The sequence below is a fragment of the Sporosarcina sp. FA15 genome, assembly GCF_051550195.1.
GTDB lineage: Bacteria > Bacillota > Bacilli > Bacillales_A > Planococcaceae > Sporosarcina > Sporosarcina psychrophila.
In genome coordinates, this window is sequence record NZ_CP188818.1 from 3,450,001 (window position 1) to 3,540,000 (window position 90,000).

Sequence of the window (90,000 nt, forward strand, 5' to 3'; positions counted from 1 at the left end):
ACTAACCGCCACTTGTTCGCGTTCCATCATTACATCGGCAAAGCCGTTCATTAGGTTAATTAAGTCAGCAGCTGTTTCCATTGTATTAATCATTCAATTCGCATCTTGAGGTGTTTCTACATTGCCGTTCCCGATTATAGGAATCGACACCGCTTCTTTCATTTGACGGATGATATCCCTGTTTGCTTTAGCATTTTCATTCGCCCTCTTGCAATAAATTATTGACCCCATTAACCTTCCTCCAAAGTATGACACCCGTGTCTACCATTGGATTGCCCATTAAAGGAGCAATTTCAAGAAGTGGAATAAGAACGAAGGCCCGCTCATGCATTCTTGGGTGCGGTACAACCAAGCTCTCTGTTTCAATACTGTCGTTATTATACAGCAAAATATCAAGGTCTGCAGTCCGCGGACCCCATCTTATATCACGAATCCGACCAAGCCCGTGTTCAATTTTTTGACAAACGCCCAGAAGTTCCTGCGCCGCCAAGTCCGTTTCCGCGCATACCACCATATTGAGAAAATCCGCTTGATCTGTAAAGCCGACGGGCGCTGTTTCGTAAATCGACGATACTGAAGTAACTGTTAGACCTTCGTGTGAATGAAGTGCCCGCACCGCCTCTGTCAGATGAAGTAACCTATCACCGATGTTCGAACCAATCGAGAGGTAAGCTACGTTCACTGGAAGTGCCCCCTTGTGATATCAACGGACACCGATGCATAATGACCTGGAATCGGCGGATCTGGTTTCACAAGCACGACACGAACACCAGTCACTTTATCCACAAATTCGGCTAATACAGCAGTTGCAATTTTTTCAGCAACCGTTTCAATCAATTTTACGGGTTCGCCTTCAACAATCGATTGACACATACTGTATACTTCCGCATAATTCACTGTTTTATCCAGATTATCCGTTTTTCCAGCCTCAGAAAGATTCGTAGCAAGAGAGACCGTCACACGGAAACGTTGGCCAAGCTTCGTTTCTTCAGGCAACGCCCCATGATAACCATAAAACTCTAATTCATTTAAATGAATATAATCCATAGCGCACCCTCCTATTGTTCAAAATCTGTTTTCCCCGTCAGTACATCCATCATTTTCGCCATTCGCGCGATTTCCTTCACGTCATGAACCCGCATAATATGGCAGCCGTGTTCGATTCCATAACATACCGTTGCGCCTGTACCTTCCAATCGTTCCTCGACCGGCAATCCAAGTACGTTGCCGATTAGCGACTTCCGCGAAGTTCCAAGAAGAACCGGGTAGCCCATTTCAGAAATTCGATCTAGTCCTTGCATCGTCCATATGTTTTGAATTGCATTTCGCGCGAAGCCGATGCCCGGATCGAGCCAGATATTATCGTGTGCTACACCAGCCGCAATCGCAATACCGACACTTTCTTCCAAGTCAGCGATAACTTCATCCATAAAGTTGCCCTCGTACTCTGCCTGCTCACGATTATGCATCAATATAATCGGCACACCGTGTTTTGCTGCAACGTCCGCGATGTAAGGTTCACGCTTCGCTCCCCATATATCATTTATTATCTGCGCTCCCGCAAGAATCGCTTCTTCCGCGACACCCGCCTTATATGTATCAATCGACACCGTACATCCAAGCTCTCTTGTCAAAGCCTTGATAACTGGAACCGTTCGTTCTAGCTCTTCTTCCAATGAAATCGGGATATGCCCAGGGCGCGTTGATTCCCCACCCACATCGATAATTTTTGCCCCGTCGCGAAGCATCTCTTCCGCGCGCTTAAGCGCCGCATCGATACGACCGTATTTTCCACCATCTGAAAACGAATCCGGTGTCACATTCAAAATACCCATAATTACCGTTTCTTTTTTGAAATCCATTTCCGTCTTACCAAACCGATATTTATCACGTGCACGAGCCAATTCCATCAACAGCAACCTTCTTCCATATCATCTATTGCCTGCATATAAAATGCATGTAGTTTTTTATAATAAATGCCCGTCGCCCCCGGTAGTGAGATTTCCTCAATCATAGATAGCGGCACAATTTCCTGCACGGCATTCGTGACGAATAACTCGTCCGCGTCCTCTACATGTTCCTTACCATAAAATCCTTCATTCACAGGAATCCCCTCAACTTTAGCGCATTTAATAATAAACGCACGTGTCGTCCCCGGCAGAATCCCTGTTTCGATAGCTGGAGTAAATAACGCACCGTCCTTCACCCAAAAAACATTTGACGTAATACCCTCCGCTACAAAACCTTCCTCTGTTACGAAAAGGCCTTCCAACTCTTTCAATGAAGGAAGCTCTAGCCGCCCCCGTACGTTATTAAGAAAGTTATGCGATTTGTGGCGCACAGTGCTCTCCGGTTTATCACGCAGAGTATCTAGCCAGACCGCCTTCTTTTCCGTACCACGAACAGTCGGAGCCAATTCTTTTCTGAATAAGATTACGTTCGGTGATGCGTATGAAGAGGGTGCAAGACCGATATCATGGACACCCGCAGAGACGTTCAACCGAAAATAGCCATCCTGTCCGCCATTTAACTGATCTAATTTACGCACAGCCGCAAGAATTTCGGTTTCATCATAAGGCATCGTAATGCGGTACTCTGTAAGTGCCATATGCAACCTATCCATATGTTCATCATACAAGAGCACATTGCCGCCGTATGTCCTGAAGGTTTCAAAAAATCCAGCACCATATAGAAATCCATGATCGAACGGGGAGATTTTTAACTCCTCCGCACGCAGGAATTCACCATTCATCCAACACCACATACCGAATCCCCCAATCTCACTTTTCCGCCATCGCCTTTGCTTGCCAAAGCGCTTTTGCCTTATTCAACGATTCTATATACTCCGCTTCTGGTACTGAATCAGCGACAAGACCTGCGCCAGCCTGAATATGCGCAATACCATCCTTGATATATGCCGTTCGGATAACGATATTCAGTTCGAAATCACCGTTAAAGCCGAACCAACCAATAGATCCTGTATATAGCCCTCTGCGCGTCGGCTCAAGTTCTTCAATGATTTCCATCGTCCGGAGTTTTGGTGAGCCGGTAATTGACCCCCCCGGGAACACGCCTTTAACGATTTCTGCATTCGAAATACCTTCTGCCGCAGTTCCACGAACGTTCGATACAAGGTGCATAACGTGAGAATATTTCTCCACAACCATGAATTCATCCGTTTCCACCGTTTCCGGTGCACAAACCCGCTCAAAGTCTTCCCGTTCCAGATCTACGAGCATAATATGTTCGCCAGTCTCTTTTTCATTCGACAATAATTCCGCTTGAAGCGCAGCATCTTCGTTTTCATCTTTCCCTCTCGGCCGTGTTCCACCGATTGGTCGTGTACTTATTTCATCCCCACGCTTTTTCAATAACAGTTCCGGTGAACCAGATACGACAGCAAATTCCGGCGAACCCATTGAGGCCATATAAGGTGACGGATTGAATGAACGAAGTGCTTCATACATATCTAGCGGATGTGCTGACAACGGTTTTGATTGTCTCACTGAAAGATTAACTTGAGTAACATCTCCACTAGCAATATAAGTCTGCACGTCTCGGACCATTTGTTCAAACTGCGCTCCAGTTACAGATACAGCAAGATCATCTTCACCTAATACTACTTCCGCCGCTTTACTCGGCGTGAAGACTTGCTTGCTTAGTCCTTCCGAAACCGCAGTCATCCATTCAGCTTCCAACTCTGCTGGTTCCAATCCACAATTCGGAAGTGTCATGAAATAAGCCATTTCAGTCTTAACGTCAAGCACTACCCAGCGGTCAAATATATAAAAGAACAAATCAGGTGTAACGAGATCATCTATCGTATCGACTGGGATGTTTTCATAAGTACGGACATAATCGTAACTGATGAATCCTGCCGCACCACCTTGGAAGTCTGGCAGTTCAGGAATAGACTCCATTTCATAGGATTGAACAAAATCATTTAGCAACTCAAGCGGATTTCCTTCTCTTACTTCCTCCGTACCATCACGCCAGATAAGTTGTAATTTGTTGCCATCCAACGTCCGTAACGTAACGAGCGGGTTAATTCCGGCCATGCATAACGCACCGCCGCGTCCACTTTCAAGAAGGATATGACTTTCATGCTCGTGTGCCAACTCTTTATAAGCATAGAAGAGCTGTTCTTTCGTGATTGCTGATGTCGTATAAACGATCTTTTGTTTGTTCATCCCAGTTTCCTCCCGATAACAATTAGTATCTTCATCTTACCGCGTGAAAGTCGTTTTACGCTATAAAAAGAAAAGCAGATGATATCTTTTCATTTGAGGGGCGACCATATCCCACCACATACCGATCATAACAAACAAATTTAAACAACAAAAAAGAAAGAGCATCTCAGCCCTTCCCCCTCCCACACTATTACTCTTCGTCAAATTGATATAGCGGAGTACTCAAATAGCGCTCACCGTTGGACGGAAGAATCGCAACGACTTTCTTCCCTTTACCAAGCTTCTTCGAGACTTGTAGAGCTGCAAAGATTGCCGCTCCGGATGAAACACCACCAAGAATACCTTCTTCGCGTGCTGCACGTCTTGCTGTGTCATACGCTTCGTCGTTCGTTACTTGGACGATTTCATCATAGATATCAGTATCGAGCACTTTTGGAATGAATCCAGCACCGATTCCTTGAATTTTATGTGGACCCGGCTTTCCACCTGATAGTACAGGCGAGTCCGTCGGTTCAACAGCAATGATACTTACTTCAGGAAAACGTTCTTTTAAGACGCTACCCACACCCGTAATCGTGCCACCCGTTCCAATTCCAGAAACGAACGCATCTACACGGTCTAGTGCATCTGCGATTTCAGGGCCTGTCGTTAAACGGTGAATTTCGGGATTTGCTTCATTGTTGAACTGTTGCGGCATGAACCAACCATTTTCCTTTGAAAGTTCTTCCGCTTTTCCGATAGCGCCTTTCATTCCTTCAGCACCCGGCGTTAACACAAGATCCGCGCCATAAGCACGAAGTAGATTGCGCCGCTCTGTACTCATCGTATCCGGCATAACCAAAACAGACTTATACCCTTTTGCCGCAGCAATCATCGCAAGGCCTATTCCCGTGTTACCACTTGTTGGTTCAATAATTGTACTGCCCTCTTTTAAATCTCCGGACTTTTCAGCCGCTTCGATCATCGCAAGCGCAATACGATCTTTTACACTAGATCCCGGATTCATATATTCTAGTTTCAAATAAACATCCGCATCATCTGCGCCTGTCATTCTGTTCATTTTAACAAGGGGTGTTTTCCCAACAAGATCCGCAATAGAGTTTCCAACTAGCGTCATTTATACCCTCTCCAATTCCTACTATTTTGATATGTCTTATAATATTAATATTACTACCATTATGTGAACATTGTCAACAATTGAATGCCCACTATATGTATTCTTTGCCCAATGCTTTCAGACTGAATCTAAAGAAGGCAGCCCGGAGTCTAGACACTGATTTATGTAGAAAAAATTACACTTTCTTCCCTTTTAAGAAAAGCTGTCCGGAAATACCAATTTATATCGGTTTCCAAACAGCTTTCTATTATTTACCGTAAAACCATTTTGCGTCGAATTCTTTCCAAAACGCTTCCGGACTAACAGTTTGCGGAAGTTGCTCAAGTGCAATTTCACGCTTGATATGATCTTTTACTTCTTTAAATTTAAACGACTGCCCTTTCACCACTTCACTTACATGAGTAACCGCATATGTACCATCACTCAAAGCAATAACTCCACTCGTCATTCCTTCATTCGCATCGGCTACAGTCTCTACGATTGCCTTGTCTATTGAATCTGTCGAATCGTTGATATAGCCTATATCTCCACCCAGACTAGCCGAAGCCAAATCCGTCGATCGCTCTTTTGCGAGAACGTCAAAGCTTGAACCTTTTGAAAGCTCTTCAATTGTCTGCTCTGCATCAGCTTTCGTTGGAACAACAATAATAGCGGTTCTGTAAGCAGTTAAAATATTGTAAAGTGCAGTATTTTCATCATACTGTTTCTTTACCGCATTATCTTTAACAACGATATCTTTCGTTAATACCTTTTCAAGGATGAGGTTAGAACGGATTTTCTTCCGCATTCCTTCCTCATCTTGACCAGAATGAGAGCGACCGTCCACGGAACGAATAAGCGCAATTTCAAGATCAACTTCCTTTTCCGATACATCAATCCCGTATTGTTCTGCAGCTACCGCCATCACTTTTTCATTCACAAGGTCAAGAAGAGTTTCACGTCCAACTTCCTTTTCCATTGCCGACATCCATTGTTCTCTCGTAATAGGCTTACCAGCTACCGAAGCAACTTCTTCATCTGTCTGCTTAGGTTTGTCCGGTATAAGCCACCCAACAAGCCAGAAGATATTGAAGGCTAAAAGGATTCCAATTAACAGAATGAGCGGTTTCGTCTTCAGTTTTCGTTTCTGTAAACTTGTTGTCCCTTCAGGCTTCCGATTGTATTTCATCGATAAAACCTTCCAAAACTTCTTTCGGATACACGTATGTTTCCATACAGAAGTGACAATGTGCTTCCGCTTGTCCGTCCTCTTCAATCATGTCTCGAATTTCGCGCTCCCCAAGACCGATGATCGCATTTCCAAAACGTTCCCTCGAGCAATTACATGCGAATGAAACATCCATCCGGTCAAGAATTTCCACGTTCGCCGCACCCAGAACTTCACCAAGAATCTCCTCAGGAGTGAGGCCGCGGGCAATCAACGTTGAAATTGGTTCAACGTTGGCAATACGCTCTTCCAATGCCACAATTGTTTCTTCCGTTGCGCCAGGCATAACTTGGACAATGAAGCCACCGGCAGCTTTCACTGTATTGTCCGGGTTAACCAGCACACCAAGACCCACTGCTGAAGGTACCTGCTCCGAAACGACAAAGTACTCCGTAAAATCTTCAGCGATCTCACCCGATACAATCGGAACTTGCCCCGTAAAGAAATCACGAAGCCCTAGATCTTTGACGACCGATAGCATACCGTCCGTTCCAACTGCACGCCTTACGTCAAGTTTACCCTGTTCATTTAAATCAAAATGCGTTTGCGGATTAGATGCATAACCCCGAACCTCGCCATGCGCGTTTGCATCAATGACCATCGAACCAATTGGTCCATTGCCATCAACCTTTATTGTCAGTTTATCATCACCCTTTGACATCGCACCCATCATGACTGCCGCTGTCATTGAACGTCCTAATGCTGCCGTTGCAGTTGGCCACATCAAATGACGACGTTGCACTTCTGATACTGTTTCGGTCGAGCGAGCTGCGTATGCCCGGATTGTCCCGTCGAACGCAAGCGCTCTTACTAAATAATCATTCATTTCTTATCTGCTCCTTTTACATGTTTCGTTCATAAATTAGATGAAGCCCTTTTAGCGTCAAGAAGTTGTCAACGACATCAATCACAGTCGTTTCACTTGCGATCAAACCAGCAAGCCCTCCCGTAGCGATGACGGTCGGTTCTTCCTTACTTTGTGCTTTCATGCGGGCAACAATACCATCAACTTGCCCAACATAACCGTAAACAATCCCAGCCTGCATAGCAGCCACCGTACTTTTCCCTACAACTTGATCCGGTTTTGCCAGTTCGATTCTTGGCAATTTAGATGCCCTGTCGAACAAAGCCTCCATGGAAATCCCGATACCTGGTGCAATTGCTCCACCCATGTATTCGCCTTTTTCATTCACATAACAATAGGTTGTTGCTGTTCCAAAATCAACGATGATCAGCGGACTTCCATATTCATGAACAGCCGCAACGGCATTGACAATCCGATCTGCACCAACTTCGCGTGGGTTTTCATACTTGATATTCAATCCAGTTTTGAGACCAGGGCCAACAATAAGCGGTTTTTGGTTGAAATACTTCCTGCACATCTGCTCCAGAGGAAACATGACTGGCGGGACTACTGATGAAATGATAATGCCGGTTACATCGTCAAAAGAGAGTCCAACGTGTAAAAATAAAGATTTCACTTGCATCGCATATTCATCTTCTGTCTTATGTCTATAAGTTTCCATGCGCCAATGATGTTTAAGCTGTCCTTGTTCATAGACACCAAGGACAATATTCGTATTTCCTGTATCTAGCACTAATAGCATAATGGTTTCCTCGCTAACTTCGTCATTTTCCAACACATCATACCACATATCCGGGTATAGAAAAAAGCTGACTGCTTCAAAAGAAACAGTCAGCTCTTATTAGGTGTTCAGTCTTTGCGTTCTTCGTTAATTGATTTAAGAGCTTCGTCCACTTTATACTCTTTCGGTAAATCACCGATAGCTGGGTCCGTAGGCGCTCCAGTTGCATCAGAAATGACTGTGTCATCTCCTTCTTTCGAAATATCCACACTCTTTACTGCTTCATCTTTATTGTCCAAGCCATAACGACCATATGGACGATCCGGCAATGTGCCGTGATCTTTCAGATGATTAATTTGCTCTGCATCGAGTGTTTCCACTTCAAGAAGTGTCGTTGCAATCAGATCAAGCAACTCGCGTTTACTCGAAAGAATTTCTTTCGTACGCGCATATTGTTCTTTAATGATACGTTGCATTTCTTGGTCGATTTCATACGCAATCGCTTCAGAATAGTTCTGTTCAGAGTTGAAGTCGCGTCCAAGGAATACTTGCCCTTGAGCCTGACCGAACTGCATTGGTCCAAGTTTATCACTCATTCCGTATTCAGTTACCATCGAACGAGCGAGACCAGTTGCACGCTGGAAGTCATTGTGAGCTCCAGTTGAAACTTCGCCAAGAACGATTTCCTCTGCAACACGACCACCAAGAAGTCCTGCGATTTTATCGAGAAGTTCAGGTTTCGTCATGAAGTAACGATCCTCTTTCGGAAGCATGACGGCATAACCGCCCGCCTGTCCGCGAGGGACGATTGTTACTTTATGAACGATTTCAGCGTCATCGAGCATTAGCCCTACAACTACGTGACCCGCTTCATGGAACGCTACAATATCGCGTTCTTTTTTCGAAATGACGCGACTCGTCTTCGCAGGTCCCGCAATAACACGGTCCGTTGCTTCGTCGATGTCTGACATATCGATTTTCGTTTTATCGCGTCTTGCAGCAACAAGTGCTGCCTCGTTCAATAAGTTTTCAAGATCTGCACCCGAGAATCCAGGTGTACGTTGTGCAAGTGCCTTCAAGTTGACAGTGTCGTCAAGCGGCTTGTTGCGCGCATGAACTTGAAGAACTGCTTCTCTTCCTTTTACATCCGGACGACCAACTGTAATCTGACGGTCAAAACGTCCTGGGCGCAGAAGTGCAGGGTCAAGAATATCAGGGCGGTTTGTTGCCGCAACAATGATAACCCCTTCGTTCTCACCGAAACCATCCATTTCAACAAGGAGTTGGTTCAATGTTTGTTCGCGTTCATCGTGTCCACCGCCGAGGCCTGCGCCACGTTGACGACCGACCGCATCGATTTCATCGATGAAAATAATACATGGTGCGTTCTTTTTAGCGTTTTCGAAAAGGTCACGTACACGTGATGCTCCAACTCCAACGAACATTTCAACGAAATCAGAACCTGAGATTGAGAAGAACGGTACACCCGCTTCACCAGCAACCGCACGCGCTAACAATGTTTTACCCGTACCAGGAGGTCCAACTAACAAGATCCCTCTCGGAATACGCGCGCCAACTTCAACGAATTTACGTGAATCTTTCAGGAAGTCAACAACTTCCACAAGTTCAGCTTTTTCTTCGTCAGCACCAGCAACATCCGTGAAACGAACTTTTTTACGGTCATCCGTATGAAGCTTCGCCTTACTCTTACCGAAGTTCATAACACGGCCACCGCCGCCTCCTCCGCCTTGCGCCTGATTTAACAGGAAGAAGAACAAGATGAAGATGATGATGAACGGTAGAAGACCCGTGAAGAAGGATACCCACGCGCTTGCAACAGGAGTCGGCAAGATGTCGATTTCCGTTTGAGTTTGCGTAGCAAGTGCACGGATATCTTCCTGCGTCTTGGTATCGTTCATAATATTCGTGACGAACTCTTCGCCTTCTTTATAGCCTTTCATTGTGCCCTTCACATTAAGGACAAGTTGAACTGGCTGTAAACTTACTGTTGTTACTTTTCCATCTTCCAACGCAGTAATAAATTCGTCATACCGAATCTCTTTCTGTTTCGGGTTTGTATTGTTTAGTGAACTAAATATCCCCATGATTGCAAGAAATATCAGTCCGTATAATAGAAAGTATCGAAGTATTCGATTCATCCCAAGCCTCCTCATTTCATTAGACAGAAAACTAGTGTAAATCTTATCACAGGTCTGATTCATCCTACAAAGGAAATGCCTTGACGGAAAAGCGCAAGCGCCTCTTATCATCAAAGTAGAATTTCGCGACCCTTAAAAGATTTTCCTGCAATTGTTTAGAAAGAATAGATTTCCTTTTTCAGAACACCAATATAAGGTAAGTTTCTGTATTTCTCCATATAATCAAGGCCGTAGCCTACAACAAACGCATCCGGTACGTCGAAACCAACGTAATCTGCTTTTAAGTCTACTTTTCGGCCAGTTGGCTTATCAAGGAGAGTAACAATTTTAATAGAATTCGCTTTTCGGTATTTCATCAGTTCGACAAGGTAACTTAATGTTTTCCCGCTATCGATAATATCTTCAATAATGAGTACATCGCGTCCTTCAACACTTGTGTTCAAGTCTTTGACGATTTTAACTTCCCCTGATGACACTGTTGCATTTCCGTAACTTGAAACATCCATGAAATCGAGTTCGATATAAGCATCGATACGCTTAATGAGGTCACTCATGAAAGGTAATCCACCTTTGAGCACACCAATCGCTAGTACATACTTGTCTTGGTATTCTTCTGTCAATACCGCACCAAGTTCACGGATTTTCTCTTGAATCTGTTCTTCTGTAATTAGTACCTCTTCGATATCTTTCCCCAACATCGAAATTCCTCCTCTTTCATACAGATCATTATAACTTTCTTGTACTAACTATGTACTTACTTTGATCTGTCTTGTGTCGTGAAAATATCACTCCGTACCGCACTCCTGGAACTGCACAAATTTCACCTTGCGCTGTAATGATTACCGGCAATCGGTCGCGTTCTGTCATGCCAACCTTTTCGTCGATAAACAACCTGGATAAACGTTTCGGGTGTGTCATCCCCGACAACAAGATTCGATCCCCATCCTCTCTTCTCCTGATAGACAAGGGAAGTGCAGAGTGAGGCAAGTCAAAATACATGATGTCATCAGTATCCATGAATAACTCCGTATCGAGATTACTCACTTCATTCCAATAAAGCTGAAAATCATTTCCCCAACGGGTCCAAACGCCTTTCGGCAACACTTTTTGCAACTCCACTTCTTCAATTGATGTATCACGAACGAACGTCAGCACGCCGTATTCCCGAATGAATCGGTAACCGCGTGGAAGGTGAATGGATACATTCCCGTCTTGCGAAGATAGATGGTGTAACAGTTGACTTATAAGCGCGGAATTATATTTTACGGGCATAATTTCCCCATTGTAAAGATACCTCAATAGTAGTGTAATTATCCGCCTTTGTAAAGTTTGGTGCATGCGGGAAAAAGCATTTCCGTCGACGACAGGCAGGCCCGCTTCTGTGAACTTAGTAATTTCATCAAAACGTTCCTGCGCCAGCATTTCAAGCAATTCTTCATCTTCCTGTAGATAACCAGACATTCTCACTGCATTTTCAGCAGCTCCCGGGTTTTCATCCAGAATAAACGGAACGATTTTGTGACGGTAACGATTACGCAGATAGGCATCACTTTCATTACTTGGATCTTCTCGAAAATGTAATTCATGCTCTCCAACATATGAATAGAGGTTCGCTTTCATAGCCGGAAGGAAAGGTCGAATAAGAATTCCACCTTCAACTTCACGCTTCACCGACATCCCCAATGGCTGACTGCCTTTCGTTACTTGCATCAAGACCGTTTCCAACTGATCTTCTGCGTGATGTGCCGTTGCTAAAACATCATAACCGTGCTTTGTCATGATCTCCTCGAAAAATGCATACCGTCCATTTCGGCAGACAGCTTGCACATTGCCACCGTCTTTCTCGATAATAGCCGGAACCGGGACACTTCCGCCAAAAAAAGGAATCCCATACACTTCACACAGCCTTGCCACAAATGTGCCGTCTGCCGCGGACTCTTCTCCGCGCAAATTATGATCGACGTGAATTGCGGCAACTTCAATCTCCATGCTTTCTTGATTTGAAGCCATGAAATGTAAAAGCGCTACCGAATCTACTCCACCCGAACAGGCGATTAAAATACGGTCCCCCGGAGCGATGAGTGACCATTCCTTGATAAAACGGAATATCGTCTGTTTAAATTTATCCATTGCTCCGCTCCCTCCTCTTTTCTAATTTATTCTTACTCGAATTTTACCATAGAATATCTAAAGGAGGGGACTCACTTACTTACATATTCATCCGATGACCCTTTCCCGGGAAATAGTTTGTGAATAGGGTGTGAAACTTGACCACTTCGGCAGAACATGATCGATTTTCATAACTAACACAGTACGATCGTCTCCAATCACACCAAACTTCCGCTCCATTTCATGCATAATACGGTCTGCAATTTTGTCACATTCGAATCCTCCATATTTTTCAAGCGTACTGTACAACGACCTCTCTTGCTTCTCAAGCGGGATATCCCCATTAAAAATCCCGTCCGTTAACATAAGTATAATGTCTCCTGACTTCAACTCTTCTTTTTTTGCCTCCACAGAAAAGGATGGAAGAAAACCGACAGGGACCGATTTGCTATCCAGTCTTAAAAAGTCGTCACCGCGTTTAATATATGTGCTCATCGATCCTGCCTTCCAAGACCAAATGCGACCATCTTGCAAATCTACGAGGGCCAGATCAAGCGTGGCGTACATATCATCAAGCCCATTCAAAGACATCATATAATGCAACGTATGCATGGCTGTTTCAGGATCCATTTTCCGGTCCAAACATTCTCGCATTAAACGAATTACCTTTCGACTCTCACGATATGCATTTAAATCCTGGCCCATTCCATCTGACAACAAAACCGCCGTCAACCCTTCATGAATTGGGAACACTTCATATGCATCACCGGCGTGAAATGTTTCGCCGCCTGCTGTTGCCGCGATACCATAATCAAGGGTAAAACGAACTGCCGAACCAAACGTTAGTTGTATATGTGGAAAAGGGTCCTGTAAAACGGCAGACTTGGCGACCCGGAATGGCTCATCGTACATTTCTTCAAGAATTGGCAGTATAAACCTTTCCGCAACTGTCGTATCCGTTTCAAAATCAGATCTTTTCTCAGGAATACAGCAGATGATGCGACGCGCACCCCTCTCTCCTGGTAAAACATCAATCTGGAAGTACTCAATACCTTTCTCTTGGAGCCGTTTTGCCAAATCTTCCTCGGCAGGCTTATAAACAGTCAAATCTTCTTTTACTTCATTCATGATTTTGTCCAGATGGGTGCTCATATCACGCAACTGGAGGGCAAGCATTTTTCGTCCATGCTGAAGTTGTCCCGTCAATAAACGACTGGCAGCTTGTTCCTCAAGTTCCGTAACTAATCCATTGAATCGGACGCACTTATATTTAATCTTTTCCTCAACACGATGACGCTTAGCTTTTTTCGTCATAGAATAGGTCATTTCCCACTCACTAAGAAGCCCGCCCATATCATTATCTGCACCTTCCCAGCACTTGGCATAACGGAAACAAGACTGGCAAGTTTTTGGAATAACCTGCTGAGGTAATACATCTGCATTATCGTGGGGGGAAGATCGGTCGCCAACAAGCGTCGACATAAATTCAGAGAACTTTTTGAAATCAGCTAGTTGATCATCGAGCCGCTCTGCTAACCATTTTTGTTGTTTGTCAGTAGTCTCTGTATTCTCCGGATAAAAAATGCGTTTAATCGACTCTAGTTTTTTCGAAGGGATCAGTAAAAAAATAATCGTCGCGGTTGCGAGTGTTATAAAGTGTGAAGTATCAAGAGGCAAGGTCAGATCATACATAAGGAAAAATCCCGATACAGAGGCCCCTCCTAACACGATGCCAATTTTCCCGAAACGGCGGAGTGTGCCTGCAAAAAATCCGGTCATACCATACACCGCCATCATTCCAGTGAAGGACAATTCTGCTACCCCCACAATAGCAGCGATGATCATTGCGATTGTTGTTGAAAATGGAAGCCCTCCCACTAGCGCCGCAAGCAAAATTGTCAGATGAATGAGTGTACCTGAAACCGAAACAGGACCTAGCATAAGTCCACTCATTCCAGTTGTAGCCAGCGCACCGACAAGGCAAGCCGCTCCAAGTCGTTCAGGTGTCCATTTACCAAAGAAGATTCGATCTGCGGCAGGAAAAGCAACAAAGAGGAAAAAAGTCATGAACAAAGCAAGAACTGCTTCAAAGCCAATATATAATTGAACATTTACTGGTGGTTGCCCGATATGCATAATGAACTGCCACAACACTTGAACAATGATAATACATCCTGCTACTGTTAGCGGTACTGATTTTCGCATGATCGGATATTTAATAACCGCATTAAATAACGCGAGCATCAATAGATGGATAACAGCCTGTCCAAGACCAAGGAATGCACTTCCAAACATCCCACCAATGAACACCCATATGAGATGCTTTCTGAAGCGAGCCCGTGCAAGTGCCCACACTGGCAAGAAAAAAGGAACCGCTGCATCGAACAATACGGCTTGCGACAAGAAAAAAGATCCAAACAAGAATAGAGTCGCAACTAAAATGTGCATTTTTCGTTTTCCAATCATCTCGACATACATACCAATTGGATGGCCCACTGGACGTGCTAAATGATCAATTAGTTTCATTCCTCATTCCCCCTATGTCTGCTATGCCTTGAGTATACATAGGCAGATGGAAAGAAATTGTCTGTTCATGACAACAAGAAAACAAAATGTTTCGACTCATTCCGAACTGTTTTTTCTTTTTTCCTAAGACGGGTTGACACTGCATTGATTCACTTGTATTATAAGTATTGTTGTTCTGATCAAGCGGAAACAAGTGCTAACTAGAATATACGAAGGCGGCGTAGCTCAGCTGGCTAGAGCGTACGGTTCATACCCGTGAGGTCGGGGGTTCGATCCCCTCTGCCGCCATTTATGAAATGCAGATACAACCGTCCAGGAGTTGGACAATAAATCACTAAAAAAGCAGTTCCTACATCGTGAATTCACGATGTAGGAACTGCCTTTTTTTGCAATGAAAAAATGCGCGATTGTTTGGGGAGCTGTGACGGTTTATGTGATTTCCCGTGATAGTTTCGTCATTTACCATGACAGTTCAGACGATTGCCGTCACAGTTTCACCATTTACCATGACAATTCGCGATTGCCATCACAATTTCGCCATTTGCCATGACAATTCAGACAAATGCCGTTACAGTTTCACCGTTTGCCATGACAATTCGCGATTGCCATCACAGTTTCGCCATTTGACATGACAGTTCAGACGAATGCCATTACAGTTTCGTCATTTGCCATGACAGTTCACGATTTCCGTTACAGTTTCACCATTTAACATTACAATTCTCCGCACAAAAAAGCAGCGAACAAGGGTCATTCCCTTTGTTCACTACTTTTCTTCATACTATTCGTACACTTTTTCATGAATTGAAACAGCTAGCAAGTTACCCTCTGCTTGCGCCACGGCCACCGCGTTTCGATTCTGTCGCTCTTTTCAAAGTAGAGAGACGCTCTTCGCTATCTTTCATGAACTTTGCCATTTTTTGTTCAAAGTTCTCTGGGCGATCCATAGCAGGACGGCCACCACCTTGACGCGGACGTTGCGGGCGCTGAGGACGTTCTGGACGCTGTTCAGATTCAGGTTTCGCTTTTCTAATCGACAACCCAATTTTACCATCTGCACCGACGTTCATCACTTTCACTTCAACCATGTCACCGACTTTAAAATGATCGTTGATGTCCTTGACATAATTGTCCGCCACTTCACTGATATGGACCAGGCCTGTTGAGCCATTCGGTAGCTCAACAAACGCCCCGAAGTTTGTGATTCCTGTTACTTTACCCTCTAGCTTGCTGCCTACTTCAATTGACATAAAAAAAATGCTCCTCCTTAAAATTTAAGCGGGCCCCGCGCTGGGAGCCTTGCAACCGTATTAATGAGCCCTGCAAATTGCAGGATCCTTACTTCCATTATAGCCAATAAAAAAAGAGTGTCAATAAGACTACTCTTTTCCTTTGTCTTGTTCATCTGTTTTTCTATTGTTTTCGGGTATTGAAAAAATGATTTCGCTCTTTTCAGACAAGAAATATTCCTTGCGTGCAAGTTTTGCGATATAGTCATCATCATTCAATTTCACAAGTTGTCTTTTTAGCATTTCTTGTTCTTCCTGTACCCCTTCAAGCTGGGCCAGCACCTCGACTTTTTGCAACTCTTTCGCTGCCAACGTCTGTTTCTGGTTGATGAACATATTCGTCAGACCACCTAGAATAACGGCTGCCACAATAGCAAACACAGCCAGTCTACGGTATAAACGGACTTTCCGCGCATTCTTCCTAGTCTCTTTCTTTTGAAGTGAGCGGACATATTCAGTTTGAATCGATGCGACCCTTTCGGACGATTTCCTCTGCTGTTTCTGTTCCACGTCCTGCACTTCCCCTCTTCACACACTACAATTTGTTAGTCCATAAATTATATATCATTTCACCCTTCTTTTAAAGAGTTTTCCGGAAATGATACGGAATATTTTAACAAATGGTGTAAAGAGGACTGCAAAGACTTTCACTATAAAACGAATGACTAGACTGATAATAGATACAATCAGACGCACGAGGAACAAGAGCGGCCTTATTAACAACACCAACAAGATCCTCCCGAAAAATCGGAACGGCTTATAAAAAATAGTTACGTATAGCAACATTCCACTAATCTGTGCAACTGGATCATATATCCGCCACGCCCCATCCCTGACGAGATAAAGGATGTAAAACGTCCAACATCCGACGAGTACCCATCCAATGACTTCGAGCCAAACCGCACGCTTTCGAATAATCGATTTCTTCCCGACGTGCGCGGTACTTGTTCCAATCATGTCCATGAATGCCCCAGCAACAATGCCCGTCCCAATCATAGCAAGCAGGCTAAGAAATTGAACGGATAGACTCATCCAAACAATTTATGGAGGAAACCTTTTGAACCTGATTCTTCTTCATCGTATTGAATAGTGCCGACCGTTCCTTCTAGCGTTAGAAGCCCTTTATCGACATCGAGATGAACAATGCGCAGTTCCTCTCCCCGGATTTGCAATAATCCTTGCGATGTTCGAACGAGAAATTCTTCCTGATCGAAGCGGTCGATTGATTTTACAGACGTGAGATCCATCCGTTTTCTGTTGCGCATAGTGACGACATGGTCTCCTGATGGAATTGCGTACGTAGGACTATCAGTTTGAAATTGCATTATATGCTTCCCCCTTTGCTTGTACGTTCACAGCTATCTTATGCTAGGACATAAAAAAACATGACAGGAAAATTCCCTGTCATGTTGTTCAGTCTTCATCATCCATGAATTCCGGTTCCACTTTTTCAAGCTTCTCTTCCTTCAAAATCGTGTACATTGAGGCTGCATCGTCTTTTTTCGTCGTCTCTTTCAGCATGTTGATTTTTACCGTTACAATCTTCTGACCGAAACGGATCGCCAATTCATCGCTTTCTTTTACAACCGATGACGCTTTTGCCACTTTTTCATTTATTGTTATACGCCCTTGATCAGCTACTTGTTTTGCGAGTGTCCGTCTTTTAATTAGTCGAGATACTTTCAAAAATTTATCGAGTCTCATCATTATCTTCCCCTTTTTTTGCTAGTTTCCAAAACTCTTCAAGTTCATCAAGTGTATAGTCAGTAAACTTGCCTTGTCCATCTTTCACACTCTTTTCGACAAATGAAAACCGTCTGTTGAACTTTTGATTTGCATGGACCATTGCTTCTTCTGGAGATAACTTGAGGAAGCGTGAAATGTTAACGATTGTGAACAGAACGTCACCTAGCTCGTCCATTTGACTGTATTTCGTACCACTCTCTAGTTCTTTACGGAACTCCAACCATTCTTCATCAAATTTTTCTAAAGCACCGTCAATCGTTGGCCAATCAAACCCAACCTTTGCCGCCTCTTTTTGATAATTAAGTGACGTTAAAAGTGATGAAGAAGGACGTTCTTGACCTTCCAAGAGTGAGTCGGCTTGCGGTTTTTCCTGTTGCTTGATTTCTTGCCAATTTTGCAGAACTTCTTCTGAATTTACCACGCTTTTATCTCCAAAAACATGCGGGTGGCGGCGAATCATTTTCGATCCTACCGATTGAAGCACGTCTTCCATGGCAAAATAACCGTCGTCTTCGCCAATTTGAGCATGAAGGAATACTTGTAACAGTACATCACCAAGCTCTTCAATCACTGCGTCGTCATCTTCACTATCAATCGCCTCAAGCAGTTCGTGTGTTTCTTCAAGCAAATACCGCTTCAACGATGCATGCGTCTGTTCACGATCCCATGGGCACCCGTCCGGAGCGCGCAGTGCAGCGATGATTTCCCTGAACGTCGACCAATCTTTCAATCGCGCTTCTCTTTCAACTACAGGCGGTACATAAACGGTAGTCAAATTATTAATTTCAGTGACACGGTCCAGTTCAAATAGCGGAACTGTAATCAATTGCTCGCCCGTAGAACCTGCCGCCGTTACAACCGTCACTGGATGGTCGTAGGCGTACTTCTCCATTAATGACAGTTTCACTTCGGATGCCACGAACGCATCGTACACTTGTCCAATTAGAATATGTTGCTTCATCTGGACATCATCGCGTTTCATATCCGTACCATCGAGTAGCTGAAACCCTTCAATCGGATCGATGCGCAACGCTGCAAAAATCGGGTCAAGAAAACTATTCCCCCCCGCAATTTCCATTTGGATTAAACCTTCGCGTTCTTTCTCGACTAATAATTGGACTGTCCGTTCCGCAACAAGCGGATGTCCTGGTACTACATAGGTCACTGGTTGTTGTACGCACATAATGAGCAGCTGTTCTACAATTTCATCATATACATGCTCGAACGAGTCGTGTTTTTCATAAATTTCATCGAAGCTCATGAGAACAATGCCCTCCGCTCTTAATTCAGCGACAGCAGGGTGCTGATCCGTACGCGCGACAATATATTTCGCTTCTTTCAACTTTCGATATGTCCCTAGCGCCAATTGGTCAAGGTCACCCGCGCCGAGACCAATAATTGTTAACTGATGCATACTATTCACCTTTTCTTTTAATAAGTCGTAATTGCAATGTAGCTAAACGTTTGCCGAATGGCAGAAGAAACCATTCCTTCTCTGCCATTATACGTGATTTCATAATGACGAAAAGGAAAACAACCGCTCCCACCAAAACAGATGTTAATGCGATAAGTGTCGCCTCAATCCGACCCGGTAACTGGTCAAATAAAAACCCGTCTGCAATGAGCATCCACGGTAAAACAACCGCAATCATGAGAGTAGTTGCCACTATCACCCATCCGTAAAAACGTGTTGGTGCAAGGCGAATTGGCCATACTGTTTTAAAGTAAAGCAGCAACCCAAATGCAATTACCGCGAAACCGATATTGCCGGCAATCGCCGCTCCCGTGACATTCCATAAAGGAACCAGAAGTTGATTCGCGAAGATTTTTATAACCAACCCACCGATAAGCAGGAGCGTTGGCACTTTAACTTTCCCCGCACCTTGAAGCATCGCTGTTAACGGTAAAATAAGCGATAACCAGAGAATTTGTAATGAGAAAATAATGAGGGCTACAGAACCATCACGTGTTTCAAACAGCATTTCATTCACATAAGGCAAAACAAGTGCAAGCCCTGCCGCTGCAGCCCAACCGAATAGGAAAGCAGTTCGGAACGTTAGCTGGATAAACGGTAATGCCCCTCGTCCCGCTTTTTTTGCCGAATGATGAGCGATAAGTGGAACAATCGCGAGCGCTAATGTCGAAGCAATCAGAATCCCCATTTGTACAAGCGGTTGCCCACGATCGTAGACACCTTTCATCACCATGGCTGCATCCGCCGCAAAACCATTAGATAGCAGGATATTATAGATTGTAAATGAATCGGCCAATTGAAACAGCAGGAGAATAAGTGAACTTGCGCTGATCCCCAAACTGACAATCGTCAATTCTTTCACCACTCGCCACGTGTCCACTTTTTCTAATGGTCCTTTGAACGTATTCCGAAAATAGAGTGCAAGTATAATAACGCCAGCACCTTCCCCGACAACTGCCCCCCACATCGCTACCTCACCTGCCACGTAGAGAGAAGCACCTGATCGCACCGCAATCCATGTGCCTATGAGAATGACCGTTACACGGAAAGCCTGCTCACCAACGCCTGAAACCGCAACAGGTACCATTCGACCTTCCGATTGAAATGAACCCTTCAAAACTGCTAACGCCGGCATCAGTAAAACAATATACGCGCCAGCACGCAGGAGAGGTACGAGCTCAACATCGCCCATGGAGCGCGCGAAAAATGGCGCGAAAATAGTTAATAGAGCAAAAAAGGCCACTGATAATAAAAGTAGATAGATAAATGCCACACGCATCATCGCCTTTGCTTCACCGCGACTCGTACTTCCCGCAAGCAGTTTCGATACCGCCACTGCAAAACCGTACGACGTCCAGACAATAAAAATGCCAATGAACGGATACACTTGCTGATAAATATAAAACCCTTTGTCACCGACAAGGTTTTGGAACGGAACCCGATAGACTGCCCCAAGTAATTTCACAATGATTGCAGAGATGGTCAGAATCGACGCACCTTTCATAAACGTTTTCATGTCCCATTGTTGCGCCATAATCGTGCCTCTTTCTTTCGTACATAGTACACCCATTATATCATGAACGAATAATGACGATATTCAGGATAACATCGAATATTCTAATTTAAATTAATTAGAGGTTTAATTGTACAACGTTATGGGAAAGACATAGGTATAAGTTTTGTAAACATTTAACTGTTAAATTATATCAAAAAATAAAACTGATAAAAAAGGTAAAATAGGAGGGGACCAAGGATGGTAAAAACAATTCCTAAAAAGCGAGTTCTATCCGTATTAATAAAATTAAAAAGAAATGATATGTACGCGACGGCAAAGCATTTTGGTTTGAGTCATCCGGTTGTCGTTGCACGTAGTCAAGAGCTGGACACCTTATTGAATCGATATCAGGGGATCCGGGCTATACAGTGATCCGACAATATGTCGTTTTCTAAATACAAATAATCAACTATATAGGTCGAATACAAAATCCCATTGAATTCGCTACGGCGCTCGGGGATGCCTCTCACCCTAAGCCAAGCAGTTTTACTGCCAGTCTTAAGGCTTCGGCTACCCCTTGTAAGGCGCCTTCGCTTAATTTATATAGGTATTCATTTGTTCAGTATATATAGATAGAGTTAGTTACTGTTGATGATCCTTACTGAATCGCAAGGACTTCCGATTTTCACCTAAACCGCCCTGTTAACTTAAGAAAAGATCTTTTATGGATTTTAAGATGAAATCTTGAACTAACAAAAATAGCAACCAGCCACTCACTCCTAGGCCAATGGAGATAAATAGATGAACGGAATTTTGTAAGGCTACATAAACGACCACTAACAAAAATGCGGTTGCAGGAAATCCCCAAAGTACCCCTAACGCAAACTTACTTAACGTTGCGGCTTGTTCTCCCTGGACATACAGCCATACAATACTGAGTAAGCTGACTAAAGGAAGAGCAGCTATTATCCCCCCATACGAAGGAAATCTTCTTGAAACCTCCGTCACAATCCCAATAACGATTGCCGAAGCAATAATTTTCATTATCACATACATTGTTTTGCTCGCTCACTTAAGATTCTTAGGGCCTGCTCTATCAAATTCTTTTCATCATCATCCAGTTGGTTCAAAACTTGTTCTAATTTGTCTTCATCGAGACTCGTATTTCTATGTAAAACTTCTTTACCTAAATCCGTTATACAAAGAATCACTTTTCTTTCATCAAGAGGATCTCTCCCCTTTACTAAATACCCCTTTTCAATGATTCTTTTAGCATGTTCCGAAGCTGTATTATGAGAAACTCCTATGTGTGAAGAAATTTCATTGATTCCCGTCCCTTCCTGTTTATCTACAAGTTGGAGAATACGGACCATTTGATGAGAGATTTTTTCTTTATGGGGATAATGTAAATGAAAATAAGTATCCGTCCAATATTGATTTAATAGCCTAACTTTACTGTTCACAAATACCACTCCTTTTATATCTCGCAATACGATTATATCGCATTATAAGATATAAAAGGAGAGTTAATGCACTATAGGTGAAAAAGAGGATAAAACCAAAAGTAAACCACCCCTGGGCCTACGCAGCAAGGGTGGTTTACTTTTTCGTGCTGATTATCTTTCAAATGGGAAATTGGATTCCTCTATAATAAAATGACGATGACGAGTCACGGCATATATTGCTGCTATTCCTAACAATATTGCTGAAATTATAAAAGTAATTCGCACATCCCATATTTCGGCAAGTGCGCCAAACAGTAAAGAGGAAACTGCAAATAATAACGACACCAGCGAACTCTCTACAGCATAAATTTTTGGGAGTTCTTCAGGACTGGCTGACTTTTGAAGAAATGTGTTCGCAGCAATTGCTTTTAGTTGTTGAAAAATCCCAACGAGTCCCATAAGGACAAGAGACAGCCAAGCAATTGTCGTTAAACCGAAAAGAAGTGTCAGGATACTGATTCCAAAGGAAAAAGTAATCAAAACATACTTTAAGTTTTTCTCAAATACCGTGGTAAAACGTGAGCATATGATCCCACCGACAACCATTCCCAAAAAGAACGATGTATTAATATATCCCCACCAAGACTCATTCTCACCAAGAATTTCAGCCACGAAGACGTAGAGTATAGAAGCAATCCATACAACATTTGCGACTGCTTCAAATGCGATGATCACATAAAGACTCTTATACAACGGGTTTCTCCAAACGATTTGCCAACCTTCTTTTAGCTCACCGCTTTGACGACCTTCGGAAAATTTCCTGTAAAACTCGGTTGGATCAACAATTTTAGTCATCAGTAAAGTAGCAACCAGATACAATGCCAACGTGATTAAAATGACATCTTGACCGCTGAAAATTGCAACAAGCAGACCGCCAAGTGCCCAGCCCCCTAAATTTACTGTTTCGTAAATGATGGAGAAGAAGCTATTGGCTTTCACAAGTTCATTTTTGGGAACCAAGCGTGGTAACATTGCTTGGCTTGCTGGTGCTGCCCAACCGTCTAAGAATGCAATCGTAAATACGAAACTTACTATAACGAGTATGCTCGACGTTATGTGAAATACTAAGATAAGCGCTAGCAAACACAATAATAATGTCTTACTTACTTGCGAATGAACAAGCAGGGTCTTTAATGGATATCGATTTAACAGTAGCGGGGAAATCATCCCGCTAATAAAACGACCAAACATACTAAGAAATGGTACCAATGCCAATATAAAAGGTGACTCTGTCGAAGCATATAAAATTGAAATAAGCCCCACAATATAAAAAATATCACCTAAATTGGCCATTGATTGGCCAATCCAAAGAAAACGGAAAGATGCACTCTTCATTCTTACTACCCCTTTATAATCAAAATTTAATTCTGATTAGTACAGGGTAGTTTTACACTCGACAAATACCTCCTAAAATCTATTGTTTTACAACACAAAATACAAAATGCAAAAAAATCACAAAATGCTACAATATAATAATGTTTATAGAGGTAGTAAGAATGAGTTATATAACTCTATTATACGTCAATTTGATATGTTTGAATACAAATTTTCAGAATACTATTCACAAAATCCATAAAGCTAATGTACCCACAAAGATTAACTTTCACAGTAGTCAAAGAAAAATGCTATAAATACTTTTTTAGGACTTGCTCTAGTGTAAGTATTGTCACAAATTCACCATGTAGTGTCGCTAGGCGATATAGTATGTACAGTTTCTGCATCATAATAGGTATCATTTTGATCCATCTTTCCAAAGGCGGCTGTTGCATCTGAGGTATTGTTATTACTTTCACCAATGGGCATAAGTTTAATCTCCCACGTATGGAAGCATTCATTCAGATAAAATGCACCTCGTTCTATATCCTTGGACACGCTGCTACACTGTTGCGGCTCAATAAGGTCATGACCCTCTGCATCATAGTTCCAGTCCCGTGATATCTCAACCCAACTTTGTCCAGCTTCCAAGTCTTTACGAGCTTTTAACGTATAAACTGCTGTGGGATCAGCGCTTTCGTTTTCAAAAACTACATAGCGAACTTCTCTTTCCATTTCATTCTATGAATCCTCTACAAATTGATTCATAGCTTCCAAGTTCTCTACATCACTTCCTACTTGAATAATGTCAGTTTCATGTGGTGTAAAAATCTCTCCGCTTTTATGTCCCACTTGTACGCTGTTTCCACACGCTACAAGCCACATGCAGATTACAATTATAAATCCAGCCTTTATAATTGGTTTCAATAAAATCATTCTCCTTTTCGCATAGTTAGATTCTGCTTGTTTAGCTTACTTTTAAGTTGAACAGGCACTATTAATATTTATGTCCCACGGCTCCCCGCCGAATATACAAAAAAATAACTCAAACTCCAAAAGATCGTTATACAGAAAATTGCTAGAAAGATACACAATATAGATTATAGTATTGAAGCCTTTAAAGGAGTCGCCGAAGCGGATTTAAAAAGGGAATATTTATTACAAAAAATATAGTATATATGTTGAACTAATGATTCTATATAATCTCTAGCGAAGGCGCCTCATAGGGGTAGCCGAAGCAATAAGACTGACAGCGGTTTTCTGTCTGGCTTATTGCGGGAGGCATCCCCTAGCGCCGAGCGTTGTTGAGTGGATTTTTTATGTCAACATATTTAGACGTTCAATTTGTTCCAATGTTTCAAATTCCCTTTATATAATCCAAGTGAAATCCATTAACTATTAAATCCTTCTTCAATTATCTACTTCCTACATAGGTATGTATCTCCCTAATCACCGCCCTAAATTTACTTATAGTGGGTAAAATTCATGTTTAAAGTATTAATAATGGGTCCCGTCTTGTACACTAAGAGATAAAGACGTTAATCGGAAGGGGAGATATGATTGGAGAAAACTGTGAAAAGTGAGTTGTTTTCTTGGATACAATCACTATTATTTGCATCTGCAATTGTTTTTATCTGTTACCAGTTTTTATTTGTACCAACGAAGGTGCAAGGAGAATCCATGTTGCCGACCTTCGAAGATAATAACCGTGTTATTGTGAGTAAAGTGAGCATGATTGACAGATTCGATTTGATTGTTTTTCATGCCCCTAATGCAACAGATAAATACATTAAAAGGGTCATCGGAGTACCCGGAGATCGTATTGAGATGATTGATGACATATTGTACGTTAATGGAAGTGTATATGATGAGCCCTATGCTAAGCGTATTGATGGAGATCCAATCACGGATCGGATAACTGGAGATTTCACGTTAGCGGAAATTACAGGGCAAGAGGAAGTACCTGAAGGCGCTTTTTTTGTACTTGGCGATCATCGCTTAAAGAGTAATGACAGTCGATATTTCGGATTCATTTCTGAGGATGCTGTCATTGGTGAAGTGAAGCTGCGGATTTACCCATTCACGGAAATCAGTATACCGAAATAAGTATATACTTGAAGGACTCCTTTTTTGGAGAATGATTAATTTTAATTGGTTTTATATATATCAAAATGAAAAGCGAGTCGCCAGTGGCGACTCGCTTTTCATTTCATTTTCCGAAGAAGGTAAAGCAAATACGGCGTGCCAATCAGCGCTACAATCAGACCACTCGGAATATCTTTCGGAGCAATAAGAATCCTTCCGACAAAATCTGCTGTGACAAGAAGCAGTCCGCCTAATAATCCAGATACGGCAAGCAAAGGCAGGTGACGGAAACCGACCAATCTACGTGCAATATGAGGTGCTACGAGCCCGACAAAGCCAATCGTCCCTACAATTGAAACGGCTGCCGTACTTATCGCGACACCAACGATCAATGCCCAAACACGGGTCGACTTTACTGAAAGTCCAAGACCCGCCGCCACATCATCACCGAACGTCAACGTATCCAAACTGCGTGTCAAGAAAATGGCCGGACCGATGAACAACGCAAATAGCAACAAGGCTAGCTGTACATCGTCCCATCCTTTTGCGTACGTACTTCCCGACAACCAGACGAGCGCAGCCGCTACGGCGAGTTTCGCTTTCACGACAAACACTTGTGTGGCGGCCGAGCCGAATGCAGAAATCGCAATTCCCATAAGTGCTACAAGCATCGGTTGGAAATTGTTTTTCCATGACGTCCCTAAAATTATACCGAGTGCAATGGCAGCTCCCACGACTGCACCTAGCGGCATATATTTGATCGGAATGGCAGGAAATAACACGAGAAGCATCATCGCCCCGGCACCACCCATTGATGTAACACCTAAAATACTTGCATCCGCCAATGGATTTCGTAATACCCCCTGCAATAATACCCCCGCAACTGCAAGCATAACCCCGACGATGAACGCCGTTAACACGCGCGGGACTCGGAAATTCCACACAACAGGTTTCAACCATTCGGTCGTCCATGCAGTGCCATTGAATGATAAAGCCAATGAAATAATAACAACAATAAGTGCGACAACGATTGTAATGACAACCGATAGTTTCACTGGTTTCAATGTACCGCCCATTTGACGGTCGCCCCGACTATGCGTTTTTGCAGTTTTCCATGCCAAGTACAACAGCCACGGTCCGCCGATCAACGCTGTCATTGCACCAACCGGTACTTCTTGTCCAGGTTGAACCAATCGCCCTAACACATCGGCTCCTATCAGCATGACACTTCCCCATAAAAATGACTGGAGGAGAATGTTCAAATGCCCTCGAACGCCAAGCATTCGAACAATATGCGGGGCCATTAATCCGATAAAACCGATTGGGCCGACTACACTTACTGTTGCAGCCGCAAGGACAATTGCAACAGCCCACGCGAGTAATTTAACAAACCTAACATTTTGCCCAAGAGACGATGCAATATCTTCACCCAGCGACAACGTATCCAATGGCTTTGCCAACACTAACGCGAGGACGAAGAACACAATGATAACCGGTCCTCCAAACGATACACCGTCCCAATTTAATTGAACAAGTGTACCGGAGCCCCATAAAAAGAGACCGTTCGTCTGGTTTTCGAATAATAGCTGCAAAGAACCTGTCATCGACGCAAACAATAACGAAATAATCATTCCTGTCAGCGCGACACGAACGGGCTCCATTTGCTTACCTGCTAGCATTACAACGAGAACGGATGACAGTACAGCACCCATCAATGCAACAATAAACGGAAAATTCCCGAGTAGCGAAGGGAAGAAAATCATTGAAATAACGACGAAAAAATAAGCGCCTGCATTAATTCCTAGTGTGCCTGCAGATGCTAATGGGTTGTTCGTCAACGTCTGCAATACAGCCCCCGCCACTGCAAGGGCACCACCAGCAAGTATCCCGATTATTAACCGCGGAAGACGTAGAGAGAGCACGATGTCCTGCACGCGCCCCTCTGTCCACACTTCTTTTACTAATTGGGTAACAGTATAATCCGCTTGACCTTGTGTTAAGTGAATAAAAGATAATAAAACCAACAGGAACAACCCAATAATCATAACTAAAAAGGATCGTTTTCCTGAAGTCTTTCTTGCCATTACTTACTTACCATCGCGCTTGTAATTTTATTAAGCAGTGTTTCAGCTGAAAGAGGACCTCCATATAACCAAGTATCCCCGCCTAGATCATACAGACGGTCTTCTTTCACGAAATTCAAGTTCTTCCAAACTGCATTATCTTTTAATTGTTTCTCATAAATATTGTCGTCGGCCTGAACGATATACAAATAGTTTGCATCCTCATACTTCGTTAGCCCCTCGACGTTATACGTACTCGAACCGTAAATTTCAAATTGATCTGGGATATGGATGTTGTTTAAGCCAATTTTCTCTAACATAATTGAAGCCATTGAGTTTGGCGTAAATACACGAACTTCAGGTGCTTGAGGTCCCGTATAGGCAAGTGTTAAGACAACATCTTTTGTTTTCAAACCGGCATTTTCGATAGTCGTTTTCGCTTCTTCATATTTCACATCCAGGTCAGCTAATACCTGTTTCGCTTCATCCTTTTTATCAACCGCTTTTGCAATCTCGTTAAATGTTGTTATCATTTCTTGATACAAATCCATTTTTTCATCTTCAGGATACGGATTAAAAATGACTGTAGGCGCAATTTTCTCTAAATCCGCAATCATCCCATCATGACGGAAGCTAGTACCGATGATCAAATCCGGTTCCAATGCAGCAATCGCCTCCAAATTCGGTTCTTGGCGACCTCCAACATCTGCTACGTCTTTGCTAAGCTCTGCATCGATATTCACCCAATCATGATATTCTTGTATATCCGCCATCCCAGCAGGCTGAATGCCTACTGCCAATAAATCTTCCGCATATGTCCATTCTAAAACAACGATTTTTTTAGCAGGCTTATCAAGCGTCACTTCACCATTAACACCCGTAATTGTTATACTATTTTCTACTTTTTTATTGTCTGCAGCTTTATCTTCTTTCTTCGAAGAACAACCTACCAACAACACCGCAAAAAGCGCTAAAATAAGCAGGGATTTTAAAGACTTCTTCATACTTAACATTCCTCCATTTATCTATATCTTGATTATTATTCTCATTTAGTAGTTTAAACTTGATTAGACGGCTTTGTAAAGTTTATTCAAAAATAAATGACCATCATTCTCAATAGATGCTAAATATGCTATGCTTATCTCTAATTGAAAATGAAAATCATTTAGATTCCCTATAGATATGGAGGCATTCCAATGCATACCTCAATAAAAGCTGAAAACCTATCGATTGGCTATCAAGATAATCTACTCTTTGAAAACCTGAATTTATCGATTCCTAAAGGCGAAATTACTGTTTTCGTTGGCAGTAACGGCTGTGGTAAGTCTACGTTACTCCGTTCAATTGCTCGTCTTTTAAAACCCTCTGACGGCTCTATTTTACTTGAAGGTAAGGATATCCACTCGCTGTCTTCACGTAATGTAGCTAAGAAAATGGGTATTCTTCCACAAGGACCTGTATCACCTGAAGGGCTGACGGTACATGATCTTGTGAAACAAGGACGCTATCCACACCAATCGTGGCTCTCAAGATGGACTGAAGAGGACACGAAGAAAACAGAAGCTGCAATGACAGCGACTAGGATAAGTGATCTACGAGATCAATCGATCGACACGTTATCAGGTGGTCAGCGGCAGCGTGCATGGATTGCAATGACACTGGCTCAAGATACAGACGTCATTTTATTGGATGAACCAACGACCTACCTCGACATGACGCATCAGATTGAAATTCTTGATCTACTGTTCGAATTAAATGAACAAAAAGGCCGTACCATTGTAATGGTGCTACACGATTTGAATTTGGCCTCCCGTTATGCGCACAATATCGTCGCCATTAAAGATGGCGGTGTTCATGCGCAAGGCAAGCCAGAGAATATTATTACCTGCGATTTAGTCCGAGCTGTGTTTGGGATGGAGTGTCAAGTTTCCACAGACCCTCTTTTCGGTACACCACACTGTGTTCCATTCGGACGGGGCCGTTGTATCGTACCGGGACTTCGGAAAAATACGGGTGCTTAAGTTACACGCAGAACACATTTCTGCACTAGAACGTTTCAGTGTGCGTATCGGTGAACAGGCGACCACGTTTATGTCGGCGGCAGATATGTTATCCGAATCAGGTTGCGACAAACTATTTGAGATAATTCAAAGTTTGTCTGGTGCCCCAACGAATACTGTCGCTACATCTATTTATATGAGAAGGCATGGTTTTTTCATTGCTGCCCAACTACATTTAATGAGTGAACATAATTTACTTTGGGCTGGTGATTTGGACGATGTATCGTTATTCATCGAAAATGATACAATCTTTTTTTCCGTTCCACCTGCCGGCTTTAGACTCGTACAAAACCGTGAAAAAGATATCCGCTTTATTCTTGAGACCTACGGATACCCTGTCGTTGACTATTTAAGCAAGCGTGCAAAAATTGCGAAGTTAATTTTGTGGGAAAACATATGGGGGTACGTCTTATGGATGTACTCGATGCTGCTTCAAGAAAATTCCTTATTTGCACAGCAAGATTTAGATGTTTTATTGGATGATGAAGCTTGGAAACCTGCAATGCGCCGCTCCCCTTTCAAACAATATTTGAACAACCAACAGGCACTGGACGCTATGGCGAATTATAAACGATTAACATGTTGTTTGTATAAGGAGCTTCCGAACACGGAAAAATGCCCCTATTGTCCACTGGCAAAGAGTAAAAGTACAAACGCCTAAGTTCAGAGGCAACAGCCATAAAGCCATATAGAAGATATTCCAAATTTGCACCGTCTTGCAGCAATAAGGGGGGATTTAGGTCAATTCCTACCCACTGCGTAACTCACTTCCTCCGCGCATTTTGCGTCCGAAGTCTAGACGTATAAATTCTATGTTGGAAATTATCCTCAGTTCGAGATTTTATAATTTCCTAGACGTTAAAAACAGCCCACACAAACCGTCAATATCCGGTTCGTGTGGGCTGTTTTTATGGTTCCATCTGTTTCGCTAAAAAATGCGCGGCCGTTTCCGCCGCTTTCATTTCAGTTTCGCCGATAAAATGCACCTTTGATAACAGGTAAACAGCACCAATCGTATCCCCCGCAGCAATAATGGGTGCAATACAATAAGACTTCACCTGCTCCACTTGTCCAGGCACCCACTCAATCGCCTTTTCAAGTTTTTCGGTAACGATTTTACGGCCTGTCATAATCTCATCGAGATCAGGCGACAACTGGCGATTCAAATAATCTTTTTTCGATAATCCGGACACGGCAATCATTTCATCCCTGTCACTAATGAGCGCAGGCGTGCCTAGTGTTTCGTACAATGTTTCCGCATACTCTTTTGCAAATTGACCGAGTTCTGATATCGGCGAATACTTCTTCAAAATTACTTCGCCATCCCGGTCGGTAAAAATTTCAAGTGGATCCCCTTCACGAATCCTTAGTGTCCTTCGAATCTCTTTAGGGATAACTACCCTGCCAAGATCGTCGATTCTGCGGACGATTCCCGTTGCCTTCATACATGATGCCTCACTTTCCACAAAATTGAACGTTAACTTTGTTTCAATTGTAGTATGCATCAAGGATGGACAAAATATGCAACACGCCCTTTAGACGGAATCACTAACAACAGTTTCCTTTAAAGACGACTGAAGAATTCGCATCATTTCTTCAAGTACATCAAATGCAGTCTGTTTCCCTGTATGACGCTCATCGATTCTCATGATAAGACAACCATTTTCCATCGTGAACCCAACTGCACGACCAAACGCCATTGAATCGGATACCAGTTTTGCGCCGTCTGTTTTCGCAGTTCCTTCAGGCGATATGCGAACTTCAATAAGCGATTGTTGTTTCTTGATGGATTCGGCACCCGCGATACGTCCCCAAGCTTTTACCCTTGCAACACGTAGTAACAAGTCAGCCTCGAGCGGCATATCACCGAATCGGTCTGTCATTTCATCGACAAGTTCATTGTAGTCGGTTTCATTTTCAATCGCTTTAACCATTTTGTACATTTGAATCTTTTGGAATCCATCACGTACATACTCATCTGGAATATATGCATTAAGCGGCAACGCAATTTCCAAGTCTGGTATATCCGCTTTTACAATACCTGTCTGCTTCTGCTCAACAGCTTCTTGCAACAATTGAGAATAAAGATCGAAACCAACCGAGTCGATGAAGCCATGTTGCTGAGAACCAAGTAAATTACCCGCACCACGAATTGATAAATCACGCATCGCAATTTTGAAGCCCGAGCCAAGTTCCGTAAATTCCTTAATTGCTTGAAGACGGTTTTCTGCAACCTCTGTCAGCACCTTATCACGCTGATAAAGGAAATAGGCATAGGCAACACGATTCGAACGCCCAACGCGCCCACGTAGTTGGTAGAGCTGTGATAACCCCATACGGTCAGCGTCTTGAACGATAAGTGTATTGACATTCGGAATATCGATACCCGTTTCAATGATGGTTGTCGTTACAAGAACATCATACTCACCTTCAAGGAAACTTAAAATCACCGACTCAAGTGCCGACTCGCCCATCTGACCATTGGCAAATCCAACTCGCGCTTCAGGCACAAGCTGCTTGATTTCATCGACTTTACGCTCCATATCTTCCACCCGATTATACAAGTAGAATACTTGCCCACCACGGCCCATTTCCCTTTCAATTGCCTCGCGGACAAGTGCAAAGTTTTGCTCCATAACATAAGTCTGGACAGGGAAACGGTTTGCTGGTGGCGTTTCAATAACGGACAAATCACGAACACCGAGCATCGACATATGGAGCGTCCGTGGAATAGGTGTTGCGGTCAATGTCAGGACGTCGACATGTGTTTTTAACTGTTTAAGTTTTTCTTTATGCGTTACGCCAAATCGCTGTTCTTCATCGACAACAAGTAAACCAAGATCATGGTAGGCGATATCTTTAGAAAGAAGGCGATGTGTACCAACGATAACGTCGACTGTTCCCGCTTTCAATCTTTTCAACGTCTCCGTTTGTTCCTTCTTTTTACGGAAACGATTTAAGAGGGAAACTTCAACTGGGAAACCAGAAAAACGCTCTTTCATTGTTTCGTAATGCTGTTGCGCTAAAATCGTTGTAGGTACAAGGAATGCTACCTGCTTGCCATCTGATACAGCCTTGAATGCAGCACGAATTGCAACTTCCGTTTTACCATAACCAACATCCCCACAAAGTAAGCGGTCCATTGGACGTTCTTTTTCCATATCCAATTTCACTTCAGCGATAGATCTGAGCTGATCATCGGTTTCGTCGTAAGGGAACGCGTTTTCAAATGCCATTTGCATGTCGTCATCCACTGCAAATGCATGTCCCTTTTCCGATTCCCGTTTGGCATACAGCTCAATTAGGTCGTCCGCAATGTCTTGTACTGCTGCGATAACTTTTGTTTTCGTTTTCTTCCAGTCTGCCCCACCCAGCTTATGCAGTTTCGGTTCTTTTTCCCCGGAGGCGACATATTTCTGGATTAAATCGATCTGGTCGGCAGGAACGAATAGCTTATCTTCTCCGCGGTACCTGATGTCGAGGTAATCTTTATGAATACCGCTTACTTCGAGCGTTACAACCCCGTAATACTTCCCAATTCCATGATGAACGTGAACGATATGATCACCTGGCTTGATTTCCGAGTAACTTTTGATGCGTTCTGCATTGGTCATCTTTTGCGGACGTGCTTTCCGTTTCGGTGTCCCTTTGAAGAGCTCAGAATCTGTTATAACAGCCATCCGTTGAAACGGCAGCTCGAAGCCAGCAGACAAATCGCCATCAATGACAATTATGCCACCTGCTTTTGACGGTTTGCCAGACAAGGCAGATTGCATATCGTAATCTTCAAGGATAGATTGGACTTTCTGCATTCGTTCATTGCCGTCTGCGATAATGAAAATATTGAAACGTCCTTGGTGCCAGCGTTCTATCTCATTTTTCAATAAACTCATCTGCCCATGGAACTGCTGCATCGGTTTACAAGAAAACGTCACTGTCTTTTTCACAACAATTCCTGGAACTGTGCGCACGAAAAGGGATAAATATACTTTTCGTTGCTTTAATGTTCCATGTACCTCTTCGAATGAATATGAAGTTTTTGCATCATGAACAATTTTCCCTTCTTCAAGAAGAGCAACCATCCATTCCTTTTCATCCGACTCTAGTGATGCAACAACCTCAAGGACCCGTCCGATTTCATCAAATAAAACGATTCCGTTACTTGGAAAATAGCTTTCAAGGGAAGTCGTTCCAGCTGAAAACGATGCATATTTCAACATGTTTTCCGGAATGGATCCCTCCCTCATTAAAGCAATATCCCCCTTCATATTAATGGTTAACCGTTCTTTCGCATCCACATCGTTCATCTTCTTCAAACTAACGCCAAGCGCATTCTCCAGGTTTTCTGCGATGATCGTCAAATCTTCAGCCTTCCAAACAAATTCGGCAGCGGGAAGAATTGACACGTCTTTCAACTTACCTGTTGAGCGCTGATCTTCCGCCGAGAACGTGCGAATCGAGTCAACATCCGTATCAAATAATTCAATCCGTACGGGTTCTTCCAAATTCAGCGGATACAAATCCAGGATACCCCCACGCAATGCAAACTCACCTGGCGCTGTTACCATTGACTGTCTCGTATAACCCATTGACACAAGTCTTTCAAGCCATTCTTCCATATTAATTTCTGCGCCTATTGTCGTTGATAATGAATTGGATAGCCAGCGTGCTTTTTCAGGTAATAGTTTTTTCATGCCTGCAATCGGCGTGATATATACCCCCTTCCCAGTTCGTACCATATGATCTAATGTATCGATGCGCTGGGCGCGAAGTTCATAGCTCGAAACAGAAAAGTCCGCAGCAATGAGTTCCTCTGCAGGGTAAAGGTGGACGAGTGAATCGCCCAACATTTTGACGAGGTCTTCATATGTACGCTGGGCTTGCAATAAATTTGGGGATACGATAAGAATGGGCCGTTTGCTCGACTGCTGAAGCACTTTGAAAAGAATCGACTTCGCCCCGCCTGACAATCCCGCGATAAGTTGACGGTCTATTCCCGCCTCCAACTCTCCCACTAGTTCGTCAATCTCTTTCTCTTGTAAAAACAAATCTATTAGTGATTCCAATGCTACACATCCTTTCTTTCATAATAATAGTAGGCGTTCAAAAAGGGCTAGGCCATTCAAGTGCGCCAAGTCCAAACTATATTTATATATTGGAAAAATAATTATCTATATATGTTGTAATAAAGAATCCTACCAACAACGCTTGGCACTAGGGGATGCCTCCCACAATAAGCCGGATAGAAAATCACCGTCAGACTTATTGCTTCGACTAACCCAGTAGACGCCTTTGCTGGAAATTATCTCATTAACTGGACATCAAGTAACCGAAGCCCTAAGACCCCCCCTTATGCCGCAGCCAATTCAAAATAATTTAATAGTTCAACACAACTACCTTTAGACAGAAAAACAGAAAAAGCTTTGGACGCATTTAGCGCCAAAGCGTACATCTTATTGAAGCCATTTGTTAAGTGTATAGTAGTCCGGGAATCGTTGAAGCGATTGCTCACACTGTTCGCAGATGCATCGCACCGTCAATGCCCCGTCTTTTTCATACGTCAGAAAATGCTCAACTTCCTCTTCGTCCATCTTGTGCAGCAGAAGGATAGCCTCCTTCGCAGATTCAAACGGAAGTGTGCCAATTTCAGTCTCACAATGCCGGCAAGTATAACGGATCGCCATTTTAGTCTCCGCCCCTTTTCTCAAAGTATAGGCGCAAGACGGCTTTATTATTCCTTATACACCATTAAAGTTGTTCATGACATCATTAAATGGTTTGCCCAGCCACGCTTCACATGCGGATGCACTTTTTTTCACCATGTCTTCAATTAATGGTTTTTCATCTTTGCCGAAAGGTGCTAGAACGTAATCAGCCACTTTCATACCACCGATGGGACGACCAACACCGATTCGGATTCGATTGAACTGGTCCGTACCAAGATGAGCAATAAGTGATTTCATGCCGTTATGGCCACCCGCACTGCCTTTTTGACGCAGTCGAATTGTTCCGGGAGCAATATCAAGATCATCATACAGAACAACGATATCTTCTACGTCGATATCGAAGTAATCCATCAATGGCCGAATACATTCACCAGATAGGTTCATATAAGTAAGCGGCTTGACAAGCATTACTTTACCTTCCGGACGATGGACAACCGTATACATGCCACCAAATTTCGATTGTACCGCAGTGATTGGCAGACGAGTACTAAGCTCGTCAATGACATGAAACCCCACATTATGGCGTGTTTTTTCATATTGTTTACCCGGATTTCCGAGTCCTATTATCATTTTCATAGATTTCATCTTCCTTTTACACTAGAGGATTTAGAAAAGCGCTAGAGTCTAGACACCGATTCATGTAGATAAAGTTATATTTTCCTATCCTTGAGAAAAGCACAAGGAAACGATACAGATGCCATGGGCTTAAAGAGAGCAAAAAAGGCAGTCTAAGTGAGCGACTTCCTGTCGCAAACGACTGCATAGCTATATCTTAGGAGCCTTGTGACTAGTGCTAAGACACTATTCCAAGTTAAAAAACCTATAATTACTTAACTATGAAACAGAAAAGAAGCGCACGGATTTCCGTGCGCTCATGTTTGTATTACTTCGCTTCTTTCTTCTCACCAATCACTTCTGGCTCTTCTGATTCAGAAGCTTCGCTTTCAAGTTCTTCCATCTCCGCCGCTGTACGTGGTGATGAAATTAGAACAAGTGCATGATCATCTTCGTTTAAAATCTCATATTTCGAATTCGCACGAATTTCAGCTACTGTAATCGTTTCGCCGATTTGAAGTTTTGAAATGTCGATATCAAATGTCTCCGGAATATCCGAAGGTTTCACTTTGATGGTCACTTCACGGTTCGGTTGTTGAAGTACGCCTCCCTCTTTCAAGCCAACAGATTCGCCAATAAGATGTATAGTAACATCTACTTCAAGCTCCTCTGTCATATTGATAGCAAGGAAGTCCGCATGTCGAATTTCACCTTTTAATACGTCAGATTGATAATCGTTTAGGACAACATTAAGGTCCTTCCCGTCAATATTAAGTTTAATAACGCCATTACGGCCCGTTATTTGTAATGTTTTCAGTAAGTCTCGCTCTTTTACTGAAATCGATGTAGCTTCTGTTTTATAACCGTAGACGACCGCTGGAACATAGCCCTCTTTACGTAATCCAGTTAGTGCTGATTGTTTTGATGGTACTCTCGCTTCTGATTGTATAGTTGTACTCATTTTATTTAATCACCCTTCTTTAAAAAAAGTTGTGTTAACTAATAAATACCCAATGACAAGCGACATGAAACATCTAAATTAAATTTACTCAAACAATGTACTAACAGATTTCTCTTCGAACACACGCACGATCGCTTCTGCAAGCAATGAAGCGATAGAAAGTTGCTTGATTTTTGGGGATGTTTTCGTTGCCGGAAGCTCAATTGAATTTGTAATAACCAATTCTTTAATTTGCGAATTATCAATTCGTTCGATTGCTGGACCTGACAACACTGGGTGTGTACAACAAGCATACACTTCTTTTGCTCCACTTTCGATTAAAGCGCTCGCCGCAATTGTGATTGTCCCTGCTGTATCGATAATATCATCAATTAGGATTGCTGTTTTCCCTTCAACATTGCCAACGATATTCATCACTTCAGCAACATTTGGGCGTGGGCGACGTTTGTCAATAATCGCAATAGGTGCTTTCATGCGGTCCGCCATCTTACGCGCACGCGTTACACCGCCATGATCCGGTGATACAATAACAAGTTCATCAGTGTTAAAACCTTTTCCTTTAAAGTATTCTGTAAGGATTGGCTCAGCAACAAGATGATCGATTGGGATATCGAAGAAACCTTGGATTTGTGGTGCATGCAAATCGATTGCAATGACACGGTGGGCTCCTGCTGTTTCAAGTAAATTTGCAACAAGTTTCGCTGTAATCGGTTCACGTGAACGTGCTTTACGATCTTGGCGCGCATAGCCATAATAAGGCATAACGACATTGATTGTGCGTGCTGACGCACGTTTCAAAGCGTCAATCATAATAAGAAGTTCCATCAAGTTTTCATTGACAGGGTACGATGTCGACTGGATGACGAATACATCGCAGCCACGGATACTTTCTTCGATATTGATTTGGACTTCTCCGTCACTGAATTGTTTGACCGAGCATTTGCCAAGTGGACGTCCGATTTTTTCCGCTACTTGCACCGCAAGTGTTTGGTTCGAATTCAAAGAAAATATCTTAAGTTTATCGTTAGGATAGTGATTAGCCATCATGTTCCCCCTGTTTAACTGAGTTTTAGTTTGTTTGCATATCCTTCTTTATTCTCCTGCCGTGCACGCGCAATTGCAAGTGAACTTTCTGGCACACTTTTAGTAATTGTCGATCCAGCTGCTACATATGCACCTTTTCCAACTGTAACTGGAGCGACTAAATTGGAATTACAACCAATAAATGCATTATCTTCGATTGTTGTAAGATGCTTGTTCTTGCCATCGTAGTTAACAGTGATTGTTCCACAACCTACATTTACATGCGACCCAATTTTTGCGTCACCAATATAGCTTAAATGTGACACTTTGCTACCTTCACCTAGTGTCGCCTTTTTCACTTCCACAAAGTTACCGATTTTCACACTGTCGCCAAGATCAGAGTCCGGGCGGATATGTGCGAACGGTCCTATTGCCGTAGTTGAACCAATTCTGCTAGATAGTACAACAGATGAATGTACATTTGTATTATCACCGATTACACTGTCGACAATCTGGCTATTTGGTCCTATTACACACTTATTGCCGATAACGGTATGACCTTCAATCATTGTGCCCGGTTGAAGAACTGTATCACGGCCAATTTCGGCTGCCGCGCTTATATACGTGCTTTCGGGGTTGATAATTGTTACACCATTCCGCATATGCTTTTCAGCTATACGTCTACGCATGACACGATCTGCTTCTGCCAAGACTACGCGGTCATTGATACCGAGTGTTTCACTGAAATCCCCTGTCACGTATGCTGAAACGAGTGCATTTTCAGATTGCAAAATACCGACAACATCAGGGAGATAGTATTCCCCTTGCGTATTATTATTTTCCACTTTTTTCAACGTTTCAAAAAGTGTCCGATTGTCAAAGCAATAGGTCCCTGTATTGATTTCCGTCACTTTTTGTTCTTCAGGAGTTGCATCTTTCTGTTCAACATTTCGGAGGACTTGGCCACTCTCTCCCCTGATAATACGCCCGTATCCTGTTGGATCATCCGCATTAGCCGTCAAGATAGTTGCTTTTGCTCCTGTTGCTTTATGATGCGCAATCAATTCCTCCATTGTCTCAGAACGAATGAGCGGCGTATCTCCGCATACAACGATAGTCGTACCATCCAAGTCACCAATAAGCCTCTCAGCCTGCTGAACAGCATGTGCCGTGCCTAATTGCTCTTGCTGTAGCGCATATTCACTTTTCTCTCCAAGCGTTTCTTCTACCGTTTCTGCACCATGTCCAACAATCGTAACAATTCGACCAATACCAAGACCGCGTATATGATCAATTACGTGTTCGACCATCGGTTTTCCACAAACGGGATGCAGTACTTTATATAAATCGGACTTCATCCGTGTACCTTGCCCTGCAGCCAGGACAACGGCATATGTATTTGTCATTTAATAGCCCCCATGAATGAGGGATGAAGGCGAATCCCCCTCGAATGTTTTCACTATTGACTATAGCTGAAAACGGGCTAATTTTCAACCTCATACCTCTTGACAAGTTGATTACAATCTTTTATCATTATTTTCTCTTTTTTATTCAGCTTTTTAATGCCAAAAAAATCCATAAAAAAAGCGCAGGGTACCTGCAAGTGAACACAACCTAAGTTGTCCTTATCATCTAGCACAAAGTGAATCGTAGTTCAATCCCGCTTCAACGGAACCCACATCCTGCAGGTCTCCGAGCATTTTGTGCCCGGAGCCTAGACGTGAAACTTCTATATTGTAAATTATCCACAGGCTGTCTATATTATTTCACGATAAGTATAGGTAAAAACGAAGGGGCCACATCATGCACCAGCGCCTTCAAATACTGCTTCTTCTGCAGAAAGGTGATATGCCGCCATTACTGCATCTTGGATTTTGGTTCGAGCACTTGTATTAATTGGATGTGCTACATCACGAAACTCTCCATCAGGCGTTCGTTTACTCGGCATCGCTACGAACAATCCCTCATTTCCATCGATGACCCGAATGTCATGCACGACAAATTCATCGTCAATTGTAATCGAAGCAATTGCCCTCATCCTTCCATCAGTTTCCATCTTTCGTAACCTCACATCTGTTACTTCCATCTCTTACCACTCCTTTTGTCTTTACAGTGCATGACGACTATATTCCACAAAAGTAAGCGTTTCCCTTCTTTATAAACACAATTATTTAAACATTTTGAAAGACACGGAAATAAAAAACCCGCCCCAAGTGATATTTGGGCGGGTATCTGTTATTTGGCTACTAGAGCAATAACCTCTATTTCAATTTTTACGTCTTTCGGTAATCTAGCAACTTCAACAGTTGAACGTGCAGGTGTATGAGACCCAAAATGCTGTGCGTAAATGTCATTGACAGCAACGAATTCATTCATATCTTTAATAAAAACAGTTGCTTTGACTACTTTATCCAAAGATGAACCTGCTGCTTTCAGCACTTCTTTTAAATTGGCGAACACTTGGTGCGTTTGATCTTCGATAGTCCCCTCAACAAGCAGTCCTTCCGGTGTCAATGGAATTTGCCCGGATGTATATACCATTCCGTTCACACTAACCGCTTGTGCATAAGGTCCAATTGCCTGTGGTGCGTTTTCTGTCGCTACATAATTCATATCATTTTCCACCTTCCGCAAAATAGTTTCCTTCTTCTAACTCGATGGTCCCATTCTTTTCATTTACTGCATGAAGCTTAACAAGAGATAAGTAGTTATCGACGAGAACCTCTTCAGCATGATCGGATTCTACTAGAACAGCTATACCTGCCAGTTCGCAACCAAATTCCTCCAGAAGACTCTTCATCCCAAGCATCGTACCGCCTGCTTTCATGAAATCGTCTGTAATGAGGACTTTGCGTCCGCTTTGCATGCTTCTTTTCGATAATACCATTGTTTGAATACGTCTGGTTGAACCAGATACATAATTAATGCTCACAGTTGGTCCCTCGGTCACCTTGCTATCACGGCGAACGACAACGACTGGGACATTCAGGTGACGCGCAATTGCATGAGCAATCGGAATACCCTTCGTCGCTACCGTCATAATCACATCAATGTCTGTCTCCGCGTACGCTGAAGCAAATACTTTACCCACACGATCCATAATGCGCGGATTGCCAAGAAGATCCGTCATGAATAAATAACCGCCTGGCAGCAATCGATCCGAATGCCCAAGTTTCTCCATTAGAAGCGACATCACTTCACGAACGTCGGATTCTACCATCTTCGGGATGAACTTCACTCCTCCCGCTGCTCCGGAAACCGTCACCAGTTTTCCTGTGCCTTTTTCCTCAAACGTTTCTTTTACAATCGTCAAATCCTCACTAATCGAGGATTTAGCCGCTTGGTAACGTTCGGAGAAGAAGGTCAGTGGAATAAGTTCATGTGGAGATTCCAACAATTGGCTAGTCATATCTACAAGCCGCTCGCTCCTTTTCCACTTCATAGTACCATCTCCTAAACCCGAATATTTTAATGTACATTACCACAATCGTACGTATTTAATCAAGAATTGTATGTCCACCGACCATTCTAACCGCATATACTTCTGGACAGAACCCTTTTAGCCCGTTATAAATTCTCGGTACCCTGGATTCATGTTTAACGAGACCGAAAACTGTCGGGCCGCTACCACTCATTAAAACTGCATCTGCACCAAATCTTTTCATCTGCTCTTTCAGAACAACGACTTGTGGATACAGATCCATTGTGACGGTTTCTAGGACATTCCCGACTGAGTTGCACATTTTGTCGTAATCTCCCGCCCTTAATGCTTCAATCATTCGAACCGTATCGATATGATCAATCGCAGATAAATTCAGCTTTCCGTATATATCTCCTGTCGAAACCGAAATGGCTGGTTTCGCGAGAATGACCCAACAGTTTGGTGGGGGAGGTAGGATTTCAATTAATTCTCCGCGCCCCGTCGCAAGTGCTGTACCGCCATGTACGCAAAATGAAACATCCGAACCAATCCGTGCCCCAAGCCTCGCGAGTTCTTCAACACTCAATTTTAAATTCCATAGCCTATTCAATCCCCGTAGTGTAGCAGCAGCATCCGAACTTCCGCCCGCGAGCCCTGCAGCAACAGGAATACTTTTTTCTAGTGTAATCTCAACACCTTTTGTAATACCACATTCAATTTGTAACAATTCAGCAGCTTGATAAGCCAAGTTCTTTCGATCATTGGGTACATGTCGTTCTGATGCCTTGATGATGATTTTCCCGTTATCTGTCGGACGAAGCCAGATTCTGTCTGCTAAATCAACCGTAGTCATAATCATTTCGACTTCATGAAAATTATCCGGTCGCTTATGTAATACATCGAGTGTTAAATTGATTTTTGCTGGTGCCTTTTCATAAAGCATCCGGCTCCCTCCATTCCAGCTAGTCTGTATCCCCCTATTTTAGCATAGGGTGAAATATTTGCGCTGTGAAATGATAATAATAGGATAATTGATTTTTGAATGCCTCGGTTTCAGAACAAATGTGGAAACACAACCGACCATATAATCATACCTACCAATCATCAACAACGGACGACCAATCCTATCTATATCGCACAACTTCCCAGGCACTAAAAAGAAGAGCTGGCCGGATATCTTGATGCCCCGGATTCAGCTCTTCTTTTGTCAGCCTGTTAGTTGGATAATGGGTAATTCATAGCGTTATTTCTTTTGTGCTACTCCTCGTTCGGCCATTTCAATTGCTCGCTTCACCATATTGCCCGCGTCGCGTGATTTGATGCCGCCCCAACCTTCTCGCTCCACAACATCATAAAATCCAAGCTCTTTCGCAATTTCTACCTTCAAGCCTTCAGACATTATGCCACGTTTTTTCGCCATTCGGTTTTCCTCCTTTTGGCTGACAATTGTAGTATGAACCAAACGAAAGAAAAAACACCCGCACAAGACATCCATTTTCAGAATGCTTGCACAGGTGTTGTTTAAAAATGAATTAAATCATTAAGACTGTAATTATTTGATAATGAATGCAGTAGGATCTGCACCTTCAAGAATTGTTATTTCAACCGCTTCGGTTAAAATGTCTGCGTAGCTGTAAGATACTCTTTCAAATGCATTTTCGTCCTGGTCAAGTTCAACTACGAATACTGCACGATATGTTTCTCGCAGCACTCCAGCTCTCTCGATTGTCTTCTTCCGACCACCGTTTGCTTTTAAGTGCAAACGTTTTCCCAGATGAGAATCCAATGACTTCTTAATGTCCGCTAATGTTTTTGGCACGTCGCTTACACCTCACTAAGTATAAGCATAACACTTTTAAAAGTTTCTGTCAATTAAAATCTTCATTTTAACAATTGCTCGTCTACTTTGTCAATCTTTTTATTAGAAAAAAGGGTATTTTTCTAATAAAAACTTTCTAACTCTATCGTTTTTTCTTCTCCTCAAAGAAGTCCTCATACAAGGCATTCGACAAGTTTGCAAACTCTTCTATTGTCAGTGTTTCTCCACGTCGGCCAGGGTCCATGCCAATTTGTTCGAAAGCTTTCAATATTAATTCTTTCTTCAACTTGCCATTAGGAAGTGACGATTGTAGGTTGTTCAAGATCGTCTTCCGGCGTTGGACGAATGAACCTCTAGAAACTACAAACATAAAGTCTTCATCGATTACTTTTGCTGGCGCCGTTTCTTTTCTTGTCAAACGTAGAACAGCCGATTCAACATTCGGTTGCGGCATGAATACCGTCTTCGGTACAATCATAGCCACTTCCGCATCCATATAGTACTGAATAGCTATGGATAGAGAACCGTATGCTTTTGTCCCTGGAACGGCGGTAATGCGATCTGCTACTTCTTTCTGCATCATAACTACCATACCTGATACTGGAACTTTACCAAGTAAGAATTTCATGATAATTGGCGTTGTCACATAATAAGGCAAGTTTGCAACAACTACAACATCCTCATAATCCGCGAAGTGATCCTGCATTACTTGTAGAAGGTCAGCTTCCAGTATGTCCTGATGAACGATTGTCACGTTGTCGTAAGGCGACAGGGTATCTTCCAATACAGGAAGGAGGCGTCCGTCAATTTCAAAAGCGACGACTTTTCCTGCGCTTCTTGCAAGATGTTCTGTCAATGCACCAATACCGGGTCCGATTTCAATAACACCTGTTTTTTCGGACAAGCCTGCGTGCGAAACGATATTGCGTAAAATATTGGGGTCAATCAAGAAGTTTTGACCTAAACTTTTTTTGAGCGAAAAACCGTATTTAGCGAGAATCTCTTTCGTCCTGACCGGAGTCGCAATATCTTTATTCATTATTTTCCGTTTCCTCCTCGTCTAGAACCTTTAATACTTCTCCCAATCGATCATAACCAATTCGGAACATTTCCAACCGCTTCTTTAATCCTTTGCCATTCACTTGACCGATTTGCAACAGCTCACTTAAGCGCTCACGGCGCCTTTTTGCATCAGGATGTCCGATAAGCCTAGCCGTCATCAAATCTGCTAGTGGTATATCAACAGCAGGCTGGTCGTCCACGGTGTAAACCGCACTTAGCGCAGCCCGTATATGCTCATCATGTGCATGCTCAATACCTAGCCCCGATCCATTTTTGGCAATCGTCAGCTTCTTTTCAAGAAAAGCATGTTTAACACCTGGAATACGCTCTTCAATGATGGCGCGGATTCTTCTGCCAGGAAAGTCGGGATCCGTGAATACGATGACGCCTCGCGTTTCCTGAGCATGCCGAATACGCGTGAGCGTTAACTCGTCGATTGCAGAACCGTTCGTTTCAATCGTATCCGCACCTGCTGCCCGTTTCACGGCTACTGTATCAGACTTGCCTTCAACAACAATAATTTCTTTAATGTTCACAAAAATCCTCATTCCCATTGCATTCTTTCCCTAATTCTACTCTGACGGCAAGCGGATGTACAGATGGGCAGGCGATCAATTACGCCTCGGCGTAATTCAAAATTTATAATATCCCCCAGAGGTTTAACTTCCTTCGGCAGAAGATGGCTATAACACAATAATCCGCGGGACTAATATCAGTCCTGCGGATGTATATATCAATCGATGATTTTAATTTTCACTTGGCGTCTGCCGAATTTATAGGCATCGCCTTTCGTTGCTACGTGCAGATCAATCTTCTTGCCTTTGATTGCACCGCCTGTATCCCCTGCAACGGCATAGCCGTATCCTTCAACCCACACTTTAGAACCGAGCGGGATAACGCTTGGGTCGACTGCAATAACTTTCAAATTAGGGTTCGCACGTAAATTAATGCCTGTTCGTGTAATTCCAGAACAACCATTACAATGCGCCGTATAGGCCGTAGCGGTTACGTAGAACTCCCCACCTTCCGCGGATGAATCGTTACGCGATACAGTTTTTGAATTAGACGTCCCAGCTGATGCACTTGCGACCATCACTTGCGAGCCTACGGAAACGATCTTCGTTTGTGGTTTTTTAATTGACTTCTCTTCTAGAAGCTTACGGGAAATTTCCTTCCCGTTTTCTTTCACAATTTCAAACTTCCGTGAAACCGTTCCTTTTTTTCCCGCTTGGACGATTTTTTCGCGCCCTTTCAGTAAAGATGGATCGTTGCGTGTTTCAACTGCAAAGTTCGCCGGTTCTTCCACTACATCGGTGACTTTTTCCACTCGTACGACTGCCACTATAGAGCCAGGCTTTAGATACCCATCTGCCTTTCTATTCAGACGATCGTCATCATTCAAATGAATGTTCTCTCTCTTTAAAAAGTCAGCGACCGTAGTCGAAGTTGACCGGACCTTCTTTTCTTCTCCGCCGTCATTCAACGTTACTTCAAACGCTTTTTGGACGGTAATGCTATTTTCTTTCCCTAGCTGTTCATCTAGCACTGGGTTTACAACATCATATTCGGTAATTTCGATATCTGCTTCAGCAAGTATCTCTTCCACCTTATGATTAGTCGTCCATATGGATTTGGTATCCTGATCGACATTTATTACAACTTGTTGCGACTGTTCCCACCTAATCGATAGACCATCCTCGATAGGTGTATTCACTGAGGGTATTACTAGATCGTGTTTGGCAACTTCAATTTCCTGTTCGGAGAGAAGTTTACCAACTGTATGTGCGTGCGTTTTAATGTTAAGTTCTTTACCGTCCACGTCCAACGTGATCGATTTTTTTGTTCCCTCAAAGAGAACAAGTGAAATAACAGTAACAAATAGCGTTAGCGAAACTACGGTAATCGCTACTTTTTTACTCCTCAATGACTTATAGAACAGGTTTTTCATGGTACTTTTTGACATGAAAAAAACTCCTCCTTCATCACTCGGCTGATTATAAAGGGTACTCTTCGGCATGTCAACCCGTATGAATTTGGTGAATAACAAATTTAGGAAGCCCTTCATATAAAAAGTACGGAAAACTTCCTACCATCTTATTCATGTTATGTTAAATACTTTCAAAGCGTTTGCGGTCGTTCTTTTTGCCACTTCTTCAACAGGGAGACCTTTAAGTCTCGCTATTTCTTCCGCAACAAGCGTCACCCATGCCGGTTCATTCCTTTTTCCACGGTACGGATGAGGTGCGAGATATGGCGCATCTGTTTCGATTAATAAATGATCAAGCGAAATTTCCGTTGCAACTTGTTTTGGCGCCTTTGCATTTTTAAATGTAACTGGTCCTCCCAATGAAATCATGAAATTCATTTTTATGCAGTCATTTGCAGTCTCGACACTTCCACCAAAACAATGCATAATTCCGCCCGTTTTTTCTGCTCCCTCTTCTTTCAAGATACGAACGACATCCGCCGTTGCATCTCGGTTATGGATAATAATTGGCAGGTTTACTTTCTGGGCAAGCTGAATCTGTTTTCTGAACACTTCCTGTTGCACATCTCGCGGTGATTTATCCCAATGATAATCCAATCCTGTTTCCCCAATACCAACCACTTTAGGGTGCGCGGCGAGTGATTCAATCCATTCTAAGTCTTTTTCTGTGCAGTCGATTGCATCTACAGGATGCCAACCGACAACGGCGTAAATGAAAGCGTGCTGTTCAGTCAGTTCCATTGCCTTCAAAATCGTCTTACGATCAAATCCAACGACCACCATCTTGTCAACACCGGCTTCTTGGGCACGTTGAATCACTTCATCTATATCTTCTTCATACTGATCTGCATTTAAATGAACGTGTGTATCTATATACATTATTTTCGCCTCACAATTGTTTTATTTTAATCGAACGGATTTCCTTCTTATTCGCTACGGCGCTAGGGGATGCCTCCCACCCTAAGCCAAGCAGCTTCGCCCGCCAGTCTTAGGGCTTCGGCTACCCCTTGTAAGGCGCCTTCGCTCAGTTTATATAGGTATTCATTTGTTCAACTCAAATAGTTTACAAATTGATAATATACTCAAAAAAAGAAAAACGGCGTTTCCATGAGGGACGCCGTTTCTATTCTTATTTAACTTGTGCACCATTTTCAAGTGACTGATCGACTGTGGCAAGTTTCAAAATACCATCTGATTTCCCAGCCAAAATCATACCTTGGGATAGCTCTCCACGTAATTTTACAGGTTTCAAGTTGGCAACAACAATTACTTTCTGCCCGACTAGTGCCTCAGGTTCGTAATGTTCTGCGATGCCCGATACAACTTGTCGTTGCTCATAACCCATATCTAGTTGGAGCTTCAGCAATTTATCTGCTTTCGGAATTCTTTCACATGCAGTTACTGTCGCAACGCGTAAATCGACATTCAGGAAATCATCGATTGAAATCTCCGCCACTACCGGCTCTTCAACTTCCACTTTTGCAGGTTGCTCAGCAGGCGCATTTTCAGCCGGTGCAGTAATCGCCATCTGATCACGGATATAAACGACTTCAACGTCCGCATCCAGGCGCGGGAAGATTGGTACACCCTTTTCTACGACTTTCGTGCCTGTCGGAATCGCGTTGAAATTACCCAGCGTATCCCAAGCAAGCAATTTTTCATCCAGACCCAGTTGCGTCATGATCTGTTTAGGCGCTTCCGTCATAAACGGTTGCAATAATACAGCAATGTGACGGAGTGAAGTCGCAAGATGCATCATAACAGACGCTAGTTTCCCTTTATCCGCCTCATCCTTCGCTAACACCCATGGAGACGTCTCGTCGATGTATTTGTTGGTCCGCGATATAAGAGCCCACAAATCGCCAAGGACAGCGCTAAACTGCATGTTCTCCATTGACGCTTCGTATTTCCCGACCGTAGTCGTCATGAAATTCGTCAAGCTGTCATCGAAATCTGTTGCGATAAGGCCTTGTGTCGGAATCTCTCCGTCGAAATATTTATTGATCATCGAAATTGATCGGTTCAATAAATTTCCGAGGTCATTTGCAAGGTCATAATTCGTCCGCTCCACAAAGGATTCGGGTGAGAATACACCATCTTGCCCAAACGGCAATTCACGAAGAAGGAAATAACGTGTCGCATCGAGTCCGTAGCGCTCAACAAGCATTTCCGGATAGACGACATTGCCTTTAGATTTCGACATTTTTCCATCTTTCATCATGATGAAACCATGCGCAAATACTTTCTTCGGCAACGGTAAATCGAGTGCCATCAAGAAAATCGGCCAATAAATTGTATGGAAACGAACAATATCTTTTCCAACAACATGGACATCCGCCGGCCAATACTTTTTGAATAACGAATCGTCATCTGACTGATAGCCAAGCGCTGTGATGTAGTTCGTCAACGCATCGACCCATACATAAATGACATGCTTCAGATCCCCAGGAACTTTTATGCCCCAATCAAACGACATACGAGAAACAGATAAGTCTTCAAGCCCCGGTTTGATAAAGTTATTAATCATTTCGTTTTTACGCGATTCCGGTTCGATAAACTTCGGATTATCTTCGTAAAACTTCAACAATCTTCCAGCATACTTCTTCATATTGAAGAAGTATGATTCTTCCTTCACTTTTTTGACAGGTCGTCCACAATCAGGACAGTTGCCATTTTCAAGCTGCCCTTCCGTAAAGTATGTTTCACAAGGTAGGCAATACCATCCTTCGTACTCCCCTTTATAAATATCGCCGTTATCAAGGAATGTTTTAAAAATCTTTTCGACAATCACTTTATGGCGCTCTTCCGTCGTACGGATGAAGTCGTCATATGAAATGTCCATTGTATTCCAGACCTTTTTCGCTGTCTCTGCGATACCATCGACAAACTCCTGCGGTGGCAGTCCGGCCTCTTGCGCTTTTTCCTGTATCTTTTGACCGTGCTCATCCATTCCAGTCAGGAACCGAACATCATACCCGCGCAGTCGTTTGTAACGAGCCATCGCGTCAGAAGCGACAGTTGTATATGCGGTACCAATATGGAAATTCCCGCTTGGATAATAAATAGGTGTTGTAATATAGAAAGTCTTTTTCTGATCAGCCACGAATATTCCTCCAGTGTATAAGTATGTACTATCTATTCTATCTAAAGCGTACTGGCGATACAATGAAATTCCTCGACAACAGCTAACGTCATTGTTATTTCCGTGTCTATTAGTCTATTTTTGTCGAAAAATAGCGCACTTTTTTAAATAACTACTATTTTTCTCATAGTTTTAAGCGCCTAGTATTGACGTTAATTGGAAGACTTGGTATGATAAAAGTTGTTAAGAGAATTTTGTCGAATTTTGACGAAACTAAATGTATTGAAAGGAGTTAAACTCATGAAATCAACTGGTATTGTAAGAAAAGTCGATGAACTTGGACGTGTAGTAATTCCAATTGAATTACGCCGTACACTTGGTATTGCACAAAAAGACGCTTTGGAAATTTACGTTGATGAAGATAAAATCATCTTGAAGAAATATATGCCGAATATGACATGCTCGATTACGGGCGATGTGTCTGACGACAATTTAAGTCTTATCGATGGCAAGTTAATTTTGAGCCCAGAAGGCGCAAAACAACTCATCAAGGAAATTGAAGATAGCTTAAAAAAGTAAATCAATAATAGTATTGTCCGGATCGGTTAACCGTTCTGGATTTTTTTTCGTTGCTTAGGATACTATAAAATCTCATACTGTGAATACATTGCAACATAAAAATTTCACGTTCAGACTACAGCGTTTTTCTTATGTACTACTGTCTGTCATTCATCTTCGACATGAAATTCCTTATAAACATCGCGACGGCTTAATCCACGGTCATTTGCTACTTCTCGGATTGCCTCTTTTGAACGAAGACCTTTTCTTTCCATCAATTCTGTCACATGATCACGAATTTCTAAGTCGTTCCACCACTCCTGTTGCTCTTCTACAATAACTCCGTCACTGCCTTCGATTACAATACAGAACTCGCCACGTATTTCATTTGATTCTGCCCATAAAACAGCTTCTTCAAGCGTACCACGAAGAAATTCCTCAAAACGTTTTGTCAATTCCCTTGCCAGGACAACAGAGCGTGTCCCACCGAAGCTCGTCTGTAACGCGCGTAAAGTTTCCTTTAGCCTGTGAGGTGCCTCATATAAAATAACCGTCTCTTCTCGTAGTTTTAAATCGTCTAATTGAATGTTCCTGGCCTTCTTCTGACGTGATAAGAAACCAAAGAACATAAAAGGTTGCGGTACTAACCCTGAAGCAACTAGCGCGCTGATTGCTGCATTCGCACCTGGAACAGGAACTACGTCGTACCCTGCAATAATTGCCTTGGCTACAATGTCTGCCCCCGGATCAGAAATGCATGGCATACCCGCATCACTCACGAGTGCAACCGTCTTTCCATCGGCAAGCATGGCCAAAATCTTTTCGCCACCAACTTCAATATTATGTTCATGGTAACTTGTTAGCGGTGTCTTAATTTCAAAATGGTTACATAACCTGATTGTATTTCGCGTATCCTCTGCCGCTATCATATCTACCTCTTTCAAGATACGAATCGCTCGGTATGTCATATCTTCAAGATTACCGATTGGTGTTCCGACTAAAAACAGTTTTCCACCGCCTGGTTCAGCACTTTTCTGTGACTTCATTTACGTTTCGCCTCTTTCTAATATAAATCTCTTTCGCATTCCTCTTCAGTTGTTTAAATTGATACTCTGCCTGCATAGCTTCACGTTTCGTTTCGAAGTTCTCATGGTAAATACATTGTACAGGTCGTTTTGCGCGTGTATATTTAGCGCCCTTCCCTTCATTATGTACACGAACACGCTTTTCCAAATCATTCGTATAACCGGCATAATAGGACCCATCCTTGCATTCTAATACATAAAATAAGTGATCACCCATTTTGTCCATAAAGGAGGAGCCTCACTTCTTCCGTATATTCATTATCAGCACCATACACATAGAGTGGCGGTAATACTTTCAAATCTGGCTTACCGTCTTTAATCGCCTCAATTAGCAATGTATTTGCTTCTTTACCTTCTTTCGGATAAATAAACTGAATTCGTTTAGGCTCAAGTCGATTTGCACGCATTGCAGTGACAATGTCGAGTAAACGTCCTGGACGGTGGACAAACGCCGCCTTTCCCCCCTGCTTTAACAATTCGCTTGCCGACTGGATAGCCTGTTCAAGCGTTAGAAAGATTTCATGCCTGGCAATTGCCAGATGCTCCGATAAGTTCTTTTCGCTTGCCTCATGCGCTGGGAAGTAGGGAGGGTTACATGTTACTGTATCGTATTTCTCATAGCCGATTTTTGCCGCAATGCCAATGACATCATCATTAAGGATGCGAATCCTGCTTTCCAGCCCATTATACCGGACACTTCTTACCGCCATATTTGCAAGCCGCTCCTGTAATTCAACAGCAGTAATAGTAGCGTTCGTTCTGGCGCTTAAAAACAACGGAATCGCTCCGTTACCTGCACATATATCTACAATTTTTCCAGTTTGTTGTAGCGGGACATAGGCAAATCTTGCAAGTAGTACTGCATCCAAAGAAAAAGAAAATACAGACGGACTTTGAATAATCCGCAAATCTTCCGCTAATAAATAATCGAGTCGTTCATCATCTTGTAAAATTTCATCCATAATATTTTCCTCCATAATAAAAATGCGTGAAGCGCCGAATTAAGGAACACATCCTAAGTATGCCGCGTCCTGCGGCAACAAAGAGGGGTGTAGTTCAATCCCTCTCCGATGCATGACCCACCCCCTGTGGGCCCACAATAAAAGAAAAGCCGATGCCTACGTTGCAATAGGATCGGCTCATTTTACACGTTTTGTTTATTTAAGAAAGAGAGGCAGAACAGACAATCTTCCCCTTTACGAATACCACCGTAATGGACATTGCAGACGTGAAATCCTTCATTATATAGGCGCGCTAAATTATCAACGCCTTCTCCAACGTCTATTTTATTCGTTTTTTTCCGATGTTGCCTTGTGTTGATTGTCTGTACTTCTTCATCAATTTGTTTGTCCATTTCTTCAAGCCGCTTGCGCAAATGATGGTTTTCGAGTTGAAGCGAATGGTTCTCTTCCGTCATCTGCGCGACGAATCCAATCAATTCGCGGAATTGCTTTTGCATAGATTCGAGTTCTTGCTCGAATTCCATAACCCTATCCAGAAAACTCTTTTCTTTCAACTATCCCACCTCATTATTTCATCAATTGAGCCATATTTTTTTGTTGTTCCATTATTTCTTCCAACGTATACTCCAATACCAAATCCTGATCCGTCATACTTACTTGAAGAAGGCGTTCAAGCAGATTCAGTCCAACTACTTTTCCAGGTCCCTCAGGTGTTTGGACACGTGTTCCTACATCAGGCATAAGCGCTTTTGCTTCTTCATAATCATCATTCTCATATTTCAAGCAGCACATAAGACGTCCGCACAGACCTGATATTTTAGAAGGATTAAGTGATAAGTTCTGATCTTTTGCCATTTTTATCGAAACCGGTTCGAAATCACCTAGGAATGTTGAACAGCAAAGCATCCGGCCACATGGTCCAATGCCACCAAGCATTTTCGCCTCATCACGTACACCAATCTGTCGCAGTTCAATACGTGTCCGGAAAATCGAAGCAAGATCTTTAACAAGATTCCGGAAATCAACGCGACCTTCAGCCGTAAAGTAAAAGACAATCTTGTTTCGATCGAATGTATACTCGACATCAACCAACTTCATCTCTAACGAATGTTCTATAATCTTTTCTACACCTGTACTAAAAGCCCGTTCAGCCTCAAGACGGTTCTCCTCTACTTTTTCGAGGTCTTCCGTTTGCGCTGGACGAATGATCTTTTTGAGTGGCAAGACAACATCATTCTCACCAACTTCTCTTACCTTACCTGTAACTTTACCGTATTCGATTCCACGTGCTGTTTCAACGATGACGTAGTCACCTTCGTCGAGCGTGTACTCCAGTGGATCGAAATAATATATTTTACCCGCTTTCTTAAAGCGGACACCTACAACTTTATACAACAAGTAACCCCTCCTGCATGCTGAGCACCAATTGTTCCATTAAAAGTGTGCGATTCATATTGCCATGCAATTGCTTTTTCGACTGCAATATTGCCTCCATATTAGCAGACAGCTGGCTATATGTCATCTTCATCGAAAGACCTCTAACTAGTTCTTGCTGATCGGGAAATGTTGCTGTTGACTGCAAACCGGCTTTGGATGCCACCACATCTCTGTAAGCATAAAGCAGTAAATCCAGTCCACTCTCAGTCTCTTCCTTCTCTTTAAATAAAGGGGCCCATTCTGATTGAATGAATAACAACGCTTCATGGACATGTCTATCCGATGCTTCAACCAATTTTAACACTGTTTTTCGCATGTGTGCAAATTGATCATCTCCAGCCAGTCGAAAAGCTTCATCCAGATTGGCAGTGACCATCGTAACGGTCGCTGCCATTGAAGGTGTAATCCCCTTCTCGACTAGCTCACTAATCATCATTTCTCTAGACGGCGGTAGAAAAGATAACCGTTGACACCGTGATTGGATCGTTGGCAATATCGATTGATATGAATCCGTTAAAAGGATTGCCGTTACATCGCCTTCGGGTTCCTCAAGAAACTTAAGCAACGTATTCGCCGCAGCAACGTTCATCCGATCTGCCCTAGTAATAATATATATTTTCCTACCCGACTCGTAACCCTTTTTCGTCATGCTATACACAAGATTGGACATCTGCTCTTTCCTGATATCCTGACCATCTGGTCGAATAAGCGTTACGTTTGGATGATTACTGGACGTCACTCGTCGACAAGAATGACATGTTTCACATGGAACAAATTTTTCAGGACTAGCACAAAGAAGAAGTTTGGCGAAAAAAAGTGCAACTGCTTCTTTTCCTGTTCCACGTTCACCGTCAAACATATATGCATGTCCAATTCGCCCATTTTTATAAGAAGAACTTAATCGTTCAGTTATTTTTTTTTGCTCTACTACAAGTCGGTTATTCATTTGATCTTGCATAAGCACACACCTCCGTGTTCAAAAAAACCGTGTTTCTTAAACGACAGAAAACACGGAATCACATGTATAGATTGATGAGTAGCCCTTTGATCTCACCAATTTTAGCTAATAGATCGACAGATGTTTTTTCTTCATTCAACAAGTCTTCTGCCAACTCAATAAGCCTTTCATCTATCGTTTCGACAATTTTCAACCTGCGTCCCTCACCGAAACGATTCCATGTATGAGACTGTTTAAGTCCCATTCCAGATTCAACGGCTTCTTTAAGAAAACGTCGAACTAGCATTTTAAATTTAGCCATATCGCGCAAATTGCGAGAACGGGCAATTCGGTCCCCTGCCGATGAAATATCGCCGAGGAGCTTAGTAACCTGCTCTCCTTGGAGGCGCTGCTCTTGTTTAACGACCATTTGGCCGAACCGCGCTCCACCTTGAGATGAATGTAAAGGATCGTTCCTCATCTTATCGAGGCCCGAACGGTAGTCACTATTGACTTTCATTTAGGTTCACCTCTTATTCATCAAAAATGATGAAAATGTTCAATTGGAAGGACGAATACGGTAGCACCGCCAACCTCGACTTCAACCGGGTAAGGAATGTATGAGTCTGCATTTCCACCCATTGGAGAAACTGGGGCTACCATTTGATCTCGTGAACGGCAATTTTCTCGAATAAGTTCAAGCGCCTTCGGAATGAGGGCATCATCGGTACCAATCAAAAATGTCGTATTTCCCGACCGTAAAAATCCTCCCGTACTAGCCAATTTCGTCGCTCGGAAGTCACCTTTGGTCAAAGCCGTAGACAACCGGTTACTGTCTTGGTCCTGTACAACTGCCACAATCAATTTCACGATAATCTCCCCTTTTCCGCTTTCCAACTATTATATCATGAATCTGACTATTTAATGAGTTGGGAGCATATGATTTTCCAAACATTTTCCGTTACTTGCTCTTTAGAGAGCGATGCATCCGTTGATTGAATCCGTTCTGGGTAACGACGAATGAGCTCCTGATAACCCTCATAAACGTTTTGATGAAAATGGATACTTTCATTATCCAATCGATTCTCTTCTCGTTTGTCATTTGCCGCAATTCGCGCAAGTCCTTGTTCTGGATTAATATCAAAAAAGACCGTCAGATCCGGCATCGTATCACTGATAGCAAACTCATTAATCGATAGAACCTCATCAATTCCAAGTCCGCGCGCATGCCCCTGATAAGCTAGCGAACTATCAACAAAACGATCACATAGGACAATCATTCCGTCCTTAAGTGCAGGCATCACTTTTTCAACAAGATGCTGCCTTCGTGCGGCTGCATAGAGAAGTGCTTCCGTCTTCGCATCCATTTCCTGATGATCATTATCGAGGATTATTTCACGGATTTTCTCCGCAATACGAATTCCACCCGGTTCGCGCGTAAGAATGACCTTCAATCCTTGTTCTTCCATACGTTTATATAACTCTTTGATGACTGTTGTCTTTCCAGCCCCTTCAGGTCCTTCAAATGTAATGAATACACCTTTCTGTATCATGTTATTCCTCCACTCTATTCTTTACTACAACTATCTGTTTTTCGTTAACTCGAATTTCCCCCTGGAATTTCGCCCCCATTTGGAGCAATTTCCCTAAAGTTTGAACATGCTCATCCTTTACAATTTCTCCGGCAATTAAAAGCGGAATACCCGGCGGATAGGGAATCACGGAAGCGGCCGCCACACGCCCCAGGGAATCCACGTATGGAATCCACTCCACTTCCATATTCGCCACTTCCTCTGACGTGTAAGCAAGACGAGAAAGTCCCTCCCCAAGTAGTGGTGCTTCTATTGTACTTATTATCTTATCCACTCCATCCAAACAAGTAACCGCAGTTTTAATTTTCTCGTAAACTTCATCGAAAGGATAAATCGACCCCACTTTTAATAACGGTAACACGAACAACACTTGATAGGGATCTGCAATTTCACTATAAATTCCTTCCGCTTCCAGTTTCTTTTGTAGATCAAAACCAGAATAACCTTCAATGCGTAAAATAAGCTTTAACGGATCATCCGTTTCAAACGCTCGAAGTCTTGGTATCAGTTTCAAACGTTTGATAAAAGATACCCGCCATTCCACGAAGACCTTTTTATCTTCTTCATTATAAGACTCTGCATAAGCTCTGGCATCGTCAAGCGATGCCATCAACAAATAAGATGGACTGCTAGACTGTAGCATCCCTAAATAACGGGCAACTTTGTCTGTAGCGATGAAGTCTGAGCGTACGTGTAAAAAAGAAGCCATCGTCATCGCTGGCAATGTTTTATGCGCTGAATGAACAACTACATCCGCACCCATCTCCAACGCTGAACGAGGAAACGGTTCACCTACAACAAAATGTGCACCGTGTGCCTCATCTACCAAGACTGGAACTCCATATGTATGACAAAGGTTGATAGTCTCTTCTAACTCGGTCCCTGTTAGGCCATAGTACGTCGGGTAGGTAAGAATAACAGCCTTGGCTCCAGGATAGGCCTTGAGCGCCTCGCCGACTTGCGCAGCGGTCACGCCTCCCGCTGTCTTTGTAGTCACATCCCAAACCGGTGACACAAACACCGGCCTTGCACCAGTCAGCTCAATCGCATGGAAAATCGACTTATGTGCATTGCGCTGAACAATAACTGTTTCACCCGCACGGCACGCCGCATAGACCATTGCCAAATTCCCTACCGTTGAACCATTCACAAGAAAGAAGCTTTGATCCGAACCATAGAGTAACGACAGCTTCTGTTGCGCCTCTTCAATTACACCACTCGGCTCATGAAGATCGTCAAGTCCCTCTAACTCAGTAAAATCATATTGAAGAGCCATCCGTAACTCGGTCGGTAGTCCAGAAAGTATTCCCCCCTTATGTCCAGGCACGTGGAATGAAATCGGGTTTGCTTCTTTGAACTTAGTTAACGCTTCAATAAGCGGCCGATTAGGATCTTTCATTGTAAATTACACTTCCTTTCCTTCTATTATATAGTATCTCAGACCGATCATATAACCAGTACAACCCACGTCTGTTGAATAACCATTTTCTTACACAACATACTGGTAAAGGAGGCTCCAAAGTCTTCATTTGGACTAGTATGTTTCCGGAGAAGCCATCTATTCCCTCATCCCCCAAAGCCTCAGCACTTTGAGTACCTATTATAGCCTTGGAAATCGACGGATGAACGACAACCATACAAGAAGCACCTAGTGTTTGATTACTTTATTCACTGGTTATTTTGGTTAATCAACAGATATGAGTTCAACCAGTCATGTAGCGCCTGTTCAGCCCCGACAAGGCGTTCTTATTACCTTTACTTACAGGACAGAAGGCGACTCTAGACGAACAAAAAGTCATTACCTACTTGCTGGCAATGACTACATTTCTTCAAATCCATGTTTTCTATGTACTTTTGCTTTAATTTCCGGAAAAAAACATGCAGATAACACAAAACGAGATGATTCTAAAGAATCATCTCGTTTTGTGTTATCCATGGTGCCCGGCGACGTCCTACTCTCGCAGGGGGAAACCCCCAACTACCATCGGCGCTGAAGAGCTTAACTTCCGTGTTCGGGATGGGAACGGGTGTGACCTCTTCGCAATCGTCACCAGACTCTTTGAGAGCTTGTTCGCTCAAAACTGAATAAAACAGACATTGTGCTACACAAAATCAGGGTAATCAAGCCCTTTTCAAAATTGGTTAAGTCCTCGATCGATTAGTATCCGTCAGCTCCACACGTCGCCGTGCTTCCACCCCAGACCTATCAACCTCATCTTCTTTGAGGGATCTTACTTACTTGCGTAATGGGAAATCTCATCTCGAGGGGGGCTTCATGCTTAGATGCTTTCAGCATTTATCCCGTCCATACATAGCTACCCAGCGATGCCTTTGGCAAGACAACTGGTACACCAGAGGTATGTCCATCCCGGTCCTCTCGTACTAAGGACAGCTCCTCTCAAATTTCCTGCGCCCGCGACGGATAGGGACCGAACTGTCTCACGACGTTCTGAACCCAGCTCGCGTACCGCTTTAATGGGCGAACAGCCCAACCCTTGGGACCGACTACAGCCCCAGGATGCGATGAGCCGACATCGAGGTGCCAAACCTCCCCGTCGATGTGGACTCTTGGGGGAGATAAGCCTGTTATCCCCGGGGTAGCTTTTATCCGTTGAGCGATGGCCCTTCCATGCGGAACCACCGGATCACTAAGCCCGTCTTTCGACCCTGCTCGACTTGTAGGTCTCGCAGTCAAGCTCCCTTATGCCTTTGCACTCTACGAATGATGTCCAACCATTCTGAGGGAACCTTTGGGCGCCTCCGTTACTCTTTAGGAGGCGACCGCCCCAGTCAAACTGCCCGCCTGACACTGTCTCCTGCCCCGATAAGGGGCATGGGTTAGAAGTCCAATACAGCCAGGGTAGTATCCCACCAACGCCTCATCCGAAGCTAGCGCTCCGGAATCCAAGGCTCCTACCTATCCTGTACAGGCTGCACCGGAATTCAATATCAGGTTACAGTAAAGCTCCACGGGGTCTTTCCGTCCTGTCGCGGGTAACCTGCATCTTCACAGGTATTATAATTTCACCGAGTCTCTCGTTGAGACAGTGCCCAGATCGTTACGCCTTTCGTGCGGGTCGGAACTTACCCGACAAGGAATTTCGCTACCTTAGGACCGTTATAGTTACGGCCGCCGTTTACTGGGGCTTCAATTCGAAGCTTCGCTTGCGCTGACCTCTCCTCTTAACCTTCCAGCACCGGGCAGGCGTCAGCCCCTATACTTCACCTTGCGGTTTTGCAGAGACCTGTGTTTTTGCTAAACAGTCGCCTGGGCCTATTCACTGCGGCTCTCTCGGGCTTTAACACCCTACCAGAGCACCCCTTCTCCCGAAGTTACGGGGTCATTTTGCCGAGTTCCTTAACGAGAGTTCTCTCGATCACCTTAGGATTCTCTCCTCGCCTACCTGTGTCGGTTTGCGGTACAGGCACCTCCCGCCTCGCTAGAGGCTTTTCTTGGCAGCGTGAAATCAGGGACTCAGGGATAAATCCCCTTGCTGTAACAGCTCAATGTTATAGGAACGGGATTTGCCTCATTCCACACCTCACTGCTTAGACGCGCATAACCAACAGCGCGCTCACCCTATCCTACTGCGTCACCCCATTGCTCAAACGGCGGGGAGGTGGTACAGGAATATCAACCTGTTGTCCATCGTCTACGCCTTTCGGCCTCAACTTAGGTCCTGACTAACCCTGAGCGGACGAGCCTTCCTCAGGAAACCTTGGGCATTCGGTGGAAGGGATTCTCACCCTTCTTTCGCTACTCATACCGGCATTCTCACTTCCAAGCGCTCCACCAGTCCTTACGGTCTAGCTTCGACGCCCTTGGAACGCTCTCCTACCACTGACATCTAAGATGTCAATCCACAGTTTCGGTGATTCGTTTAGCCCCGGTACATTTTCGGCGCAGCGCCACTCGACCAGTGAGCTATTACGCACTCTTTAAATGATGGCTGCTTCTAAGCCAACATCCTGGTTGTCTGGGCAACGCCACATCCTTTTCCACTTAACGAATACTTGGGGACCTTAACTGGTGGTCTGGGCTGTTTCCCTCTCGACTACGGATCTTATCACCCGCAGTCTGACTCCCAAACATAAATCATCGGCATTCGGAGTTTGTCTGAATTCGGTAACCCGGGATGGGCCCCTAGTCCAAACAGTGCTCTACCTCCGAGATTCTTAAGTTTGAGGCTAGCCCTAAAGCTATTTCGGAGAGAACCAGCTATCTCCAGGTTCGATTGGAATTTCACCGCTACCCACACCTCATCCCCGCACTTTTCAACGTACGTGGGTTCGGGCCTCCAGTAAGTGTTACCTTACCTTCACCCTGGACATGGGTAGATCACCTGGTTTCGGGTCTACGACCCCATACTCTATCGCCCTATTCAGACTCGCTTTCGCTGCGGCTCCGCATTCACTGCTTAACCTTGCATGGAATCGTAACTCGCCGGTTCATTCTACAAAAGGCACGCCATCACCCATTAACGGGCTCTGACAACTTGTAGGCACATGGTTTCAGGATCTATTTCACTCCCCTTCCGGGGTGCTTTTCACCTTTCCCTCACGGTACTGGTTCACTATCGGTCACTAGGGAGTATTTAGCCTTGGGAGATGGTCCTCCCGGATTCCGACGGAATTTCACGTGTTCCGCCGTACTCAGGATACACTCTGGAGAGAATGGACTTTCAACTACGGGGCTTTTACCCGCTACGGCGGACCTTTCCAGGTCGCTTCGTCTAATCCATTCCTTTGTAACTCCGTATAGAGTGTCCTACAACCCCAAGAAGCAAGCTTCTTGGTTTGGGCTCTTCCCGTTTCGCTCGCCGCTACTCAGGGAATCGATTTTTCTTTCTATTCCTCCGGATACTTAGATGTTTCAGTTCTCCGGGTGTGCCTCGTTTACGCTATGTATTCACGTAAACGTACTGTCCCATTATGGACAGTGGGTTTCCCCATTCGGAAATCTCCGGATCAAAGCTTACTTACAGCTCCCCGGAGCATATCGGTGTTAGTGCCGTCCTTCTTAGGCTCCTAGTGCCAAGGCATCCGCCATGCGCCCTTTCTAACTTAACCCTTTGGTTTTCAACAAGCTTACGCTTCTTGAATTCCTCTTTGGTGAATTCTCCTTTACAGCGATGTAAATCGGAATTCGTAAAAGGCATTGCATGATTAGCTCATTTGCATGCGCTAATCTAGAGAAACAAATTTCTCTACGTTGATTACTTGATTTGTTGCTATCAATGTCGTTTCATTCAGTTTTCAAAGAACAAGTTTTGAATGTTCATATATAGAGGCTTCTTCAAGCGAAAAAACGCTTAAAAAGCTTAATGAACCTTCAAAACTGAACGCAAAACATCAATGTGTAAACCCGTGGTTTACATTCCGTAATAATCCTTAGAAAGGAGGTGATCCAGCCGCACCTTCCGATACGGCTACCTTGTTACGACTTCACCCCAATCATCTGTCCCACCTTCGGCGGCTGGCTCCCGTAAGGGTTACCCCACCGACTTCGGGTGTTACAAACTCTCGTGGTGTGACGGGCGGTGTGTACAAGACCCGGGAACGTATTCACCGTGGCATGCTGATCCACGATTACTAGCGATTCCGGCTTCATGGAGGCGAGTTGCAGCCTCCAATCCGAACTGGGAATGATTTTATGGGATTGGCTCCCCCTCGCGGGTTGGCAACCCTCTGTATCATCCATTGTAGCACGTGTGTAGCCCAGGTCATAAGGGGCATGATGATTTGACGTCATCCCCACCTTCCTCCGGTTTATCACCGGCAGTCACCTTAGAGTGCCCAACTGAATGCTGGCAACTAAGATCAAGGGTTGCGCTCGTTGCGGGACTTAACCCAACATCTCACGACACGAGCTGACGACAACCATGCACCACCTGTCACCACTGTCCCCGAAGGGAAAGGCGTATCTCTACACCGGTCAGTGGGATGTCAAGACCTGGTAAGGTTCTTCGCGTTGCTTCGAATTAAACCACATGCTCCACCGCTTGTGCGGGTCCCCGTCAATTCCTTTGAGTTTCAGCCTTGCGGCCGTACTCCCCAGGCGGAGTGCTTAATGCGTTAGCTGCAGCACTAAGGGGCGGAAACCCCCTAACACTTAGCACTCATCGTTTACGGCGTGGACTACCAGGGTATCTAATCCTGTTTGCTCCCCACGCTTTCGCGCCTCAGCGTCAGTTACAGACCAGAAAGCCGCCTTCGCCACTGGTGTTCCTCCACATCTCTACGCATTTCACCGCTACACGTGGAATTCCGCTTTCCTCTTCTGTACTCAAGTTCTCCAGTTTCCAATGACCCTCCACGGTTGAGCCGTGGGCTTTCACATCAGACTTAAAGAACCGCCTGCGCGCGCTTTACGCCCAATAATTCCGGACAACGCTTGCCACCTACGTATTACCGCGGCTGCTGGCACGTAGTTAGCCGTGGCTTTCTAATAAGGTACCGTCATGGCACGGGCAGTTACTCCCGTACGTGTTCTTCCCTTACAACAGAGCTTTACGATCCGAAAACCTTCTTCGCTCACGCGGCATTGCTCCATCAGACTTTCGTCCATTGTGGAAGATTCCCTACTGCTGCCTCCCGTAGGAGTCTGGGCCGTGTCTCAGTCCCAGTGTGGCCGATCACCCTCTCAGGTCGGCTACGCATCGTTGCCTTGGTAGGCCATTACCCCACCAACTAGCTAATGCGCCGCGGGCCCATCCTACAGTGACAGCCGAAACCGTCTTTCAGAGTTTGTCCATGCGGACAAACTGATTATTCGGTATTAGCCCCGGTTTCCCGGAGTTATCCCCATCTGTAGGGCAGGTTGCCCACGTGTTACTCACCCGTCCGCCGCTAAAATCAGAGAGCAAGCTCTCGTCATTCCGCTCGACTTGCATGTATTAGGCATGCCGCCAGCGTTCGTCCTGAGCCAGGATCAAACTCTCCATAATAGAAGAAAATGAATAGCTCATTTCTTGCTGACTCGAATCCGAAGATTCTTGTGTGTGTTTCTTTTCAACCAACCGAAGCTGACTTAGTTAGAAACGTTTTGCTCAAGTGCGTTAGCACTCTCGCTGTATTTCATTGATGTTTTGCTGTTCAGTTTTCAAGGTTCATTTGTAATGGAATCAACTTGCATTCCCTTGTGTGTTTCGCGTCCCTCACTGGCGACATACATAAGATTACTACGTCTCTGAACATAAGTCAACACTTTATAACAAACTTTCATAAAAATATTGCAAAAGCGCATAGCGTGGCGATTCCTGGTATCCCTAAAATCGCGAGTAATAGTCCAGACGTGATGTTTACAGGCACATAGATACCCACAAAACCCCCTGCAACATTCATTGCAAAAAGAACAAGGAACGCGAATGCCAACCGAAACCAATAGACCGATAAATGTTCCAAAGCTCGGTGGATATGTTTCTTATCCACCACTACTAATAGAAGGAGAACCAATATAACGACAACAATACCGATAACTTTCACGGGAAACACTCCTTTTTCAATGAATGATCCATTCTATGCGATCCCGTGAAAATATATCAATCCTTGCCTAACTGTCGAGCTTTTGCTTCTTTATATAAGTAAAAGTGTTTACACTCGGCTATTTTACGTCTAACAATTACTTCTTGATCATAATCATTGAGATAGCGCTCAATCCCTCTTGCCTGTTCCCACTCTTCTTTCGTTGCTACCATTAATGAATGAAGGCGTTCATCAAACTCTTTTTTCAGCTTACTTTTTCGTCTAAACACCGAAGCGGACCCCCTATAACTCCCGGCGACCTTCCAGCGCCTTCGATAATGTAACTTCATCCGCGTATTCGAGATCACCGCCGACAGGTAGTCCATGCGCAATTCTAGTTGTTTTGATTCCTGAAGGTCTCACAAGCCTCGAGATGTACATCGCAGTCGCTTCTCCTTCTATTGTAGGGTTCGTGGCTAGGATCAATTCCTCAACCTCTTCATTCTGCAATCGAACAAGTAGCGACGGGACATTAATATCCTCAGGGCCAACTCCATCCATCGGCGAGATAGCACCGTGAAGGACATGATAAAGCCCCTTGAAATCCCTCATCTTCTCCAAGGCAATAACGTCTTTCGGGTCTTGAACAACACAAATTATCGAACCATCGCGTTGTGTATCCTGACAAATGTGGCAGGGGTCGATATCTGTAATATGACCGCAAACTGAGCAAAAACGCAGATTCCGTTTAGCGTCAACCAAAGCTTTTGCAAAATCCAACACAGTATCTTCCTTCATGCTTAAGACAAAAAACGCCAGACGACCCGCTGTTTTCGGGCCGATACCTGGCAATTTCATAAAACTATCCATCAGTTTTGATATTGGTTCAGGATAATGCATTTATGTGCCTCCTAGAACATTCCTGGCAGATTCAATCCTTTTGTGAATTGACCCATCGTCGAGTTCGTTAATTCTTCCGCTTTAGCCATAGCATCATTCGTAGCAATGACAATAAGGTCTTGTAACATTTCAACATCTTCCGGATCCACTACGGACGGGTCAACGATTACTTCGACAACCTGCTTATCTCCAGATACGATGACTTTTACCATACCGCCGCCTGCTGCACCCTCAAGACGTTTTTCACCAAGCTCTTCCTGTGCTACAGCCATTTGTTTTTGCATTTTCTGCATTTGTTTCATCATGCCTTGCATATTTCCCATACCCTTCATGTTTGTTTCCTCCTCTAATTTTTAATCGTCATGGACTTCTATGAAATCTTTACCGAAAATCTTTTCCGCCTCAGTTACAATCGGATCCGCATTTTCCTGTTCTGCTTCCTTTACGAAAGAAAGCATTTCTTCACCAGGCACCCCTTCATCAGAACTTTCCGGCTCTTGTTGTTTAGCGAGCCCATTTTTCCGAATGAAGTCTCCCCTTACACTCAACCAACCTTCTTCAGGCACATACACGACTTCATATGCTTTCCCGGTTCGTGAACGTAAGGCATCTGACAAGCCCGACCGAAGTGACGGATTTTCAGACGCCATGAGGCAATGGATTTCATATTTGAATTTTAACACAAAAGCATTCTCTGATGCTGCGACTGGTTCTGTCTCTTCGAGAAGCGCGGCATGTGACCTTTGCATTGTCTGCATCATCCCCGCCCATTCTTCCCGAATCGTCTGGATGTCTTGTTTTGTCGCAGATTTCAATACTTCGTGAATTTTACCTGTCGGAACTTTGAAGCCTTGCGACGATTTTGACGCATTTTTCCGTGGTTGAGCGGATTGATCTGCAGCCGTCTGCTTATTCATTCCACCACTAGACATCTGCTGTTGCAACTCCATAATTGTGCGCTCAAGATCTGCTACCTTCTGCGTAAGCCCCGGATCAATGGCATGATTGCCTCCACTGACCTGCACGGGGCTGTCAAGATGAATCATTTTCAAAAAGGCAGACTCAATATAGACTTTTGCATGATTGGAGAACCGCATTTCCTGTTGCGTTTTTGCCAGTATGTCAATGAATAAGTACAACGTATCCATTTCAAATCGTTGTGCCATTTCTACAAACCGTTCATCGCCAGGTATGAGTTCGAGTAAATCTTTTAAGCTGGGTGCTGTTCGCAGAAGAAGAAGATCCCGGAAAAACGTGATTAAATCTTCTGCTAGCCTGGAAACATCTTTTCCCTCCGCAATAAGTCGATCAAGCAATGTCAGTACCATGCCAGCGTCTTTACCAAGTAGCGCTTCCGCCAACTGATGGAAAATGTCTTCACCAATTGATCCGGTTACAAGCAGTGCATCTTCAATTGTTATCTTGTCTCCACTAAACGACACAACTTGGTCAAGCATACTGAGTGCATCACGCATTCCTCCAGAAGCCGCCTGCGCAATTACTTTCAAAGCACTTTCATCAGACTCAATACCCGTATCCGCAAGTACCGTCTTCATTCGATTAGTAATATCAGCCGGTGTAATTGGTTTAAAATCGAAGCGCTGACACCTCGAAATAATCGTCAATGGTAGTTTATGCGGTTCTGTGGTTGCTAAGATAAATACGACATGCGATGGCGGTTCCTCAAGAGTTTTCAAAAGCGCATTGAATGCCGAATTTGATAACATATGTACCTCATCGATAATATATACTTTAAAACGAGCATTCGACGGGGCAAACCGTACCTTTTCAATAATGTCTCGCATTTCCTCAACACGTGAGTTCGAAGCTGCATCAAATTCGATGACATCCGTATTCGATCCTTCCGTGATGCTGATACACGTCGGACACTCATTGCACGGTTCTTTTGCTGGACCATTTTCGCAATTTAACGCTTTCGCAAAAACTTTCGCCGCACTTGTCTTCCCTGTACCTCTTGGACCCGAGAAAAGATAAGCATGTGTCGTCTTATTATGAAGGAGGGCGTTCTGAAGTGTCTGTTTCACATGTTGCTGTCCGGACATCTCAGCAAATGATTGAGGCCGATATACGCGGTAAAAAGCTTGATACACCAACAGTTTCCTCTCCTTTTGACGCAATGCGCTAATGTTTCCATTATAGCACAAACGCCTATACGAATCCTTTATTAGCGCAACAAAAAACTCGTCCGCAGAAACGGACGAGTCGAATTGTGAAATTAATGCCGTGCACCTTCCTCCGACAGCCACACATAAGCGTTACTCCTGTCGCCAGCTCGGTCTAGGCGACCCCGCGGCACATGAGAAATTCTACTTAATGCTGCTTCCTTCCGGACCTGACATAGTTCATAGGTTCCCATTGCGCGGGACCCAAACGTCAACACTGCGTGCAAGAGGCAGACCCTACAATACGGACAGCCTCGGGAAGGGATTCAGTCTTGCTAGAGCGGATTGCAAGTTACAGGACACCGCTATCTCCCCACCTAGCACGGCATTTACAAGTATACTCAATCTGCTAGATTAAATCAATTAATATCATGTGAACAAAGTTATTTTTATAAAACTGTTGACACTTCATTTCAAACATGATAAATTATTAGTTGTTGATACGGAGGTATACCCAAGCTCGGCTGAAGGGATCGGTCTTGAAAACCGACAGGGGAGTCAAATCCCGCGGGGGTTCGAATCCCTCTACCTCCTCCATTTTTTCAACTAAACGTATATGCTTGAAATCGAATTCGTTAGTAGATAACGAATTTTTATTTTGCCTATTATAGTAATTAAACTTTAAGAAGCGGAGCCATTTTACTGGTCCGCTTCTTTTTTGTTCTGTCTAGACTCCAGCGCCTAGCCCCTGGGCCCACAGGACGTGGGTCATGTAGCTGTTGCGACAGGATGTCGCGATCCTAAGCTGCCTTCCTCTGTCGCTTCAGTCCTGAAGTTAAAGGCAAAGAGCGCCTTTATCTTCAGGCCCTCCGACGTACAGGACGTACTAGTGCCGACGTTGCCACAGGACGTGGCGAATTTAGTCGGCCAGCGCTTTTCGGGTCTACCGAGGCGCTTGCGCTTTTCTCTATTCAATTAACCACAGCACCCGCATTAGACGGTTTGACAGCAATACAACCATAGTACGGGAACGCAACTGCCAATCGCTTTGCCAATTCGCCCTCGTTACCTTGTTTCACAGCCACGAAAAGAGAAGGACCCGCTCCACTAATTGTCATGCCATACGCACCGTACTCGTGGCAAACTTCACGGATCCGGTCGAACTCAGGAAATAACTTCTTACGATACGGCTCATGAAAGATATCCTTTTCCATCATACGCCCCGCCGTTTCCCAATCATCCCGGGCAATCGCTGCTGAAAGTACATTCCCCGCTGCGCTACTACGTATTGCTTCTGAATGTGAGAGTTGGCCTGGCAGAAGCCCCCTAGATGCTTCCGTCAGCAATGCCTCAGGCGGAACAAGTATCACAGCTCCCATTTTTGGTTCTCTTATATGAACGACATCCATTTCCACGCCATCAAAATAAGAAATTGTCACTCCCCCAAGAAGTGCAGCCGAGATATTATCCGCGTGCCCTTCATATCCACTACCTAGAAGCACTTTTTCCTTCGCGGAAAGATTCAATTCAAGAAGTTGGTTTGCAATTTCAATTCCTGCTGCAATTGCCGTTGCACTGCTTCCAAGTCCTTTACCAAGCGGAATATCCGACTGAATGATAAGTCGTGATGCTGGTGCAACACGCCCTTTTCGCTCAGCTATATTAGTAACTGTCTTCACAATTAAATTATTTTCACCGGTCGGTAAATCTTCAAAACCATCGTCTTTATACGTAACTTCCCAATCCTCTGACGGCGATACATTCACCGTCATATAAAGATTAAGTGCAAGTCCGATACTATCGAAGCCTGGCCCAAGATTTGCCGTCGATGCAGGTACGACAACGGAAAAATTGGATTCTGCCATTACTTTGCCCCCGCCTTTAACTCACTAAGAAACGCATCAAATTGTTCCCGTGACATCATTGGTTTCTCTTTATTTACTTCAATTGCTGTATCTGGATCTTTTAGACCGTTACCCGTCAATACAGCAACTACAGTTGAACCTTTTTTCAACAAGCCGCTCTCCACTTGTTTTTTAACGCCCGCAATTGAAGCACACGAGCCTGGTTCTGCAAAAACACCTTCAGATGAAGCGATTAAACTATATGCTTCTAAAATCTCTTCATCTGTTACAGCGAGAATTGTTCCATTCGACTCCGCCAAGGCATTGTTCGCCAGTTCCCAACTTGCGGGATTACCGATTCGAATTGCCGTTGCAACCGTTTCGGGGTTTTCGAATACGCGATTATAAACAATCGGTGCAGCTCCGTCGGCTTGTACACCAAGAAGAACCGGTAACTCAGTACCCTTCTTATCAGCATATTCTTTGAAACCTTTCCAAGCCGCCGAAATATTACCTGCGTTCCCAACCGGAAGTGCAAAAATATCCGGTACTTTTCCAAGTTGCTCAATCGTTTCAAACGCAATTGTCTTTTGACCTTCAAGACGATACGGGTTAACCGAGTTCACGAGCGCAACGTCTCCCTCGCCAGCCGCACGCACCATAGCCAATGCTTCGTCAAAGTTGCCTTCGATTTCTACAATTTCTGCGCCATACATTTTCGCCTGAGCCAACTTGCCAAGTGCGATTCGACCTTCCGGAATAACTACAATTGTCCGCATTCCAGCACGAGCACCGTATGCCGCCGCCGCTGCAGACGTATTACCCGTTGATGCACAAATAAGAACTTTTTTTCCTTCTTCTTTCGCTTTTGCGACCGCCATAACCATGCCCCGGTCTTTAAATGAACCAGTTGGATTCGTTCCTTCCGTTTTCACGTAAAGGTTAATGCCCCATTGTTCAGATAAATTTGGCATGTGAATAAGAGGGGTATTCCCTTCCTGCAACGTTAACGCCGGCGTATTTTCTGTCACCGGTAACCATTCTTTATATTCCTCAATTAATCCATTCCATCTTTTCATCATTCTTCCCCCTCTACCCGGTAATGGCTTAGTACGCCGATTACCTTTGGTGTCTCGTTCAATTCATTCACAATATCTAAATGCTGTTGTCTCGAAATTTGATGCGTGATGAAAATCAGGTCCGCGTCAGCCGCCTTTTTATCGGAATGCTGAACAACCGTCGCCAGACTTGCACCGTGCTTGCTATAAATAGACGTTAATTTCGTCAGGACACCTACTTCGTCTCTCACGCGAATTCGGTGGAAATAACGTGCGAACTTATTACTATCACTTTTCACTTTTCGCTCATACTGAGGTGCGTGTAACCTTTTGCCGTTGACACCTAGCAGCAAATTACGGCACGCTGCAATAATATCTCCCGTTACAGACGTGGCAGTCGGCATTGATCCAGCCCCCGGTCCATAGAACATTGTTTCTCCAACTGCATCTCCATAAATATATACGGCATTGAACTCATTGTTCACTGATGCCAAAGGATGCGAATTCGGGAAAAACACAGGCTCTACAGCTACTTCAATACCATCCTCATTCTTCTTAGCTGACCCCGCTAACTTCACCGTATAGCCAAACTGCTCAGCCAGTTCTAGATCGCCTTCTTGGATTTCCTTCATCCCTCTCACAAAAACATCGCCTAGACGGACTTCGGTTGAGAAAGACAATGAAGCCAAAATAACCATTTTGCGCGCTGCATCAATGCCATCAACATCCGCCGATGGATCTGCCTCTGCAAAACCAAGTGCTGTCGCCTCTGCCAATGCATCTTCATAAGACATTTTTTCATGTTTCATTTTTGTTAAGATGAAGTTCGTTGTTCCATTCACAATACCTGTCAATGCACGGATTCGGTCAGAAGCAAGTCCATCTTCAAGGGTGCGAATTAACGGGATTCCGCCCCCGACGCTTGCTTCGTAAAACAGATCACACTTGTTTTCATCCGCCAGCTTCAATAATCCAGGTCCGAATTCTGCCATAACGTCTTTATTGGCAGTTACGACACCTTTTCCAGCGCGCAGGGAACTTTCAATCGCTTCTTTCGCATCGAAGGTCCCGCCCATCACTTCTACTATTAAATCTATAGACGAGTCTTCAAGCACTTCATACAAATTATCCGTGAATGTTTCCAATGAAAGTGTTGTTTCCCGATTTTTATGTAAATTTTTCACAAGAACTTTTTTAATTTTGACAGGAACGCCAAGTTTATGATGGAGGTCTTCTTGGTGATCTTGCAAGATTTTAGCCACCCCGCTGCCGACAACCCCAAATCCTAATAATCCAATATTAATTTCATTTCTCATTGACGATTCTCCTAACTGTATGTACACTATGAAAAAACAATTGTTCTTTGCATAAAGACATTATAGTGAAATATTCGGATAATAACAACCTTTTTGTGATAAAGTCATAGAATAAATACATTCATCCCATTATATAATAGAAAGGATTTGATAGTTGTGAAAGTTTGCAAATTTGGAGGTACTTCAGTAGCGTCTTCCGATCAAATAAAAAAAGTCGCTCAAATCGTTAAAACTGATCCCAGTCGTAAAATCATTGTTGTCTCAGCACCCGGCAAACGGTTTGGCTCAGATGAAAAAGTAACAGATCTACTAATCCAACTTGCTGAAAAAGCCCTTAGGGGGGAAGACACAGAAATTGAATTTAAGGAAGTAGTAGCCCGCTATCAACAGATCGCTGCAGGACTTGGTCTTTCAATGGAGATCGTATCCGTTATCGAAAATGATTTGCATGGACGTCTCGCTAACGATGTAAATGACGCCAATCTCTTCATGGATTGCTTGAAAGCATCTGGGGAAGACAACAACGCGAAGCTAATTGCTGCCTACTTCACACACATTGGAATGGATGCACACTATATGTGTCCAAAAGAGGCCGGTCTACTGGTCAATGAACGACCAGAACGGGTACGCGCACTCCCTGAAGGCGATGACCAGCTTGCACAATTACGCGACAAACCAGGTATTATCGTTTTCCCAGGCTTTTTTGGCTACACGACAGACGGAACACTTCGGACATTCAACAGAGGTGGATCGGACATCACAGGATCTCTACTTGCCGCAGCGACAGAAGCTGAGCTGTATGAAAATTTTACAGACGTTGACTCAGTCTTTGCAGCCAACCCGAATGTTGTCGACAATCCGGTCGGCATCGATAAAATGACTTACCGTGAAATGCGGGAACTAGCCTATGCAGGATTCTCCGTCTTTCACGACGAAGCGCTAATGCCCGCATTCCGTCGTTCCATTCCTGTGTGCATTAAAAACACCAATAATCCGGAGGCTCCGGGAACACTTATCGTCAATGAACGAAATTACTTTGCACAGCCGGTCATTGGTATTGCCGCTGATAGTGGATTTTCCACACTGTTTGTCGACAAATATTTAATGAACCAGGAAATTGGTTTCGGAAGAAAGTTATTGCAAATCCTAGAGGAAGAAGAAATTCCATTTGAGCACACGCCTTCCGGTATTGATAACTTGTCTGTCATCATCAGAAGTAAATTTCTCAATGCGGATAAAGAAGCACGGATTGTACGCCGAGCAAAAGAGGAATTGAACGCGGATCACGTCCATATGCATTCTAATTACTCCATGATCGTTCTTGTAGGCGAAGGAATGCGTCATTCTACTGGACTGGCTGCACGTGCCGCCTCAGCCATCGCACGCACTGGTGCTAGTATCCAAATGATCAACCAAGGTTCATCAGAAGTCAGCCTTGTCTTCGGCGTTCATAAAAAAGACGAAACAAAAATCTTAAAAGAACTGTACGCTGAATTTTTTCTGAAATCTGCGGTTCTTTCCAACTAATAAAAAATTCCATTGAATTCGCTACGTTGCTCGGGGATTCCTCCCACCATAAGCCAGATAAAGTATCCATTAACCTATATGGATTAACCTCTTGGAATTAACAATATTCTTCGTCGTTCGGTTGGCTCCCCCCTGTTAAAGCGCCTGCGCTCCATGAGTTTATTTAGGTATCGAATTACTCAATATACATATAGATAAAACGGCACACCATCTCATTAGATGGTGTGCCATTTGTCTTAACATAGCGGCATAAACATACCTGGAAACTGCTTAACAATGCCACCCGCTATCAAATCCGACATTTCTAAAGCTTCCGCTTCGATTTTATCGAACACTTCAATATCAGCCTTATAGTTTTTCTGAAGCATATAAACTGCTTCCTGTTTGGTTAAAGCCAAATGCGTATAAAACATTTTTCTAAATTCTTCTTTGTTTAAATACGGATTGATGCTACTTAAAAGGTCGGCGATATCGTCTGCATTCCTATACCATTGTTTCTCCGCTTCCGCCGCCTTGTTCGGATCCCCTTTTGCAGCTGCCGTTACTAATTCAGCAGCTAGCACTAAATGTTCTTTAATCAGTGCGGCGTATCTATCCGCTATATTATCGCCATAAAAGGGCCGTAAGCAATTCCCCAAATCCGTCGCATTTCTCAAAAGACGCTCTTGGACAGACGGTAAATCCGGCAAGCCGAATACGATGCCCATAATCGTCATCCTCGTCCAGTTGACATGCTCCATCCAGAGAAGCCGGTTCATGCTCATAAAGTCGGCTTTCGCCTTACTTATGCAACATCTGCCATATACATCAGTTTGGTTATTTAAGATATACCTGACGGGCGCCGTATAATGTGAATATGGCCCTTGATAACTCGGCCCGACAGGATAAGAGGGTAATCCGTTCGAATAAGGGTTCACTTCACAATCACTCCTTTAAGCCATAGTTTCATTCAAATAAACAGATAAGGAAATTGCTTAACAATCGTATCCGTAATCATTCTTAACTCCCAAGTCTCCCACAGGTGTAACCATTACATCCTATTCAAAATGGGTAAAACTTGTGAAATAAAAAATGCAGCCCATAATACCGGCTACATTCTTGTAGTTTAGTTCATTTCTTCAAAAGTGACGTTTGCTTCAGGGAATGCCCGATTTTATCGACAATCGTTTCCACTTCAATAGGATTATTAATAAGATCATAGTCATTAATATCGAAACGTAATACTGGGCACGTATTGAATGAATTAATCCAATTCTCATACCGCCCATGCATCTCTTCCCAGTAAGCAATTGGTGTCTCCTGTTCCATTATACGACCGCGCTCTTTCACACGCGAGATAATCCCGTCAAGCGGCCCCTCCAAGTAGGAAAGTAAATCCGGATGCGGGAAATACGGTGTCATAACCATCGCTTCAAACAGATTGGTATACGTATCATAGTCAACGAGATTCATCGTCCCTTTTTCCATATGCATTTTCGCAAAAATGCCTGTATCTTCATAAATCGAACGGTCTTGGATAAAACCGCCGCCATATTCGAAAATCCGTTTCTGTTCCTTGAAGCGCTCTGCCAGGAAGTAAATCTGTAAGTGGAGTGCATCCGCAAGCGCCTACGTCATCGTCGACTTGCCAACGCCTACTGTCCCCGCAATTGTAATAACAGCATTTTGCGGGATGCCGTATTTTTCGCGTTAGTTCGTTCAATCTTGCTCCTTTTCGTATCGTCGCGTCGACAGTATCTAAAATGAATTGCAGATCCTCTTCACTGTTGACGAAATCAAGATCATCTCCGTTGAACCGAAGAACAGGAATTTCAGGATGTGCCGATTCAAAATACGTGATGAACGTCTCGTAATCTTCCGCAAGTTGCTGCAAATAAACGGGATCCATGTTTTTTTCAAAATCACGCCCGCGCTGGGAAATACGCTTTACAAGCGTGTCCAAGCTTGCGTGAAGGTAGATAATGACGTTTGGGACAGGCATGTCCTTCGTCAAAATCTTATAAATTTCCTCGTACTTCATATATTCTGTTGGATCTAATGTACGTTTTGCAAAAATGAGGTTTTTAAAAATATGATAATCAGAAACAACCGGTTTTTGTTCAATCAATATCTCGGTTTTCGTATCTCTAAGCTGTTTATATCGATTACAAAGAAAATACATTTTAAATAAGAAATGCCATTGAATACGCTACGACGCTCGGGGATGCCTCTTGGCATTAACTGTATTCTTCGTTTTTCGGTTGGCTATCCCTGTTAAGGCGCCTGCACTTAATGAGTTTATATAGGTATCCAATTATTCAATATACATATAGATAAAACGGCACATCATCTCATTAGATGGTGTGCCGTTTGTCTTAAATTAGTGGCTTAAACACACCCGGAAAATGCTTCTATGTGAGATGGGTGTTTATAGTTCTACTTTCAATCACATGGGTTGATTAACCAAAAACTACCAGTAAATAACTGAATCAAACACTAGGCACTTCTTGTACAGTATCTTTGGATTGAACGACCTCTATACGATTACCGAGATGTTTTGATGTATAGGAATGCGACAGGTAACTATTCATAACGGGATTACTAAAAAGGGTGTGGCTGGTTTGCCAAAAGCTGACCGGAAATGATCCCGTGAAAACAGAGTTTTTCAAGCCTTTCTTACCTGTTTTTTATGCGAGAAAATGGTTAATCAACAGTTGTGACTATCAATCTGATTCTCCATCAATCGACGGATTTTTATGTATGATTATTTCTCCATTCTCTATGATAAGTTGAGTTAAAGAATCCCATTGAATCTGCCATGGCACTCAATAATAAACGAGGTGTAATTCGGGGTGTGAATTGTAGAACGCTTGGCGCTTTGGCGAACCCTTTGCCGCGCCTGCGCTAGGGTATTCAATATCGAGAGAAATGCGATTTTGAGATGTATATGGCGAGAATGTAAGGTGATTACTATTTGATATAAATTTAATTCGAGAAATTTGCAATACAGATTGCGGGTCTAATCCCTGATTATGAAATGCGCTTTCTCACATAGACTATCCAGCGCAGGCGCGTCTTCGTGGTAGCCGGAGCGATAAGACTGAAAGCGGTCTCCTTTCTGGCTTATCGCGGGAGGCATCCACAAAGCGTCGAAGCGGTATTAGTGGGAATCCTAATTCATTCCAAGTACTAGGGCTTTTTCCGTATTTCCCACGAATTAACCGCTTTTCTATCGCAACAATTTTAATGACTCGCGAAAAAAGAAATTTCCCCTACACACCATCAGCATTAGACAAATTAAGCTGTCGAAGGAAATGGATAAGATGAAATTCCTTCCGAAATAAATGGGTATCTCTCGTTATTTATCGGAATTTTTAGTTTTAATTAACCCTGAAGTTCCTGTACAGTTAAGAAAAGAAGCTGTCTGGGGGGAATGGGAATGCCGTACAAAGTGATAGCCATAGTGTGTTCAATAGTCGCCATTGCATGTTCAGTTTTGGTTTTAGCCAGCGCCCACTTTATTGATGATTGGGCTGAGGAGGAACTCAGCTTTAGCCATGAAGTATCCGCGGCCAGCACAGCAGATCGAGTGGACAGAGTAAGCGACTATCTTGTAAGGTGGCAGTCGAATATGACGAGTAAAGGTTTCACGGACGAGCAAGTGGAAGAAGGGAAGAAGGTTGTCGCGAAGCACCTGGCTGACATCAAGTTGACATCCAAGACAGACGATTAGGTTTAGAGAAAAGAACAGTTCTCTTTTACCGCATCGTGTAAAGGCCTGTTTGTTGTTTTTGTCGGCTTAAAGATCAAACTGGCCAGTTAGTTGAATAAATAGGGACCTGTCCGCTAATGCGAATTGGCCCCTGTTTTGCCCTGCTAATTTTTTGTCCTCAAAAAGAGTATCCGTTATATTTTTGGGGATGATTTCATTTTTTCAAAAGTGACGTTTGCTTCAGGGAATGTCCTATTTTCTCAACAATCGTTTCCACTTCTCGCGGATTAGTAAGAAGATCATAATCATTGATATCTAGACGTAATACCGGGCATGCATTGAACGAATTGATCCAATTCTCATAGCGTCCGTGCATCTCTTCCCAGTATGAAACCGGTGTCTCCTGTTCCATCACGCGACCGCGTTCTTTGACACGTGAAATGATGCCGTCAAGCGGTCCTTCCAAATAAACCAGCAAATCCGGATGCGGAAAATAGGGTGTCATAACCATTGCTTCAAACAGATTCGTATACGTATCATAATCAACCGGGTTCATCGTCCCTTTTTCCATATGCATTTTTGCAAAAATACCTGTATCTTCATAAATCGAACGGTCTTGGATAAATCCGCCGCCATATTCAAATATACGTTTCTGCTCCTTGAATCGCTCTGCCAAGAAGTAAATTTGTAAATGGAAGCTCCACTTTTCAAAGTCATTGTAAAAAAGATCGAGGTAGGGATTCTGATCGACATTTTCAAATGATGTCCTGAAATTCAGTGCATCCGCAAGTGCCTGCGTCATCGTTGACTTGCCGACCCCCACCGTCCCTGCAATTGTAATGACAGCATTTTGAGGGATGCCGTATTTTTCACGTAAGTTCATTCAATGTAACTCCTTTTCGTATCGTCGCATCGACAGTATCTAAAATGAATTGCAGATCCTCTTCGCTGTTAACGAAATCTAGATCATCTCCGTTGAACCGAAGAACAGGAATTTCAGGATGTGCCGATTCAAAATACGTGATGAACGTCTCGTAATCTTCCGCAAGTTGCTGCAAATAAGCGGGATCCATGTTTTTCTCAAATGCACGCCCACGCTGTGAAATACGCTTCATAAGTGTGTCTAGGCTCGCGTGTAGGTAAACAATTATATTCGGAACAAGCATGTCCTTCGTCAAAATCTTATAGATTTCCTCGTACTTCACATATTCTGTTGGATCTAATGTACGTTTTGCAAAAATGAGGTTTTTAAAAATATGATAATCAGCAACAACCGGTTTTTGTTCACTCAATATCTCGGTTTTAATATCGCTAAGCTGTTTATATCGATTGCAAAGAAAAAACATTTCGGTTTGGAAACTCCATTCCTCGATGTTGTCATAAAATTTATTTAAAAATGGATTTTCATCCACAATCTCTTTTAGCTGATGGAATTGCTGTGTGTCCGCGATTGCCTTGGAAAGTGACGTTTTTCCAACTCCAATCGGACCTTCGACCGTTATGAACGGAACAGACATCAGAAATCCTCCTTCACGTCGTCATAATATATAGTACTCTTTATTTTATCACACGGTTGAAATGAAAAATAGAGTGTAGCAAATGTTTCACACTCTTCAACATTCAGACTTTTTCCACGTGGAACAATTTTAAGGAACGGTGAAGCAGTGCCCTATATCCGGGATGGATGCAGCTTAATCCTTCCTAGCCGTACCGACTTCTGACCCCGCATCTGGACGCTGTAGTTAGACAACACCTCGATTAAGAAAACATCCTTCATTCACCACTAGATAATGCTACACTATCACCAAGGAGTGATGACTTTGGATACTTTTAATAAAGACCGGCTATATATGCAGATGGCAATTGACGAAGCGATGAAAGCACAGGCTCTTGGCGAAGTACCCATTGGCGCGATCATCGTTCATGAGGATAAAGTAATTGCACGGGCACATAATTTGCGAGAAACCACCCAAAACGCAGTTACCCATGCAGAGTTGTCGGCAATTCAAGATGCATGTCAAGAAATTGGTAGCTGGCGCCTTGAAGATACAACTCTATATGTCACACTAGAGCCATGTCCAATGTGCGCAGGTGCTATTTTACAGTCTAGAATCCCACGTGTTGTCTACGGTGCTCGGGATCCAAAAGGCGGTTGCGTTGACTCACTCTATCGCTTATTGAACGATCCACGATTTAATCATGAATGTGATGTGGTTGAAGGCGTGTCGGCGGATGAATGCGGGGAGATGCTTACGGCATTTTTCAGGGCCATTCGTGAACGGAAAAAGAGTGACCAAAAGCGTAAGCGCCTTGATCAAGAGCTTGAATCCTAGACAGGAGAAAAAAGAAAACGTGCAGGACGTCGAATGACGCCTTGCACGTTTTCTTTTTTTAAAGGGTAATAACTTCTTTTCCACCCATATACGGACGAAGAACCTCAGGAATAACGACAGAACCATCTTCCTGCTGATAATTTTCAAGGATTGCCGCTACAGTACGGCCAATTGCTAGCCCGCTGCCATTCAATGTGTGAACGTATTCCGGTTTCGCACCCGCTTCTCGGCGGAAACGAATATTTGAACGACGCGCCTGGAAATCTTCAAAGTTTGAACAAGAAGAGATCTCGCGGTACAGGTTTTGTGTTGGAATCCACACTTCTAAATCATATTTCTTCGCAGCTGTGAATCCTAAATCTGCTGTACACATTTTTAGCGCACGGTATGGCAATTTCAATAACTGCAATACCTTTTCAGCGTGACCTGTCAATTTTTCGAGTTCATCATAAGAATCTTCCGGCTTCACGAAACGAACAAGCTCAACTTTGTTGAACTGGTGCTGACGGATTAGACCGCGCGTATCACGGCCAGCAGATCCCGCCTCTGAACGGAAGTTCGTGCTATACGCCGCAAATGCAACCGGTAATTGTGCAACATTCAAGATTTCGTCGCGGTGGAAGTTCGTTACAGGCACTTCAGATGTCGGAATAAGGAAGTAATCCTCTTCGTTGATTAAAAATGCATCTTCCTCAAACTTCGGCAACTGTCCTGTACCCGTTAAACTTGTACGATTCACCAAATACGGCGGCAACATTTCTTCGTAGCCATGCTCTTCAATATGAAGGTCAAGCATGAAGTTAATCAATGCGCGCTCAAGACGAGCCCCCAGTCCTCGGTAAAAAACAAAACGGCTTCCCGTCACTTTTGCAGCACGTTCAAAATCAAGGAGATTTAAATCCGTTCCCACTTCCCAGTGTGGCTTTGGCTCAAATCCAAATTCAGGCTTCTCTCCCCACACGCGAATTTCGACATTATCGTCTTCGCTATCGCCAACAGGAACACTGTCATGCGGGATATTAGGGATACGCATCATAATATAATTCAATTCTTCCTCAACCGTATGCAGTTCTTCGTCGAGTTTTTTGATGTCTTCCCCAACTTGACGCGTACGTGCAATAACGTCATCTGCATTTTCTTTATTACGCTTCATTTCAGCGACCTTTTGAGATACTTCGTTACGTTCCGCTTTCAAGGTTTCAACTTTTGCAATCAATTCTCTACGCTTATCATCAAGAGCTTGGAATTTATCGAGCTGAGAAATATCCTCTCCGCGTTTAGATAGCTTCTCTTTCACTTCATCAAAATTTGCACGGACTTTTTTAATATCTAGCATGAATAATTCCTCCTTAATTTTTAGACGATAATGGAAAGTGGACAACAAAGAAAAGCGTAAGGTGCCACTTAGCTCCGACAAGCGCTGAAAGGCTTACTGACAAAGGTGCTTTTTGCCTTTATCACCAAGACGGAAGTGACTCGAGGGGCTGACACCTGAAGCTGGACAACAAAAAAAGCCCTCGATTCCCTATAAAAGGGACGAGAACTACCCGCGTTGCCACCCAAATTGACCGGACAACCAAGTCCAATCCACTCCATTGAAATAACGGCTCAACTGCCGGCTCAGGCCTACTAAACGTTTCAGCCCGGCTACTCAGGGACGGATTCACAAGTGTTTTTACCGGCTCACACCACCCGCCGGCTCTCTTCAAAAAACGTGCTTGTTACTGCTTCCCATCATCGTCTCATGTTTGAAATTACCCTTACTTTACTACAAGCTGGTTTTTTTGGCAAGTCACTCAAAGAAAAAATGTATCCGCTTTCTTAAGATTACTCTTTAAAGATATGTGCAACTTGTTCAAAATAATTTCTTTCGTGTGGAACAAAGTCGCTGAGACCAATTTTCGCCAATGTTCCATCGAAAATATTGATGCATTTAACTGTCATTACTTCATTAACGAAAAGGTCAATTAGTGCTTGTCGCTCCACGACATGGACACTTTCTACTTCCTCTTGTTGCAATGAAAATTCGCTTGCTGCAAAAGTTGAGTCATATAAGAAGACATTCGAAAACTCACGATCAATAAAGTTAGGCAATTTGATAATGTTCTGCACAACACCTTTCGAATGCAGCTTCGTTATATCGACTTCTATGCCTAATTCCTCTTCCACCTCACGAATGCCATCTGCCACAGTTTCTGTTGATAGAATATGCCCTGCGGCGGTAATGTCAAACAATCCCGGAAAGTCTTTTTTAATAGCGCTTCTTTTTTGAATATAGACAAACTGATCATCGACTAGCCAGCAATGGAAGGTTTCATGCCACAGTCCCTCAAAGTGGACCTTGGCTCTATTTTCATTTCTCAAATAGGTATAGTTTTCATCGAAGACCTTTAATTGTTCCATTCTTATCACCCCTATAATTAAGTATACAAAAAAGCGAGGGATTTCTCCCCCACTTTTTTCTTAATTAATTACCAACCGCGTTCTGACATACGCTCTTCCACTTGAAGGGTTCCGATTTCTAACCCTTTCATCGGTTCTCCAATGTCTTTAGACAGTTCACCAATCAGTTTATAGTCTTTGAAGTTTTCTGTTGCTTTAACAATTGCACGTGCAAATTTCTCAGGATTTTCGGATTTGAAAATACCTGAACCTACGAATACGCCATCTGCGCCAAGTTCCATCATAAGTGCGGCATCTGCAGGTGTCGCCACGCCGCCCGCTGCATAGTTTGTCACAGGTAGACGTCCGTGTTTTTTGATGGCAAGAAGGATTTCATAAGGTGCACCAAGATTGCGCGCTTCCGTCATTACTTCGTCGTCATTCATATGAACAAGTCTACTCACTTGGGCATTCACCATACGAAGGTGACGTACCGCTTCGACAATATTTCCCGTTCCCGGTTCGCCTTTTGTACGAAGCATTTTAGCCCCTTCACCAAGACGACGCGCTGCTTCTCCAAGATCACGAGCTCCACAAACGAACGGCACACTGTATACGCTCTTCAGTAAATGGAATTCCTCATCCGCAGGAGTAAGTACTTCACTTTCATCGATATAATCAACACCGAGTGCCTCAAGTACGCGGGCTTCGGAAATATGACCGATACGTGCTTTCGCCATCACCGGAATTGAAACAGCACCTTGTACGTCCGTAATGATTCGTGGATCCGCCATGCGTGCAACACCGCCCGCTTTTCTTATATCAGAAGGGACGCGCTCAAGTGCCATTACTGCAATTGCCCCTGCCGCCTCCGCTATTTTTGCCTGCTCCGCATTAATGACGTCCATGATGACGCCTCCGTATTTAAAAATCATGTTACCTTCCCCCTTTTTATATTGTCTAGAGTCCAGCGCCTAGAGGCTCGGAGGCCCACAGGATGTGGGTCACACAGACATTGCCGCAGGAAGCGGCGAATTTAGGCTGTGATCATTGAAAGCCGTGCCGACTATACGGCAAAGAACGCCGCTTGGGCCTGCCGGATGCAGGTCATGCAGTCGTTGCGACACGACGTCGCGAACTTAGACTGCCTTCCTATATACCCGTCTTATGCCTGTCGCCTCTGAACAGGCGCTTCCCTCTTTTCTTATTGTCTAGAGTCCAGCGCCTAGAGGCTCGGGTCATAAGCCGTGCCGACTATACGGCAAAGTGCGCCGTTCCGTCAGCCCGTCTTATGCCTGTCGCCTCTGAACAGGCGCTTCCCTCTTTTCTTATTGTCTAGAGTCCAGCGCCTAGAGGCTCGGGTCATAAGCCGTGCCGACTATACGGCAAAGTGCGCCGTTCCGTCAGCCCGTCTTATGCCTGTTGCCTCTGAACAGGCGCTTCCCTCTTTTCTTATTGTTCAGTATAATAGAATATGACCTTATTGAAACACTCAGTTCCAAACAAGTTGAAGGGGTCAGATGGAGTGGTTGCTGTGGAGATGCTATTAATCAAATTGGAAAAAAGTACAGATACGCCGCTATATGAACAAATGTACAACCAAATACGACGGGATATTACAGATGGGAAATTGCCAGTTGGCATGAAACTTCCATCTAAACGAAAACTTGGTGACTTTCTTGATGTCAGTCAGACGACGGTTGAACTTGCCTATGCACAGCTTGCAGCAGAGGGGTTTATTTCATCGAAACCTCGAAAAGGTTTTTATGTGCAGGCAATTGAAGAACTAGCTTACGCCCAACCGATGCAGCTGTCCGTAAAAAGGCCGGTTGAAAAAATTGAAGATATAACCTTCGACTTTTCACCAGGTAAAATCGATACAGAATCATTTCCTTTTACACAATGGCGAAAGTACGCAAAAGATGTGATGGACGAGTCTTCCAAGGATCTCCTGCTTCTCGGGCACCCTCACGGTGATTGGGAACTTCGTCAAGAAATTGCACGCTATTTATATCACTCCCGCGGCGTTGACTGTACGCCGGAGCAAGTCATCATTGGTTCAGGTACAGAACAACTTATGCCGCTTGTCATCCGCATTCTAGGAACGGCAGCGACATATGCAATCGAAGATCCCGGCTACCCGCTTACTCATCACGTTTTTTTCCACAACAACCGGGAAGCAATTCCGATTGCAGTCGATGAAGAAGGGATGGATGTAAGGTCTCTACAACACTCAGGTGCGACTGTTGCCTATGTGACTCCCTCTCATCAATTCCCTACCGGCATCGTCCTCTCAGCAGCGCGTAGGACTGCTTTATTGAACTGGGCATCATCAGGTGACGAACATTTTATCATCGAAGACGATTATGACAGCGAATTCCGATATACTGGAAGGCCAATCCCTTCCTTGCAAGGTATGGATAAAGGCGGCAACGTCATTTATTTAAGTACATTTTCAAAATCTCTGATGCCATCGCTACGGATTGCTTATATGGTGCTTCCCCTTATGTTACTAAGTCGTTATGAAAAAGCATTCATTCATTATTCAGCAACAGTACCAAGGCTCGACCAGCACATCCTGGCCCGCTTCATGGCTGACGGTCACTTTTCACGCCATTTAAATAGGATGCGGAAAATATATAAACGTAAACTTCAAGTTCTCACAGAGGCCCTGTCATCCTACGCTCCGCATGTTTCATTTTCAGGCGATGAAGCAGGCATGCACATTATTCTTACCGTCCACACTGAAACAAATGAAAGATCCCTAGCAATAGCAGCAAAGAAGGCAAGCATCCGCGTATACGGCTTAAACGGTTACAGAACAGCTCCCAAAGAAGGTGAACCATCCTTCCTTCTCGGCTTCGGCGGCCTTTCTACAGAGGCCATTAAACAAGCCATCGAGGATCTCATGTATGCATGGTCCATTGAAAAAGGCGAAGAATCCATTTAAGGATTCCTCGCCTTGATGTTTTATTTAAACAAACCTTTTACAAATCCTGTTGCACTACTCCAAATGCTTGCGAAAAAGTCACCGATTGCGCTCATTGTAAGCGAGAACCAGCCAGCCTTCTCAACTGCATCCTTCGTAACAACATCAGCTCCCGGATTAGTTGAATCAATGAAGCCATAATCCGTTCCTTCTGTTTTCACGAGATTGACATGACCGACAACTGTACCTTTTTTAATAGGTGCCTGAAGTGCATTGTCCTTCATTTTTGATTCATCAATCACAAGTTCAGGTACATAGAGATCCTTTTCACTCGTTTTCACCATCATACGGATCGGTTCCTTTACCTCTACAGCGACAGTTTTCGCTTTCCCTTTGACAACGTCGAGCGTTTTAGAATCTTTGAACTGATAACCAGCCGGAACAAATTCAACTTCTGAGAATTGACCGAAACCGTAGTCGAACAAAGCACGCGTCGCATCAAATCGTGCTTTGTACGAGCCTACACCTTTCGCATCAACCGCTTTCATAACAACTGCAATGACCCGTTTACCATCGCGTGTTGCCGTCCCGGTGAAGTTGTGCCCTGCAAAGTCAGTCGTACCTGTCTTGAGACCGTCAACGCCTTCGTATTCATAAACAAACCCTGGAAGCATGAAATTCCAGTTGTCCATTTTGATAGCATCAGAAGTACCTTCACGGAATATTTTTGTTTTGACTTTCGTCGTTTCCAAAACTTCCGGATAATCATGTAACAAATGGTAAGCTAGTTTTGCGACAGATTTTGCAGGCATGACGTTTTCGTCTTCTGCACCTGTCCCTTGTGGATGCATTCCTTGAAGGTCACTATTATTCAAACCCGTGGAATTGACAAATTTATAATCTTTCAAGCCAAGCTCTTCTGCTTTCGCATTCATCAGCTTCAAAAATTCAGTTTCTGTTCCTGCAATTGTTTCTGCAACGGCTATCGTCGCCCCATTTGCAGAATAGATGGCTACTGCTTCATACAATTCACGAATCGTGTATGTACCATCTCTCCGCAGTGGAACATTACTAAGCCGACGGTCTTGTGAAACCGCATATGTATAATCGTTCACTTTATATTCCTGATCCCAGCTTATTTTACCTTCTTCGATTGCCTCGAAAAGGATATATTCAGTCATCATTTTCGTCATACTTGCAATACCTAGTGGCGTATCTGCATTTTCTTCATATAATATTTTTCCACTTTCCGCGTCAATTAATATTGCACCATCTACATGGAGTCCTAGTGCTGAGTCGGCGTAAACTGGAACCGTCCCGAGTGTCATTATTAGTAGTAGCGGCACTAACAAAAATGCCACCCATCGTCTCATTTCTCGCTTCACCATAATACCTCCATCATTGCTATTTCCCTAAGTCATTTTATCATATTTCGGCTACTCTTTGGGTATTAAACCAAAAAAGCACCTTTCTGCTCATATGGAGACGCAGGAAAGGTGCTGAAGTTCCTTCATTCCGACCTAAAACTCAAAAAACATTAGTTCCTGGGTTAAAGCCTTTTATCAAAGTGAATAGTTCGGAGCTTCTTTTGTAATTTGTACTTGGTGTGGATGACTTTCACGTAATCCTGCACCCGTCATACGAATGAACTGTGCTTTTTCACGCAGATCTTGCAGATCTTTAGTACCGCAATAGCCCATTCCTGCACGAACACCACCGATTAGCTGATGAATCGTATCAGACAAGGGACCTTTGTAAGGCATACGCCCTTCGATTCCTTCAGGTACAAGTTTTTTTGCATCGTCTTGGAAGTAACGATCTTTAGAACCCTGCTCCATTGCAGCAATCGATCCCATACCACGATAGACTTTGAAACGGCGTCCTTGGAAAATTTCAGTTTCCCCTGGACTTTCCGTCGTTCCTGCGAGAAGACTTCCAAGCATGACAACATGTCCACCAGCAGCAAGTGCTTTGACGATATCACCAGAATATTTAATGCCACCATCAGCAATAATCGTTTTGCCTAACTTACGTGCTTCTGAAGCACATTCGTAGATAGCTGTAATTTGCGGAACACCAACACCTGCAACGACACGCGTTGTACAAATTGAACCAGGGCCAATTCCAACTTTGACAACGTCAGCGCCCGCTTCAAAGAGCGCACGTGTAGCTTCTGCAGTGGCAATATTACCCGCAATAATTTCAAGTTCTGGGAACCGCTGTCTGATCTGAGCAACTACGTCTAGAACACCTTTAGAATGCCCGTGTGCCGTGTCAATAACGATAACATCGACTTCCGCTTTCACAAGCTTCTCTACACGTACCATCGTATCAGTAGTAACACCAACAGCAGCACCAACAAGTAGTCGACCTTGTTTATCTTTAGCTGCATTTGGGAACTCGATTACTTTCTCAATATCCTTGATTGTGATCAAACCTTTAAGGATTCCATTTTCATCGACAATTGGAAGCTTCTCGATTTTATACTTTTGCAAGATTTTCTCTGCATCTTCCAATGTTGTGCCTACAGGTGCTGTCACAAGGTTTTCTTTCGTCATAACATCATCGATAACAAGTGAGTAATCTTGAATGAAACGAAGATCACGGTTCGTCAGGATACCGACAAGTTTTAGTTCTTCATTATTATTCACAATTGGAACACCAGAAATGCGGTATTTACTCATCAAATGCTCAGCGTCAAAAACCTGATGTTCAGGTGACAGGAAGAATGGATTAGTAATTACGCCATTTTCAGAGCGTTTTACCGTAACAACTTGTTCAGCCTGTTCTTCAATACTCATGTTTTTATGGATGACACCAAGGCCACCTTGACGTGCCATGGAAATTGCCATCTTCGACTCAGTAACTGTATCCATTCCTGCACTGATAACCGGAATGTTTAATTTTATCTTACTCGTCAGATTGACAGAGAGCGACACATCTTTAGGTAATACTTCAGAAGGTCCCGGTACAAGCAACACATCATCGAAAGTAAGCCCTTCACGCGTAAATTTTGATTCCCACATTTCAATATACCCCCTATTAGTTTCAATTGAATATTATTAAAAGGTTATCAGCGGCTACAATACCTGTCAAGTCAGTGATAACAAGTAAAAGTATTCCTATTATTCACTGAATAATATCGTTAATGGCATTACTCATTTTAAGTGGTGATGTTTGGGGTGCGAAGCGTTCTACAACATTCCCCTCACGGTCAATCAAAAACTTCGTAAAGTTCCACTTGATGCCCTCTGTAAGCATCCCTTTCTTTTGGGAAGTAAGATATGTGAAAAGTGGTTCGGCTTGGCCGCCCTTGACATCGACTTTTGCAAACATCGGAAAAGTTACGCCGAAATTGATTTCACAAAACTCCATTGTCTTTTCGATGTCATCGAATTCCTGGTTATTGAAATTATCCGATGGAAAACCAAGTACGACAAGACCTTGCTCTTTATGTTCTTCATATAGTTCCTGCAATTCTTTGAACTGGCTAGTAAAGCCACACTTACTTGCTGTATTTACGATAATCAAAGGCTTTCCTTTATAGTCTTCCATTGATTGAATTTCACCGTTTATTTTTTTGACTGAGAATTCATAGACTGTACTCATAGGATTAGCTCCTTTAACTTTAGTTGTCTACAAACAATAGGCTTTATCAAAGATAATTACAAGGATTCGGGATTGAAAGATGGCGTGTGTTGTTTCAGTTTGACCAGTCATAACGCATCACAGGCCTATTATATAATCGAATTGATTACAGTTAGATTCATTTTTAAATGATAGACATACGTTTCTCTTTTTAATTTCTAATTTCCACTTCATACTCCTACTTACCGCCAAACACGATCTCAAATTATCATTAAAAACAAACACAAAAAAACCACTACCTATAAGGTAATGGCCTTTCAATGAGACCGGCGGCGTCCTACTCTCGCAGGGGGAAACCCCCAACTACCATCGGCGCTGAAGAGCTTAACTTCCGTGTTCGGGATGGGAACGGGTGTGACCTCTTCGCAATCGTCACCAGACTCTTTGAGCTTGTTCGCTCAAAACTGAATAAAACAGACATTGTGCTACACAAAATCAGGGTAATCAAGCCCTTTTCAAAATTGGTTAAGTCCTCGATCGATTAGTATCCGTCAGCTCCACACGTCGCCGTGCTTCCACCCCAGACCTATCAACCTCATCTTCTTTGAGGGATCTTACTTACTTGCGTAATGGGAAATCTCATCTCGAGGGGGGCTTCATGCTTAGATGCTTTCAGCATTTATCCCGTCCATACATAGCTACCCAGCGATGCCTTTGGCAAGACAACTGGTACACCAGAGGTATGTCCATCCCGGTCCTCTCGTACTAAGGACAGCTCCTCTCAAATTTCCTGCGCCCGCGACGGATAGGGACCGAACTGTCTCACGACGTTCTGAACCCAGCTCGCGTACCGCTTTAATGGGCGAACAGCCCAACCCTTGGGACCGACTACAGCCCCAGGATGCGATGAGCCGACATCGAGGTGCCAAACCTCCCCGTCGATGTGGACTCTTGGGGGAGATAAGCCTGTTATCCCCGGGGTAGCTTTTATCCGTTGAGCGATGGCCCTTCCATGCGGAACCACCGGATCACTAAGCCCGTCTTTCGACCCTGCTCGACTTGTAGGTCTCGCAGTCAAGCTCCCTTATGCCTTTGCACTCTACGAATGATGTCCAACCATTCTGAGGGAACCTTTGGGCGCCTCCGTTACTCTTTAGGAGGCGACCGCCCCAGTCAAACTGCCCGCCTGACACTGTCTCCTGCCCCGATAAGGGGCATGGGTTAGAAGTCCAATACAGCCAGGGTAGTATCCCACCAACGCCTCATCCGAAGCTAGCGCTCCGGAATCCAAGGCTCCTACCTATCCTGTACAGGCTGCACCGGAATTCAATATCAGGTTACAGTAAAGCTCCACGGGGTCTTTCCGTCCTGTCGCGGGTAACCTGCATCTTCACAGGTATTATAATTTCACCGAGTCTCTCGTTGAGACAGTGCCCAGATCGTTACGCCTTTCGTGCGGGTCGGAACTTACCCGACAAGGAATTTCGCTACCTTAGGACCGTTATAGTTACGGCCGCCGTTTACTGGGGCTTCAATTCGAAGCTTCGCTTGCGCTGACCTCTCCTCTTAACCTTCCAGCACCGGGCAGGCGTCAGCCCCTATACTTCACCTTGCGGTTTTGCAGAGACCTGTGTTTTTGCTAAACAGTCGCCTGGGCCTATTCACTGCGGCTCTCTCGGGCTTTAACACCCTACCAGAGCACCCCTTCTCCCGAAGTTACGGGGTCATTTTGCCGAGTTCCTTAACGAGAGTTCTCTCGATCACCTTAGGATTCTCTCCTCGCCTACCTGTGTCGGTTTGCGGTACAGGCACCTCCCGCCTCGCTAGAGGCTTTTCTTGGCAGCGTGAAATCAGGGACTCAGGGATAAATCCCCTTGCTGTAACAGCTCAATGTTATAGGAACGGGATTTGCCTCATTCCACACCTCACTGCTTAGACGCGCATAACCAACAGCGCGCTCACCCTATCCTACTGCGTCACCCCATTGCTCAAACGGCGGGGAGGTGGTACAGGAATATCAACCTGTTGTCCATCGTCTACGCCTTTCGGCCTCAACTTAGGTCCTGACTAACCCTGAGCGGACGAGCCTTCCTCAGGAAACCTTGGGCATTCGGTGGAAGGGATTCTCACCCTTCTTTCGCTACTCATACCGGCATTCTCACTTCCAAGCGCTCCACCAGTCCTTACGGTCTAGCTTCGACGCCCTTGGAACGCTCTCCTACCACTGACATCTAAGATGTCAATCCACAGTTTCGGTGATTCGTTTAGCCCCGGTACATTTTCGGCGCAGCGCCACTCGACCAGTGAGCTATTACGCACTCTTTAAATGATGGCTGCTTCTAAGCCAACATCCTGGTTGTCTGGGCAACGCCACATCCTTTTCCACTTAACGAATACTTGGGGACCTTAACTGGTGGTCTGGGCTGTTTCCCTCTCGACTACGGATCTTATCACCCGCAGTCTGACTCCCAAACATAAATCATCGGCATTCGGAGTTTGTCTGAATTCGGTAACCCGGGATGGGCCCCTAGTCCAAACAGTGCTCTACCTCCGAGATTCTTAAGTTTGAGGCTAGCCCTAAAGCTATTTCGGAGAGAACCAGCTATCTCCAGGTTCGATTGGAATTTCACCGCTACCCACACCTCATCCCCGCACTTTTCAACGTACGTGGGTTCGGGCCTCCAGTAAGTGTTACCTTACCTTCACCCTGGACATG

Annotated in this window: 79 protein-coding genes, 2 tRNA genes, 5 rRNA genes, 1 other RNA gene, 4 pseudogenes and 1 other annotated feature (1 of these 92 only partly in view); of the genes and pseudogenes, 10 read left to right on the top strand and 81 right to left on the bottom strand. The window is 43.8% G+C overall.

Annotated elements, in window-relative coordinates:
• Positions 1-99: 99 nt before the first annotated feature.
• The 14 genes and pseudogenes from ACP8HG_RS16290 to ACP8HG_RS16355 form a co-directional block, all read right to left on the bottom strand.
• Positions 100-189 (bottom strand): annotated as a pseudogene (locus ACP8HG_RS16290) (tRNA-dihydrouridine synthase); the annotation flags it as partial.
• A 7-nt stretch (positions 190-196) separates the two neighbouring features.
• On the bottom strand, positions 197-682 hold the full coding sequence (gene folK / locus ACP8HG_RS16295; protein WP_067213713.1) for a 2-amino-4-hydroxy-6-hydroxymethyldihydropteridine diphosphokinase: 486 nt from the start codon (positions 680-682) through the stop codon (positions 197-199).
• On the bottom strand, positions 679-1,047 hold the full coding sequence (gene folB / locus ACP8HG_RS16300; RefSeq protein WP_438297202.1) for a dihydroneopterin aldolase: 369 nt from the start codon (positions 1,045-1,047) through the stop codon (positions 679-681). The genes folK and folB overlap by 4 nt, the downstream gene beginning before the upstream one ends.
• An 11-nt stretch (positions 1,048-1,058) precedes the next feature.
• Complete coding sequence (folP, locus tag ACP8HG_RS16305) at positions 1,059-1,910, bottom strand: dihydropteroate synthase (protein WP_399633313.1); 852 nt, start codon at positions 1,908-1,910, stop codon at positions 1,059-1,061.
• Positions 1,910-2,764 carry an aminodeoxychorismate lyase gene (pabC, locus tag ACP8HG_RS16310; protein ID WP_438297204.1) on the bottom strand — a complete coding sequence of 285 codons (855 nt, stop codon included), beginning with the start codon at positions 2,762-2,764 and terminating at the stop codon, positions 1,910-1,912. Before pabC ends, folP begins: the two co-directional genes overlap by 1 nt.
• A 16-nt stretch (positions 2,765-2,780) precedes the next feature.
• Positions 2,781-4,190 (bottom strand): anthranilate synthase component I family protein, encoded by a 1,410-nt coding sequence (locus ACP8HG_RS16315; RefSeq protein ID WP_438297206.1) that lies wholly within the window; start codon positions 4,188-4,190, stop codon positions 2,781-2,783.
• Positions 4,191-4,380: 190 nt separating this feature from the next.
• Positions 4,381-5,307, bottom strand: a complete 927-nt coding sequence (gene cysK, locus ACP8HG_RS16320; RefSeq protein ID WP_438297208.1) for a cysteine synthase A — start codon at positions 5,305-5,307, stop codon at positions 4,381-4,383.
• A 247-nt stretch (positions 5,308-5,554) separates the two neighbouring features.
• Positions 5,555-6,475 (bottom strand): peptidyl-prolyl cis-trans isomerase, encoded by a 921-nt coding sequence (locus ACP8HG_RS16325; RefSeq protein WP_187046245.1) that lies wholly within the window; start codon positions 6,473-6,475, stop codon positions 5,555-5,557.
• Positions 6,453-7,340 (bottom strand): Hsp33 family molecular chaperone HslO, encoded by an 888-nt coding sequence (gene hslO, locus ACP8HG_RS16330; RefSeq protein WP_067213720.1) that lies wholly within the window; start codon positions 7,338-7,340, stop codon positions 6,453-6,455. The genes ACP8HG_RS16325 and hslO overlap by 23 nt, the downstream gene beginning before the upstream one ends.
• A gap of 16 nt (positions 7,341-7,356) precedes the next feature.
• Complete coding sequence (locus ACP8HG_RS16335) at positions 7,357-8,121, bottom strand: type III pantothenate kinase (RefSeq protein WP_187046247.1); 765 nt, start codon at positions 8,119-8,121, stop codon at positions 7,357-7,359.
• A gap of 107 nt (positions 8,122-8,228) precedes the next feature.
• Positions 8,229-10,259, bottom strand: coding sequence for an ATP-dependent zinc metalloprotease FtsH (gene ftsH / locus ACP8HG_RS16340; protein ID WP_187046248.1), 2,031 nt, complete (start codon positions 10,257-10,259; stop codon positions 8,229-8,231).
• A gap of 155 nt (positions 10,260-10,414) precedes the next feature.
• Complete coding sequence (hpt, locus tag ACP8HG_RS16345; protein WP_067213722.1) at positions 10,415-10,957, bottom strand: hypoxanthine phosphoribosyltransferase; 543 nt, start codon at positions 10,955-10,957, stop codon at positions 10,415-10,417.
• A 28-nt stretch (positions 10,958-10,985) separates the two neighbouring features.
• Positions 10,986-12,389: a tRNA lysidine(34) synthetase TilS gene (gene tilS / locus ACP8HG_RS16350; RefSeq protein WP_187046249.1), complete on the bottom strand. Its 1,404-nt coding sequence runs from the start codon at positions 12,387-12,389 to the stop codon at positions 10,986-10,988.
• A gap of 87 nt (positions 12,390-12,476) precedes the next feature.
• On the bottom strand, positions 12,477-14,894 hold the full coding sequence (locus ACP8HG_RS16355) for a SpoIIE family protein phosphatase (RefSeq protein ID WP_340741119.1): 2,418 nt from the start codon (positions 14,892-14,894) through the stop codon (positions 12,477-12,479).
• A 214-nt stretch (positions 14,895-15,108) separates the two neighbouring features.
• Between ACP8HG_RS16355 and ACP8HG_RS16360 the strand changes: the two genes are divergently transcribed.
• A tRNA-Met gene (locus ACP8HG_RS16360) sits at positions 15,109-15,182 on the top strand.
• Between the two features lie 530 nt (positions 15,183-15,712).
• On the opposite strand, the gene ACP8HG_RS16365 is transcribed toward ACP8HG_RS16360, so the two are convergent.
• The 7 genes from ACP8HG_RS16365 to ACP8HG_RS16395 all read right to left on the bottom strand — a co-directional run bounded on the left by ACP8HG_RS16365 (position 15,713) and on the right by ACP8HG_RS16395 (position 20,934).
• Positions 15,713-16,141 carry a S1 domain-containing RNA-binding protein gene (locus ACP8HG_RS16365; protein ID WP_067213725.1) on the bottom strand — a complete coding sequence of 143 codons (429 nt, stop codon included), beginning with the start codon at positions 16,139-16,141 and terminating at the stop codon, positions 15,713-15,715.
• Between the two features lie 129 nt (positions 16,142-16,270).
• Positions 16,271-16,690: an FtsB family cell division protein gene (locus ACP8HG_RS16370; RefSeq protein ID WP_340741120.1), complete on the bottom strand. Its 420-nt coding sequence runs from the start codon at positions 16,688-16,690 to the stop codon at positions 16,271-16,273.
• 54 nt (positions 16,691-16,744) lie between these two features.
• Entirely contained in the window at positions 16,745-17,212 is a 468-nt protein-coding gene (gene yabQ / locus ACP8HG_RS16375) for a spore cortex biosynthesis protein YabQ (RefSeq protein WP_438297212.1), read from the bottom strand.
• Positions 17,209-17,505, bottom strand: coding sequence for a sporulation protein YabP (yabP, locus tag ACP8HG_RS16380; protein WP_067213728.1), 297 nt, complete (start codon positions 17,503-17,505; stop codon positions 17,209-17,211). Before yabP ends, yabQ begins: the two co-directional genes overlap by 4 nt.
• An 88-nt stretch (positions 17,506-17,593) precedes the next feature.
• Positions 17,594-17,884: an RNA-binding S4 domain-containing protein gene (locus ACP8HG_RS16385; RefSeq protein ID WP_187048032.1), complete on the bottom strand. Its 291-nt coding sequence runs from the start codon at positions 17,882-17,884 to the stop codon at positions 17,594-17,596.
• Positions 17,871-19,340 carry a nucleoside triphosphate pyrophosphohydrolase gene (gene mazG / locus ACP8HG_RS16390; RefSeq protein WP_438297215.1) on the bottom strand — a complete coding sequence of 490 codons (1,470 nt, stop codon included), beginning with the start codon at positions 19,338-19,340 and terminating at the stop codon, positions 17,871-17,873. The genes ACP8HG_RS16385 and mazG overlap by 14 nt, the downstream gene beginning before the upstream one ends.
• A gap of 1 nt (position 19,341) precedes the next feature.
• Positions 19,342-20,934, bottom strand: a complete 1,593-nt coding sequence (locus tag ACP8HG_RS16395; RefSeq protein ID WP_438297217.1) for a putative polysaccharide biosynthesis protein — start codon at positions 20,932-20,934, stop codon at positions 19,342-19,344.
• 219 nt (positions 20,935-21,153) lie between these two features.
• On the opposite strand from ACP8HG_RS16395, the gene ACP8HG_RS16400 reads away from it, so the two are divergent.
• On the top strand, positions 21,154-21,327 hold the full coding sequence (locus ACP8HG_RS16400) for an aspartyl-phosphate phosphatase Spo0E family protein (RefSeq protein WP_082786772.1): 174 nt from the start codon (positions 21,154-21,156) through the stop codon (positions 21,325-21,327).
• Positions 21,328-21,597: 270 nt separating this feature from the next.
• Here the strand turns inward: ACP8HG_RS16400 and ACP8HG_RS16405 are convergent, their stop codons facing one another.
• The 5 genes and pseudogenes from ACP8HG_RS16405 to ACP8HG_RS16425 form a co-directional block, all read right to left on the bottom strand.
• The gene (locus ACP8HG_RS16405; protein ID WP_067213732.1) at positions 21,598-21,951 is read right to left on the bottom strand and encodes a DUF3147 family protein; all 354 of its coding nucleotides are present in this window, start codon (positions 21,949-21,951) and stop codon (positions 21,598-21,600) included.
• On the bottom strand, positions 21,942-22,358 hold the full coding sequence (locus tag ACP8HG_RS16410) for a MarR family winged helix-turn-helix transcriptional regulator (RefSeq protein WP_067213733.1): 417 nt from the start codon (positions 22,356-22,358) through the stop codon (positions 21,942-21,944). Before ACP8HG_RS16410 ends, ACP8HG_RS16405 begins: the two co-directional genes overlap by 10 nt.
• Positions 22,359-22,511: 153 nt before the next feature.
• Positions 22,512-23,735, bottom strand: coding sequence for an MFS transporter (locus ACP8HG_RS16415; protein ID WP_438297220.1), 1,224 nt, complete (start codon positions 23,733-23,735; stop codon positions 22,512-22,514).
• Positions 23,736-24,025: 290 nt separating this feature from the next.
• A pseudogene (locus ACP8HG_RS16420) lies at positions 24,026-24,173 on the bottom strand (cysteine hydrolase); the annotation flags it as partial.
• A gap of 282 nt (positions 24,174-24,455) precedes the next feature.
• A complete protein-coding gene (locus tag ACP8HG_RS16425) occupies positions 24,456-24,641 on the bottom strand; it encodes a hypothetical protein (RefSeq protein ID WP_438297222.1) in 186 nt (61 codons plus the stop codon).
• Between the two features lie 633 nt (positions 24,642-25,274).
• Here ACP8HG_RS16425 and lepB point away from each other — a divergent pair.
• Complete coding sequence (gene lepB, locus ACP8HG_RS16430; RefSeq protein WP_067213736.1) at positions 25,275-25,820, top strand: signal peptidase I; 546 nt, start codon at positions 25,275-25,277, stop codon at positions 25,818-25,820.
• Positions 25,821-25,918: 98 nt separating this feature from the next.
• Here lepB and ACP8HG_RS16435 read toward each other — a convergent pair whose 3' ends face one another.
• Both ACP8HG_RS16435 and ACP8HG_RS16440 read right to left on the bottom strand, forming a co-directional pair.
• On the bottom strand, positions 25,919-27,883 hold the full coding sequence (locus ACP8HG_RS16435) for an iron ABC transporter permease (RefSeq protein ID WP_438297225.1): 1,965 nt from the start codon (positions 27,881-27,883) through the stop codon (positions 25,919-25,921).
• Complete coding sequence (locus tag ACP8HG_RS16440; protein WP_438297227.1) at positions 27,883-28,866, bottom strand: ABC transporter substrate-binding protein; 984 nt, start codon at positions 28,864-28,866, stop codon at positions 27,883-27,885. The genes ACP8HG_RS16435 and ACP8HG_RS16440 overlap by 1 nt, the downstream gene beginning before the upstream one ends.
• Positions 28,867-29,058: 192 nt before the next feature.
• Here ACP8HG_RS16440 and ACP8HG_RS16445 point away from each other — a divergent pair, with 192 nt between their 5' ends.
• Together ACP8HG_RS16445 and ACP8HG_RS16450 are read left to right on the top strand one after the other, a co-directional pair.
• A complete protein-coding gene (locus tag ACP8HG_RS16445; RefSeq protein ID WP_438297229.1) occupies positions 29,059-29,883 on the top strand; it encodes an ABC transporter ATP-binding protein in 825 nt (274 codons plus the stop codon).
• A complete protein-coding gene (locus ACP8HG_RS16450) occupies positions 29,876-30,583 on the top strand; it encodes a hypothetical protein (RefSeq protein ID WP_255428538.1) in 708 nt (235 codons plus the stop codon). The genes ACP8HG_RS16445 and ACP8HG_RS16450 overlap by 8 nt, the downstream gene beginning before the upstream one ends.
• A 247-nt stretch (positions 30,584-30,830) precedes the next feature.
• On the opposite strand, the gene spoVT is transcribed toward ACP8HG_RS16450, so the two are convergent.
• From spoVT to metG, 18 genes are all read right to left on the bottom strand, one after another.
• Complete coding sequence (gene spoVT, locus ACP8HG_RS16455; RefSeq protein ID WP_067213740.1) at positions 30,831-31,367, bottom strand: stage V sporulation protein T; 537 nt, start codon at positions 31,365-31,367, stop codon at positions 30,831-30,833.
• A gap of 90 nt (positions 31,368-31,457) precedes the next feature.
• Positions 31,458-34,988, bottom strand: coding sequence for a transcription-repair coupling factor (mfd, locus tag ACP8HG_RS16460; RefSeq protein ID WP_067213741.1), 3,531 nt, complete (start codon positions 34,986-34,988; stop codon positions 31,458-31,460).
• Between the two features lie 387 nt (positions 34,989-35,375).
• A complete protein-coding gene (locus ACP8HG_RS16465) occupies positions 35,376-35,606 on the bottom strand; it encodes an anti-sigma-F factor Fin (protein WP_067213742.1) in 231 nt (76 codons plus the stop codon).
• Positions 35,607-35,660: 54 nt separating this feature from the next.
• The gene (gene pth, locus ACP8HG_RS16470; protein WP_438297232.1) at positions 35,661-36,224 is read right to left on the bottom strand and encodes an aminoacyl-tRNA hydrolase; all 564 of its coding nucleotides are present in this window, start codon (positions 36,222-36,224) and stop codon (positions 35,661-35,663) included.
• 307 nt (positions 36,225-36,531) lie between these two features.
• Positions 36,532-37,164, bottom strand: coding sequence for a 50S ribosomal protein L25/general stress protein Ctc (locus tag ACP8HG_RS16475; RefSeq protein WP_067213744.1), 633 nt, complete (start codon positions 37,162-37,164; stop codon positions 36,532-36,534).
• Positions 37,165-37,248: 84 nt separating this feature from the next.
• Entirely contained in the window at positions 37,249-38,208 is a 960-nt protein-coding gene (locus ACP8HG_RS16480; RefSeq protein ID WP_338654474.1) for a ribose-phosphate diphosphokinase, read from the bottom strand.
• A gap of 14 nt (positions 38,209-38,222) precedes the next feature.
• Positions 38,223-39,593, bottom strand: a complete 1,371-nt coding sequence (glmU, locus tag ACP8HG_RS16485; RefSeq protein WP_438297235.1) for a bifunctional UDP-N-acetylglucosamine diphosphorylase/glucosamine-1-phosphate N-acetyltransferase GlmU — start codon at positions 39,591-39,593, stop codon at positions 38,223-38,225.
• A 395-nt stretch (positions 39,594-39,988) separates the two neighbouring features.
• Positions 39,989-40,273 (bottom strand): septation regulator SpoVG, encoded by a 285-nt coding sequence (spoVG, locus tag ACP8HG_RS16490; RefSeq protein ID WP_067213747.1) that lies wholly within the window; start codon positions 40,271-40,273, stop codon positions 39,989-39,991.
• Between the two features lie 149 nt (positions 40,274-40,422).
• Positions 40,423-40,800, bottom strand: coding sequence for a RidA family protein (locus ACP8HG_RS16495; RefSeq protein ID WP_067213748.1), 378 nt, complete (start codon positions 40,798-40,800; stop codon positions 40,423-40,425).
• Position 40,801: 1 nt separating this feature from the next.
• Positions 40,802-41,629, bottom strand: a complete 828-nt coding sequence (gene purR / locus ACP8HG_RS16500) for a pur operon repressor (protein WP_067213749.1) — start codon at positions 41,627-41,629, stop codon at positions 40,802-40,804.
• A gap of 55 nt (positions 41,630-41,684) precedes the next feature.
• On the bottom strand, positions 41,685-42,551 hold the full coding sequence (ispE, locus tag ACP8HG_RS16505) for a 4-(cytidine 5'-diphospho)-2-C-methyl-D-erythritol kinase (RefSeq protein WP_187046259.1): 867 nt from the start codon (positions 42,549-42,551) through the stop codon (positions 41,685-41,687).
• Between the two features lie 300 nt (positions 42,552-42,851).
• A complete protein-coding gene (locus tag ACP8HG_RS16510; protein WP_067213751.1) occupies positions 42,852-43,028 on the bottom strand; it encodes a small, acid-soluble spore protein, alpha/beta type in 177 nt (58 codons plus the stop codon).
• Between the two features lie 132 nt (positions 43,029-43,160).
• Positions 43,161-43,427 carry a biofilm formation stimulator Veg gene (gene veg / locus ACP8HG_RS16515; protein WP_067213752.1) on the bottom strand — a complete coding sequence of 89 codons (267 nt, stop codon included), beginning with the start codon at positions 43,425-43,427 and terminating at the stop codon, positions 43,161-43,163.
• Between the two features lie 142 nt (positions 43,428-43,569).
• On the bottom strand, positions 43,570-44,466 hold the full coding sequence (rsmA, locus tag ACP8HG_RS16520; RefSeq protein WP_067213753.1) for a 16S rRNA (adenine(1518)-N(6)/adenine(1519)-N(6))-dimethyltransferase RsmA: 897 nt from the start codon (positions 44,464-44,466) through the stop codon (positions 43,570-43,572).
• The gene (gene rnmV / locus ACP8HG_RS16525) at positions 44,459-45,025 is read right to left on the bottom strand and encodes a ribonuclease M5 (RefSeq protein WP_067214112.1); all 567 of its coding nucleotides are present in this window, start codon (positions 45,023-45,025) and stop codon (positions 44,459-44,461) included. Before rnmV ends, rsmA begins: the two co-directional genes overlap by 8 nt.
• A gap of 197 nt (positions 45,026-45,222) precedes the next feature.
• Positions 45,223-46,452 (bottom strand): ubiquitin-like domain-containing protein, encoded by a 1,230-nt coding sequence (locus tag ACP8HG_RS16530; RefSeq protein ID WP_399629887.1) that lies wholly within the window; start codon positions 46,450-46,452, stop codon positions 45,223-45,225.
• Between the two features lie 135 nt (positions 46,453-46,587).
• Complete coding sequence (locus ACP8HG_RS16535; protein ID WP_187046262.1) at positions 46,588-47,355, bottom strand: TatD family hydrolase; 768 nt, start codon at positions 47,353-47,355, stop codon at positions 46,588-46,590.
• Between the two features lie 250 nt (positions 47,356-47,605).
• Positions 47,606-49,579 (bottom strand): methionine--tRNA ligase, encoded by a 1,974-nt coding sequence (gene metG, locus ACP8HG_RS16540; RefSeq protein WP_438297241.1) that lies wholly within the window; start codon positions 49,577-49,579, stop codon positions 47,606-47,608.
• Between the two features lie 279 nt (positions 49,580-49,858).
• Between metG and ACP8HG_RS16545 the strand changes: the two genes are divergently transcribed.
• Entirely contained in the window at positions 49,859-50,137 is a 279-nt protein-coding gene (locus ACP8HG_RS16545; protein WP_067213757.1) for an AbrB/MazE/SpoVT family DNA-binding domain-containing protein, read from the top strand.
• A gap of 146 nt (positions 50,138-50,283) precedes the next feature.
• On the opposite strand, the gene rsmI is transcribed toward ACP8HG_RS16545, so the two are convergent.
• The 19 genes from rsmI to ffs all read right to left on the bottom strand — a co-directional run bounded on the left by rsmI (position 50,284) and on the right by ffs (position 67,002).
• On the bottom strand, positions 50,284-51,162 hold the full coding sequence (gene rsmI, locus ACP8HG_RS16550; protein WP_438297243.1) for a 16S rRNA (cytidine(1402)-2'-O)-methyltransferase: 879 nt from the start codon (positions 51,160-51,162) through the stop codon (positions 50,284-50,286).
• The gene (locus tag ACP8HG_RS16555) at positions 51,140-51,427 is read right to left on the bottom strand and encodes a GIY-YIG nuclease family protein (protein WP_067213759.1); all 288 of its coding nucleotides are present in this window, start codon (positions 51,425-51,427) and stop codon (positions 51,140-51,142) included. The genes rsmI and ACP8HG_RS16555 overlap by 23 nt, the downstream gene beginning before the upstream one ends.
• Positions 51,411-52,163, bottom strand: coding sequence for a tRNA1(Val) (adenine(37)-N6)-methyltransferase (locus ACP8HG_RS16560; RefSeq protein ID WP_438297246.1), 753 nt, complete (start codon positions 52,161-52,163; stop codon positions 51,411-51,413). Before ACP8HG_RS16560 ends, ACP8HG_RS16555 begins: the two co-directional genes overlap by 17 nt.
• Positions 52,164-52,345: 182 nt before the next feature.
• Complete coding sequence (gene yabA, locus ACP8HG_RS16565; RefSeq protein ID WP_067213761.1) at positions 52,346-52,717, bottom strand: DNA replication initiation control protein YabA; 372 nt, start codon at positions 52,715-52,717, stop codon at positions 52,346-52,348.
• Between the two features lie 13 nt (positions 52,718-52,730).
• A complete protein-coding gene (locus ACP8HG_RS16570) occupies positions 52,731-53,558 on the bottom strand; it encodes a PSP1 domain-containing protein (protein ID WP_187046266.1) in 828 nt (275 codons plus the stop codon).
• On the bottom strand, positions 53,551-54,558 hold the full coding sequence (gene holB / locus ACP8HG_RS16575; RefSeq protein ID WP_342539320.1) for a DNA polymerase III subunit delta': 1,008 nt from the start codon (positions 54,556-54,558) through the stop codon (positions 53,551-53,553). Before holB ends, ACP8HG_RS16570 begins: the two co-directional genes overlap by 8 nt.
• Before the next feature lie 58 nt (positions 54,559-54,616).
• A complete protein-coding gene (locus tag ACP8HG_RS16580; protein WP_067213763.1) occupies positions 54,617-55,057 on the bottom strand; it encodes a YaaR family protein in 441 nt (146 codons plus the stop codon).
• A 20-nt stretch (positions 55,058-55,077) separates the two neighbouring features.
• Complete coding sequence (locus ACP8HG_RS16585) at positions 55,078-55,407, bottom strand: cyclic-di-AMP receptor (RefSeq protein ID WP_067213764.1); 330 nt, start codon at positions 55,405-55,407, stop codon at positions 55,078-55,080.
• A 47-nt stretch (positions 55,408-55,454) separates the two neighbouring features.
• A complete protein-coding gene (gene tmk / locus ACP8HG_RS16590) occupies positions 55,455-56,090 on the bottom strand; it encodes a dTMP kinase (RefSeq protein WP_067213765.1) in 636 nt (211 codons plus the stop codon).
• Position 56,091: 1 nt separating this feature from the next.
• Entirely contained in the window at positions 56,092-57,528 is a 1,437-nt protein-coding gene (locus tag ACP8HG_RS16595) for an aminotransferase class I/II-fold pyridoxal phosphate-dependent enzyme (RefSeq protein WP_438297250.1), read from the bottom strand.
• Between the two features lie 540 nt (positions 57,529-58,068).
• Positions 58,069-58,184 (bottom strand): 5S ribosomal RNA (gene rrf / locus ACP8HG_RS16600).
• A gap of 83 nt (positions 58,185-58,267) precedes the next feature.
• Positions 58,268-61,199, bottom strand: a 23S ribosomal RNA gene (locus ACP8HG_RS16605).
• 325 nt (positions 61,200-61,524) lie between these two features.
• A 16S ribosomal RNA gene (locus ACP8HG_RS16610) occupies positions 61,525-63,076 on the bottom strand.
• Together the 16S, 23S and 5S rRNA genes form the textbook arrangement of a ribosomal RNA operon.
• 274 nt (positions 63,077-63,350) lie before the next feature.
• Positions 63,351-63,614: a pro-sigmaK processing inhibitor BofA family protein gene (locus ACP8HG_RS16615; protein ID WP_255428539.1), complete on the bottom strand. Its 264-nt coding sequence runs from the start codon at positions 63,612-63,614 to the stop codon at positions 63,351-63,353.
• Positions 63,615-63,670: 56 nt separating this feature from the next.
• Complete coding sequence (locus ACP8HG_RS16620; RefSeq protein WP_338654444.1) at positions 63,671-63,883, bottom strand: YaaL family protein; 213 nt, start codon at positions 63,881-63,883, stop codon at positions 63,671-63,673.
• Positions 63,884-63,896: 13 nt separating this feature from the next.
• Positions 63,897-64,493 carry a recombination mediator RecR gene (recR, locus tag ACP8HG_RS16625; RefSeq protein WP_067213769.1) on the bottom strand — a complete coding sequence of 199 codons (597 nt, stop codon included), beginning with the start codon at positions 64,491-64,493 and terminating at the stop codon, positions 63,897-63,899.
• 11 nt (positions 64,494-64,504) lie between these two features.
• Positions 64,505-64,825 carry a YbaB/EbfC family nucleoid-associated protein gene (locus ACP8HG_RS16630; protein WP_067213770.1) on the bottom strand — a complete coding sequence of 107 codons (321 nt, stop codon included), beginning with the start codon at positions 64,823-64,825 and terminating at the stop codon, positions 64,505-64,507.
• Between the two features lie 21 nt (positions 64,826-64,846).
• A complete protein-coding gene (gene dnaX / locus ACP8HG_RS16635; protein ID WP_421103224.1) occupies positions 64,847-66,556 on the bottom strand; it encodes a DNA polymerase III subunit gamma/tau in 1,710 nt (569 codons plus the stop codon).
• A gap of 179 nt (positions 66,557-66,735) precedes the next feature.
• Positions 66,736-67,002: signal recognition particle sRNA large type (gene ffs / locus ACP8HG_RS16640), an RNA gene on the bottom strand.
• A 118-nt stretch (positions 67,003-67,120) separates the two neighbouring features.
• Here ffs and ACP8HG_RS16645 point away from each other — a divergent pair.
• Positions 67,121-67,213 (top strand) — tRNA-Ser (locus ACP8HG_RS16645).
• A 374-nt stretch (positions 67,214-67,587) separates the two neighbouring features.
• Here the strand turns inward: ACP8HG_RS16645 and thrB are convergent.
• Genes thrB through ACP8HG_RS16660 form a run of 3 tightly spaced genes read right to left on the bottom strand, consistent with a single transcriptional unit; the run spans position 67,588 to position 70,834 of the window.
• Positions 67,588-68,481 carry a homoserine kinase gene (gene thrB, locus ACP8HG_RS16650; protein ID WP_338654438.1) on the bottom strand — a complete coding sequence of 298 codons (894 nt, stop codon included), beginning with the start codon at positions 68,479-68,481 and terminating at the stop codon, positions 67,588-67,590.
• On the bottom strand, positions 68,481-69,539 hold the full coding sequence (gene thrC, locus ACP8HG_RS16655) for a threonine synthase (RefSeq protein WP_067213773.1): 1,059 nt from the start codon (positions 69,537-69,539) through the stop codon (positions 68,481-68,483). Before thrC ends, thrB begins: the two co-directional genes overlap by 1 nt.
• Positions 69,539-70,834, bottom strand: a complete 1,296-nt coding sequence (locus ACP8HG_RS16660) for a homoserine dehydrogenase (protein ID WP_067213774.1) — start codon at positions 70,832-70,834, stop codon at positions 69,539-69,541. The genes thrC and ACP8HG_RS16660 overlap by 1 nt, the downstream gene beginning before the upstream one ends.
• A gap of 156 nt (positions 70,835-70,990) precedes the next feature.
• Between ACP8HG_RS16660 and ACP8HG_RS16665 the strand changes: the two genes are divergently transcribed.
• Positions 70,991-72,361, top strand: a complete 1,371-nt coding sequence (locus ACP8HG_RS16665) for an aspartate kinase (RefSeq protein WP_338654435.1) — start codon at positions 70,991-70,993, stop codon at positions 72,359-72,361.
• Between the two features lie 236 nt (positions 72,362-72,597).
• Here ACP8HG_RS16665 and ACP8HG_RS16670 read toward each other — a convergent pair whose 3' ends face one another.
• The 5 genes and pseudogenes from ACP8HG_RS16670 to ACP8HG_RS16690 form a co-directional block, all read right to left on the bottom strand.
• The gene (locus tag ACP8HG_RS16670; RefSeq protein WP_187046273.1) at positions 72,598-73,278 is read right to left on the bottom strand and encodes a hypothetical protein; all 681 of its coding nucleotides are present in this window, start codon (positions 73,276-73,278) and stop codon (positions 72,598-72,600) included.
• 193 nt (positions 73,279-73,471) lie between these two features.
• Positions 73,472-74,035: pseudogene (locus ACP8HG_RS16675) on the bottom strand (deoxynucleoside kinase).
• A 37-nt stretch (positions 74,036-74,072) separates the two neighbouring features.
• Positions 74,073-74,543 (bottom strand): annotated as a pseudogene (locus tag ACP8HG_RS16680) (deoxynucleoside kinase); the annotation flags it as partial.
• A 1,723-nt stretch (positions 74,544-76,266) separates the two neighbouring features.
• Positions 76,267-76,935: a deoxynucleoside kinase gene (locus ACP8HG_RS16685; protein WP_067213776.1), complete on the bottom strand. Its 669-nt coding sequence runs from the start codon at positions 76,933-76,935 to the stop codon at positions 76,267-76,269.
• The gene (locus ACP8HG_RS16690; RefSeq protein ID WP_067213777.1) at positions 76,922-77,569 is read right to left on the bottom strand and encodes a deoxynucleoside kinase; all 648 of its coding nucleotides are present in this window, start codon (positions 77,567-77,569) and stop codon (positions 76,922-76,924) included. The genes ACP8HG_RS16685 and ACP8HG_RS16690 overlap by 14 nt, the downstream gene beginning before the upstream one ends.
• Positions 77,570-77,872: 303 nt before the next feature.
• On the opposite strand from ACP8HG_RS16690, the gene tadA reads away from it, so the two are divergent.
• Positions 77,873-78,385: a tRNA adenosine(34) deaminase TadA gene (tadA, locus tag ACP8HG_RS16695; RefSeq protein WP_338654429.1), complete on the top strand. Its 513-nt coding sequence runs from the start codon at positions 77,873-77,875 to the stop codon at positions 78,383-78,385.
• Between the two features lie 58 nt (positions 78,386-78,443).
• On the opposite strand, the gene serS is transcribed toward tadA, so the two are convergent.
• The 3 genes from serS to pdxS all read right to left on the bottom strand — a co-directional run bounded on the left by serS (position 78,444) and on the right by pdxS (position 81,702).
• On the bottom strand, positions 78,444-79,721 hold the full coding sequence (gene serS, locus ACP8HG_RS16700) for a serine--tRNA ligase (protein ID WP_338654427.1): 1,278 nt from the start codon (positions 79,719-79,721) through the stop codon (positions 78,444-78,446).
• Positions 79,722-79,914: 193 nt separating this feature from the next.
• Positions 79,915-80,132: a binding site (T-box leader), on the bottom strand.
• Positions 80,133-80,212: 80 nt separating this feature from the next.
• Entirely contained in the window at positions 80,213-80,788 is a 576-nt protein-coding gene (locus ACP8HG_RS16705) for an NUDIX hydrolase (RefSeq protein ID WP_338654424.1), read from the bottom strand.
• Between the two features lie 68 nt (positions 80,789-80,856).
• Positions 80,857-81,702 (bottom strand): pyridoxal 5'-phosphate synthase lyase subunit PdxS, encoded by an 846-nt coding sequence (gene pdxS, locus ACP8HG_RS16710; protein WP_438297257.1) that lies wholly within the window; start codon positions 81,700-81,702, stop codon positions 80,857-80,859.
• A 599-nt stretch (positions 81,703-82,301) separates the two neighbouring features.
• Between pdxS and ACP8HG_RS16715 the strand changes: the two genes are divergently transcribed.
• A complete protein-coding gene (locus ACP8HG_RS16715; RefSeq protein WP_067214115.1) occupies positions 82,302-83,717 on the top strand; it encodes a PLP-dependent aminotransferase family protein in 1,416 nt (471 codons plus the stop codon).
• Between the two features lie 20 nt (positions 83,718-83,737).
• On the opposite strand, the gene ACP8HG_RS16720 is transcribed toward ACP8HG_RS16715, so the two are convergent.
• The 5 genes from ACP8HG_RS16720 to ACP8HG_RS16740 form a co-directional block, all read right to left on the bottom strand.
• Positions 83,738-85,084 (bottom strand): serine hydrolase, encoded by a 1,347-nt coding sequence (locus ACP8HG_RS16720; RefSeq protein ID WP_067213782.1) that lies wholly within the window; start codon positions 85,082-85,084, stop codon positions 83,738-83,740.
• Between the two features lie 174 nt (positions 85,085-85,258).
• Positions 85,259-86,722 (bottom strand): IMP dehydrogenase, encoded by a 1,464-nt coding sequence (gene guaB / locus ACP8HG_RS16725; RefSeq protein ID WP_067213783.1) that lies wholly within the window; start codon positions 86,720-86,722, stop codon positions 85,259-85,261.
• A 103-nt stretch (positions 86,723-86,825) separates the two neighbouring features.
• Entirely contained in the window at positions 86,826-87,305 is a 480-nt protein-coding gene (locus ACP8HG_RS16730; protein ID WP_187046277.1) for a glutathione peroxidase, read from the bottom strand.
• Between the two features lie 303 nt (positions 87,306-87,608).
• Positions 87,609-87,724: ribosomal RNA gene (gene rrf, locus ACP8HG_RS16735) — 5S ribosomal RNA — on the bottom strand.
• 81 nt (positions 87,725-87,805) lie between these two features.
• Positions 87,806-90,000: ribosomal RNA gene (locus ACP8HG_RS16740) — 23S ribosomal RNA — on the bottom strand; it runs 737 nt beyond the window's last position.

What these genes read in the sequence shown, in the direction of transcription:
- folB (WP_438297202.1), bottom strand. Translation starts at nt 1,047, where the DNA reads ATGGATTATATTCATTTAAATGAATTAGAGTTTTATGGTTATCATGGG.
- folP (WP_399633313.1), bottom strand. Translation starts at nt 1,910, where the DNA reads ATGGAATTGGCTCGTGCACGTGATAAATATCGGTTTGGTAAGACGGAA.
- pabC (WP_438297204.1), bottom strand. Translation starts at nt 2,764, where the DNA reads ATGTGGTGTTGGATGAATGGTGAATTCCTGCGTGCGGAGGAGTTAAAA.
- ACP8HG_RS16315 (WP_438297206.1), bottom strand. Translation starts at nt 4,190, where the DNA reads ATGAACAAACAAAAGATCGTTTATACGACATCAGCAATCACGAAAGAA.
- cysK (WP_438297208.1), bottom strand. Translation starts at nt 5,307, where the DNA reads ATGACGCTAGTTGGAAACTCTATTGCGGATCTTGTTGGGAAAACACCC.
- ACP8HG_RS16325 (WP_187046245.1), bottom strand. Translation starts at nt 6,475, where the DNA reads ATGAAATACAATCGGAAGCCTGAAGGGACAACAAGTTTACAGAAACGA.
- hslO (WP_067213720.1), bottom strand. Translation starts at nt 7,340, where the DNA reads ATGAATGATTATTTAGTAAGAGCGCTTGCGTTCGACGGGACAATCCGG.
- ACP8HG_RS16335 (WP_187046247.1), bottom strand. Translation starts at nt 8,121, where the DNA reads ATGCTATTAGTGCTAGATACAGGAAATACGAATATTGTCCTTGGTGTC.
- ftsH (WP_187046248.1), bottom strand. Translation starts at nt 10,259, where the DNA reads ATGAATCGAATACTTCGATACTTTCTATTATACGGACTGATATTTCTT.
- hpt (WP_067213722.1), bottom strand. Translation starts at nt 10,957, where the DNA reads ATGTTGGGGAAAGATATCGAAGAGGTACTAATTACAGAAGAACAGATT.
- tilS (WP_187046249.1), bottom strand. Translation starts at nt 12,389, where the DNA reads ATGGATAAATTTAAACAGACGATATTCCGTTTTATCAAGGAATGGTCA.
- ACP8HG_RS16355 (WP_340741119.1), bottom strand. Translation starts at nt 14,894, where the DNA reads ATGAAACTAATTGATCATTTAGCACGTCCAGTGGGCCATCCAATTGGT.
- ACP8HG_RS16365 (WP_067213725.1), bottom strand. Translation starts at nt 16,141, where the DNA reads ATGTCAATTGAAGTAGGCAGCAAGCTAGAGGGTAAAGTAACAGGAATC.
- yabQ (WP_438297212.1), bottom strand. Translation starts at nt 17,212, where the DNA reads ATGAGTCTATCCGTTCAATTTCTTAGCCTGCTTGCTATGATTGGGACG.
- yabP (WP_067213728.1), bottom strand. Translation starts at nt 17,505, where the DNA reads ATGCAATTTCAAACTGATAGTCCTACGTACGCAATTCCATCAGGAGAC.
- ACP8HG_RS16385 (WP_187048032.1), bottom strand. Translation starts at nt 17,884, where the DNA reads ATGAGACTCGATAAATTTTTGAAAGTATCTCGACTAATTAAAAGACGG.
- mazG (WP_438297215.1), bottom strand. Translation starts at nt 19,340, where the DNA reads ATGCATCAGTTAACAATTATTGGTCTCGGCGCGGGTGACCTTGACCAA.
- ACP8HG_RS16395 (WP_438297217.1), bottom strand. Translation starts at nt 20,934, where the DNA reads ATGGCGCAACAATGGGACATGAAAACGTTTATGAAAGGTGCGTCGATT.
- ACP8HG_RS16400 (WP_082786772.1), top strand. Translation starts at nt 21,154, where the DNA reads ATGGTAAAAACAATTCCTAAAAAGCGAGTTCTATCCGTATTAATAAAA.
- ACP8HG_RS16405 (WP_067213732.1), bottom strand. Translation starts at nt 21,951, where the DNA reads ATGTATGTGATAATGAAAATTATTGCTTCGGCAATCGTTATTGGGATT.
- ACP8HG_RS16415 (WP_438297220.1), bottom strand. Translation starts at nt 23,735, where the DNA reads ATGAAGAGTGCATCTTTCCGTTTTCTTTGGATTGGCCAATCAATGGCC.
- ACP8HG_RS16435 (WP_438297225.1), bottom strand. Translation starts at nt 27,883, where the DNA reads ATGGCAAGAAAGACTTCAGGAAAACGATCCTTTTTAGTTATGATTATT.
- ACP8HG_RS16440 (WP_438297227.1), bottom strand. Translation starts at nt 28,866, where the DNA reads ATGAAGAAGTCTTTAAAATCCCTGCTTATTTTAGCGCTTTTTGCGGTG.
- ACP8HG_RS16445 (WP_438297229.1), top strand. Translation starts at nt 29,059, where the DNA reads ATGCATACCTCAATAAAAGCTGAAAACCTATCGATTGGCTATCAAGAT.
- spoVT (WP_067213740.1), bottom strand. Translation starts at nt 31,367, where the DNA reads ATGAAGGCAACGGGAATCGTCCGCAGAATCGACGATCTTGGCAGGGTA.
- ACP8HG_RS16465 (WP_067213742.1), bottom strand. Translation starts at nt 35,606, where the DNA reads ATGGCGATCCGTTATACTTGCCGGCATTGTGAGACTGAAATTGGCACA.
- pth (WP_438297232.1), bottom strand. Translation starts at nt 36,224, where the DNA reads ATGAAAATGATAATAGGACTCGGAAATCCGGGTAAACAATATGAAAAA.
- ACP8HG_RS16475 (WP_067213744.1), bottom strand. Translation starts at nt 37,164, where the DNA reads ATGAGTACAACTATACAATCAGAAGCGAGAGTACCATCAAAACAATCA.
- ACP8HG_RS16480 (WP_338654474.1), bottom strand. Translation starts at nt 38,208, where the DNA reads ATGGCTAATCACTATCCTAACGATAAACTTAAGATATTTTCTTTGAAT.
- glmU (WP_438297235.1), bottom strand. Translation starts at nt 39,593, where the DNA reads ATGACAAATACATATGCCGTTGTCCTGGCTGCAGGGCAAGGTACACGG.
- spoVG (WP_067213747.1), bottom strand. Translation starts at nt 40,273, where the DNA reads ATGGAAGTAACAGATGTGAGGTTACGAAAGATGGAAACTGATGGAAGG.
- ACP8HG_RS16495 (WP_067213748.1), bottom strand. Translation starts at nt 40,800, where the DNA reads ATGAATTATGTAGCGACAGAAAACGCACCACAGGCAATTGGACCTTAT.
- purR (WP_067213749.1), bottom strand. Translation starts at nt 41,629, where the DNA reads ATGAAGTGGAAAAGGAGCGAGCGGCTTGTAGATATGACTAGCCAATTG.
- ispE (WP_187046259.1), bottom strand. Translation starts at nt 42,551, where the DNA reads ATGCTTTATGAAAAGGCACCAGCAAAAATCAATTTAACACTCGATGTA.
- ACP8HG_RS16510 (WP_067213751.1), bottom strand. Translation starts at nt 43,028, where the DNA reads ATGGCGAAAAAACGTGGCATAATGTCTGAAGGCTTGAAGGTAGAAATT.
- rsmA (WP_067213753.1), bottom strand. Translation starts at nt 44,466, where the DNA reads ATGAATAAAGATATTGCGACTCCGGTCAGGACGAAAGAGATTCTCGCT.
- ACP8HG_RS16530 (WP_399629887.1), bottom strand. Translation starts at nt 46,452, where the DNA reads ATGTCAAAAAGTACCATGAAAAACCTGTTCTATAAGTCATTGAGGAGT.
- ACP8HG_RS16535 (WP_187046262.1), bottom strand. Translation starts at nt 47,355, where the DNA reads ATGTATATAGATACACACGTTCATTTAAATGCAGATCAGTATGAAGAA.
- ACP8HG_RS16545 (WP_067213757.1), top strand. Translation starts at nt 49,859, where the DNA reads ATGAAATCAACTGGTATTGTAAGAAAAGTCGATGAACTTGGACGTGTA.
- rsmI (WP_438297243.1), bottom strand. Translation starts at nt 51,162, where the DNA reads ATGAAGTCACAGAAAAGTGCTGAACCAGGCGGTGGAAAACTGTTTTTA.
- ACP8HG_RS16555 (WP_067213759.1), bottom strand. Translation starts at nt 51,427, where the DNA reads ATGGACAAAATGGGTGATCACTTATTTTATGTATTAGAATGCAAGGAT.
- ACP8HG_RS16560 (WP_438297246.1), bottom strand. Translation starts at nt 52,163, where the DNA reads ATGGATGAAATTTTACAAGATGATGAACGACTCGATTATTTATTAGCG.
- holB (WP_342539320.1), bottom strand. Translation starts at nt 54,558, where the DNA reads ATGCAAGATCAAATGAATAACCGACTTGTAGTAGAGCAAAAAAAAATA.
- ACP8HG_RS16580 (WP_067213763.1), bottom strand. Translation starts at nt 55,057, where the DNA reads ATGAAAGTCAATAGTGACTACCGTTCGGGCCTCGATAAGATGAGGAAC.
- tmk (WP_067213765.1), bottom strand. Translation starts at nt 56,090, where the DNA reads ATGATACAGAAAGGTGTATTCATTACATTTGAAGGACCTGAAGGGGCT.
- ACP8HG_RS16595 (WP_438297250.1), bottom strand. Translation starts at nt 57,528, where the DNA reads ATGAAAGATCCTAATCGGCCGCTTATTGAAGCGTTAACTAAGTTCAAA.
- recR (WP_067213769.1), bottom strand. Translation starts at nt 64,493, where the DNA reads ATGCATTATCCTGAACCAATATCAAAACTGATGGATAGTTTTATGAAA.
- ACP8HG_RS16630 (WP_067213770.1), bottom strand. Translation starts at nt 64,825, where the DNA reads ATGAAGGGTATGGGAAATATGCAAGGCATGATGAAACAAATGCAGAAA.
- dnaX (WP_421103224.1), bottom strand. Translation starts at nt 66,556, where the DNA reads ATGTCCGGACAGCAACATGTGAAACAGACACTTCAGAACGCCCTCCTT.
- thrB (WP_338654438.1), bottom strand. Translation starts at nt 68,481, where the DNA reads ATGGCAGAATCCAATTTTTCCGTTGTCGTACCTGCATCGACGGCAAAT.
- thrC (WP_067213773.1), bottom strand. Translation starts at nt 69,539, where the DNA reads ATGAAAAGATGGAATGGATTAATTGAGGAATATAAAGAATGGTTACCG.
- ACP8HG_RS16660 (WP_067213774.1), bottom strand. Translation starts at nt 70,834, where the DNA reads ATGAGAAATGAAATTAATATTGGATTATTAGGATTTGGGGTTGTCGGC.
- ACP8HG_RS16685 (WP_067213776.1), bottom strand. Translation starts at nt 76,935, where the DNA reads ATGAACTTACGTGAAAAATACGGCATCCCTCAAAATGCTGTCATTACA.
- ACP8HG_RS16690 (WP_067213777.1), bottom strand. Translation starts at nt 77,569, where the DNA reads ATGTCTGTTCCGTTCATAACGGTCGAAGGTCCGATTGGAGTTGGAAAA.
- serS (WP_338654427.1), bottom strand. Translation starts at nt 79,721, where the DNA reads ATGCTAGATATTAAAAAAGTCCGTGCAAATTTTGATGAAGTGAAAGAG.
- ACP8HG_RS16705 (WP_338654424.1), bottom strand. Translation starts at nt 80,788, where the DNA reads ATGGAACAATTAAAGGTCTTCGATGAAAACTATACCTATTTGAGAAAT.
- pdxS (WP_438297257.1), bottom strand. Translation starts at nt 81,702, where the DNA reads ATGATTTTTAAATACGGAGGCGTCATCATGGACGTCATTAATGCGGAG.
- ACP8HG_RS16720 (WP_067213782.1), bottom strand. Translation starts at nt 85,084, where the DNA reads ATGGTGAAGCGAGAAATGAGACGATGGGTGGCATTTTTGTTAGTGCCG.
- guaB (WP_067213783.1), bottom strand. Translation starts at nt 86,722, where the DNA reads ATGTGGGAATCAAAATTTACGCGTGAAGGGCTTACTTTCGATGATGTG.
- ACP8HG_RS16730 (WP_187046277.1), bottom strand. Translation starts at nt 87,305, where the DNA reads ATGAGTACAGTCTATGAATTCTCAGTCAAAAAAATAAACGGTGAAATT.